This is a genomic window from Methylobacterium sp. E-012 (assembly GCF_057836545.1).
The window spans coordinates 4342404-4456432 of the sequence record NZ_JBYQEY010000001.1 but is presented as its reverse complement, the minus strand read 5'-3'; the positions used below and the strand labels follow the sequence as shown (position 1 = coordinate 4456432).

Below are 114029 nucleotides of genomic sequence, written 5' to 3'. Positions count from 1 at the left end.
ACCAACGGCCTCACCTGAGACCGCGCCATGATGCCGGCGGGCCGCGTTGCGTATCGGCCCGACCGCTGGCGAGCTCGGAGGGTGCCCCCCCGTGATCGGATCGGGGCGGGTCCGAGCGTCAGGCAAGCGCCTGCGGGTGCGGCGACGGCGTTCCGGTGTACGTCTCGGGCCTGAGCGGGCAGCCGGCATGCGCTCGGCGATGTTGCAGGTTCAGGCTGCCCTTGCCGATGTAGGTCCCGGCGATGACGACTTGGCCATGGCAGGCAGGGCAGCGCTTCTGCGCCATCGTGTAGAGACCGCGCGCTTGGGTGAGCGTGGTGGGATGCCACGCCCCATCCACCTTCACTTCGCATGTTCGCTGGCTGGCCGTCAGCATGTCCGTTCCGCGCGGCGTCGCGACATCGATGCGCGACCTGAGGATCAGGCTTGACCCGATAGGGTTAACAGCCCGTTGCCCTGGCCGCTCAGCCGATGTGGCGGCGGGACATCGTCAGCGCCGCTGCCGCGCGAGGAGATCCTTGAACGGGCCGTCGATCGTCACCGCCAGCGCGTGGTCCCAGCCGTCGCCGACGCTCCCGCGGATGGCTCGACGCCCGTCTCGGCCAGCCGGCCATCGAGACCACGACACGACCAACACCACTGACCTCGCGGCTTTCTGCCCGCGATGGCCTATGTTCCGCGACCGGCCGGAGCCTCAGAGCCGGCGTCGGCGCGCTGTTCCAGCGGACGGAATTCGGCGGCCTGTTCGGCGGGCCCTACGCCTGAGAGCGCAGCTCCGGAGCGGGCCCACTCGACCGTCAGCTCGCTTCACCGAGATCCAAGTCGCGGATCAGGTCGCCGATCGGATCACCGTCACCAGCCTTCTGAGCGACCGGCGGCACCAGCGCGCCCGACAGTCTCGGCAACGTCCGCGCCCCGGGTGGTGGCGCGACCGTTGGATGGCGCGCCAATAGCGCTTCGCTGTCGGCCATCAGCGCGGCGGGCTCGCTGCCGAGCAATCTCTGCGGCGCGTCGGTCCAGATGGTCGCTGTGGTTGGCGCCGCCATGGCCACAGTGACGGACCGCGCGCCGCGATCCGACCGTTCATAATTGCCCGGATGCAGGACGTGGGCGGCGACGAGCAACCCGAGTGCAGCAATCGCCGTGGTCGCGAGGGTGGATCGATAGTGTTCCATCTCGGCAGAACAAACGGTCAAGCCCCCCGTTCCGACCGATCCGCCGCGATAGCTAACCGTGACTTTACAGCCGCCGCCGCACCCAAGCGGCGGCGTCGACCGGATCGCCCCGAGGCCGCGGACGAGCCCAGGCCTGACGCGATCACGCAGCAACGGGTCTGGTGGCGGTTGGGGGCCGATGGCTCAGGCATGCCGGGTTCGGCTCCTACTCGATCACCTCCACGATCCGCCGGCTCACCGGCTCGACGAGAACCGGGTGGCCGTTGACGATCGTATAGCTGTACTCCGGAAGCGCAAACTCGCGTGGCACGTCGTAATAGACCACCCCGTCCTCCGGCAGCACCGCCCCGACCCGCACGGGGCCCGCGAGCGCGATGGACGGGCGGTTTTCGCCGAGCGCGTAGATGCGGAAGCGCTCCCGACGGTCGACGCCGAGGATGCCGTTGGCCGTACCCACGGCCGCCCCGATCGCACCACCGACGACGGCGCCAAGCGGACCAGCCATCTCTTCGCCGCGCTCGGCCCCGTCACGGGCGCCGCGCTGCAGCCCCTGCGCATGAACGGCCGGCGTGAAGCCGAGCACCGCCAAAATCGGTAGAATGAGTATGGACTTCATTGTTTATCCTCAAAACGTCGGCCTTCAGGCCGGGGAGAGCGCGCGTCCGCGCGCTTTGAACGGACGTACTCGGCCACCACGGAGAAGGGGCCACCACCGCACGAAGCGACGGAGTAGCTCGGCGTCCACAACACACCCTGCTGGTCGCGGCCTATCATCTCTGGCCACATATCCCGGAGTTTCCGGCTGGACACGCCTTTGGGGCTGTCGACGAGCTACGACAGGCTCACCGTCGGTGGATAGGCCACGAGCAGGTGAACGTGATCGTCTTCGCCGGCGCACTCGACAAGCTCGGCTTCAAAATCGCGGCACACCTTGGCGAAGATTGTGGAGAGGTCGCGGATCGCGAGCGCCGAGAGCACGTCGCGGCTAGAGTTTGTGACGAAGACCAAATGCGTGTGAAGGGCGTAGACCACGTGTTGCCCTCTACGGATTTCCATGTTGCGGCTCCTCAGGCCAACTTCTACGGTCAGAGGATGATCGCCCGCGGCTTCCGCTTCAAGCTGCAACCGCTGCCCGAGCAGGAGGCCCTGTTCCGGCAATTCGCGGGCGTGTGCCGCCTCGTCTACAATCTCGGCCTGGAGCAGAAGGCGACTTGGGGACGCAAGCACCGGCTCGGATACGTCGCGCAGGCCGCAGATCTGACCCGGCTACGCTTCGAGTTCGACTGGGTACGCGCCGTCTACGTCTCCTGCCAGCAGCAAGCCTTGCGCGATCTCGACCGGGCATTCCAGAACTTCTTCTCGGGCCGTGCGAGCTTCCCACGGCTCCGCCGCCGCGGCGTGAACGATAGCTTCCGCTTCCCCGGCCGCGAGGTCGCCGTGCGGCAGCTCAACGCGAACTGGTCCGCCGTGCGGCTGCCGAAGATCGGCTGGGTGAAGTTCCGCGACACGCGGCCGATGCGCGGCACCCTGAAGAACGTCACCGTCCGCAGCGACGCGCTCGGCTGGCACGTCGCGTTCGCCTGTGAGATCGCGCACGAGGCGCCCGCACCAAGCCCCGATGTCGTCGGCATTGACCGCGGCGTGGCCACGACGCTCGCCCCGTCCACGGGCGAGATGATGACGCTGCCAGCGAGCTTGGGGCGGATTGAGGTTCAGAAACGTCAGGCGCAGCGCGTCGTCGCTCGCCGCAAGCGCGGATCGAAGCGCAGGCGCAGGGCTCAGACGCGCGTCGCCCGTCTCCAAGCCCGGCAAGCCCGCATCCGCCGCGACTTCCACCATCGGGCTGCGCTCGACACCGCAAAGCGTTTCGGCGTGGCAGTTTTGGAGGACTTGAACACGCGCGGCATGACCGCGAGCGCGCGGGGCACCGTCGCGGACCCCGGCCGGAATACCCGCCAGAAGGCAGGGTTGAACAGGGCAATCCTGAACGCGGGCTGGCATCAATTCGCGACGATTCTGACGTACAAAATGGAGGAACGCGGCGGGCAGGTGGTCACCGTGCCCGCTCGGTATACGTCGCAGACCTGCGCGGCCTGCGGTGTGGTCGATGCGAGAAGCCGCGAGAGCCAAGCACGCTTCACCTGCATCAATTGCAGCTACACCGACCATGCCGATAGAAACGCCGCGATCAATATCAAACGGCGGTGGAACACACCGTTGCTGGACGTAGAGGGTTTGCAACAGCAGCCCTATGAAGCGTCAACTGGACGAGACCTCACGGTCTCCGAAAATCCCCGTCCTTCAGGGTGGGGAAGAAGTTAAGGTTTATCCTCTGCCCATGTGATGAGAGGCGCGAGCGCCGTGACGACCGAACCCGGACGCGAGATCCACGTCAGCCCCAATGGCGACCGCTGGCGCCTGCTGTGCGATCCAGCGACTGGGTACAGCTTCGTCCGGCACAGGGGCAACGCCGCCTCGGGCGGCCACGTCACCGAGATTGGCCTGTCCGCCTTCCTCGCCGCCGATCGGGGCGGTCCGGAGCACCGGGCGCTCTGGCTGCTGATCGCGTCCTTGGGCGATGACGGATCCGCACCCGTGACGCCAGCCGCGTAGACCGGACCGGCACGCCCTCGAGCAGCCTGGCCTGTTCTCCGAGCAACGCCTCCGCGATATCTGCGAGCGCGGCATGCGCGATCGCGGTGATGCCATCGTGGGCGGCCACATCCACGGCCACGGGGACCACGCCCTCACGCCGCCCCATAGCGGGGCGGGGGCGCGACGGCCGTCAGGCCGTCGGCGCGATCCAACCGAGAACCGTCGCGCAGCGCTCGGCCTGGTCGCGGGTCAGCCCCGACGCGACGGCGGTGCCGTTGCGGTAGACCACGAAGGTGCCGTCGTCGGTCACGCGGATCTTGATCGAGGCCATCACAAACCTCCGGCCGCGAGGGCCCGGAGCTGCTGCAACCCCGCTGGGGTGATCTGCCAGGTCGCGAACGTGCCGCCGAGATGAGGGGCGGCCTGCTCACCGAGCCAGACGAGATCGCCCCGGCTCTCAAGACCACGGAGCCGGCTGTGATCACCCGGCCAAGCGCGGTCCAGCTGACGTTTGACGGAGACGCATCCGTCCGCGGATTGCGCGGCTTTGTTGAGCAGGCGGCGCGCGTGATCGACCAGCATTGGCTCTCCGGGGTGGGGCTGCTCCGTCCCGCGTCACATCCGTCGATCGTGGCGCGTATGGCCAAGCTCGAGCAACAGTGCGGCAACAATGTGGGTTTCTGCGGAGGACCCCGAGAGCCATGACCTTCGGGAGCCCCGCCGAGCGGCGGGGCTCGCATCGGGGCAGCCATCCGTCGGTAGACGCAGCGCTGGTTGCAGACTAAACGTTAGGACGCTATCTATAAGTCCGCTATGATACGGATCGCCTTCGTTTCGCGCATGGCTGAGAGAGGCCCGACCGCATGCCCCAGAGCCTGGACCGGCTGCGCCAAGCCTATACGCACACCCTGCTGCTGGCCGGACGGCAGTGGCGGCGCGCGGCCAACGCCGTCGTCGAGGCGCACGGCGTCTCGGACGCGACCGCGCTCCCCCTGATCCTCATCGGCCGCCTCGACGGGGAGCCCCGCCAGACCGCGCTGGCGGAGGCGGTGGGGATCGAGGGCGCCTCGTTGGTGCGGCTGCTGGATCAGCTCTGCGCGGCCGGGCTCGTCGTGCGAAAGGAGGACCCGACCGACCGGCGCGCCAAGGTCCTCAGCCTCACGCCGACCGGGGAGCGGACCGTGATCCAGATGGAGGCCGAACTCACGCGGCTGCGGGAGCGGGTCTTCGCCGACGTCGACACCGCCGACCTGGAAGCCGGCCTCAGGGTCTTCCAGGCCTTTCAGAAGCACGTTCTCGCGTTTCCGGACGGCGGGGCACGGGAGGAGGCCGCGGAATGACGCTCCCCGGCTGGCGCGACTGGACCTTCTCGATCAAGGCCTGCGCGGCGGCGGTGCTGGCGCTGTACCTCGCCATGTGGATCGACCTGCCGCGGCCCTATTGGGCCCTGGGCACCGTCTACATCACCAGCCAGATGCTGGCGGGTGCGACCCGAGCCAAGGCGCTCTACCGGGTGCTCGGTACCCTGCTGGGCGCCGTCGTGAGCATCATCCTGGTGCCCAACCTCGTCGATGCGCCGGAACTCCTGACGCTCGCCATCGCGCTCTGGGTGTCTGTGTGCCTGTACGTCTCGCTGCTCGACCGCACCCCGCGCAGCTATCTGATGATGCTCGCCGGCTACACGGCAGCCCTGATCGGTTTCCCGACCGTGGGCGAGCCCGGGACGATGTTCGACACCGCGGTGGCACGCGCCGAGGAGATCACGCTCGGCATCCTCTGCGCCAGCCTCGTCAACACGATCGTGCTGCCCCAGTCCGTGGCGCCCCTGATCACCGCACGCCTGGAGTTCTGGCTGCGGGACGCGCGCGGCTGGGTCGCCGACGTGCTCGGCCAGGCACGCCCGACGACGGACACCCAGGCCAAGAGGCTGCAGCTGGCCTCCGACGCCATCGCGTTCGACGCCCTGGCGACGCCGCTGCGCTACGACATGACCGGCGCCGAGCGCTCGGTCGACGCCATGGCGACGCTGCGCCAGCACATGCTGATGTTTTTGCCGATCGTCTCCGCGGTCGCCGACCGAATCGAGACCCTTGAACGGGAGCGGGCGGTCCCGGCCCGCGTCCGGGCGCTGCTCGACGAGATGGCCGCATGGATCGCCTCCGGGACCACCGACCCCTCCGAGGCGGCGCGGCTGCGGATTGCGGCGGACGTGGTCGACCCGGCGTTGAACGGCCGGCTGTCCTGGACCGATCTTGTGCTCGCCAGCCTCGTGGCGCGCCTGCGCGACTTCATCGACCTGCGCCAGGACGCCCGGCTCCTGCAGCGGCACATCGTCGACGGCACGCCCGTCCGGGAGGCGCTCGCCTTCCGGTACACCGCCGCCGCGCGCACGATCCGCCACCGCGACCACGGCATGGCCATCCGATCCGCCGTCGGGGTGTTCGTGGTCGTCCTGCTCACCTCCGGCATCTGGATCGCGACCGGGTGGCCGGACGGGGCCGGCGCGCCGATGATGGCGGCGGTCGGCTGCTGCTTCTACGCGGCTCAGGACGATCCCGCCCCCTCCATCCTCGGCTTCGCCAACTCGGCCGTGCTCGGGGCCGTGGTCGCCGCCCTCTACCTGTTCGGGGTGCTGCCGCAGGCCACGAATTTCGAGATGGTGGCGCTGGCGCTGGCACCCGCCCTCATCCTGTGCGGGGTCTGCATGACCCAGCCGCGGACCGCGCCGATGGCGATGGGCGCGGCGGTCAACGGCTCGGCCGTGATCGCGCTCCAAAGCAGCTATACCGGCGACTTCGCCGCCTTCGCCAACGCCGCGGTGGCGATCATCGTCGGGATGTGGGTCGCGACGCTGGTCACGCGCCTCGTCCGCTCCGTCGGGGCCGGCTGGTCGGCGCGGCGCCTCCGGGCCGTCAATCGCCGCAGCCTCGCCCGGGCCGCCGAGCGCCACGGCGCGCAGAGCGGGCTCGAGCTCGCGGCGATCATGCTCGACCGGGTCGGGCTGCTCGCCCCCCGCCTCGCGGCGCTGCCGCCGGAGGACGCGGAGTGGACGGCCGATCTTCTCGCCGAGGTGCGGGTCGGCATCAACGTGGTCGAGTTGCGCCGCGACCGCCGGCAGCTCTCCACGGGGGCCAGGGCCGCGGTCGAGCGCCTCCTCGCCGCCCTGGCCCGCTACTACGACGGTCGCGCGGTCCGGCCACCGGCCGAACTCCTGGCGGTCATCGATGCGGCGCTCGACAGCGCCGCGACCGAGCCGCATCAGCCGGCCCATCGCGCCGCGCTCATGGCCCTCGTCGGCATCCGCCGCGGGCTGTTCCCGGACGCCCTCCCTTACCGATCGGGCCTCACGACCTCTCCCGAAACGGCACTGGCGGCATGACCGGCGAACTCGACATCTACGGCGTCTTCGTCCCGAGCCTCGCGGCCTGGATGCTGCTCGCCTTCGTCATCAGCCTGGCCGTCCGCCGGGCCCTCGCCTGGACCGGGTTCTACCGCCTGGTCTGGCACCGGCCGCTGTTCGACCTCGCCCTCTACGTCGTGCTGCTGGGCTGCGTCGTCGCGGTCGCGCAGCCCCTGATCTCGTGACTGCGTGAGATCCCACGCCCGTCACGCCATCACGCCCTCTCTCGCGCGCTCGGTTTTCCCCATGACACGGCTCCTCGCCCTCTCGCTCCGGCTCGCCGTCACCCTGGCGATGGTGGCCGCCGCCGCCGTCGTCGGCCTGGCCCTGTGGGACTACTACATGGAGGCGCCCTGGACTCGGGACGGCCGCGTGCGCGCGGACGTGGTCGAGGTCGCGCCCGACGTCTCCGGCCTCGTCACCCAGGTGCTGGTCGAGGACAACCAGGTGGTGAAGCGCGGCGACGTCCTGTTCAAGATCGACCCCGAGCGCTTCACCCTGGCCCTGCGGCAGGCCGACGCCATCGTCGAGGGGAAGAAGGCCACGGCCGAGCAGACCGCGGCGGACTATCAGCGCTACATCAAGCTGAGCGACGCCGCCGTCTCGCAACAGAAGGTCGAGCTGGCGCGGGCGACCGACCTCGCGGCGAAGGCCGCCTACGATCAGGCCGTGGCCGACCGCGACCTGGCCACGCTCAACCTCGAACGCTCGGCGGTGAAGGCCTCGGTGAACGGGCGCATCACCAACATGGAGCTGCGCCCGGGCAACTATGTGAACACCGGCAGGGGCGTGATGGCGCTGGTCGACAGCGACACGTTGCGGGTCGAGGGGTACTTCGAGGAGACGAAGCTGCCGCGCATCCACGTCGGGGACCGGGCGAGCATCCGCCTGATGGGCGAGGGCCGGCTGATCACCGGCCGCGTCGAGAGCGTCGCCGGGGGCATCGAGGACCGGGAACGGTCCGCCGGGGCCAACCTGCTCGCCAACGTCAACCCGACCTTCGCGTGGGTGCGGCTCGCGCAGCGCATCCCCGTGCGGATCAAGCTCGATGCGGAGGCCGACATGAACCGGCTGGTCTCGGGCCGGACCGCGACGGTCTCGGTCGACGCGCCGGGCGCGACCGGCACGCTCGACCTGCTCGGAGGGTGGCGCCAGGCGATGGCCCGAGTCGACCCGCGGCGGAAGCCGTGATGCGCCGCGCCCCTCGTCCCCGAGTAGACTCGCGCGTGGGTACCCTGCGTCGGATACCGGTTCGTCCGCACTCCGGGTACGGATGACTGCGGGGCGGATGTTTACCTGAAGGCTGCGGGTAACTGCGTCGAGGATCCGGCGGTCGTGCTCCTCCGCGCCGTTCAGCATGACTCGCGAGCGTGGAAGCACGTCCGCAGACGACGCGCGCGGTTCGGTCACCGCTACTGCGCGAGTCTGGCTTCGTTGCCAAAGCGGAACGCCTGATCCCGATCAGAGCAAAGCTCGGAGTGCTGGCTCGGTCTGGTTTCTGCCGGGGCCTGAGGCGGCGGCACCATCCTGTCCACGCCGGGGCCAAAAACTAGGGGGCGGCGAGGCCGGAGAGGCGGGCGCGACAGGCGCTGCAGGTCATCGGTGTGTCTGGTGCGACGCGGCTTGAGAGGGGCCCTCGACAAAACGAGGGCGGGATTTTTCCATGGGCTGCGTGCGCTTGTTCATCTCTTCAGCGATCGCGGTTTTCCCGAAGCCGCACTCCTGGTCCGCCGCCGTTTGCCGGGATGAACGCGACGCCGGCCGCTTCCAGCGCGGTGGTTACCGCTCGAACATTATTCGCCATACCGGCCGCTGGGCCGGCGCTCGCTTCCATGCGCTTGAGCGTCGGCACTGAAATCGAGGCTGATGCGGCGAGTTCAGCTTGACCCATGGCGAGCAGTGAGCGCGCGGCGGCGATTTGCCTGCCAGTCACCATGGTATGATCTTTTTGGATCATTTAGATCTAAAGGTATTGAAAAGGTGCGCCGTGTGATCTATAGGTATCAGACCAAACCGAACGGTTCAACGCCATGCCTCTTCAACGCCGTATCTCTTGGAACGCAGCCCTCCGCGATATCCGCAGCGACCGAAACCGCCTCGCCCCCGGCGTCGTCTCGGCTCGCTCCCTGATCCAGGGCCTCGCCCGTATCCGCCGCACGTGCCTTGTCTCCCTGACCGGCGCCTTCGACCGCGGGGCAATCATGGCGGTGGCCGTCGAGGCAGCGAAAGCCCATCAGCTCCGCACCGGGGCCGCTTGGTCCGTCAGCATGTCGGTCGGTCTCACGGCGGCGTGGCAGGCCGCCAAGGCTGCCAAGCTCTCAGCGGTGATAAGAGAGCATGCGCCTGCCGAGCGTGCCCGAGAAACTCCTCGCTACGTCAGCTCTCCGCTCCCGCAAAGGGAAGGCGAGGGGAGTGCCACAGATTATGGTGCGCCGTCGTCATCGCGCCCTCTGATGCGCTCCCCGCTCGGTCCTACAGCGCGAGGATTTCCAGGCGCGGCTGCCAGCCTGATGTCGGCGGCTCACTAAAACGGCGGCGCATTTCAGACAAGGCGTGCCGTCCCAAGCACGCCTCTCACCACTCAGGCTGAGCGAAGAGGCCTACGATGCCCCGGAAGAGCCCCCACAGGCGCGCGGCTGATTCCACACGCCCGACAGTGGCGTCGTTGAGTCTCCAGGTGAAGCTCGTCGCTCGCGAGGACGACGCCGAACTCCGCGCGCTGATAGAGCGCTATGAACAGCTTCTCTGTGATTGGGAGGATCTCTCTCACCGGGCGCTCAAGGCGCTTGCCGGACGGCCGTCTGGTGAAGGTGAGCGCCACGATGCCCTTCGTCGCTCTTGAGGATCTCGGCACGACGCGGCGCCGGCCCTTATCGGCCCGCCGGCGGCTCCAGGCCTGGGAGCGGACGAGCGGCACCTGTGTCGTCTGTGGCTGGCGAATCGACGGGGTGCGCGAGCGCTGGATCGTCGAGCACGTCCGGGCGCTCGAACTCGGCGGATCCGATGACATCGACAATATGGGACCAGCGCATGAAGCGTGTGGTCGGGCGAAGACGCGGGACGATCACGCTCGGACTGCGCGGGCGAAGCGGCAGAAGCTTCGGCATCTCGGGGCTGCAAAAAGTACTCGTCCGGTGCCTGGCTCGCGCGCCGATGCGCTCAAACGCAAGGTTGACGGCACAGTCGTCCCGCGCGGGGGCCCTGCTCGTCCCAGCGCTGATGCTGAGCTGATAATAACGCAGGCCGTGACCATACCGTCGAAACCTACAGCATCGTCCGTGGATGCCACCTTCACGCCAACGGTTCGGCATTGCCCTCAGCCCAAGAATCCCGCTAGTGTGAACGAAGCAGGAACGAAGGAGCCGACGGTGGACCGAGATGGGGTATCGCCTGAAAAAAATGACGGCACTAACGCGACCGTTGCCGCGAAAGCCGAGCTTCGGCCGGCAGTCCCTGCGCATCTTGATTTTCTGTTTGACAACCCTCTTCTTTTGCCAGGCGAGAGCGAAGAGCAGTACGATGCTCTCCTGCGCAGCATCGTTCAGCAAGTGAAACCCGTTGATGTTATCGAAGCTCTTTGGGTTAAGGACATCGTTGATTTTATTTGGGAAGCTAAACGGCTGCGCCTCTGGCGCAGACAAGTTCTGATTTATGCCCAGCTAAAAGCCGCCGAAGAATTGATTAAACCGGGGCTACGCAATGCGGAACCGTTGGGCATGCCAAGCTTTTTTGCACCCTCCGCCGATGCACTGGCAGCAGGCTGGATAACCGGAAGCACGATCGAGAAAGAAAAAGTCGATCAACTTTTGGAAGAGCGCGGTTTGACGGCGGCGGACGTTACAGCGCATGGTTTCCTGCTCAACCTACCGTCCATTGAGCGTATCGACCGAATGGCGGCATCGGCGGATCAGCGCAGGGATACGTTGCTCCGTGAGATCGAACGCAAGCGAGCGAGCTTTGCCCAACAGGTGCGCACCGCCACCGCAGATATCCTCGAAGTCGAGCATATCGAGACCCTGTGAACTGCGGCTCCTACGTGTGACGCCCCGATGACCTCTGAGCGCGCGACGCGCGCCAATCGCCGCAATGCTCAGGCGAGCACCGGCCCACGCACTTCCGCGGGCAAGGCCCGCTCGGGACAGAACGCCCGGAAGCACGGTCTGTCGGCGGTCGATCTCAATCCCGCAGCGGAGGCGGAAGTCGAGCGTCTCACTGTCCTCATCGCGGGCGAGCACGTCAGCGATGCCGTCATTCTGGATTCCGCTCGGTCGGTGGCGGAGGCGCAGGTTCAACTCCAGCGCGTTAGAGCATTCAAGATTTCGTTGTTGCGGAGCGGGGCGTCAGTCCGTGGGTGGGGCGCGGAGCCTAATAAACGGTCTCCCATCGAGATCCCTTTGGAACTGCTCCTGCAGCTCGAAGGTCTGGAGCGGTATGAACGTCGAGCCTTGTCACGTCGGAAATTCGCAGTCCGCCACTTCTATGAACTCGTAAAGAGGGCTTCCGGTCCTATGGCCGAACCCGGTGAAATATAAGCGGATCAGCACACCGTCACACAAGCGTTGACTAAGCTCGACGTTGGCCATTCATGCGGCGTGGCAGAGGGTATAGGCCCAAGGCGCGGGTAGGCGGAAGCGGGGTTTTGTTCGGGGGCGTCGGCTAACACTACTTTGGCAGACTGACGGAACGAGGTAGAATCCGCAAAGATTCGCGTGCCATGGCGATAGTCATGGGGGATCACGATATCCGGTGCTGGCGGATAGCATGAGGATCTGGATCGATTGCTGCAGCCGTTCCTGGCTGGCCTTTCGCACCCCGCCGCGCCGGGCGATGTGCCCGCTCTATGTGGCCGAATTGATTGGCCGGGGTGATCGCAAGAGCGTCCAGCCGATGGCGGCCCGGGCCGAAGGGGTCCCCTACGACCGGCTGCACCATTTCACCGCGGCCGGGATCTGGGATCAGGCGCCGCTGCAGCAGGCGTTGCTCGGTGAGGCCGATCGCCTGGTCTGTGGTGCGGATGCGATCCTGATCGTCGACGACACCGCGTTGCCGAAGAAGGGCAGCCGCTCGGTCGGGGTGGCGCCGCAATACGCCACAACACTGGGCAAGACCGCCAACTGCCAGACGCTGGTATCGCTTACGCTGGCACGTAGCGGTGTGCCCGAAGCGGTCGGCCCGGCCCTCTTCCTGCCCGAGACCTGGACGGGAGACACGGATCGGATGGTCTCGGCCGGCGTACCCGAGGGCCTAAGTGCGGCCCGCACCAAGGTGGAAATCGCGGTCGCGGAGATTGACCGGGTTCGGGCGGGCGGCGTGCGCTTCGGCCGCGTGCTGGCCGATGCGGGTTATGGGTCCGCCCCGTTCCGGCAGGCCCTGAGCGCGCGTGGCCTGACTGGGCTGTCGAGATCTCAGGACGCAGCAAGGTCTACCCGACCGACGTGACCATGATCTTCCCCGTCGCGGGACGTGGGCGACCGCGCAAGCGTCGTGTCCCGGATCGGGTCTCGGTCGCGGCCGAAACGATCCTCGCGGACATGACCGACCGATCGGTGACCGGCGGCGCGGCACCAAGGGCCGGCTGCGCGCTCGCTTCTGCGCGCTACGCGTTGGGACCGCCGATGGTCTGACCCAGTGGATCGGCGCGATGGGCAGCCAGCATCTGCCCGGTGACGAGGTCTGGCTGATGCGTGAGGAGAGGGATTCGAACGAGCGCAAGTTCTACCTCTCGAACCTGCCCGTCGACGCTCAATCAATTCGCCGCCATGATCACGGCACGCTGGATCTGCGAGCAGGCGCATCAGCATATGAAGGAGAGCTCGGCTTCGACCACTTCGAGGGCCGCTCCCGGACTGGGCTGCATCGACACGCGCTGATGCCGATGATGGCCTATGCCTTCCTTCAGTCCCGGCGCTTGGCAGCGGCGGGGCGGAAAAAAAGAATCGCCTGCCCACCACCCCAGCCCTCGATGCCGACGATCCGGCAGGCCATCCTCGACCATCTCAGTCGGCCACTACCACGGCAATGCCCGTACTGTGACGCTGCCCTCGACCCTTCTACCTCAACAGAAATCTGCCAAAGTAGTGCTAGTGCACTGACGCAGACAGATGGTTCAGGGGATCGGCTGACCGCGGCGAGGATGTCAGTGGCAGGGTTGGTCCAGACAAAGGGTTTGGCGCGTCGGTTGTGCTTGGCGATGTAGTGTTTGATGGCCGCATGCAGGTCGACGACACCCGTGAAGGAACCGCGTCGCAACCGACGACGAATCAGGGCTGAGAAGAAGCCCTCGACCGCGTTGTGCCATGAGGCCGAGGTCGGGGTGAAGTGGAACGTCCAGCGTGGATGCCGGGCGAGACAGGCGTGCACCTTCGGATGTTTGTGAGTAGCGACGTTGTCGAGGATCGCGTGGATCGACTTGCCGGACGGGACGGCAACCTCGAAGGCGCTGAGGAACCGGATGAACTCACTGTTCCGGTGGCACTGCATGCAACGGCTGGGCACGGCGCCGGCCAGTACGTCGAGGGCGGCAAACAGCGTCGTGGTGCCGTGACGGGTATAGTGGACGGTCTGGGCGGCGGGATGGCCGCGGGCGAGCGGCAGGTCGGGGCGGGTCCGCTCCAGGGCCTGGATTTGGCTCTTCTCGTCGATGGACAGCACTACCGCGTGGGCGGGTGGGGTCATGTAGAGGCCGACGACATCTTCGACCTTGGCGGCGAAGGTGGGGTCGCACGAGCGCTTGAACGTGCGCAGCCGATGCAGCTGGAGGCGGTGCGCGTCCCAGATCCGCTGCACGGCACGCAACGAGATCCCGACCGCGTGGGCCACGGCACGGCCGGTCCAGTGGGTGACCTCGCCCGGCGGCTCCGAGCAAGTCAGCGCCAGGACCTCGGCCACCGTCTTGGTTGAATGGGGCGGCGTGTTGGGTGGACGCGTCTTGTCGCGCAGCAGACCTTCGACGCCCGCCTCAGCGTAGCGCTGCTGCCAGCGCCACACAGCCGGGCGGCTAACGCCCGCCCGCCGGGCCACATCTTGAACGCTTAGACGCTCGGCTGAGAGCAGGACGATGCGGTCACGCTGGATGTGTTTGAGTGGGCGCGATTGATCCTACGCTATCGCAGCGAGCTGGGTCACGTCGGCTGCATCGGGAAACACGCAGACAGTCTGAACCATCACCTAGAATCGCACACCTCATACCGCCCGTGAATCCTTCGTCCGCGTCACTGTACTAATGGTTGTTATGGACCTGGGTGGGTCTGATGCTCAGATGGGCTGGGATGAGTCCTGCCCGCAAGCCGTGTCCGTCCGACGTTTCTGATGAGGAGTGGGCGCTGGTCGCGCCCTAACCTGACGCTGCTGCGCGAGGATGCCGGTCAGCGTGAGCACGCGTTGCGCGAGGTCTTCAACGGGCTGCGCTGCGTCGTCAGGAGCGGCTGTTCCTGGCGGCTGATGCCCCACGACCTGCCGCCTTGGTTTGTCGAGTATCAGCAGGCCCAGCGCTGTTTATTAGCTGGCTGCTTCGAGCAACTGGCCGAGGATCTGCGCGCGGTACTGCGCATGGCCTGCCCCCTGAAAAGTGGTCCTCCCTGAGGTATGGCTTCGCGCCATGTGGAGGATGTTATGATGCGTCGGAAGAAGCATACGGCTGAAGAGATCGTCGCGAAGCTGCGTCAGGTCGATGTTTTGGTCTCGCAGGGCCGCAAGGTCTCCGAAGCAATCCGATCCATCGAGGTGACGGAGGTCACGTACTATCGTTGGCGATCCGAGTACGGCGGCCTGAAGGGTGATCAGGTCAAGCGGCTGAAGTCCTTGGAGACGGAGAACCTGCGCCTGCGTCGGGCGATCTCGGACCTGACGCTGGAGAAGCTCATCCTGAAGGAGGCAGCTTCGGGAAACTTCTGAGCCCGGCTCGCCGCCGGGCTTGCGTCGACTACGTCGTGGCCGAGCATGGCGTGTCGGAACGGTTCGCTTGCCGCGTTCTTGGTCAGCACCGCTCGACACAGCGCAAGCGCGCCGTGGTGGTCGAGGACGAGGCGGCATTGACCGCCGCCATCGTCGCACTGGCTCTCCAGTACGGGCGCTACGGCTACCGTCGGATCACGGCGATGCTCCGCCGCGATGGCTGGACGGTGAACGTGAAGCGGGTCGAACGGATCTGGCGGCTGGAGGGGCTCAAGGTTCCAGCGCGACAGCCGAAGCGAGCCCGCCTCTGGCTCAACGATGGCTCCTGCCTCCGTTTGCGGCCGGAGCGGCCCGGCCACGTCTGGTCTTACGACTTCGTCGAGCACCGCACGCACAATGGGCGCAAGTATCGGATGCTGAACGTGGTCGATGAGTTCACCCGTGAGTGCCTGGCCATCCGTGTGTCCCGTAAGCTGAAGGCGTACGACGTGATCGATGTCCTCTCGGATCTGTTCAGCCTGCGCGGCGTGCCCGAGCATATCCGTTCGGACAATGGCCCGGAGTTCATCGCCAAAGCCGTCCAAGACTGGATCACAGCGGTCGGCTCGAAGACGGCTTACATCGAGCCGGGCAGTCCTTGGGAAAACGGGTACTGCGAGAGCTTCAACGCGAAGCTACGGGATGAACTCCTCAACGGCGAGGTGTTCTACACCCTCAAGGAAGCCAGCGTCGTGATCGAGCGATGGCGGAGGTACTACAACAGCATCCGACCCCACTCGTCACTCGGCTACTGCCCGCCTGCGCCGGAGGTCGTCATCCGGCCACCGGAACCGGGCGGCTCAGTACCGTCCGCTCGCCCCGCCATCGTCACGCGACCGACGATGCACTAACTTCAAACCTGGGCCACCGGATGGGGGCAGGCCAGTCCGATCGACCAGGCCGACCTCCAGGCCCTCGATCGGCGCCGGGCTCTCGGGCCCCGCGACCCAGCGCCCGTCGTTCACCCGGACATCGCCGCGGCGCGAGACATGCCCCATCACGTCGAGCCGCGGGGCCGGCGGCGCGACCGCGGGCTGCTGGACCGAAGGTTGCGCCGAAGCCTGGACGGAGGCGCCCGGCCGCGCCTCACCGGCGAGCGACTCCAGGCGCAGCTCGGCCTCGGCGCCCCCGGACGCGAGCGCGGACGAGATGGTGATGTGCAGGCTGCTCGCCCGCTCGGCGCGCACGACCACGCATCCGCCCGGGGCCGGGATCGATCCGGGGCGCTCGCCGGGCGGCGAGATTACTTCGACGACATCCTCGCTGCCCGGCGACGGCCGCACGAACACGTGCGGCGCACCATGGGCTGTCGGCGCCTGGACGTACCGCAGCACGTACAGCCCCGTCTCCAGCGGCACGGATGTGACGCGCTCAGCCATTGTCCCTTTCCGCATTCGATCCGAGCGCTCGGCGCGCATCTGGTCTTTGTTTACGAGACACTACTGAATTCGGTCAATGAAAACTTAAACCAGGATTCAATGGCAGTTCTACTTAGGGTTACCGCGTTGCAAAATCGCAACGAAAACACGGCGAGAATCAACCCAGAGCGTCGTCCGGGCAGCCCGAGAACATCGAGATTGAGACTGTTTTTATTGAACTTTATCAGCCCGTTACGCCCGTCTGCCGCTGGCGGCGCCGGATCTGTGGTTCAGCAGTTTTCCGACGCTCTCGATCGGAAAATGCCGTTTCTCAGCCCGGCCCGGAATCGTTAACGATCCAGCACGCGGCGGGCTGAGGCAGTTCAATACTTAATAAACCGTCAACAGGGCCTGTCATCATTCATTTGAGTGAGACCAGTATAGTTTCTCGCCCTGAAGCCCCAAGACTGTCTGCGCGCCGCAATCTGAGCGCTGCAGCACACCGTCGCGGTGGTTCGAACGACCGCGACGCGCGTTCAGGCCGGTGACGGTGATTCGGCCCCGTGTCGGTCGGGATGATCAGTGTATCGGAAGGCGGCAGAATTTTGATCCAGCGCGGGGGGCATCGGCCTTCAGATGCGGGCCGTCCGCCTTCGAACAAGCATCGCCGGCCGGCGATGTCCACCGGGAAACGGTCGCGCGGCAGTCTCGTCGTGGGCCTCTCGCATGTGCGAAGCCTGTGCCGGGCAAGGACGGCGGCCGCGCGGCGCCGGGCTTGCGGGCGTTCCCCTGCCAGCCGCATGCCCGGGATAGCGTTCGCGTGACTACCCCAGATGCGCGATGACACGGGGCCGCGCCGCGCCTACGGTGCCTCCCATCGGGACGCGTGTTTCACCCGGCGAGCGAGACGATGGCGATCTATCTTGCAAGCTTCGACATGAGGGCGGTCGGCCACGATTACAGCGTGCTCTATGGCCATCTCAGCGCCATCGATGCACATCAGGCGCAGTCTTGTGCGTGGTTGATCGAGAGCACGGAAACCTTGCGGGTCCTTAGCGAAAGCTTGCTCGGATATCTGCACACGGACGACAGCCTCCTCCTGATCGAAGTCGCCCCCTCGACCGCCTGGGCGGCCACGCATCTCTCCGAGCAGACCGGCGAGTGGTTGAAGCGCAAACGGCCGTGACCCCGCCGGGCCGCACCTAGGGCCGCCCCCGCGTCCCGGGTCTACCGGGCGTACGTTCGCGCGGTCCCGAAATTCCCGGCGCTGTGCGACGTCAGGGGAGGGCGTTTGACGGGGTGGGGGGCGGACCGACGTGATCCCGGGCGGTCACGCGCCGCTCGCGGCCAGCGATTCGAGCAGGAAGTCGGTGAGGACCTTGATCTCCTGCGCGGCGTTGCTCGCCGGCGCCGCGGCCGTCACCGAGACGCCCTGCGTGAACGCGCGTACGAAATAGACGTCGTGGCTCAAGGGGGGGCTGACATTCTCGCCGAGGGCGCTGAGTTCGTCAGTGATCTGCTGCCCCTCCGGGGTGCGCACGTCGACCCGCGTCGGGACGATGGCGATCTGCGTGCGCGATCGGGCGTCGCTGCGCAGCGCGGAGACCACGTTCAGCAGCGTTGTGCGCGCGGCGTTGATGTCGAGGCTCGACGGCCCGCACGGGATCAGCACCAGATCGGCGACGTCGACGGCGGCGCGAAACACGGGACTCAGACCGGCCGGCGTGTCGATCAGGATCACGTCGGCGCGCTGCTTGAGGATGTTGCGCAGCCAGATCGAGAGCGTGCCGTTGGCCAGGAGTTCGGCCTTCACCTCGAACCCCAGCTTGCGCGGGAAGGCCCAGGCGGTGGCAGACCCCTGCGGGTCGGCGTCGACCACCATCACGGACAGGCCGCGCTGCTTCAGGGCGCCGGCGACGTTGATGGCGAGCGTCGTTTTCCCCACGCCACCTTTTTGCTGAACGATCGAGATGACCTGCATGGGAGCCGTGCGAGAGAGGCCGCGGGCGCAGCGTTCGGGGGGAGGGCAGCGACGTCCCGCACCGGTGAAGCCGGGGCTGTCGAAGGCGGGGAAGACTGACGATCGCTGTGTCGCACGAGTGATCTGTTACCGGCAACAGAAGAACCGTGGGCGTGGAAAGCCTCTATCTCCGGCGCACGCCGCGATGGTCAATCGATCCGGCCGACGCCCCCGAACGCGGCCCATGCCTGTTGCCATCGGGCGACACGCTTCACCGGGCCCGGGGCAGGGTACAGGTACACCCGGACCAGATTGGCCCCCATCTGGTGGAAACCCCGACCCTCTCTCCCGGAGCCTGTTCGGGCCACGTCGAGGAGATAGTCGTCGAGCCCGACGGCGCCCCAGACGGCCCCGACAAGACCAGTCGCTCGCCTCCGACAGGGTCGAGGCCGTCTCCCATGCCACCACGGTCCGATCGAGACGGTTCGGTCGCGCCTCGTCGCTGCAGAGCCACTCGCGGCGGATCACGCTGCCGCCGGCGGGCGCCGGATCCTGCTGGTACTGTGCCTGGAACGTCAGCGAGCCTTGGGCGCGGCGCATCTGCGCCAACACCGCCATCGGCTCGCGCTCAGGGTGCAACAGTTCCCCGCCCTGGCGCTGGTAGACGTCTCTTCGGTGTGTCGCTCGGGCGATGACGGGTCTCATCCGCGGTGATCGCGGGCAGCGACACCACCTCCGACGCATCCCGCTCCACGACGTGTCCGACCAGATCGTCAGCGTGCAGCCGCTGCGGCACGATGACGATCGCACCGCTGATCGTCCAGGCGCGTGCGCAAGGTGTCGTCGAACGCCTCGTTGACCCGACACCGCTCGGCCCGCGAGGGCGCGTCCACCACCGTGATCGGATGGTCGCGCGATCAGCTCGCGTCATTCGGATCGGAACATCGTCAGAACACCGCGTGGTCGCCACGCTCGGCGACGGCCTGACCACCGATCACGCGCGCATAATAGTGAAACAGCGTCTCCGACCCCGTCGAAGGGGTGGCCTGCGCATCGTATCGCCCGGTCGCCGGGTCCCACACGAGCATGGACTCGGTCGCGTAATACCGGCCGATCCGAGCGAGTTCGGATTTGGCGGCCACGGTCGGCACCCATCGTCCGATCGTCGCCAGGACCGCGACGATCACATCCAAGAGCGCCACCGGAACGTGGGTGAAGCGCGGTTCGCGCCCGAGCAGGGCGAAGAGCCGCTCGCCCTGCGCCTTCGGGGTGATCGCTTCGCCCGGCCCACCGATCGGCAGCACGCGATTGCGCCGGTCCTCATCGTCGAGGCAGTCCGCGAGATAGCGCCCCAGGTCGTCGTCACTGATCGGCTTGCAGGCGGTCAGAGTCCCGTCACCGAAAACCAGGAACGGCTTGCCGCGTTTCAGGCGATCGATCTGCCCCGAGAGCGATTTGAAGAAGGCCGTCGGCCGAACGATCGTGTAGTCGAGCCCTGAACCGATCAGCTCCGCTTCGAAGGCAAGTTTGGCGTGCTGGAAAGCCAGGACCGGCTTCTGGACGCAGATCGCCGACAGGAGCACGACCTGCGTCACGCCGGCCGCCCGGCTCGCGTGCAGGGCCTTGACATGCGCGCCGTAATCGATCGCCCAGGCGTCGTCGGGCAATCCGGTGCGCGATGCGAGGCACGACACCAGGACGTCGAACGGTTCGCCGCGGACGCCCGCGCGCGCCAGCGATCCCGGATCGGTCAGATCCACGATCCGCTCGGTGGCGCCTGCGGGGATGGCGGTGGCGGCGGGGCGCCTGACGAGGCAGACGACCTCGTGACCGCGGGCCACCAGCGCCCGCACGGTCGCCCGGCCGATCGTGCCGGTCGCCCCCAGAAGGAGGACGCGGCGCGGCCTCACGCGCTCCGGTCGATCCGTAGTCATGATCGCTTCATCCTGCCCTTCCGCCGTCCTCGCGCGACGGCGACGCTTGCGCTGCTCAGCCGAGCGGCACAGGCGGTGTCACGGCGCGGTTCGCAGCGTGATCCGCGTCAACTCGGAGGGGCGGCCGAGCCGAAGCGCGAAGCCCGGCCACAGCCCGGTGCCGTTGCTGACATAGAGCAGCATGCCCCCGACCCGGTACGCCCCGGAGACGAAACCGGCGTTGCCCCGTGCCACAAGCCGGTCCAGCCCACGGATCATGCCGCCATGGGTGTGCCCCGACAATTGCAGCCGCACCCCGTGCGCGGCGGCCCGTGCCGCGTTCGCCGGCTGGTGATCCAGCAGCACGACCGCCGCCCCTGCGGGCGCGCCCGCCAGCGCAGCGGCGAGATCTGGCCCCCCATGACCGGTCGCGGGCGCCGAGCGGTCGGTCACGCCCGCCACCACGAGCGCACCGCCATCGCGCCTGAGGACCGTGTGGGCGTTGGCGAGAACGCGTATCCCCAACCCGGCGAGGTGGGCCATCCAGGCGTCGTAGTCGAAGAAGTACTCGTGGTTGCCGGGCACGGCCCAGACGCCGTCCCGCGCCATCAAGGCGCGCAGGGGCTCGACGTCGGTCCGTCGGGATGCGAGCGACCCGTCGATGAAGTCGCCCGTCACCACGATCAGGTCGCTCCGGAGGGCGTTGGCCCGTGCCACCACGGTCTCCGCCCACGCTTCAGGGAACAGACGGCTGATGTGCAGGTCGGAGAGATGCAGGAGCGTGTAGCCGTCGAAGCCGGGGGCCAGATCCGGGATCGCCACCGTGACGTCCTTCAGCGGCGGTACGCGCACGGCCTGAGACACGGCCACCACCGCCAGCACCACGGCCGCGAGGACCGCCACGTAGCGCCAGGCCATGGGGACCGCCCATCCGCCCCCGGACAGGACCCAGCCCACCAGCGACGCGGCATCGAGGGCAAGGAGCATCGGTGTCGCCAACGCGAGCGCGCCGAACGCCCCGTTGAACAGGATCACCACCGGGCGGGGGAACTCCGGCGCGAAGACCGATCCGGAGGAGAGGCGACACCAGAGATGGTATTGGGATGCGACGAGCAGGAGGACGGTGACGCTGAGCTTGAGCGCGAGCGGCCACGGGCTGGGCCACACCACGCGTACGATGACGTAGACGGCGGGCAGGCTGGGGATCAGTCGGATCATGGGCCGCTACATGGCGAGCGGGCTCCCCAAAGCAAAGCTTACGGCTTGGCCCCGGGGCGCGACGGCGTTTGTGGCCGCCGCGGTGATCGTCAGATGACGGTCTGCGCGGATATCGCCGGCGCGCCGACCGCCTCGATGCCGAGGTCGCGCACGGCTGCTCTTCAGCTGGGTATGGCCGGGCAGGGGCTGACGGGCGCGTCGGTCGCCCGCGAGCTGCCCGAGCGCAAATATCCGTCCGGTCACGTTGATGCGGCGACGGGCCTGACGACGACGTCCTCGGCGGAAACAAGGGTCGCCATGATCCCGGACTGGATCTGGACGAAGACCGCGTCGAGATCACCGATGCTCTGCATCAACACAGCGCACGACAGGGCGACAATCTGCGGCGTGCGATCGGTCCCTTCGGCGAGGAACGCGCGGATCGCATCGCCGAATGACACGCAGGCATCCGCCTCCACCGAGGCGCCGACGACCTGTGCGCAATCCTCCCGCAGCGAGGCGATCTCACCATCGACGACCGAGACCCATTGGCGCTTATCGTCATAGATCAGCCAGCGCACGGACCCCATAGCCACCGGGGCTAATCCCGCGAGATAGCGCTGAGCGGCTGCGTCATCGAACATGGCATGGGCTTTAACGCCCGCCCTTCGGCACGCCAATGCCCAGCGATCCGATGCTGTCGATCGCGCGGCATCGCGGTAACGCAACGCGACTGCGGAACAAATCAGTGGTCAAAATCTCACGTCCATAGACGGTCCGGAATTCGCCAGGCACCGGAAGCGGTGGTTGACGTATCGGGACGGGCCCGTCGGTGGAGCGCAGCATGGGACGGCGACGGGAACTGCTCCTCGGGATCATCACCCTCGCAGCGACCGGACCCGCGCGCGCTCAACGCTCTGAGCCAGAGCTGCGTCTGACGCTCGGGACGGCGACGCCCGGTGGCTCATTCCCCGCCTTCGGCCGGGCGCTGATCGCCGCCGTCCGTGAGGTCGACCGAGGTGTGGTGATCGAGCCGAGGATCACGAGGGGCTCAACGGAAAACCTGACCCTGCTCAGAACGGGCACGCTCGACCTGGCCCTCGTGCAGGGTGAGTATGCTTACGAGGCCTTGTCCGGTGGACCGGCCGACGGGAGCGGCTTGTCGGTCGTGGCACCCATCGATGCCTCGCCCGGCATGTTTGTGGTCCCCGCCTCCAGTCCGATTCAGAACGTGCAGGATCTGCGCGGCCGTGCCGTCGCGCTCGGCACGCGCGGCTCGGGCTTCACGATCATGGGGCGAACCGTGCTCCAAGGCTCCGGCATCGATCCGGACCGCGACATCACGCCGATCCTCCTCGACGACGCCGGCGACGGCGCAACGCAAGTTCTCGACGGCCGCGCGACGGCTCTGTGGGGCGCAAGCCTCGGCTGGCCAGGTTTCAAGACCCTCGCGGACGCGCCCGGCGGCGCCCGCTTCTTCGGCCCTGCGCCCGAGGCGATCCCAAAGATCCTGGCCCTGCGCGCCTCGATGCGCCGCCTGACCGTCCCGGCCGGCTCCTTCCGCGGACAGGATGCCCCCATCGCAACCGTCGGGTCTTGGAGCTTCATCCTGGCTCGACCCGGCCTCGACGCCGCCCGTGTCACCCGGCTCGTGCGGGCGATCGACCGAGGTCGGGAGGCCCTGGCCCGCGCCTATCCCCAGGGCCGCGAGAGCGACCCGCGCACCCTGGCCTCGACCGTACCGGCCGCTTGGCTGCACCCGGCGACGGCGTCGTATCTGCGCGAGATCGGAGTTCGTCCGGAGTGACCAGCGGCTGACGACGTCCGAAAAGTCGATCGTTCGACGGTCGATCCGTGCGGGCGCCGCAGCGTTCGGAACGTTGCGCAGGCGCTGTCTTCCGCAGCTACTCAGAACGAATCATCCGCCGCAGGTCCTCGGCGTCCCGCAGAGAGCCCGCCGCTCTCAGGCTGCGCCTTCGTCGGGCCTCCGGCTGTCCTCCAGGGCCGTCGGCTCGGTGAGCGTAGCCGTACGGGCCGCCGACGCCGCGCGCATCAGCCGGTCCGGCGGATCCCTCACGGGGCTCGCTGCCCCGACCTAGATGCTGGGCGCGGTCCAGCCGCCGAAGCGGGTTTCGAGGCGCCGGACGAGGGCGAGCGCGACATCCTCCCGCCACGGGCGAGCCGCCACCTGCACGCCGAGCGGCAGTCCCTCAGGCGATGTCCCAATGCGCACCGTCGCGGCCGGCCAGCCGGTCAGATTGTGCATCTGCGCGTAACCGATGCCCTTCTGCAGTTCCTCGTCGAAGCTCGTGCCATGTGGCGGCGCCACGTAGGGCAGGACCGGCGAGAGCAGGGCATCGTAATCCTGCATGAAGGCCAGCATCGCGTTGCGGTAGGCATCCCAGCGATTGAATGCGGCGAGCGCCTCCGTGATGCTTCCCATCGCGGGCGAGGAGCGCGACTGCAGCGACCGCTCGAACAGCGGCGAGATCTGCTCGGTGCCCACCGATTTCAGGAAGGCCCGGACACCGGCTGCGCCGTCGCCGCGTGTCATATCGTAGTAGATGGTCCCTGCCTTGGCCGCGTCCGGGGGCCGGCGCTCCGTCACGGCCACGCCCGCCTGTGCCAGGGCCTCGACCGCCTGGTGTACGGCCGCGGCGATCTCGGCGGTGGGCGATGCGAGGCCATCGTCATCGAAATACGCCAGCCTCAACGTCGCGATATCGACGCTATGGCTGTCGAGCAGCGGCATATCGACGACGGTGTAATCCTGAACATCGGGCCCGGCGATGATCGGCAGAGCCAGCGCCAGATCATCCACGCTCCGGGCGATCAGGCTGACGTGGAAGACCGCGTTGCGCGCGCCCATCGGCCGGGGGAACTGGCCGGTCCGCGGGACGCGCCCCGCGGTCGGCTTGAGCGCGGCGAGGCCGCAGTAATGCGCCGGGACACGGATGCTGCCGCCCGCATCGGTCCCGAGGCCGAGCGGCGAGCCGGCCGCCGCGACGATCGCGGCTTCGCCGCCGCTGCTTCCACCCGGGGTGCGGGCGAGATCGTAGGGATTGTTGGTTCGCCCGTAGACGAGGTTGTCGGTCTCCAGGGCTCCGGCCAACTCCGGCACGTTGGTCTTCCCGAGCACGATCGCTCCGGCCGCCCGCAGTCGCGCGACGGCGGTGGCGTCGGTCCTCGGCACGGAGTACGCCCGCCCGAGGGTACCGCCCGTGCAGATCGTGCCGGCCGTCTCGAGCGTGTCCTTGATCGTGACCGGAACACCGTGGAGCGGGCCCTTGACCTGACCACGCGCCAACATCGCATCGGCCTCGTCCGCCTCCCGGCGCGCCGCATCGGCGGTCAGCTGGACCACGGCATTCAAGCGCGGGTTCACCGCGGCGATGCGTTCGAGGTGCAGATCGACGATCTCGCGCGCCGAGCGGCGGCCGCCCCGGATCGCGGCAGCCAGTTCGCCCGCGGAGGCGGTCGTGCTCGAACCCGTCGCACCTGTGGCCGGTCCGGGCCCGACCGCCGACAGGGCACCGGTGGCAGCCATGCCGACGAGCGCGCTCCGGCGGTTGATCTGGTCAGCCATCGTGTCCCTTATCTTCCCCGCCGGATGTCCGGATCGCCATCGCGAAACTCGTGCCCGCATCCAAATCCTGGCCCCATCGCCGTGGAGGTCGTCCCGCGGAACTCGAGCACGCGGCAGAACGGCTTCACCGGTCCGGCGGGCGCAGGCGTAACGGGACCGCGCGAAGTGCTCTTGCGGCGATCGCAGGACGGACATCGCTCGGCCATGCCGATCCCGCGATGCGGCAGCCCGCGCGTCCGGCCGCGGCGCCGAGAGGCGGAGATTGGCGCGATCGGCGCGCCATGATCGCCGGCCGGATGCGATCGCGTGGCCCGGTATCGTGCCGCTGAAGCGCGACGATCCAGCCGGGAGCGCTGCGGTCGCCGTGGGGTTGGCCGCGCAGCCTGGACGATGCGGGCCGGGCGTCAGACGCTCAGGACGATCTTCCCGAAATGCGCGTTCGCCTTCATGCGCGCGAGCGCGGCCGGCGCCTCGGCCAGCGCATACCGGCTGTCGATCGGCAGGCTGAAGCCCCCGGTCGCGATAGCCTGCCCCAGGTCGGACCGGACGCGCGCGGTGATCGCGCGTTGCTCCTCGATCGTCCGGGTCCGGTTGGTCACGCCGATGTAGCTGATGCGCTTCGTGGCGTGCAGGTCGAAGTCGAACTCGCCCCGGCTGCCGCCGAGCCGGCCGACGTTGACGATGCGTCCGAGCACGGCTGCGGCCTGCAGGTTGCCGTTGGCCACCGGCGCGGAGACCTGATCGATGATCACGTCGACGCCCCGACCGCCGGTCGCCGCCTGCACCTGCTCGGGCCAGGTCGGATCCTTGGTGTCGATAGCCAGCGTGGCGCCGAACTCGGACAGGCGCGCGCGGTGCTCGGGGCTTCGCGACGTACCGATCACGACCGAAGCCTCGCGCCACCGGGCGATCTGAAGCCCCATCAGCCCGACGCCGGAACTCGCCCCCTGGATCAGCACGGTCTCGCCCGGCTGCAGGTGCGCCTGCGTGATCAGGGCGTCGTGCATCGTCTGCAGGGCGACCGGTAGGGTCGCGGCGACCTCGAACGACAGGCCCGCGGGGAGCGGAAGGGTCCGCCCGTGATCCGCCACGGCATACTCGGCGTAGCCCCCGGCGCCGGAACACATGACGCGGTCACCGGGATGGATATCACTCACGGCCGCGCCGACCGCCACGACCTCTCCGGCCCATTCCAGGCCCGGCACCGCGCCGGAACCACCGGCCGGGCCGTGCGGCTGCCCGGCGGCGACGGAGAGATCGGCGCGGTTGAGGCCGGCCGCCCGAACCCTGACGAGCACCTCCGTCGGCTTCGGGGAGGGAATGTCGATCTCGGTGAGGCTCGCCCCCTCCGGTCCGGCGACGATTGCCTTCATCCGGCCGCTGACCGGGGGGATGGGGCGATCCTCGGCCGAGGCGGTGCGGATGGGCAGGAACTGGGCGGCCGCGCCGGCCAGGAGGACGCGTCGGTCGATGTCCATGGGTCTCTCCTGACCTTTACCCCGCCCGCTGTCGTACGCCGTCCAGCGGTGATGACGGGCGCGCGGGAGATCCCGCTCGCATGCGTGGGACGTCGCGGCGCACTGCAGCCGGATCGCGGCAGACATCGTAAAACCATCCCGCGCGAACGGCTATCGTGCCTGGCGGGCGCGGCTCGGATCATCGCGGCCCAACATCGGCGGTTCGCCGACGCCTCCCAGTTCGACGCCGGTCGTCTCGGGTAGCGCCAGGGTCGCGGCGAAAGCTATGGCGTAGGCGCCCAACGCGCACACGCCCATCGCGGTGCCGAGCGGAGCGGTCGCCGCGATGAGCCCGACCAGGGCCGGCATCACCGAGCCGAACCCCCGGCCGCCACCGAGGCAGAAGCCCTGGGCGTTGCCCCGCAGGCTCGTCTCGAACAACTCGGCGAAGGTCGGCGTCATGCCCGACGCCAGGGCGTTCTGACAGGCGCCGAGGGCAAAGCTCAACCCGATCAGGGGGCCGAGGCTCGGCGCCGCGAACACGTACAGGCTGACATTGAGCGCTTGTAGGAGCAGGAACACGCCGAAGGCCGGCCGGCGGCCGACCCGATCGGCCAACTGGCCGTAGAGGAGGGGGCCGACCAGCGAGCCGGCGATGTTGGCGGCGAGGTACCCCGCACTGGTCGCGACCGTGAAGCCGAGCGCGGTCCGCAGATACGTGGGCAACCAGATGATCATCACGTAATTGCCGCCGAAGATACCCGTCGACAGGGTCGCGGCCACGAGCGTCGTCCGCCGATGCGCACGCGTGAAGATCCGCAAGACATCGAGTCCGCCGGTACGGCGCGATGCGGCGGCGCTCTCGGCGTACACGCCGGATTCCGGCACGAACCGGCGGATGAGGAATACCGCCGCGGCCGGGATGAGCCCGATCGCGAAGAACACGCGCCAACCGAGGTCCTGCGGGAACAGGCTGGCTATGATCGGAAACAGCGCCACGGCACCCGCGTAGCCGACGGCGTAGCCGCTGCTGACCGCGGAGGCGACGCGCCCGCGCAGGGCGGGCCGCACCACCTCGCTGATCAGGGTAGCCCCGACCGCTGCCTCGCCGCCGTAGCCCATGCCCTGGCCGAAGCGCAGCAGGGCCAGCGGCGCGAATCCGGTCGCGAATGCGGCGCCGAAGGTGCACAGCGCGACCCATAGGATGGTCCCTTGCAGCACGCGGATCCGGCCGATCCGGTCCGCCGCCACGCCGGCGCCCCAGCCCCCCACCGCCGCGCCCAACAGCGCCGCGGTCGCGAGGTAACCCGCCTCGGGCCGCGTGATTCCGAGCGTGGCGATCAGGGCCGGGATCACCAGCGCGTAGATGCTGTTGTCCATGGAATCGAGGCCAAAGCCGGCAAAGCAAGCCCAGAACGTCCGGCGCTCGGTCGCATCCAGTTGGCCGTACCAGCCGATCGCTTCCGCTCGTGTCCGCAAGGGGTCCTCCCGGCCGTCTTATTCGGGGTGCCTTCGCGGCGCTGAGCCTCGTACCGCCGCGGGGGGCGCCTCAGCGACCCTCAGACCGGCCATCGGCTCCCGCCAAAAGGGCGCCGTACCCCGGAACGGCCTCGCGCAGGCCCGCGGCGCGAAGCGCGTTCCACATCATACCCGAGGCTGCCGAGATCACCGGCTTGCCGAGGTCGCGCTCCAGCGTGGCCATCGTCGCAAGGGTGGGCATCCCGACGCCGCTCAGCACCAGGGCCTCGGCGTCGGGATGATCCACGAGGCGACCGAGGCCGTAGGCCCGCTCCGCCGTCTCGTCGTAGATGTTGCGCACGCCCGGCAAGTTGCCGTGATTGACGACGGCGAAGCCGTGCGCCTCGAGCAGCGCCTTGCCCTGCAGGGTCGCCTCCAGCGCGTAAGGCGTGCCGAAGGCGATCGTGCGGACACCGAGGTGCCGGAGCCCGGCCACGACGCTCCCGAACGCGGTGATGAAGCGCGTGGCGTAGCGCTCCTCCATCCGCGCGACGAGGGCGGCCTCCTCGGCCTGCCCGAGCGTGTAGCTGGTCGCGGTGTGCGCCAGCACGACGACCTTCGGCTTGACCAGACAGAGCAGGGCCATGTTCGCGTCGAGGCCGGCGATCTGCTCGCGGTTGCGCGCATCCTGTCCCGCGAGACTGCCGGTCTCGCCGGTCGCGTTCATCCGGGTGTAGTGGACCGAGACGCCGGGCACGGCGGCCAGAGCGCCCATCTCGACCTCGACCGTCGGATTACCCGGAGGAACCAGGAAGCCGAGGCGCGCCCGCCATCCTATCATGCCCGCTCTCCCTTCGGCTCTATGTCGGTTTGGATCGCGCCCGGTCGGACCGTCATCCCGCTGCGCGAACTCATACTGGCCTGGGCGTCGGCAGCGAGTGGCTCCGCCCCCGCCGAGCAAGGCGACCGGCTCGCCAGCCGGCGACGACCTTATGAACTTACGGCCAGACGCAGGAAACTCACCGCGCTTGCAAATCCGGCAAAGGCACACCCAAGGCCCATGGCGAGCGCCGATCCGTGCACGCCCGCGACCGCGAAGCACGCAGCGACGAGGGCAGCGCCCAGGGTCTGGCCGAGAAGCCGCGCCGTCGCCACGATGCCGCTCGCCCCGCCCGAGCGGGCCGGCGGCGCGCTCGTCATGATGGCGCGTAGATTCGGGGCCTGGAAGAAGCCGAATCCAGCCCCGCAGATCGCCATTCGCCAGATGATATCCGGGACGCTCGGATTCGCGGGCAGCACCGCGAGCAGACCCATTCCGACCGCGAGGCCGGCGAGCCCGACCCCGCCGAGCAGACCCGGGGCATACCGATCCGAGAGGCGCCCGGCCACCGGCGCCAGAAGCGCGACCACCACGGGCCAGGGCGTCATCAGGAAGCCGGTCTCGACCTGCGAGCGGCCGAGCGTGTGCTGGAACAGGAAAGGCAGCGAGACGAAGGCGAGGCCCTGCGCCGCGAAGGCGCACACCGCGGTCAACGCCGACAGGGCGAACAGGGGGCGCTTCAGGAGATCGGCAGCCAACATCGGCGCCGGGTGGTTCCTTTGGCGACGGAGAAGGAGGGCGCCGCAGACGAGCGCGCCGCCGATCTCCGCCATGACGCGCCAGAGCGGTTCCTCGTGTGCCGCCTCGCCCAATCCGAGCACGAGCAGCGCGAACGCGGCCGCGTTCAGGAGCGCGCCAGGGGCGTCGAAGCTGTGCCCGGACCGTCCTGTGTCGGGCAGGGCGATCCAGGCCAGTGCGAGAGCACCGAGGCCGATCGGCACGTTGACGGCGAACAGCCAGGGCCAGGGTGCGGCTAGCAGGATCAGCGATGCCACGGTCGGACCGACCGCGAAGCCGACGCCGACGACGAAGGCATTGAGCCCGACGCCGCGGCCGAGTTGATGCGCGGGGTAGATGAAGCGGATCAGCGCGATGTTGACCGCCATCAGGGCGCTCGCCCCGATCCCCTGGAGCACGCGCGCGGCGACGAGGGTCGGCAGGGACCAGGCCAGGGCACAGACCAGCGAGGCGCCGATGAACAGGATGAGCCCGGCGACGTAGATCCGGTGCTGCCCGACGATCTCGCCGAGTGCCGCGATCGGCAGCAGCGTCGCCACGACCGCGAGCTGGTAGGCGTTCACGATCCAGACCGAGGCGCCGGGATCGACCCCGAGATCAGCGGCGATGGTGGGCAACGCCGTGTTGGCGATCGCGGTGTCGAGTGTGGCGAGCGCCACTCCGGTGAGCACCGCGGCCATGGCCCGGCCGCGCTGGCCCGGCGGCAGCCCGTCGCGCAGTTTCGCAGTCGGTTTCAGCGTTGTGACAGACATTCGGACGGAAGGTCCCGCGTTTCGAGCCGATCTCGGCCTGCGCCCCCTGCCGCAGCTTGGCAATCAGGCCCCGGCATCACCTCTGCGCGAGACGGCGCCCGTGGTCCTGCCGGGGAGACGGTGTCGACCCAATGGGGCCCCAGCGGCGATCCTGGCTCCGGCCCGGCTCATCGACAACCCGGGCCCACGCGCGCGTGCAAGCCTGCGCCGGCGGATCGGCGGGATCGACCGCCCTCACCACCGAACTGGCTACCGAGCGCCCTGAGAAGCCCACGGCCGGCGACGATCGCCGAGGGCGAGGTGGACGGCTGGTATGGGGCCGTCGTCGTGTCTCAAAGCCGGGCAGCGAGGTCACACGGCGATGGCGTGACGGGCCGGATCTGCCGATGCGGACGCGCCGGCGGGATGAGATCGCCTTGCTACGCCCGAGTGCTGCGGCGGCGGCTGAAGACACAGTCGGCCGGCGGCGCGATGTGCGTTGCCGGCTGGTGGGCCACTGGGGACTCGGCATGTCATGTCTGAAATGCGTCCATCCTGGTCATGCAAGAAACCGCCGAAGCCGCGCCAGAGCGGACCCAGCGTATAGCTGCTGCGTGGCTGAATTCATCACATCAGGGCGCTGTCTCAGCTCAAAGCCGCGTGCGGAGCGTCGATTTTCTTCTGCGATCCGATAGCGAATGCTTGAAGGCAACGCCCCGCGATTGGGTGACGGATGATCGCGAAGGGCCAAACGCGATCCACGGACTTACCGTCACGAAAATTTTCGCGATCTGGACATCTAATCCGAGCAATTTTTAATATTATATCAGCACAAACATCCTTGTTGTCTAAAATCCAGACATTGTCTCTCGATGTTTCTGATCGTCACGCGCGATCGACATCATCAAATTGCCGCACTGGCCCTATGAATGCATAATACGGTATGCGGATGAACGCGGTCGGCGGCTTTCGTCGACCGAACTGATTGAGGCGGATCCAAAGCATGGCGGCGATCGTCCGACTGGCTCTGCTGCGGCCTTACACCTTCGTCGTGATGTCGATCCTGATCCTCATCTTCGGGGTCATGTCGATCGTCCGGACGCCGACCGATATCTTCCCGCGCATCGGCATCCCGGTGATCAGTGTCGTCTGGCAGTATACCGGTCTGCAGGCCGATGACATGTCGGGTCGGATCGTCTCCGTATTCGAGCGCTCTCTGACCACCACGGTCAACGACATCGAGCACATCGAATCCCAGTCGGTCCCGGGCTATGGGATCGTGAAGATCTACTTCCAGCCCGGCGTCGACATCACCGCCGCCCAAGCGCAGGTCACCTCGATCTCGCAGACGCAGCTCAAGCAGCTGCCGCCGGGCATCACGCCGCCGCTGATGCTCGCCTACAACGCGTCGAGCGTGCCGATTATTCAGCTCGCCCTGTCGAGCGACAGCCTCTCGCAGACGGCCCTCAACGACCTCGCCCAGAATTTCATCCGGCCGCAGCTCACCACGATCCCCGGGGCCCAGCTGCCCTACGCCTACGGCGGCGCGGCGCGGCAGGTGCAGATCGACCTCGACCAGTCGGCGCTCCACGCGCACGGCCTGTCGGCGGCCGACGTCGGCGCGGCACTGGCCCGGCAGAACCTGATCAACCCGGTCGGCACGCAGAAGATCGGGACCTTCGAGTGGATCGTCGATCTCAACGACTCCCCGAAGACGATCGAGGCGTTCAACGACCTGCCGGTCAGGGTCGTCGACGGCGCCGTGGTGTTCATGCGCGACGTCGCCCATGTGCGCAACGGCTCGCCGCCCCAGACCAACGTCGTCCAACTCGACGGCAAGAAGGGCGTGCTGATGTCGATCCTGAAGATCGGCAACGCCTCGACGCTGGACATCATCGCCGAGGTCAAGGCGCGCCTTCCGGCCATCCAGGCGACCCTGCCGGCCGGGGTCGACCTCAAGTACGTCGCCGATCAATCCGGCTTCGTGCGGGAATCCGTGGTGGCGGTGGTGCGCGAGGGCGTGATCGCCGCCGCCCTCACCGGCCTGATGATCCTGGTGTTCCTGGGCAGCTGGCGCTCCACCCTGATCATCACCGTCTCGATCCCGCTCGCCGTGCTGTGCTCGCTGATCGCGCTGTCGGCGCTCGGGCAGACCATCAACGTGATGACGCTGGGCGGGCTCGCGCTGGCGGTGGGCATCCTCGTCGACGACGCCACCGTGACCATCGAGAACATCAACCGGCACATGGAGGAATTCGGCGAGGATATCGTCACGGCGATCACCCGCGGCGCCCAGGAGATCATGCCGCCGGCCACCATCGCCCTGTTTTGCATCTGCATCGCCTTCGTGCCGCTCCTGGCGCTCGGCGGCGTGGCGGGCTTCCTGTTTCGACCCCTGGCGATGGCGGTGGTGTTCGCGATGATCGCGTCCTACGCGCTCACCTATACCCTGGTGCCGACGCTGGCGCGCTACCTGCTGACCGAGCACACCCACGGACAGGACCCGGCCGCCAAGCCGGGCCCGTTCGCCCGGTTTCAGGGGGGCTTCGAGCGCCGCTTCGAGGCGCTGCGACAGGCCTATCTCGGGCTGCTCGCCCTGGCGCTGGCACATCGGAAGACGTTCGCGGCCGGCTTCCTCGGGGTCGTCGCCCTGTCGTTCGGCCTCGTTCCCTACCTCGGGCGCGACTTCTTCCCCGATGTGGACGCGGGCGCGTTGCGCATTCACCTGCGGGCGCCGACAGGCACGCGCATCGAGGAGATGACGGCGCTGACCGGGCGGGTCGAGGGGCGCGTGCGCGCCCTGATCCCCGCGCGGCGCGTGGCCAGCGTCGTCAACAACATCGGGCTTCCGATCAGCGGCATCAATATTTCCTATGGCAACAGCGGCACCATCGGCACCTTCGACGCCGACATGCTGGTGACCCTCGACGAGGCCGGCGGCCAGGGGGAGGCGGCGGGCGGCCCGTCGACGGCCGCGTTGACCCGCGCCCTCCGCGAGCGGCTGCCGCAGGACTTTCCGGGTGTTACCTTCGCGTTCCTGCCCGCTGACATCGTCAGCCAGATCCTGAACTTCGGCTCCCCCGCCGCGCTCGATGTGCAGGTTGCGGGTCGCGACGTCGTTGGGGGGCGCGCCTACGCCAACAAGCTGCTGGCCCGGGTCCGACGCGTGGCGGGGGTCGCCGATGCGCGCATCCAAGAGCAGGCGCGCAACCCAGCCCTCCGGGTCGACTTCAACCGCGCGCTCGCGGGTGTCGTCGGCCTCACCGAGGGAGACGCCGCCACAAGTATCCAAGCGACGCTGTCCGGCAGCACGCAGACGGCCCCGACCTACTGGCTCGACCCGCGCAACGGCGTGTCCTACCCGGTCTCGGTCCAGACGCCACAATACGCGATCGATACGCTGGGCGACCTCAACAACCTGCCGATTACCGCCGCCCGCTCGGAACAGCTCCTGGGTGGACTGGCGTCGATCGCGCCTGAACCGCTCAGCGCCGTGGCGACGGACTACAACATCGCGCCCACCGTCAACATTCTGGCCACGACGCAGGACCGCGACCTCGGCGGTGTTACGGCGGACATCGAACGGGCGATCGACGCGACGAAATCCGACCTGCCGAAGGGGTCGACCGTCACCGTGCGCGGGCAGGCGGTGACCATGGCGCAGGCCTACCAGCAGCTGCTCGTCGGTCTCGCCTTCTCGATCGTGCTGATCTACCTGCTGATCGTCATCAACTTCCAGTCCTGGATCGATCCGTTCGTCATCGTGACGGCGCTGCCCGCGGCGTTGGCCGGGATCGTCTGGATGCTGTTTGCGACGCACACGCACGTCTCGGTACCGGCGCTGACCGGGGCGATCATGTGCATGGGCGTGGCCACCGCCAACTCGATCTTGGTCATCAGCTTCGCCCGCGAGCAGCTCCGCGCCGGGCGCAGCGCGCTCGAGGCCGCGCTGGCAGCCGGAGCGACGCGGCTGCGGCCGGTGATGATGACCGCGCTGGCCATGATCATCGGCATGGCGCCGATGGCGATCGAGCCAGGCCAGAACGCGCCGCTCGGCCGCGCCGTCATCGGCGGCCTGCTGTTTGCAACGCTGGCGACGCTGTTCTTCGTGCCCGTGGTCTTCGGCATCGTGCACGGGCGGCCGCGTCGAGCGGGAAGCCGGCGCATGACGCCGCTCGACGCCGCTGCCCATGCCGTCCCGTCCTCGTCCGCCTGATCCGGATCCCGCATGCATCCCCGAGACGACATCGATCGCGATCGCGTCGAACCTCCCCTCGCGCCGCCCCGCACGCCGTCGGCGCGCAGGGTCAGCCTGCTCCTGGCCGGCGTGGCAGTCGGCGCGGCGGCGCTGGCCTGGCTCGGCATCGGCGACCGGGCGAGAGGGATGCAGGACGTCGAGGCTTGGACCGAACGCCAAGCGGTACCCACCGTCCGGGTCGTGCAGGCGCGGCGCGGCCCTATGGACGAGGACCTGACTCTGCCCGGGTCGCTCAACGCCTTCTACACGGGCTCGCTCTACGCGCGCGCCAGCGGCTACGTCACGGCCTGGCATCGGGATATCGGCGCCCGGGTGCGCAAGGATGAGATCCTGGCCGAGATCTCGGCGCCCGACCTCGACCAGCAGTTGGCGGAGGCGCGCGCCACCCTCGTCCAGTTGCAGGCCGCGGTCGATCAGGCCCAGGCGAACGCCGACCTCAGCGCGGCCACCAACAAGCGCACCGCCCGCCTCGTGACACAGGGTTGGTCGAGCGAGGAGCGCGGCGACACAGACCGCTTCACCGCGGCCTCCCGGGCCGCGGCCCTGTCGGTGGCCAAGGCAAACATCGTCGCCCAGCAGGCCAACGTCGGGCGCCTGGAGGAGCTGACGCGGTTCAAGGAGATCAAGGCGCCGTTCGACGGCGTCGTGACCGCGCGCAATGTCGACATCGGCGACCTGCTCACGGCGGGGGGGACGGCGGGGCGGCCGCTCTATCGGGTGTCTGACATCCATCGCGTGCGCGTCTACGTGAACGTGCCGCAGGCCTTTCTGGCCGTGATGAAGCCGGGGCTTCAGGCGGCCCTGAGGGTGCCTGGGCAGGAGTCGCCGTTCACCGCGGAGGTCACGTCCATGTCCAACGCGATCGCGGAGGATTCCCGGAAGGGCTTGGTCGAGCTTCAGGCGGACAACCCCGAGGGCAAGCTCTGGCCGGGCGCGTTTGTCGAGGTTCGGTTCCACGTGCCCTCCGACCCCGGCATTCTGCGCGTGCCCGCCACCGCGCTGATCTTTGACCGCAACGGCACGCAGGTGGCGGAAGTGGCGGACGACGACAGGGTCGTCTTGAAGCCCGTGACGCTGGGCCGGAACCTCGGCAACGAGGTCGAGGTGCGCTTGGGCATAACGACCGCCGAAAAACTCATCGACAACCCGCAGGAGTTCCTGGCCAGCGGCGATGTCGTGCACATCGCCGGAGGGGAGGTGGCCCCGCGCACGGCGGCGGCCGACTGATGCGCATCTCCCGCGGCTGGCGTTCCACACCCCTCGGAGGCCGGCAGGACCGACCGTCGCAGGGGGGACGGAAGCGTCGTGCGTTCCGATCGCGCGACGCTTCCGTGCGCCGCGGACGATCAAACCCTGCGGATCGGAAGCAGACGCCTGCGGGACCCGTCCTGACCGCTTCCGGCACGGGTCCCTGTATGGCCGCATCGACCTCACCGCTGCGGCCTGACCGCGCTCGGCCGGTTCCGACCGGCCGCTCGGCACCCGACCCGGTCATTCCGGGCCATTCGGACCCGGAGCCGGAGGAGACATTCAGCGCGACACCCGCGAGGCCGGGCCGTTCGCAGAAGTCCGGCTCCATGACACCCGCCCCGACCCCACGGCTTCGGATCGGCGAAGGCGCCGCTATCGATCGCTCAGCGAGGCCGGGATGATCCGGATCAACGCCGCGCCCACCAGCATGCAGGCGGCCACCGCGTAGAGGCCGATCGCCGGATTGCCGGTGAGGACGTTCAGTCCCCCGACCATGTAGGGCGAGACGAACCCGGCGAGGTTGCCGATGCAGTTGATCGTCGCGATCCCGGCGGCCGCCGAGGTGCCGGCCAGGAACGCGCAGGGCACACCCCAGAACAGCGACAGCGCCGAGAGCATGCCGGCGGTGCCGACGCACAGGCAGGCCACCGCGGCGGCGGGGCTCTGGCCGACATAGCCGGCGAGCGCCAGGCCGACCGCGCCGGTCGCCAGGGCCACGGCGAAATGCGCCCGGCGCCGGCGGGTGCGATCGGCACTGATCCCGGTGAGGATGATGGACGGAATCGCGACGAGGTAGGGGATCGCCGAGAGCCAGCCGATCGTCGCGACGTTCGTGATGCCGGATTCCTTCACGATGGACGGCAGCCAGAAGCTGATCCCGTAGAGACCGATAATGGTCATGAAGTAGACGCCGCTGAGCTTCCAGATCCGCGCATCCCGCAGAAAGGCCGCCGAGGAGGCGTGCGTCACCTTCTCGCCGTCCTCCCGGCGCAGCTCGGCACTCACCTCCGCCTTCTCGGCCTCGGTCAGCCAGGAGGCCTGCTCGGGCCTGTCGACCATCAGGAAGAGCACGGCGATGCCGGCCAGCAGGGAGGGCGCCGCCTCCAGCAGGAACAGCCACTGCCAGGCCTTCATCACGGTGGAGCCGCTGAAATGCTCCAGGATCAGCCCCGAGACCGGACCACCGACGACGCCCGCGAGGGGGATCGCGATGTAGTAGAAGCCGAGGGCGAAGCCGCGCTTCTTCGCCGGGAACCAGTAGGTCAGGTAGAGCATGATCCCGGGCGAGAACCCGGCCTCGGCCAGCCCCAGGAAGAACCGCGCCACGTAGAACTGGAGCGGGGTCGCCACGAACAGCGTCAGGGCCGAGATGATCGCCCAGCTGATCATGATCCGGGCGATCCAGACCCGGGCGCCGAGCCTGTGTAGGGCGAGGTTGCTCGGGACCTCGAACAGGAAGTAGCCGATGAAGAAGACCCCGGCCCCGAAGCCGTAGACGGCATCGCTGAAGCCGAGATCCGAGATCATCTGCAGCTTGGCGAAGCCGACATTCACCCGGTCGAGATATGCGCACAGGTAGCAGACGACGATGAACGGCATGATCCGCCACGTGATCTTGCGATAGACGTTCGTCTCCGCCACCCGCGCGTTCAGGCCGAGGCTGGTTGCATGGTCCATGGTTTCCTCCGATCGGCCCGTTGGGTGGGCTCTGTCGCGGTCGTGCTGGACTGTGGCCCGCTCCGCCGCACGGGCGGGGCGGGCTCCCGATCAGGGGGGCGGGGCGGACGCGCGGCTCAGGCGACCTTCCGGGCGGCCGCGCCGAGGCCCAGTTCCTGCCGGAACAGGCCCTCCATCTCGCGCCGGACGCGGATCGCCTCCTGGCCGGCGTCGAACGCGACGTCGCTCCAGCGCACGGCCTGGCCGGCGGGCACGTCGTTCCTGAGCACCATGTTGTGGGCGAGCCCGATCGGCAGGGCATCCTGCGCCAGGGAATCGCGGGTCGGCATCAGCTTGCCGTAGACGGTGAAGCCACCCTCGCCGTCGAGCTTCTCCCCCGCCCGCAGGGCCCGCTTGGCCGTGGCCGCCACGTCGCCGCGCCAGTCCCCCGTGGCGCCCGTGGCCTCGCCGCGGACCGCGATGGAGGCCACCGAGATCCCGAGTTCCAGGCCGATCAGGTGATAGGGCTTGTAGGTGGCGGCGAAGCGGCCGCTGTCGTCGGTCTTGAGGCCGTACTGGGCGAAGCAGTCGCGCACGTAGGGGCTCGGCGCCTCGAACACCGCGTAGACGCCCCAGCGCAGGTCCCGGAACACCGGCCGCCCGTCCCGCTCCAGCGACGAGACCACCTCGACGGTGCCGCGCTCGGTGAGGCAGCCGCCGTCGGCCACGGGCCGCAGGACGCTCGGCAGGTCGTCGACGCCGCAGGGCGGGAAGGCAAGCCCGTCGCGCGGGGGTGTCAGGCAGCAGGCATTGGCCACCGCGGCCATCTCCAGCGCCGACTTGGTGCCGTCCAGGAAGGAGTTGAACATCTGCGGGTTGAAGTCGCCCCCCGCCACCTGCTCAGCGCTGAAGCCGTAATGGCCCCAGACCGTGTCGGGCGTGGAGGCGTGGTAGGCCGGCAGGTACTTCGTACCCTTGCCGGCGCAGATCACCTCAAGCCCGATGGTGCGGGCCCAGTCGACGAGTTCGGCGATCAGCGCCGGCTGGTCGCCCGAGGCCATCGAGTAGATCACCCCGGCCTCCGCGGCCCGGCGGGCCAGCAGCGGGCCGGCGAGCACGTCGGCCTCGACGTTGACCATCACGACGTGCTTGCCGTGCGCGAAGGCCGTCAGGGCGTGGTGGATGCCGGCGGCCGGGCTGCCGGTGGCGTCGATGACGATGTCCACGAAGGGGCTCGCGATCATCGCGTCCGTATCCTCGGTGACGAAGGTCGTGCCGGCCTGCGCCGCCGCCTCCATCCCGCGCGCCGCGAAGCCGGCCTCGTCCCAGCCCACCCGCCGCAGCGCCTGGCGCGCCCGGTCCGGCGACAGATCGGCCACGGCGATCAGGTGGATCCCGGGCGTGCGCGGCGCCTGCGACAGGTACATGGAGCCGAACTTGCCGGCGCCGATCAGGCCGACCCGCACGGGCCGCCCCTCCTGCGCCCGCCGCTGAAGCTTGGAAAACAAGGCCATGTGGCACTCTCCCTGGACGATCCGCGATCGGTCCGGCTTCGGCCCGGTCCCCGCCGCGTTTGCACTTTGTCGCAAGATCGGAATTATCATTCGATCTGGCGCACGCCCATGCGAAGGATTGCAAAGGCGCCGTGCGCGAATTCCCATGCCTGGCACCGGCGGGGCGCGATGTCCGACTTCGACTGGAACGACCTGCGCGCCTTCCTGGCCGTCGCCCGGCTCGGGCGGCTGACGATCGCCGCCCAGCGCATGGGCATCGACCATTCGACCCTGAGCCGCCGCCTGTCCGCCCTGGAGGGCGCCCTCGGCACGCGCTTGTTCGACCGGCGCCCGTCCGGCTTCGCCCTCACGGCTGACGGCGAGCGGTTGCTGGCGGACGCGGAGCGGATGGAGAGTGTGGCGATCGGCCTGCGCGGGCGTCTGGACGTGGATGCGCATCAGGTCGGCGGCACCGTCCGGCTCGGCACCCCCGAGGCCTTCGGGACCTATTTCCTGGCCCCGCGCCTCGCCGAATTCTGCGCCGCCCAGCCGGCCCTGGAGATCGAGCTGGTGGCCAACCCGCGCAGCTTCAGCCTGTCGAAGCGGGAGGCCGACCTCGCCATCGGCATGACCCGGCCCGAGACGGGCCGGCTCTACGCCCGCAAGCTCGTGGACTACGCGCTCGGCGTCTACGCGGCGCGGGCCTACGCGGATTCGGCGGGCGCGATCCGGTCCGCGGACGACCTCCCGCACCACCGCTGGATCGGCTACGTCGACGATCTGCTCTGGACGAGCGAGCTCAACTACCTGCCGCAGGTCTCGGCGGCGATCCATCCGCAGGCGCGGATCTCGAACGTGATCACGCAGCTGGAAGCGGTGCGGGGCGGGGCCGGCCTCGCCGTCCTGCCGCATTTCCTGGCCCGCACCTGCCCGGACCTCGTGGCGGTCCTGCCGGGGGCGGTGCGCATCGTCCGCGCCTACTGGCTGATCGCCCACGCGGACACCCGCGACCTGCCGCGGGTCCGATTGGTCTCGGACTTCCTGACCCGGCAGGTCGAGGCGGCCGGCGACGCCTTCTGGCTGGGATCACCGTGACCCGGCCCCGTCGCGTGCGGGCGGATGCGGTCGGGCCCGGCTCGCCTCCTCCACCGCCAGGAGCCAGTGGCGAAAGGCCTGGATCTTCTGCAGCGCCCCGTCCCGCTCGCGGTAGCAGATGAAGTGAAGGTCCCGGTACAGGCTCTCGACCTGGCCGCCGCCCAGGCGCACGAGCTGGCCCGCGCCGATCTCGCCTTCTGCGAACCGCAGGGTCTCCAGCGCGACCCCGAGTCCCTGAACCGCGGCCGAGATCACCAGGGAGCCCCGATCGAAGGCCGCACCGGCCGCCGCCGCCGGGACCGGCAGGCCGTTGCGGGCGAACCAGTCCGGCCACCGCACCGGGCTGAAGGACGAGTCCAGCCGCGTGAAGCGCCCGGCCACCCCGGGCCCGACCGCCCCGATCGTCCGGGCGAGCTCCGGCGTACACAGGGCGGCGATCTCCTCCGGTCCGAGGGATTCGACGGCCAGGTCCGGCCCGCGCGGCGGCCGGCCATAGGCGATCAGGATATCGATCTCCCCGTGCCGGCCGAGATCCACCGGATCGGCGCTGGTGGAGAGGTGGATCGCGATGCCGGGATGCGTCTCCACGAAGGCGGGAAGCCGGGGCCCGAGCCACTTGGCCGCGAAGCTCGGCGTGCAGTGCACGGCGAGCGACGAGGGCGGCGGCGGGCTCAGGTCGGCGCAGATCGTCTCGATCGCGTCGAAGGCACCGGTCAGCCCCGCGAGCAGCCGCTGGCCGTCGGCGGTGAGCGTCGCCTGGCGGTTCGCCCGCCGGAACAGGGCGCGCCCGAACCAGCGCTCCAGGGCCCGGATCTGGTGGCTCACCGCAGACGGCGTGAGGTGCAGCTCCCCGCTCGCCCGGGCGAAGCTGCCGAGGCGCGCAGCGGACTCGAAGGCCCGCAGGGCGGGGAAGCTCGGGATCCGGCGCATGGGCAATCCATGAATTGAATTCATGAAACGCGTGAAAAATCGTCGTTTGTCAACGCCCCGACCGCGCAGGATAGTGCCGCTCGCACCGCAGAGACGGTCGCGGAACGATAAAGTCTAGGGAGACGACGCGATGGCACAGGGGGTCATGACCCTCGTCGAGCCCAGTCTCGACGAAACGACGCGGGTCTACCGCAAGGTCACGTGGCGCCTCGTGCCGTTCCTGTTCGCCTGCTACGTCGCGGCCTATCTGGACCGCGTCAATGTCGGCTTCGCCAAGCTGCAGATGCTGAGCGACCTCCAGTTCAGCGAGACGATCTACGGCCTCGGCGCCGGCATCTTCTTCCTCGGCTACTTCCTGTTCGAGGTGCCGAGCAACATGATCCTGCACAAGGTCGGCGCCCGGATCTGGATCGCCCGGGTCATGCTCAGCTGGGCCTTGATCTCGGCCGCCATGATGTTCGTGACGTCGCCGACCTGGTTCTACGTGCTGCGCTTCCTCCTCGGCCTCGCGGAAGCCGGACTGTTTCCGGGGGTGATCCTCTACCTGACCTACTGGTACCCGTCCGAGCGGCGCGGGGGCATCATCGCGCTGTTCATGACCGGCATCCCGATCGCCGGCCTCGTGGGCGGCCCACTGTCCGGGTGGATCATGAATGCGTTCGCCGGCACGGGCGGCCTCGCGGGCTGGCAGTGGCTGTTTCTGATCGAGGCGCTGCCCTCCTTGGTGCTGGGTTTCTGCGTCCTCGCCTATCTCGACGACGGCATCGACAAGGCGAAGTGGCTCAAGCCCGACGAGAAGGCGCTGCTCGCCCGCACCATCGCGGCCGACGGCGCCGCCGTGACCGCCCACCGCTTCCGCGACGGCTTCACCAGCGGCTGGGTCTGGCTGCTCTGCGGGATCTATTTCTTCTTCATCATGGGGCTGTACGGCGTCGGCTTCTGGCTGCCGACCCTGATCAAGGGCGCGGGCGTCTCCGATCCGCTGCGGATCGGCCTCCTGACCATGCTGCCCTACGGCGCCGCCGCGGTGGCGATGATCACGGTCGGGCGCCTGTCCGACGCGGCCCGGGAGCGGCGCTGGCACATCACGGTGCCGGGCCTCGTCGGGGTGGCGGGCTGGCTGGTCAGCATCCGGTTCAGCACCGACCTGATCGTCGCCGAGGCGGCGCTCACCGTGGCGACCATCGGCGTGCTGGTGACCCTGGCCCAGTTCTGGTGCCTGCCCACCGCCATCCTGGCGGGGGCGGCGGCCGCCACCGGCATTGCGGTGATCAACTCGGTCGGCAACCTCGCGGGGTTCGTGAGCCCCTACCTGATCGGCTGGATCGTCGACACCACCAAGTCCACGAGCCTCGGCGTCTACACCCTCGCCGCCTGCCTCGCCCTGGGCAGCCTCCTGGCGCTGACGGTGCCCAAGCGCCTCGTCAACCGCTGATACCCCGCACCCCACTGCGACCGAAAGGATATGCCATGCTCGACGATCATTCCCACGACGCGGCGACCACCCTCGACCTGCCCGACGACGATGCCGGCCGCAAGCGGACCTCGATCTACCAGCCCGAGCAGGCCGGCCTGATCTTTCCGGAGATGCCGGACTTCGCCAGCCATGCCGAGGCGCGCGACTACCGCAAGAAGCACCTCGTGGCCGCCTGCCGGGCCTTCGCGATGCACGGCTTCGACTACGGCTTCGCCGGACACCTCACGATCCGCGATCCCGAGCGTCCGGAGCTGTACTGGACCAACCCGATGTGCGTGCACTTCTCGCAGGTGCGGATGTCGAACCTGATCCTGGCCGACCACAGGGGCCGGGTCGTCGAGGGACGCCACGCGATCAACCGGGCGGGCTTCGTCCTGCACGCCGCCGTGCATGACGAGCACCCCGAGGTGATGGCGATGTGCCACGCGCACACCACCTACGGAACCGCGTGGTGCGCCACCGGCCGACCCCTCGACATGATCAGCCAGGACGCGGCGGCCTTCTACAACAGCCACGCCGTGATCGGCGCCTCGGCCGGTGCCGTGGCCGTGGAGAAGGAGAGCGGCCTCTCGGTCGCCCAGCAGATCGGCCGCAACCGCGGCGTGCTGCACCAGAACCACGGCCTGCTGACCTGCAGCCACCACAGCATCGACGATGCGGCCTTCTGGTTCATCGCCCTGGAGCGCGTCTGCCAGCAGCAACTCCTGGTCGAGGCCAGCGGGATCAAGCCGCAGCTCCTCTCGGAGAAGACGGCCCGCTACAGCCGCGAGCACGTCGGCAGCGACTATATCGGCTGGCTGCACTTCCAGACGTTGTACAACCACATCGCCGAGACCCAGCCCGACATGTTCGCATGAGGTCGGCGGGGCCGGCTGCGAGGCCGGTCCCCTGCCGCCTGTTCGGCCTGGGGGCTTCTGCGCGACGGGCGGCCACCGAGCGCCGGCTGGACCCGTACACTCCCGGTCGTGAAAGCCGGCCTGCTGTACCGGAGGCCCTGTAAAGGCGCGAGAACAGGGCGCCGCGTATCCAGGCCCGTCATTTGACCGCGCACGCGGCACGGCCCCCCCCGCCTCCGCTGCATCGCGCGCGGTCCGAGCGGTCAGACAGGCTCAGTGCAGGAACGGGCTGCCGGCCGTCTTGCCAGGGGTGCCGCGCGGAAGGGCGGGGGTGCAGGTGGATTGGGCCTGCCGGCGGATCCGCTCGAGGGCCTGTTCGACCTGGGCGGATGCGAGGGCGAGGCCGGCCCGCACGGTCTCCGTCGGGCAATCGGCGATCTCGACCGCGCCGACCTTGGCACGCACGGCCCGCTCGAACACGGCGATGTCGTCGCGATGGCGTCCGGCCACCAGTTCGGCCCCCATGAGCCGGATCAGGTTGGTGAGGGCGGCGAGCGCCACGTCCTTCGGGTCGCAGGATGCCTCAGCCACGTCGAAACCTCCGTCCATGCAGCGGAGAACGCCGCACGAATCAAAAGGTTACGCGGCGCCTGTTGCTGGTGCGTTAGCCGCTACGGCGTTCCGCCGCCCCGGCCGCGGCGGGTTTTCGCGCGACGCCCTCCGGTGCGGCTGGCGGGTCGGGTCAGCGCAGCGCCGACTGGAGGAGGGCCAGTTGCCCGGCGGCGGCGCGGCGGCGTTCGAAGCCGGCGGTCGCCGTCTCCCGCGCGCGCTGCCTGAGCCCGGCGAAGCGTCGGGGGTCGCCGAGCGCCGCGATGGCGGCGGCGGCGAGGCTGCGCGCGTCGAAGAACGGCACGAGCAGCCCGTTCTGGCCGTGGGTGATCACCTCCCGCACCGGGGCCGTGTCCGAGCCAACGATGAGGCACCCGGCGCTCAACGCCTCGATCAGCGACCAGGACAACACGAACGGGTAGGTGAGATAGACGTGGGCGCGCGAGACCTGGAGGAGTTGCAGGTAGTGCCCGTAGGCGAGGGCGCCGACGAAGTGCACCCGGCGCGGGTCGAGCCGGGGCGCGACCTCGCCCCAGAACACGTCCTTCCAGGTCCGGCCGTCCGGCGAGGACGGGCCGTACGAGACCCCGTCGCCGCCCACGATGACGACCTGCGCCTGCGGGCGGGCGTGCAGGATCTCCGGGAGGGCGCGCATGAACACGTGGTAGCCGCGCAGCGGTTCGAGGTTGCGCGCCACAAAGGTCAGGACCTCGGTCTGCGCCGTGAGCGCGAACCCCGAGGGCAGATGGAACACGGCGCGGTCGTCGGGGCGGACGGCCTCGGTGTCGACGCCCTCGTGCGCCACCGCGATCTTGCCCTGGAACGCGTCCGGATAGGTCGAGCGCTGCCACAGGGTCGGCGACAATCCCAGATCGCATTCGGCGAGGGCCAGCAGCTGGCTGGCGTTCTTGGCGCGCAGGTAGGTCATCCCGTCGACCCCGAATTGCGGGAATTCCGGGTCGAAATGCACGTCCTGGCCGTGCTCGCGATAGAAGTACTCGCAGTACACGATGAGGCGCGCGCGCGGGAACTTGGCGCGCAACGGCAGCGTCTCGCCCCAGCCGCTATGGGCCACGATCACGTCGGGGACGAACCCAGAATTCTCGAGCGCGATGAGCGTGTACAGCACCTGCTCGGCCCGGCGCGCCTCGGAATCGAACCGGCGCGCGAAGGAATGCACGGCCGCGTGCCCGACGTCGTGGAAGTGGTACCGTTCCAGCCTGACCCCGCGCAGCTGGCCGGCGGTCTGGGATCCGATCGCGGCGACCCGGTGTGCGGGGTCGGCCGCCAGGACCTCGGCGAGGTAGCGGAATTGCGCCGGGAAGTTCGTGTGAACGAACAGGATGTTCATGAGGTCCGGTGCTACCCAGGTTCGAGGCCCGAACGCGGTGCGACGCGCCCCGCGCTGACGGCGGTCACTGGGTCAGGGCGCGCTGTTCCGTCCCGGCGAAGATCGCCTCCAGCCGCTCGCTGCGCGCCTCCGGCATCAGGGCGAGCGCCCAGAGATCGAAGAACCCGCCCTTGGTCGTGCGCACCTCCGCGAAGCCGGCGTCGAGGCAGACGCGCGCCATCCGGTCCGCGGTGAAGCCCGTGTTGTGCGCCATGTAGACCCCGCCGGACGCGATCGACTGGGAATGTCCGTAGAGCATGTCGAGCGTGGAGATGGGCCCCGCCGGCGCCGTGTAGATCGTGGCCTCCGCCTTGCCCTCGAGGACGAGCGAGGCGATCGCTTGCAGGTCGGGACAGGTGATCAGCGCGAACCCGTCCGGTTTCAGGACGCGGCGGAGTTCGCGAAACGCCGGCAGCACTTCGTGCGTGTGCAGGTGCTCGACGTTGTGGGACGACCAGATCGCGTCGAACGACGCGTCGGGCACCAGGGCGCGCATGTCGAAGACCGAGCCGACCAGATCGGGGTTGAGGCGCGCGTCGATGTCGAGGCGCACCTCGTGCCAGCCGCCGGTGCGAAAGGCGGGATGCAGCTTCAACGGATTGAAGGGACCACTGCCCGTGTTCAGGACGCGCTTCAGGTGCGCGGATTGAGCTTCGCCGAACAACAGCTATTCCCCCCGACAAGAGTGACATCAGGTTGTTTTTTGATCGCCGACTACGCTTACCATCGCACGCGGCGGCGAGCCAATTCTCACAGTCCCGAGGGCATTGCGGCCGGCGCCCCGAGGCTGCGCCGGCGCGGATCCTGGGCCCGCGGCGGGCAGGCCAGCGCCGTGTAGGGCGGCTCGGACAGCGCCAGGAGCGGATTGTAGGCCGGATCGGCGAGCAACGTCGCGCCCCAGCGCGCGCGCAGGGCGGTCAGTTCACGCGCGCGGCGGGCGCGCGCGCCGGCCGACAGGCCCCGATCGTCATCGCAGACCCCGTGATGCACCAGGTCGAGATGCGGTGTGAGGACCACGCGGCCGCCCTGCGCGCCGAGCCTGAGACAGAGGTCGACGGCGCCGAAGTGAGTCGGGAAATGGCGCTCGTCGAGGCCGCAGGCGGCTCGGTAGGCCGCCCGGCGCACGAGCAGGCAGGCCGCCGTGACGGCGCTGGGTTCGGATGCGACCCGGAGCAGATCGGCGTGGCCCGCGTCGTCGGCCATCCGATCGGTCATGGCGGGGCTCGCCGCGACTTGCGGCCCCAGGACGATGCCGCCGCTCCGGACGAGGCCGCTCGGCCGGCGCAGCACCGCTCCGGCGGCCACGGTCGTGGGCTCGCCGAGGCGGCTCAGGAGCTCCGGGAGCCACCCGTCGCCGCGCGCCTCGACGTCATCGTCGAGCAGACACACGAGGGCGCCGCGGGCGGATTCCACGGCCCGATTGATCAGGCGCGCCTGCGTGAACGGTCCCGGCTCGGCCAGGACGCGACCGCCCGCCGCCCGGACCCCGTCGAGCAGCGCCGCCATGGCCGGATCCGAGGAGCCCGTGCCCACGACGACGAGCTCGGCCCGCGCCCGATCGAGGGCCGGCCGGATCGACGCGAGGCAGCGCGCCAGGCACGCGGCGCGATCGCGCGTCGGGATGATGACGCTGACCTCCGCCTCGGCCGGCCGGCGCGTGACCCGCACGGCGGGCAGGATCGCGCCGCGGCCCGGCTGCACCTCCCCCGGCATCGCCCGCGCCTCGAGATGACGGAGCGTGGCGGCGGCCAGCGCCCGCGTCGCCGCCGGCAGGTCGAGGTCCGGCAGGATCCCGGCGACCCCCGGCAGATGCACGACCGCCGCGCGGGCCCGGGGGAGATCGTCGAACTGGGCGTTGGCGAGGCGGTAGAGGCTGTTGGCTCCGGCCCGCGCCGCCTCCGCGGCAGAATGCGGGCGCAGGGCGAAGACGAGCGCGCCGTAGCCCTGTTCGAGCCAGCGCTCGTAATCGAAGCTCGGGAAGGCCAGGACGGTCGACCGGTCGGGCGGACCGACGGCGAGATCCCCGTACACGAGACGCGCGTCCGGATCCGCCTCCAGGATCCCGGCGAGGCGTCCGGGGGCGCCCGGCTCCAGGATGATGCCCGCCGGGACGATCAGCAGGCTGTCGGAGCCGGCGGCTGCGCCGTCGAGGAAGGCGAGGAGATCGGCCGGGTCGAAGCCGATGCGATCCGGGGAGGGCAGGACCGCCACGGGCCAGGACGGGTCGGGCCTGTCGCCGAGGCTGTCGCGCGTGCGAGCAACGTCGGCCGGCCCATCCCCCACGATCGCGACGGCCGATCGGCCCGCGCGCAGGGCGGGCGCGGCCGGCGGATATCGCCGCAGCCAGGGTCTCAGCTGGTCGAACGGGAGCGTACGGGGCAGCAGCGTGTCGAACAGACGGGCGCGGGCCGCTGTCGTCCCGGCGTCCGGCCCGTAGGCCCGGGCGGCCAGCACCTCCAGCGGGTCGGGAAAGGCCACCAGGGTCAGGGGGCTGCCGCTCAGGGGCGTGCCGGACCCGTCGGTCACGATCACCTGCTGGGTCAGGCCGGTCGCGAACCGGTCGGGCAGGTGCAGCGCGAAGGCGGGGGCCGGCGGCTCGCCGCCGCGGCCGCGCGGATGCCAGCGGTCGGGCCGTGCCTCCACGATCAGCTCGCCGTCGATCCAGACCCGGGCGCGCAGGCGCGCCGGATCGCGGCCCGGGGCGAGCCAGCCGCTCACGTGGAGACCGCCGCGCCATTCGACCGATCCCGCTTCGCCGCCGGGGGAACCGCGGGTGACGGCCGGGCGATCCAGGGGGATCGGCGGGGCGAGCGCGATGGCGAGATTGGCCAGCCCGACCTGGACCAGGCCGCCCCCCGAAACGGCCTCCGGGGCGAGGACGAAGCTGAAGCCGTAGCGGCCGTCGCCGATGCCGGCCCGCTCCAGGTCCGGCCGATAGATCTCCGCCCGCGCGAGCGCGACGGGCAGGCCGTCGATCGTCAGCTCGACGACGGGGTGGGCCGAGGGGTCCGCCGGATCGTAGACGAACCCGGTGATCGCGGCCGGCCCGCTCCGTTCGACCTGCGCGACGTAAGGGTGCGCCGCATGCGCGATGGCCGGAGGAGCGCTCGGAGCGGTCAAGACGGTGGATTCGACGGGGCTGCGAGCCAGCGCACGATCTGCGCGGCCGCGCCAGTGTCGCAAATCGCCGGATCGAGGACAAGGTCGCCGGGTTCCCGCCCGTAGGCGCCGTCCGACCAGTCGAAATAGGCGCGGCGCCCGCGGCCAGCCTGCTCCAGGCACGCGAACAGCGCGTCCCGATAGGGCAGCAGCAGCGCCGCGCACCGGAATCGCGTTGCGCTTTCGGCGATCTCGTCGGCGGCGATGGGCCCGGTGACGAAGGTCGCGCTCCCCGCCATCAGGCCGAGATCGTGCAACGTCCCGCCGATGACCAAGAGTTGCACCGCGGCGCCGACCTGACGGGAGCGGGCCTCGATCGCCAGCGTGAGACGGCTCACCGCCGCGCTCGGCAGGGGGCTCAGGATCCCGAGGCGCAGGCGACGGGACGCGGGCCGATCCGGGCTCGCCGCGACGGTCCGGCCGACCCCGGCATCCGGGCGCGCTCCCGCCGCGGCGGCCGGCGGCACGAGCTTCCGGCGCATCGGCGCCGGCAGCGCCGCCCGCGCGCGCGCCAGGGTCATGCCGTCGCCGCACAGGAGGCGGTCGGCGCGCCTCCAGAGCCGCGCGAGGTCGCGGGGGCCGTTCAGTTCGGCCTCCGGCGGTGCCGATTCCGCCGGAGCCTGCGCCGGCGGGACCGGGGCGGGGGGCAGGAGATCCCGCGCCCCGGCGACGAGGAGGTCTACGGGCACGCCGAGCCTGTCGCATAGGGCGCTCAGGACCCGGGGGCAGCGTTCCGGCGCGACCACGACGACGCGGTCGAGATGCACGGCCTTGAGGTAGGCGACCAGGGCGCGCCGCTCCCGCGCCACCCCGAGGGCGAAGCCCAAGGATTGCGGTAGGCTGCCGGCGCTGCCGCGGAGCCGGACCCGGAGATCGCAGGCCTGCCCATCCAGCTCCACCCAGAGGCAGCGCAGGCCGGCCGCACGCCAATGCGCGAGCCAGGACGCCAGCGCCGGACCGACCGTCGGCAGGGGATTGACGATCACGACGTCGTAGGGGGGAGGGGCGATCCGACGCTCGACCGCCGCGTAGGCGACGCGGAGGGGATCCGCCAAGCGGAACGCCTCGATCTCGGCGCGATAGTCCGGGTAGCGCAGGTCGAGGCTTGCGGCGTTGCGGACCACGAGCCTGCGTTTCCCGGCGCCGAACGACAGGGATCCGGCATGCCCCACGACCAGGTTCGTCGCGCAGAGATTCTGGAACCCGAGCTGGCGCGCCTTCAGGCAGAGATCGACGTCCTCGTAGTAGCCCCGTCCGTAGGAGAGCGGCATCCCGCCGACCGCGGTCCAACACGCCCGCGTGACGAGCAGGCAGAACCCGATCCCGTTCGGAAGCGCGACCGGTTCCGGGGCGGCCAGTCGCGCGGCCCGGTCCCAATCCGCCAGTTCCTGGACCGAGGGAAGGTCGTTGGCCGCGTGTCGATTGGGGAAGCTCGTGATCACGCCGTTGTTCGAGATCGGCGTGATCGTCCCGAGGTTCGGCGTCGCGGCCGCGAGCGCGAGGAGGCGTTGGAGCGCTTCGTCGGGCAGGATCGTGTCGGCGTTCAGGAGCAGGAGATCGCCGGCCCGGGTCTGGCTCGCGGCAAGGTTCACCGAAGCGGCAAACCCCCGGTTGGAACCGTTGCTGATCAGGGTCAGCCGTCCCTCAGCCGCGCGCCGCGCCACATCCGCGACCAGCGCGGCATTCGGACTCGCGTCGTTGATGACGATGATCCGCCAGCGCCGCCCCGGCAGAATCTGAGCTTCCAGGCTGTCCAGGCAGATCCGTGTCGCCTCGGCATCCTCGAACACCGGCACGATCACCGTCAGCGCGCAGGCGTCGTCCGCTTGGGGTGATCGCGGCTGCGGCGGATCGGCTCCGGGGGGACATCGCGGCGGGAACGTCTGCCGGCGGGTGGCCGGTGACGCGCCATCGCAGGACAACCGGATCTCGACCGCGCCGAGGCCGGGCCGGGGACACGCGAAGGCCGCGGCGTGGTATCGCTCCCCGGCGAGTGGATGCCCGGGCTCGGCCGCGACGACGCGGTGCTCCGGCGATCCCGTGCCGAGGATCGTGCCCTCCAGGCGCTGTCCGGCCGGCCAGGTGACCCAGCCCCGCAAGCCTAAGTCGTCCGCCTCGATCCGCCCGACGATGCCGGCCTGCTGATCCTGGAGGACCGCGACGGCGATCCGCAGGGCATCGACGGGCGTTCTCGGATCTTCGACCAGGGCCTGCGCCGCGTCGAGGCGAGCTTCCCCCTCCGCGAACCGGAGCGCGTGGAGATTGACAAGCGTGTCGGTCGGGTCGAGTTCCAGCGCCTTCTCGATGTCCGCACGGGCGTGCGCGGCGTCGCCGAGCCGCCGTGCGGCTTCGGCCCGGAAGAGGAAGCCGCGCGCCCGAGCCCGCACGGACAATCGGCAAAGCCGATCCGCGGCGACGTAAGCGGTCTCCCACGCGCCCGCCAGCAGGGCTTCGGCGGCGATGCGCGACAGGGCCTGGAGGTGTCGGTCCGGATCGAGGAGCTGGGCGCGCTGGTCGGCGGTGAGATCCCACGCGTTCACCGCCTCCGCCCCGTCGCCACGGCCACCGGCGCGCGAACCGGACGACGCGGACCATGCACGCGGGGAGGGCAGCTCACCACGCGCTGTATCGCCCGTTGCCGCTCGTCGCCGTGTAATGCGCGATGCTCGCGTTGACGATCGGGCCGAACGTGATCAGCAGGCCGAGGAGGAGGAGCGCCACACTCATCCGGCCGGGCCGCTCGTCGAGCCGCATGAACCCGAACAGGGCGATCGGGAGACCGATCATCACACCGCAGGCTGCGAGCACCAAGTCCATGGCCATGTTCGATGGTCCCGCATCCAGTCTAGAGCGCCGTACGAACTGTCCGGTCGCCGGCCGTCCTCGCCCCGCACACCGCGGAACTGTCTTGAGGGGCTTTCAAGCGTCCCGGTGGAGGTGTTGATCTGGTACAATGTGGGCTGAGCGGGGGTCAACGTGACGCTCATCCGCTCGCCGGGGCGAAGCTCCGAGGCCGGCGGATCGCTGTGTCCCGGAGCGGTGACGCCGGGCCTTGGCCCCTGCGCGTAGCCCTTCCGAGGTTTTCACGTTATCGATATCAATAGAGATCTGGGTCTTAATGCCTGCCGCACCTGCCAGGCAGGCGTGGGCCGGGCGAACGGTCAAGATGTCTGCCCGGCTCCACAGTCGTGTCCGGCCCGGATGAGCGCGCCCCCGACTTGATGAACGACCCCATGGACGACCTTTCAGACGCGAGCGCCCGACGCAGAGTCTTCCGCGGCGTTCACCGTGCGTCGAACCCGTTGGAGGACCAGTCCGATCCGTTGCGGCCGGAACACGACGCCCATCCGACGCCGGTCACGGACGACGACGACCCGCACGCAGGCTTCCTCCAGGCGGGCAGGACCGAGTTCTTCGGCGAGGACGACGCCCAACCCGGAGCGTATCCCGGCGCGGGCTGGGATCCCGATCGCGACGCGCCGCCGCTTCCGTACGCCTCGCACGGGCATGCCCATGGGCAGGACGATCCCACCCCGGATCTGTTCGCGCAGGACGACGGACGCATCGCCGTCGCGGACGGGCTGAGCGCGGCGCCCGTCACGTTCCTCCATCAGCGCGTCAGCCACACCGGGCGTCCGACCCATGTGGCAGCCCCCGGTGCCCGGTCCGTCCCCTTGGATCCGCCCCCCGGTACGCGGGATGATCTCAGCGAACCCGCGCTGATCTTCAGCACGTTCGAGCCCGCTCCGGACCTCACCGACACGTTGCGGGGCGATGCCCCCCCCGACGGTGCGGCGCGGGCGCCGGCTTACCTGGGACGACCTGTTCCGCCGGTCGCCGAGATACGCCATTTCGATCCGTCAGCGGAGGACGGGCGCGGTTCCGCTGCACGCCCGATCCCGGACATTCACCCCGCGTCGGATACGCCGACGGCGTACGGACCTTTCGAAACATCTCCCCCGCTGTCCTACGCGCATCACCGCAACGATCGAGGACCGGACGATCTTCGGTGCGACAGCGATGTCCCGCTGGGCGACGGCAGCCCCGGGGGACAGGGTCGGGACCTTCCGAACCTGCAGAGTGCCGGCGCAGAAGGACCTGCGGCGGCGCTCCGCGACGCAGTGGAGGGGGCCCGAGGAAGTGGTGTCGACGGGGAGATCGGCCGGCCGAAGCCGCGGGAGACGGCTTCGGCGAACGAAGCAGGGCAGATCTCAGAAACGTCCGTCCGCGAGGATGCGGCGCAATTTCGCGCCTCGGACGAGGAATCGCTCCCTCAAAATGATGGGCGGCCCTCAGCCAAACACAGGGGAATAAATTACAAAGTCATAGCCGCGCTTACTGTCGTCATTCCGGCCGCAGCTGCCGTTTATATTCTATACGCGCAATACAACACCCTGAAATGGCCAGATGACATCGTCAACGCTTTCAAATCCACGATCAGTGACCGGATCCGGGGCTCGTCGGCCACCGCAATCGATCCCCCGGACGCGGCACCCCCGGCGTCTCAGCCCGGCGTGCCTCCAGAGGGCCAGGCACAATCGCCCTCGACCCCGCGACCGCCAGAGACCGGGCCGCTGTTGAAGAGCGGGTCGCTTGGCATACCGACGCTGACGAACGACCCGCTCCCGATCCTGACGGGGATGCCTCCATCGACGGCCACGGCAGACGCCGAGGATCGCCAGGCCGCCACATCCGAGGGCGCGCCGATACCGGAGGCGCGCGGCGCCGAGGCGCAGCCCGCGCAGGGGCCGGATAGCGCGTCGCTCGCACCGCCGGGCAATTCCGAGGCGTTGGGCGGCCCACAGGCGGATCAGGCCAGCCCAGGTGTCCGTTCCGGCAGCAGACCGACGTCGGTGGAGAATACGCGCGCCGTCACGGCTCGCCCCCCGACCCCCGCGCTTCTCCCTGACAGCCGCCCTGACGCCGAGGGCCAGGCTGCCAGAGCGCAGAGATCGACGGCGCGTCACCGGAGATCCCGGTCCGGCTCCGCGGTCGACGAGGCCCTCAACGTCAAGGCGGAGCGGCTCCTGGCCGCCGGAGAGGTTCTGGCAGCGCGCACCCTGTTCCAGAGCCTGGTCACCGCGGGGGATCCGCGCGGCGCGCGCGGCGTCGCACAAACCTTCGACCCGCGTACGCTCGACAAATTCCCGGCCTCCGGCGTCAGGCCGGACCAGGACGAGTCGGCGCGCTGGCAGGCGATCGCCGCGCGCCTCGAGAGCAGGCAGCGGAGGACCCAGGGCGAGCCGCAGCAATAGGCCCTGCCGTGCCGCACCGGTCGATCGCCGAGCCGTGAGGATCCCGCGCTCGCCCCGTTTGCCACGCGTCGATCGGAGATGCGCCGTCCGGCGTCGCCAGGACCGGTCCGCGCATTCCGGATATCGCTGCGGGCGAACGGGACTGCGCGCTGGGTTCAGCGGCGGCCTCAATCCTGTGAGCCTTGGGTTGACGCACGTCCACGCGCGGAGGGAGGGGCAGGCCCGCACCGGCATTCATCCGCCTGCACCCTCCCTCCGCCCGGATCTGGCGATCAGGCCTCGGTCCGGCCCGGGGCAGCATTCCGATCGGGGTCGGGGGCCTTCGGCAGGACGAACCCGTTTCGTCACGCACCCGTCCGGGCATGGCGCGGAACCGGCGGAAAGTTGACGGCGGCCCGGCGGGCTGCCATCCGCGCGTCCGACATGTCCGCCCGATGCCCCCCGCGGCGCCGTTGAGTCCGAAAAGCCCATGACCGACCTGATCGAGACGATCCGCCGGACGCTCGTGCCGATTCACAAGGAGGGCTATCCCTTCATCCTGATCGGCATCGTGCTGACCGTGCTGGCCGGCTATTTCTCCCAGTTTTTCGGGTGGATCTTCCTGATCCTCACCCTCTGGGTCTGCTACTTCTTCCGCGATCCCGAGCGGGTCACCCCGGTGGTGGACGGGCTCGTGGTCTCGCCCGCGGACGGGCGCGTGAACCTGATCGCCACGGTGCTGCCGCCCCCGGAACTCGACCTGCCGCAGGTGCCCACCTTGCGGGTGTCGGTCTTCATGAACGTGTTCGACTGCCACGTGAACCGGGTGCCGGTCGCAGGGCGGATCGGCCAGATCCACTACACGCCCGGCCTGTTCCTCAACGCCGAACTCGACAAGGCCAGCGACGACAACGAGCGGAACGGGATGGTGATCGAGACCCACCATGCCGGGCAGGCGAAGCGCGTCGGCGTGGTGCAGATCGCCGGCCTCGTCGCCCGGCGCATCGTCGGGTTCGTCTCGGCGGGCGACGTGCTCGGCGTGGGCGAGCGGTTCGGGCTGATCCGGTTCGGCTCGCGGGTCGACGTCTACCTGCCGGCGGGGTCCAGCGTGCTGGTCGGGCTCGGCCAGAAGGCGGTGGCCGGCGAGACGGTGCTGGCCGATCTCGGCGGCAGCCCGGAACGGCTGTTCAAGCGGATCTAGACGGCCATGGACGATCTCTTCCCACCCTTCGCGCCCGATCCGAACGAGCCGCGCCCACGCCGGTTCAAGCCGGTGCCGTTCCGGATGATCGCGCCCAACATGATCACCCTGATGGCCCTCTGCCTCGGGCTGACGGCGATCCGGCTCGCCTTCGAGGGCAAGTTCGAGCCCGCCGTCATCGCCGTGGTGGTGGCCGGCGTCCTCGACGGCATCGACGGACGGGTGGCGCGGCTGCTCAAGGGCACCTCGCGCTTCGGGGCCGAACTCGATTCGCTCGCCGACTTCGTCAATTTCGGCTGCGCCCCGGCCCTGATCCTCTACGGCTTCGTGCTGTTCCACCTGAAGTCGGCCGGCTGGATCGTGGCGCTGATCTTCGCCATCGCCATGGCGCTGCGGCTCGCCCGCTTCAACGCCATGCTGGACGATCCGGGCCGGCCGGACTGGAAGAAGGATTTCTTCGTGGGCATGCCGGCGCCCGCGGGGGCGCTCACCGCGATGCTGCCGCTCTACCTGCACTTCCTCGGCTTCGGCCTGGAGCGCTGGGCCGCGCCGGCGATCCTGATCTACGTGCTGGGCATCGCCCTGCTGGTGGTGTCCACGGTGCCGACCTACTCGGGCAAGACCATGGGCAAGCGGGTGCCGCGCAGCCTCGTCCTGCCGATCTTCCTGTTCGGCGTCGCGGCCTTCGGCATCCTGATCAGCTACCCGTTCGAAGCCCTGGTGGCGGTGAGCGCCGGCTATCTCGCCACCATCCCGGTGGTCGCCGCACAGTACCGCCGCCGGCTCAAGGCGGAGCTCGCCGCCGGCGCCGAGGACAGGACGGCCCTCCTGCGGGATGAGCTTACCGGGCTGGATTGACCCTGGCCCGCGCGGAACCGACCCCTATCTTGGCAGCATTCGGCGGGGAGTCGGTTCATGCTCGAAGAGTTCAAGAAGTTTGCGCTGCGCGGGAACGTGGTTGATCTCGCCGTCGGCGTGATCATCGGCGCCGCGTTCGGGGCCATCGTCAATTCGGCGGTCCAGGACCTGTTCATGCCGGCGATCGGCGCGGTCACAGGCGGGCTCGATTTCTCGAACTACTATATCCCGCTCTCGTCCAAGGTGCAGGCCGGCCTGCCCTACGCGGACGCCAAGAAGCAAGGCGCGGTCTTGGGTTATGGCCAGTTCCTGACCCTGACGCTCAACTTCCTGATCGTCGCCTTCGTGCTGTTCCTGGTGATCCGGGCGATGAACAAGCTCCAGCGGGCCGAGGACAAGAAGCCCGACGCGGTCGCCGAGGTGCCGGCCGACGTGAAGCTCCTGTCGGAGATCCGCGACCTCCTCGCCGCGAAGCCGCGGGTCTGAGCCTCAACCCTCGCGTCCGTCCGTCTCCCCGGGCTTGACCCCGAAAGCGTCGAGGATCTGGTCCAGGACCTGGCCGACCGCGCCGGTGCCCTCCTCGTGGGTCTTCAGCCGGGTCTCGAGCCGGCGGATCTGCGGCTCGAACAGGTCGGGCACGGAATCGTCGCCGAGGAAGCGCGGCTTGTCGGTCTCGACCGGCAGGACTCCGCGCAGTTGCTGGCCGAGATGATCGCGCACCGGTTCGGGCAGCACGGCACCGGGCTCACTGGTATGGTCGCTCATGGTCGCCTCACGGGTCGAACCGTATACCAACGGCCGGTCGCAGGAAGCGTTGCGCCGACGGCCGCGGCCAACGGAAAGACCCCGGAGCGGGGGCTCCGGGGTCCAGGGGGCCGGCGCGTGACCGGCCCGCAGGATCAGTCGATGACCTCGACGATGCGGTGGCCGCGGTCGACCAGCACCGGGCGATCGTTCACCACGGTGTAGCGGTAGCCCGGCTGCACGCGGTACTCGCTCGGCACGTCGTAGTAGGTCACGCCCGAAGCCGGCAGGGTGGAGCCGACGGCGACGCGGCCGTCATAGTCGTAGGAGCGGACGTTGCGCTCGCGGACGTAGCTGCGGAAGCGCGGGGCCATGTCGACGCCGAGAATGCCGCCCACCGTGCCGGTGGCCGCGCCGACGGCGCCGCCGACGATCCCGCCGATCGGGCCGGCCGCATCGGCACCGGCGGCGGCGCCGCGCTCGGCGCCCGGGATGGTACCCTGGGCCTGGGCGGCCAGCGGCAGGGACAGGACGAGGGCCGAGGCGGCGATGAGGGTCTTGAGGGTCATGCGGGACTTCTCCGTTCCGTGGCGTTCCGCCGCGGACACGCGGCGAAGCTCGGCCCGGTAACGCCCGATCCCCGGAATCGGATGCATCTTTTTCGCGGCGTGCCGAATATGGCTAACGCCGGATCGCGCGTCCCGACCCTAGGCGTCCTTGGGCATCGCCGACTGGATGAACCGGTCGGAGCCGAGATCCTCCTCGTCGTAGCCCAGCAGCTCCGCGAGGCGGCTGCGGGCACGGCTGACCCGGCTCTTCACCGTGCCGACCTTGCAGCCCATGATCGCGGCGGCCTCCTCGTAGGACACGCCCTCGGCCCCGACCAGCACCAGCGCCTCGCGCTGATCCGGCGGCAGCTTGGCGAGCGCCGATTGCAGATCCTCGACGTCGAGCCGGTCGCCCTGGTGCGGGGCGGTGGCGAGCCGGGCGGCGTAGGACCCGTCCTGGTCCTCGACCTCGCGCACGCGCTTGCGGTGATCTGAGTAGAAGATGTTGCGCAGGATCGTGAACAGCCACGCGTTCAGGTTGGTCCCCGGCTGGAACCGCGCGCGGTGCTGCCAGCCCTTGAGCAGGGTGTCCTGGACGAGGTCGTCGGACCGGGCGGGGTTCGAGGTCAGCGACAGCGCGAAGGCGCGCAGGGACGGCACCGCGGCGAGCAGGCCGTTGCGGAATTCCGGCTCGATCGCCTCGCCCCGGGCGCGGAGCGCCGCCTCCAGCTTCTCGATCAGCTCGGCGAACCGGGAGGGCAGCGATTCCTCGCCGATCCGCTCGTAGACGGTGCGCAGGTGTTCCCCGAGATGCGTGCGGATGCCGGGAGCCAGGTTCGGGCGGCCATCCCGATTCCCGTCCTCCGCGGACAGGACGGTGTCGGTGTCGTCGCGGGTCATGCGTGTCGCACTCGTCAGCTCTTCGTGGCTCGACCCTTGGTCCCGAGGGGGTCGAGGCGGATCGCTTGCCGGCCAGAACCCATGGAAATCCGGCCGCTGCTTTCCTGTTACGGGCGTTCTAGCGCATCGGGCGCAGCCATGCACCCTCGGCCGACCTACCCGTGAGATGCGTTCGCCGGTCTCAACAGGCGGATCGCCCCGTCCCGCAGGGTGAGGACATCGCCGCGGGCGAGATCGGTCCAGCGCTCGTCGCGGGTCAGCGCCTTCGTGGCGATGACGGTGACGATGTCGTGCTCGGTGGTCTCCCGGGCGAAATCGACCTGCCAGTCCTCGTCGATCAGGGTGGCCTTGCCGAAGGGGGCCCGCCGGGTGAGATAGCAGAGGCGCTTGCCGCAATGGGCGTAGAGGGTGCGGCTGTCGGTGAGCAGCATGTTGAACACGCCGAGCCCGTGCAGCTCGCCCGCGAGGTCGGCCACGGCCCGATCCAGGGTCTCGGGCCGGGGGAGGGCCTTGTACCTTTCCTGCAGGCGGCCCAGCATCCAGCAGAAGGCGTGCTCGCTGTCGGTGCTGCCGATCGGCATGAAGCCGCCGAGCGGCAGGCGCTTCACGCCCTTGAGCTGGCCGTTATGCGCGAAGGTCCAGCGGCGGCCCCACAATTCCCGCGCGAACGGGTGGGTGTTCTCCAGGCTGACCCGGCCGCGATTGGCCTTGCGCACGTGGGCCACGACGATCCGGCTCTTGATCGGCATGTCGCGCAGGAGCCGGGCGAGCTGCGAGCGGGCGCTCGGCTCGGGCTCGTGGAAACTGCGGCAGGTCCGCCCGTCGTAGAAGCTGATGCCCCAGCCGTCGGCGTGGGGCCCGGTCTCGCCGCCGCGCCGGGCCAGCCCGGCGAAGGAGAAGCGGATGTCGGTCGGCACGTTGGCGCTCATGCCGAGCAATTCGCACATGATAAATCAGTCCAGGAGGGTCGCGCGGGATCGTCGGTCTGACGCCATCCAAGGTGGCCCGCGGCGGGCGTTCAGTCGCCCGACACGCGTCCGGCCGTCCGACGCTGCGCACGTTCATGGAGGAACACCGCCGTCCAGCCAAGAGCGAGAACCAGTGCGGGCGTCACGACGAAGGCGACGACAAAACTCGCGTTCATCCGGCTAATCCCCTGAGCACGCGCCTTGCCCCTAGATGTAGGCTGACCGCGATCGAAAGCCAAACGGTCGTTCCGATAAGCAGAACCCAGGGCTCGACCAGCGTACGGAAGTTGCTGACATTGTAGATATAACCGGCCAGCGGCGTCGCGATCCCCACCGTGACGCAGGACGTCGCGACCGTGTTGAGGGCCGATGCGAGCAGCTTCGTCTGCTCGACGCGTACGGGATCGGTCACGCGCGTGTCCTGGCTCCTACCGCGCCAGATAATCCGTCAGCGTCATTCCGACCATGATGGCGACCCAGAAGAAGCCGAGCCCCGAGAACAGCCGGATCAGGGGCGGCTCGTGGATCACCTCCATGGAAACGAGGAGGATCAGCATCACCATCACGGCGACCACCAGCAGTTCGACGATCCAGACCTCCGCGAACGGCAGGGTGGCGCCCAGCGTGACGTTGACGGCGAGCAGCGCCAGCAGCGCCAGGAAGGTCAGAACCGGCGTGCGCAGGCGCTTCCGGAGGAGGGCGCGGTCGTCGGCGCTCAGGGCGGCGAGGGGGCTGCGCATCCTACCGGTTCACCACGTAGAGGATCGGGAAGGCCAGGATCCAGACCAGATCGATGAAGTGCCAGTACAGGCCGTAGACCTCGATCCAGTTCTGGTGGCGGGACAGGAAGCCGGCCTTGGCGGCCATCCAGGTCATGCCGAGCAGGAGTCCGATGCCGGTGAACAGGTGGAGCGCGTGGAGGATCGTGGCGACGTAGTAGAGGTTCACGAACAGCCGTGCCGCCGGCGTCTCGGCGAGCGCGAAGGGACGCTGGCTGAGGAACGGCATCATGTGCTCGGCCCAGTCGGCGTAGTACTCGTAGCCCTTGAGCACCAGGAACAGGCCGCCGAGCGCCGCCGTCGCCAGCATCGCCCGGACCATGGCGCGCTGCCAGCCCATCCGCGAGAATTCGATCGCCATCGACATGGTGAGCGACGAGCAGATCAGCACCACCGTGTTGGTGGCGCCGATCCAGAACTTGAGGTGCCGGGCCGCCGCCACCGTGGCCTCGGGGTGCTGGATCCGGGTGATCAGCGCCACCAGGAACAGGGCCGAGAACAGCAGCAGCTCGGTGATCAGCCACGCCCAGATCCCGAGCGTCGCCGCCGCGCGCTGCTGGGCCACGGTCTCGAAATGTCCGGCGCGGGCGACCCCGACGCCGTCCGCCAGGGACTCGCTCATCCGTGCTGATCCTGGGATTCCTGCGACTGGATCGGGTAGTCGTAGGGGACGCGCGGCACCTCGGGGGGCGTGAGGAAATTGTGCGTCGGCGGCGGGGAGGCGGTCTCCCATTCGAGCCCCTTGGCGTTCCACGGGTTGGCGGGGGCCTTGCGCCCGGACCACAGGGAATAGACGAGGTAGACCATCGGGAAGATGTAGCCCGCCGCCAGGATCGTGGCGCCCGCCGAGGACAGCACGTTGAGGAGCTGGAACTCCGGCGGGTAGGTCGCGTAGCGCCGCGGCATCCCGAGATAGCCGAGGATGAATTGCGGGAAGAACGTCACGTTGAAGCCGAGGAAGATCAGCAGCGCCGAGACCCGGCCCCAGGGCTCGCTGTACATCCGGCCGGTGAATTTCGGCCACCAGAAGTGCAGGCCGCCGAGGAACGCCAGCACCGTGCCGCCGACCATGATGTAGTGGAAGTGGGCGACCACGAAATAGGTCGCGTGGATGTGCTGGTTGATCGCCAGCGTCGCGAGGTAGAGGCCGGTGAGCCCGCCGAGCACGAACAGGCCGATATAGCCCATCGCGTAGAGCATCGGCGTGTCGAGCCGTAGACTCCCCTTATGGATCGTGGCGGTCCAGTTGTAGACCTTGACGGCCGAGGGCACCGCCACCGCGAAGGACAGGGCCGAGAACACCAGCGAGGCCAGGTCGCTCTGGCCGTTGATGAACATGTGGTGGCCCCAGACGAAGAAGGTCACCGAGGCGAGCCCGATCGACGCGTAGGCGACGAAGCGGTAGCCGAACAGCTTCTTCTGCGCGAAGGCGGGGACGATCTCGGAGATCACCCCCATGCCGGGCAGGACCATGATGTACACGGCCGGGTGCGAGTAGAACCAGAACAGGTGCTGGAACAGCACCGGGTCGCCGCCATAGGCCGGGTCGAACACGCCGATATGGAAGCCGCGCTCCGCGATCAGCAGGATCAGCGCCGTGGTGATGACCGGCGTCGCCAGCAGGAAGATCAGGCTGGTGGCGTAATGCGTCCAGACGAAGATCGGCAGCTTGAACCACGTCATGCCGGGCGCCCGCATGGTGTGGATTGTCACGACGAAGTTGAGGCCCGTCAGGATCGACGAGAAGCCCACGATGGTGACGCCGATCAGCGCCGGCAGCACCCAGGTGTTCGAGAAGGCGGTGGAGAGCGGGGCGTAGAAGGTCCAGCCGGTATCGACCCCGCCGAGCACCACCGAGACCAGGGTGAACAGGGCGCCGGTCATGAACACGTACCAGCTCGTCAGGTTGAGTTTTGGGAAGGCGAGGTCCTTGGCCCCGATCATGAGGGGGATCAGGAAATTGCCGAAGGTCGCGGGGATCGACGGGATCAGGAAGAACCAGACCATCACCACCCCGTGGATGGTGAAGGCCTTGTTGTAGGTGTCGTTGGCCATGATCGCGCCGTTCGGCACGATCAGCGCGAGGCGCACGATCCCGGCCGCCAGGGCGCCGATCACGAAGAATCCGGTGATCGAGGTCAGGTACAGGATCGCGATGCGCTTGTGGTCGGTGGTGAGGAACCACGAGCGCAGGGTCGATTCCGCGTGCAGGTAGTCGGCCTTGCGCCCGATCGTCGCTTCCGCGGCGTGGGGTTCCCGGCGGGCGGTGCCGCCGATGCTGCCCGATGCGCTCATCGTGTCGCCCGCAATAGAAGGGGATGAAGGCCAAGCGTTGGGACGATCGCGCGGGTTGCCCTCCCCCCTCTGCGGGGGAGGGTGGCCCCTGCGTTAGCAGGGGTCGGGAGAGGGGAGCGACGGTGCAGAACAGGGCGCCGGCCTTCATGAAGGCCGCGCCCCTGCCGGAAGCTGGGTTCCCCTCTCCCGACCCCCTTCGGGGGCCACCCTCCCCCGCAGAGGGGGGAGGGGGAGCGGCCCGCCCGGTGATCGGACGGCAGGATGTCCAGGGTGACGCCGTTCATCATCGTGTCGCGTCCGCTGCCTTTGAAGTCGGATACGCTTTCAAAAAATCGATCAGCGTCCCGAGTTCGTCCGCCGGGATCCGGCCGGCGAAGCTCGGCATGACCTGCTTGCCGCCCCCGGCGAGACGGTCGCCGTTCGGGTTCAGGATTTTTTCGCGCAACCACGTCGCGTCGGCCGTGACGGTGCGGCCGTCCGCGAGCTTGACCTCGGATCCGTAGAGACCGGCGAGGCTCGGGGCCTTCACGGGGGAGCCGGGCTCGTGGCAGCCGGCGCAGCCATAGGCCTCGTAGAGGGCGCGCCCCGCCGCGACCTTGCCCTGCTGGGCGCCGGCATGGGTCAGCCAGTCCTGGTAGTCGCCGGGGTTCATGAAGGTGACCTCGCCGCCCATCACGGAATGGTCGGTGCCGCAATATTCCGAGCAGTAGAGGTGGAACGTGCCGGTCTTGTCGGCCTTGAACCACAGGTCGGTGTAGCGGTCGGGCAGGGCGGCGACCTGCAGCCGCACGGCCGGCAGGTAGAGGGCGTGGATCACGTCCTGGCTGATGATGTGCAGGCGGATCGGCTGGCCGATCGGCAGGTGCAGGTCGTTGATCTCGGACTGGCCGGTGGGGTGCTGGAACTTCCACATCCATTGCCGGCCGACCGCCTCGACCACCAGGGCGTCGGGGGGTGGGTTGCGCGACTGGACGAACAGCTTCGCACCCCAGACGAAGAAGATCAGCGTCAGCAGGAACGGGATCAGCATCCAGCTAATCTCGATGAGGTTGGAGCGGATGCCCGAGGGGCTCCGGTCCGCCGCGGAGCCCTCCCGGTAGCGCACGGCGAAATAGGTGATCGCCACGAAGACCGGCACGGTCAGCAGCAGCGTCAGCACCGTGAAGGCCAGGATGAGCAGGTCGGTCTCGCTCGCGACGGCCGAGACCGCGGCGGGCCAGAGCTGGAGGGAATCGTGGCTCGGCGTCATCGCGCGACGGGCTCCGCCGGGTCGAGGGGGCGGCCGACGATCAGATCCATGGCGCGCCCGATCGGGATCCGGGCCCGGGTGCGGGCCGCGTCGCGGTAGCCGTAGCCCGCCAGATGTGCCTCGGTCGCCGCCCGCTGGCGATCGATATCGGCATAGGGGTTCGCCTGGAGGTTCGGGGGCGGCGGCGCGAGGCGGGCGGTCTGCTGGGGCGTCAGCGTCGGCAGCGCCCGGCGCTGGCCCGCCGCGAAGGTGCTCATCAGCCAGATCATCGTGCCGATGACCGTCAGGGCCGCGAGCGCGAGGCCGGCCATGACCAGGGCGGTGTTGCGGACATTGACGTCGCGGACCTCGTGCCCCGGGTCGTCGGGGTCCCGCTGGCTGTTGGCGGGCGGGCGCGACGGGCGCCCGTTCAGGACAGAGCTGCCCCGCAGGGTCAGACCCGCCAGGATGGCGGGGATCAGGCCGGAGGGGCCGCCCGCGCTCATGCCGGCCTCCCGGCGCGGCGGGGGGACGCGGCCGCGCCGAGGCGCAGCGCGGGGCGGAGCGCGGCGGCGAGGCAGGCCACGGCACCGGCCGCCAGCCCGTCGCTCGGGCGCAGCACGAACCGGTCGCGGATCGCGGGAGTGACGAGCCAGAACATCTCGAGGGCGTGCACCGCCAGCGCCGCCCCGGCCAGGATCCGCGTGGTCGGCCGACCGGGCCGGAGGGTCGCGAGCCCGGCAAGCACCGCCACGGCGCCGGCCGCGATCGACAGGGCCCGCCCGAGCCAACCGCCGCGGGCGAAGTACCACGCCACCTCGGGGGGCAGGTTTGCCGACCAGACGATCAGGAACTGCACGAAGTGCAGGTAGGCCCAGAGCCCGAGCAGGACGACGAGGGGCACCAGCCGGCCGCGCCCCGGGGCCGTCCGACCGCGGCCCACCGGTTCCGGCTCCTCCCAGGCCAGCAGGATCGCCGCCGCGAAGGCGAGGCCGCTCCAGGCTGTCATGACCAGGAGGCCGAGCAGGGTCGAATCGAGCCGCGGGTCCAGGGAGGCGATCACGTCGGTGACGAAGAGCGTGCCGATCACCGCATGGAGGCCCACCGCCGGGACGGTCCGGCCCTCGCCGGGGGCGTCGAAGGGCCGGGCGAAGCGCAGCGCCAGCCAGGTCCAGGCGGCGAGATAGGCGATCACCCGCGCGGCGAAGAACGGCACCGTGAACCAGAGGGCGGCGAGCGGTGTGCGCGCCGGGGCGCCGGCCCACGGATAGAGCAGGGGCGCGGCCGCGAGCAGCGGCAGCGCCAGCACGGCCGCCACCGGCATCAAAGTCGTCAGGCGGCGCAGGCCGGCCAGCATCTCGACGCCGCCGCGCGCACGCACGCGCTGGCCGAAGCGCTCGGCCACGATGACCACCGGCAGGGCGCCGACCGGCAGGGCGAGGAGCACCAGCCAGGCGGCGAGGTACGAGGCCGCCGCCCCGCGCCAGCCGCCCGCGAGCCCGCAGCAGGCCAGGAGCGCGAGGCCGGCCAGGCCGAGGAGGGCGGGGCGCCTCACCGGGTCGCCTCCAGCCGGGCCCGATCCGGCTCCGGCAGGCTCGTGACCGGGGCGTCCTGGCTGAGCTGGAGCGCGCGGACATAGGCGACGATCGCCCAGCGGTCGGCGGAGGGGATCATCTGCGCCATGCCGAACATGGCCCTCCGGCCGTTGGAGATCGCGTCGTAGAGCTCGGCCGCGGAGGCCCGGGTGACCGGCTCGGCGGCGAGATTGCCGGCCTGCGGGAAGCCGCGGGCCACGATCATGCCCTGGCCGCGGCCGTCCTGGCCGTGACAGGGGGTGCAGAACACCGCGTAGCGCTGCCGCCCCCGGTCGAGCAGGTCGCGGCTGACGGTCTCCGGCTGCGGCGCCGGCCGGGCGGGGTCGTTCCGCGGCACGGTGCCGGCCACCGGCTGGCGCATGGTGATCGCGCGGGGGAAGAACGGGTTCCGGTCCCAGGTCTTGGCCCGGGCCTGATCGGCCATGTCGGCATCGCCGCAGGCCGAGAGCGGCGCCAGGGCGAGGAAGGCGAGGGGGAGGGCGCGCCTCATCGCGGGATCCGCCGGATCTCGAGGGGGCGCCCGGCCTCGGCCGGCAGGCCGGTGAGCCGCCGCTCGATCCGGCCCGCGTCGAACCGGTCGCTCCGGGCCTCCGCGGTGAGGAAGAAGCGGTCGTCCGAGGCGCGCAGGAAGCCCGGGATGTTGAAGGCCGGGTGGTTCAGCCGCGGCAGGCGGTTGAGCACCAGGAGCGCGCCGTGGATCGCCACGCAGCCCGCCATCGTGGCGAACGACAGGCTCGGCACCACGAAGGACGGCCAGGACAGGCGCGGCCGCCCGCCGATCAGGAACACGTAATCGTAGGCCGTGGCGTAGACGCACATCGCGAAGAAGCCCGCGCCGCCGAGCAGGGCCCCGGCCAGGGCATAGGGCAGGATCGAGCGGCCCTCCAGGCCGAGCGGCCGGAGGGTCCGGGGCATCGGCACCGGGCCGTGCCCGTCGAGGCGGACGTGGTCGGGGCCGAGGCCGGAGACCGCCTGCAGGGCGGCGGCGAGGTCGCCCTGGCTCGCGAAGGTGGCCGACACGCCCCACAGGGGGGCCGCCACCGGATCCTCCTCCGGCCGGGCGGCGGTCCGGGACGTGGCCGCGCGCGTGGCCTCCTGCGCGGCCGGGACCTCCGCCAGGGCGAGGCGCCGGCTCTCGACGATCGAGACCGCCGGCAGGTAGCGCAGGAACAGGAGCAGCAGGGTCAGGAACAGGCCGATCGAGCCCGCGAAGGTGGCGATGCCCCAGGGATCGACCCCGTAGGGAAGCCGCGAGGAGGGCAGGAAATCCTGCGTCAGGGTCACGACCAGGACCATGACGTGGTCGGCATAGGCGCCGATCGCCACCAGCAGGCCGACCGCCGCGAGGATGAGGGGCGCCGTCCGGGCCCGGGCCGACCACAGGACCTGGGCCGGCAGGACGAGGCCGAGGATCGCCGTCCAGGAGACCAGGGCGTGGTCGCCGGTCAGGCGCCGCACCAGCACGGCGCGGCCCTGCGCGTCGCCGTTGAGAAACGTGTCGAACGCTTCGGCGGCATAGCAATAGGCGCTGGCGCAGCCGAGGCAGAGCAGCAGGCGCCCGAGCACGTCGAGGTGGCGCGGGGTCACCAGGGTATCGAGGCCGTAGACCAGGCGGATCAGCATCACGATCATCGCCGTGACGCCGACGCCGGAATAGACGGCGTTGATCAGGAAGCTCACCGGCAGCAGCGTGCTGTGCCAGCCCGGCATCAGCGAGCCCGCCAGCATCACCGAGGCGCCGGTCTGGACCGAGACCACCAGCAGCACGCCGAGCAGCGCCACCGTCCGGTAGGCCTGGACCCAGATCTGCCAATGGGCCGCCGAGCCGCGCCAGCCGGAGGCGACGATGCCGTAGACCTGCGCGCGCAGCAGCGCGAGCCCGCGGGTCGGCGCCTTGGCGTCGGCCTGGCGCATCGCCTCGGCGAAGGCGCGGTCGCGCAGGGTCGCGAGATCCGGCAGCAGGCCGATGAACCACAGGCTCACGCAGATCACCAGGAAGGACACGATGTCGATCGCGTCCCAGAGCAGCGGCGAGCGGAACTGCGGCCAGAGATCGTAGGTGTTGGGGTAGGGCAGGTTCCAGAAGAAGAACCACGGGCGACCCAGATGGATGATCGGGTAGAGCCCGGCAGCCGCAGTGGCGAGCAGCGCCAGGGTTTCGGCGACCCGGTTCACCGCCCCGCGCCATTCCGCCCCGAGCAGGAGCAGGATCGCCGAGACCAGGAGGCTCCCCGAGGCCACGCCGATCCACCAATCGTAGCTGGCGATGTCCAGCGCCCAGACGACGGCGTTGTTGTTCCCCCAGATCCCCGGGCCGGCATAGAGCAGGTAGGCGAGGGTGACGGCGAAGATGCCCAGCAGCGCCCCCGCCCCCGCGAAAGCGATCCACCACCGCCGGTTGCCCGGATGCGTCAGCGGGATCGCCGTCACGGCGCCGCCGATGCCCTGGAGGGTTTCCTCCGGCGGGATCAGGGAACCGTCCACGAGGGCGCCGGCCATGCTCAGCCCTCCCGACCGCTGCGATCCGCGGCGGGCGCGAGCCCGGCGAGGTAGGTGGTGCGCGGCCGCGTGTTCAGGTGGCCGAGCAGCGCGTATTCCCGGGGATCCCTGCGGGCGGCCGAGACTTGGCTCCCCGGATCGGCGACGTTGCCGAAGGTGATCGCCCGGGTCGGGCAGGCGCCCTGGCAGGCGGTCTCGACGGCGCCGTCGGGGATCGGGGCGTGGGCGTCCTTGGCGGAGGTGATCCGCGCCGCGGTGATCCGCTGGATGCAGTAGGTGCACTTCTCCATCACGCCGCGGGCGCGGACCGTGACCTCGGGGTTGCGCTGCTGCTGCTCCACCGGGGTCATGCCGCCGGTATAGTCGAGGTAGTTGAACCGGCGGACCTTGTAGGGGCAGTAGCTCTGGCAGGTCCGGGTGCCGACGCAGCGGTTGTAGACCTGCAGGTTCAGGCCCTCGCTGTCGTGCAGGGTCGCCTCCACGGGGCAGCCGAGTTCGCAGGGCGCCTGCTCGCAATGCATGCACGGCACCGGCTGGAAATGCGTGGTCGGCGCGTCGAGGTCGCCCGCGTAGTAGCGGTCGACCCGCAGCCAGCCCATCCAGCGCCCCTTCTCGACCTCCGCGCGGCCGACCACCGGGATGTTGTTCTCCGCCTGGCAGGCGGTGACGCAGGCGTTGCAGCCAGTGCAGGCGTCGAGGTCGATGGCCATGCCCCATTGCGCGGCGACCCAGCGGTCCTGGCTCTCCGGGGGCGGGTAGAACGAGGCGGGGCTCGGCGCGCCCCTCGGGTCGCCCACCGGCGCGGCGCCGAGCGCCTGCACCCGGACGATGTCCTCCCCCTCCATCGTGCCGAGGTGCTGGGTGGTCGCCGGCATGCTGCGCCGGCCAGTCTTCGTCAGCCGCGCGCCGGCGAGCTGCCAGGCCGAATCCGCCGGTCGCAGGGGTGACGCGTCGTAGCCGAGGCCGCGGGACAGGTGATCCGGCACGTCCCGGCCGTAGCCGAGGGTCAGGGTCAGCGTGTCGTCGGCCTGTCCCGGCAGGATCCAGGCCGGCCCCTCGACGGCGCGGCCGTCCGCCTCCAGCCGCACGATGTCGCCGGTGGCGATCCCCTCACGCTCGGCCAGCCGCGGCCCGAGGGCGATCACGTTCTCCCAGACCACCTTGGTGAGCGGCTTCGGCAATTCCTGAAGCCAGGCGAGGTCGGCCGGGGTGCCGTCCCAGACGGTGGGGTCGGGGCGGAACAGGACCTCCAGGGCGCCGGTCGATGGCGCCTCCGGATTCACGTGTCTCCCTCCCCCCTCTGCGGGGGAGGGTGGCCCCCGAAGGGGGTCGGGAGAGGGGAACCCGGTTTCCGGAAGGGGCTCAGCCTTCATGGAGGCCGCAGCCTTACTCTGCACCGTCGCTCCCCTCTCCCGACCCTCGCTCACGCGAGGGCCACCCTCCCCCGCAGAGGGGGGAGGGAGGGCGCGTGCTAGATCTGGCGTATCCGTTCCGTCGAAGGGTTCAGGCGGAGAGGTCGCCTCGGCCGGGGGGGTGTGAACATCGTAGGGGGAAATCGCAGCCCCCTGCGTCAGCGCCACGGTCTCGGCCGGCCGCGCGCTGTCGGCCCAGAAACCTTGGCGCAGGGCCTCCGAGAAGCCGGCCTCGAACGCCGCCTCGTCCGTGCCCTGCTCCCGCCAGCGCGCCTTGAGGAGGCCGAGGGCGTCCCCGGCGCCGTCCCCGCCCGTGCCGTCCGCCAGGAAGGCCAGCATCTGCGGCAGGGTGCGGCCGTTGTAGAATGGGGCGATGGTCGGCTGGATCAGCCCCACGGTCCCGTCGAGGGACCGGACGTCGCCCCAGGATTCGAGGGGATGGGCCACGGGCAGGTGCCAGTCGGCATGGGCGGCGGTCTCGTCAGCGTAGAGCCCGGCATGGATCTTGAGCGGCACGCGCCCCATCCCGGCGGCGAAATCGAGGGCTCCGGGCGCCTCGTAGACCGGGTTGGCGCCGAGCACGATCAGCGCCGTGACGGCACCGCGCGCCATCGCGTCGGCGAGGTCCGCCAGCGTGCCGGCCCCCTGCGCCTCGGCGGGCTCGGTGTGCCGCAGGGTCGTGCCGGTGTTGCCGAGCGCACCGTTGAGGCGGTGGACCAGATCGTGCAGCGCCGGACTCGCCGTGAGCCCGGCCGTGACCAGGCCGGCGCCCCGGGCCTCGGTCAGGGCCTTGCCGGCGCCCCGCGTCCAGCGGGCCACCGGATCGTCGCCGGACGGTGCCGCGTCGCCCTCGGCAAGCCCCAGGAGCGCCCGGGCGAGGGCTTCGAGCCGGGCAGCCTGGACGGGAACGGAGACATCCGCCTTGGCGCTGGTCAGCGTCGGCGTCGGCGCCGCCGCGTGCAGGGTCAGCAGCCGGCCCTCGGCGTAGGCCGCGCGCCGGGCCGCGCTCCAGCGCCGGGACAGCCCGACCTGGCCCGGGCCGAGGTCGAGGAAGTCGCCGTCGAGCGCCACGATCGTGCGCGCCCGGTCGAAATCGGGGATCGTCTCCAGCGGCCGGCCATAGGCAAGGCGGGCACCCTCGTAGAGCCCCGCGCGCCCGGCACCCGCGCCGACATGCCAGCGCAGGGCCGGGTAGACGGCCCGCAGCCGGGCGATCTGCGCCGCCACCGTGGGCGAGGTCACCGGGCCGGTGAGCAGGGCGAGGCCCGCGCCGCCGGTCCCGCGCCAGGCCGGCATCTGCGCCTGCAGGTCCGCACGGAACGCCGCCCAGGAACTCGGCCGGCCGAGATGCTGAACCGCCTGGGAGCGGAACGGGTCGTAGAGGCCGAGCACGGAGGCCTGGGCCAGGACGTCGGTGCCGCCGCGGCTCCAGGGATGGTCGGGATTGCCCTCGATCTTCAGGGGCCGGCCGTTGCGGGTGGTGACCAGGATGCCGTTGCCGAACCCGTCGAACAGCGCCGAGGAGGCGTAAGCCAGGTCGGTGCCCGGCACGATCCGCTCGGGCTGGTTGACGTAGGGCACCTCGTGGTCGCGGCCGCCGGCCCCGCCGCAGGCGGTGAGCCCGCCGAGCGCGAAGGAGGCCGCCATCAGCTTCAGGAAGCCGCGCCGCTCCGGAGCGGCGGCGAGCCGGGAGGCCGAGGGGAACTCGGCGGCGAGGTAATCGCGGAATTCCGGGCTGTCGGCCACGGCGTCGAGGCTGCGCCAGAAGCGCGGGCCGTCGCCGCTCGCGAGTTTCGCACGCAGGGCCGGGAAATCGGGAGGGCCGGTCATCGGTGGCAGATCCCGCACTCGGTGAGCCGCGCGCCGCCGCGGATGTGGTACTCGGCCGCGAGCTTCGGCCCGAGGGCCGCCTGGTCGGCCGGCGGCGTCCAGGTCATGTTCCAGACCTGATCGGGCGGGCGGACATACTTCTCCGGCGCCCGGTGACAGTCGAGGCAGAAGCGCATCTCGAAGGCGTTGGCCCGGTAGGTCATCTGCATCGCCGTCACGTCGCCGTGGCAGGTGGAGCAGCCGATCCCCTTCGTCACGTGGACGGAGTGGTTGTAGTAGACGTATTGCGGCAGCTTGTTCAGCCGCTTCCATTCCAGCGGGATGTCCTGCGCGTAGCTGTCGCGCACGGGCTTGAGCATGTCGGAGCCGGTCCAGATCTGCGAGTGGCAGGTCATGCAGGTCTGGGTCGGCGGGATGCCGGCGGTGGCCTCCTTGTCGACGGTGGTGTGGCAGTAGCGGCAATCGATGCCGAGCTCGCCCGAATGGTGCTTGTGGCTGAAGGGCAACGGCTGGGCCGGCGCCACGCCGACGCTGGTCACATAGTTCGAGCGCACGATTCCGGCCGCCAGCACAGGCAGCCCGACCAGGCAGGCGACGCCGGTCATCAGGGCGAGGCGGTAGAGCGCATCCGCGCCGGGCGTGAACAGCTGCGCCATCAGCCGCGCCCGCGGGACGACGGAATGATCGGGAGATCGCGTTCGATCGGCTCAGCTCCTGGCCACACGCGTCGCCCCACGTTCCGATCCCAGCCAGACCCATGCCGCAGTCCGGTCCGCGCGCGGACCGGGCGACCGAAGCGGCCGCGTTGCGCCGCGGCGGCGCCCCTATCGGGAGCCGTGCGCTGCGGTCCATAACCTAGAGCGCTTCCAGACCGGAACCAGAACTTGGATCAGGCTGGCGGACATGTCGCAGTGCGGCAGCGACAGGTCCCGCGCCCTGCGCCGAGCCCTGGGGCATCGTCGCGAGAGGGGCCCGCCGGTTTTCAGAAAAAGGCGATGCCGATCAAAAAGCTAGCGGATCGCACCGGTTCCGGTCTCCGGCGCGATGCGCTATGCCCCTGGCCGCGGAAGGCCCCCCGATCCCGCCCGGAGACGCATGGAATCCGATCCCCTCGTCCTGACCTGGCGTGCCGCGCGGCGTCTGCATGCCGCGGCGGCGGCCCTCGCGGTCGGGATCGGCGTGCCGCTCTGCGCGCTGGCCCTCCTCTGCCTGCGCGACCTCGTGGCACTGCTGCCCCGCGACGGGGCGGCGGCGCTGCCCTTCCTGCGCCTCGCCGTGCCGCTCCAGGGCGGCGAACTCGTCCTGGCACCCGGCCTGCCGCTGCGTCCCGCCGGGCTCGAATTCGCGGCGTTCCTGTGCATCGCCGCCTGCGCGCTGATCCTGGCGGCCCTCGGCTGGTGGGTGGCGCGCCTGTGCTTCAAGGCCCAGAACCGGGCCGCCGACGCGGTCCGGGACAGCGTCCTGCGGGCGATCCTCGACGCCCCGGCCGGGGCGCGGGACGAGGCGCGCAGCCTCGCCCGCCTCGTCGGCGACATGCTGGCGCGGGCCGACCGACTGCTCGCCGCCGGGATCGTCCTGCCGGCGATGACGCTCGCCGCCCTGATCCTCGCCCTCGGCTTCGCCGCGCTGGCGGCGCCCCGGCTGGTCCCGGCGGCAATGGCCGGCCTCGCGGCGGTCGGCCTCGCCTACGGGCTGGTGCTGGAACGGGCGCGGGATCGGCAGGAGTTACGCCTGCGCACCGGCGCGCGGGCGGAGGAGAACCTGAACGACCTCGTCCGGCGCCTGCCGGCCGTGCGCAACCACGGAGCCGCCGCCCTGGAACGGACGCGCATCGCGGCCCGCGTGAGCGCGATGCGCGGCACCGTGGCCCGCGCCGAGGCGCGGCTGGCCTATGCCCGGGCGCCGGCCCTCGCCCTGGCGGTGATCCTGCCGGCGATCGCGGTCGGCACCGCCCTGTGGCGCAGCACGGCGCCGGGGGTGCCGCCGGCGCCGCCGGTGGATCCGGCCGCACTCCTGGCGGCGGCGGGCGCCTTCGGCCTCGCGGGCTGGCTCGCGGCGATCTGCGCGCGCCTCTGGACGGTGCGCCGGGCCGTGCGCCCGCGCTTCCGCGACCTCGCCCGCATCATCGCGGCCCTCGAAGGCCGGCGGGCACGGACCGGCGCCCCCGTGCCGCTGCCCCGGTCGGGGCTCCTGGCGACCCAGGGCGTCGGCGCCTTCGATCCGGTCACGGGCGAGCGGCTGACCGGCGTCGACGTCGCCGTCACCATGCCGGGCCATGTGGCGATCACCGGCAGCCGCGGCAGCGGCGCCCGGGCGCTGGCGGCGGTGCTGGCGGGGCAGGTCGAGCCGACGGCCGGCGCCGTCACCTATGCGGGCACGGACCTGCGCGGCTTCGACGCCGCCGAGCGCGCCCGGCGCATCGCCTTCGCGGCCGGCGAGGCGATCCTCATGGCGGGCTCGCTCCGGCAGAATCTGCTCTACGGCACCGACCCGGCCCGCGCCCCCGACGACATCGCGCTCATCGGGCTCAGCCGGCTGACCGGGCTCGACGGCTTCGTCTACGCCCGCGGCCTGACCGGGCGGCTCGACCCCGCGGCCCAGCCGCGGCTCGCGGCCGCGGTCGTCGCCGCCCGCCGGACCATGCGGGTGGCCCTGGCCGCCAAGGGGGCCGAGCGCCTGGTCGAGCCGTTCGACCCCGACCGCTACAACCATCAGGCGAATATCGGCGAGAACATCCTGTTCGGCGAGCCGGTGGGCGGCGCCTTCTCGCCCCTGCGCTTCGCCCGCCATCCCTACCTGCGGGCGGTGCTGGAGGCCGAGGGGCTGGTCCGGCCGCTGACGGAGATCGGCCTGTCGGTGGCCCGCAGCACCGTGGAGATCTTCGCCGACCTGCCCAACGACCATCCGCTGTTCGACGCCTACTCGCTGTTCCAGGCCTCGGAGCGGGGCTATTTCGAGGATCTCGTCGTGCGCCTGGCCGACGCCGCCAGCCTGCGCCGGGGGCCGGCGGGCCAGCGCGACCGCACGCGCCTGATCGGACTGGCCCTGCGCTACAGCGAGTCGCGCCACCGCTTCGGCCTGATCGACGCCGCGTTCGAGGCGCGGCTGGTCCAGGCGCGGCGCTCCTTCGCGCGGATGCTGCCGGCCCATCTCGCCGGCGCGGTGGAGTTCCACGATCCCGGCCGGGTCAACCCGGCCGCCAGCCTGGAGGAGAACTTGCTGTTCGGCCGGATCAGCCTCGGCGAGGCCAATGCCGAGCCGCGGGTGCGGGCGCTGGTCCGGCGCGTGCTCGCCGAGGAGGGGCTCGAAGCCGCCGTCTACGGGCTCGGGCTGGACAGCAAGGTCGAGATCCAGCCGAGCACCGGCGCGCTGGCGGACGGGGCGATCAACGCCCGCGAGCGGATGGCGATCGAGCTGGTCCGCTGCCTCGCCCGCGAGCCCGACATCCTAGTCGTCGCCCTCGCTCCCGACGAGCGGAGGGAGGACCTGCACGACCGCCTCCTCGGGCTGCGCCGGGCGCGGGCCGGGCGCGGCCTGATCGTCTGCCTGCCCGGGACCGCCGTGTCGGAGGGTCTCGCGCCGTTCGACGCGGTGATCGCGGTGGAGAACAGCGCGGTGGTGGGACCGGTGACGGTGCCCGCGGAGGCCGAACTCGCCCCGGCGGGTTGAGGCGGCCCCGGTCGGGAGATTTCGGGGCGCAGCCGTCCTTCGACGGGGGCGCGCTAACGCGGTCGCGCCGCGATCAGGACCTCGCGCTTTCGGAGGCGAGACACGGTCGCCCGCGTCCGGATCGAGCGGGGTGCCGATGATACATTGTCCTGGACTTGAATAGCCGTCCCCTTGCAGAGACAAGCTCGGCAGTTCATTGATACGGCGCCTTGAGCGAGCGTCATGCCCCGAGATAACAAGATCAAGGCGGGTATCGCCGCAAGACTATCGCTCCGAAGAAGATGACGGCTCTTGCGCAGCCCAGCCTTCCTAGCCCTCTGCGCATGCGCCTATCTCGGCACCGATCACGCCGCCGCGCAGACCGGCCGACCCCGCGACCTTGAGGAGTTGTCCGTCGTCCTCGACCGCGCCCCCACGCCTGCCGACGCCGAACCGTGGGCCGCGCGCGGCGATGCGGGGCCAACCCCGCCGGGCGGCACAGCGCCCGGCGTCGGGATCACGTTCGGGGGGGGCCGCGACGACGATCACCCGGCGGGACGCGATCGCCGATCGGCCGGCCGCCGACATAGGCTCGATCCTGCTCGACAGCCCCGGTGTCACCGTGCGCCAGGGGACGGGCGGCCGCGACGTCATCGTCTCGATCCGGGGCGCCAACGCCCGTTCCACCGGCGTGAACCGCTCCATCGCCGTGGTCGAGGACGGCTTCCCGCTGACTCAGCCCGACGGTGGCTCGCGCTTCGACCTCACCGACCCGCACGCCTACGCCGACGTCACCGTCCTGCGCGGGCCGCAATCGGCGCTGTTTGGCAACTACGCCACCGGCGGCGCCATCGCGTTCCGGACCCGCACCGGCGCCGAGATCGACGGCTACGAGGTCGGTGCCGACGCCGGTTCGTTCGGGTATCTCAACACCTACGCCGCCGCGGGGCGGGCGAGCGGCCCGTTCGATCTCGCCCTGTTCCTCAGCGACGCACGGGCGAACGGCTACCAGGATCATGCGAGCTACGACACGCAGACGGTCAACCTGATCGCGCGCTACGCGCCGACCCCGGACGACCGATTCACCATCAAGGCCATCGACAACCAGCTGCACGCCGATGTCCCGGCGCGCGCGTCGCTGGCGCAGTACAGGATCAACCCCTACCAGCGCGGCTGCGCGGCGGCGGCCACGGCAGCGCCGGGCTGCACGACCTACGCCTACTTCGCCAACGGCGCCTACGGCGCGACGGTGGCCGTGACGGCGAGCGAGGCGGCGCTGCTGCGCGACGACAGGCGCACCGTCCTCGGCCTCCGCTACGAGCACGAACTCGATGCATTCACCACCTGGAGCGCGCAGGCGGTGCTCGATGAGCGCAACTTCTTCCAGCCGTTCTACACCGCCTCACCCCAGGGTTCGTACCCGTCCCAGAACCTCCTCACCGACGTGACCCGGCGCGCCGACCTGTTCGGTCTGCCGGCGACCGGCTACGCGGCGCTGTCCTACGACCGGATCGAGACCCACGCCGCGATCTACACCCGCGCCCCTTACGGCGGACCGCGCCTGGGCGCGCTGACCAGCGACCAACGGGCGGTCCAGGACAACCTCGGCGCCCGGGCTCGGGTGGAGCTACAGCTGTCCGAACGGTGGTCGGTGGCGGCCGGGCTCGGCGCGCAGGCGACCGGCGTCGCGGGCGCAACATCTTCTACACGACGACCCCGGGCGGCACGGCTGGAGCTGGGGTCGGCGTGGACCGCACCTTCCTCAACGCCGCGCAGGACCTGTCGCTGACCTACCGGCCCAGCGCGGACTGGCGGTTCCTCGCCCGCGCGGCGACCGCCTACGCGACTCCGGCGGCCACCAGCCTGTTCATCACGCCCGCCGGAATACCGGGCAACAACACGCTGCTGAGGCCGCAGCGCAACCTCGGACTCGACCTCGGCGCGACCTGGATGCCGCTGCCAGGACTGCAACTGTCGGTCACCGGCTTCTACGAGTTCCTGCGCGACGAACTCGTCTCGCAATCGCCCGGCGGCGGCCTCCTGCCGTTCATCGTCAACGCGCCGGCCTCGGAGCACCGCGGCGTCGAGGTCGGCGCGACCTGGGCGTCTCCGGACGAGTGGCGGGCGACGCTGGCCTATACCCACGACGACCAAGTCTACACGCGGTACACCGAGCAACTCAGCGCGGGGGCGAGGACCGCCACGTTCGATCGGGCGGGCCGGCACATCCCGGGTGTGCCCGTCGATGCGGGGCTGGTACGGCTCGGCCACGAATGGACGACCGGCCTGCTGCACGGCCTCGGGGCGTTCGTCGAGGTGGTCTCCCAGAGCGGTTTCCCGCTCGACAACGCCAACGTGCTGAAAGCCCCGGGCTTCGGGATCGTCAACCTCAACGTCCACTACGACCGAGCGCTCTCGGGTCGGGCGGATGCCGGCTTCGCCAAACGCGTGAGCGTCTATGTCGAGGCGCGCAACGTGCTGGGCCAGGTCTATACGAACGCCGCCCAGAACGTCGCCGACACGATCAGCGCGGTGAACGGACAGCCGAACGGAGCGCGCGTCCTGGCCCAGGCGACCGGCTCCGTATTCGCGGGTGCGCCGCGCAATTTCGTCGGCGGTGTACGCGTGGCGTTCTGACGATGAGGGCCGCGCGTCATACATCGGGCGATGGCCGGTTTCTGGAGCCGTGCCGGCCGCCATCGGCTTCGACCGCGCAGCGCACGTCGCCAAGCCCCGGACGACGGCCCGAAACGGATCAGCCGCGCCCGTCCGTCGGTGCGGTCCGAGCCACAGCCTCACCGCCGCCGCAATGGCCCGGCAAGCCGATGGCCCGCGTCCGTCCGGCGCCATTCCGGCCGATCCAGTGCGGACGGTTCATGCCTCGAACGCTCCCGATAACGCTCGCCGCCGGTCTGGCGCTCCTGGTGGCCCATGGCGGCCCGGCCGCCGCGCAGGCCGGGAAGGCCGAGGCGCCGATCCCGGCCGCCACCCTGGCGCTGATGGCCCACAAGGGTGTCACGGCCGCGTCCCCGGTCCTGTTCCGGGCGTACAAGAAGGAATCCGAGATCGAGGTCTGGAAGAAGGGCCCGTCGGGCTACGTCTTCATCAAGACCTTCCCGATCTGCCGCTGGTCCGGGCAGCTCGGGCCCAAGCGCCGGAGCGGCGACCGGCAGACCCCGGAGGGGTTCTACACGGTGCCCCGGGGCCAGATGAACCCGAACTCGCACTACTACCTGTCCTTCGACGTCGGCTACCCCAACGCCTACGACCGGGCCCACGGGTCCACCGGCTCGGCCGTGATGGTCCACGGCATCTGCTCGTCGATGGGCTGCTTCGCCATGACCGACGGCACGGTCGGCGAGATCTACGCCATCGCCCGCGACGCCCTAAAGGGCGGGCAAGCGGCGTTCCAGTTCCAGTCCTACCCGTTCCGGATGACCGCCGAGGCCATGGCCCGGCACCGGCTGGACCCGAACATCGCGTTCTGGCGCGAGCTCAAGGCCGGGTCCGACCGGTTCGAGGCGAGCCGCGAGGAGCTCCAGGTCTCGGTGGTCGCCGGCCGCTACGCCTTCGCCCCGTCCCGGAATCCCGCCGTGGAGGCGGCCGTGGCGACCCGGCGGGCCGTGGAGGACGCGCGGATCGCCGCCCTGGCCGAGACCGGGGAGCCCGCCGTGCGCATCACCTATTCCGACGGGGGGCAGAACGCCTTCTGGGCGGCCTACACGGCCCGGGGCGGCACGGTCGGCGACATCAGCCGCCCGGAGGCCCTGGCCTTCGCCGGACAGGAGGTGGTGGTCGTGCCGGCGCACCGCGCCCCGCGCCCGGTGCCCGAATCCGTCTGGGCCGCCTGGGCCGCGGCGGATTCCGTGCTGTCCCCCCGGCGGATGGTCGGCTTCGTCCCGGTCTACGAGCGCGCCGCCGACCCGTTCGGGGCGCTGGCCGCCCCCCTGCCGACGCGCTACGGCGACAGTCTGCCCTCCTGGCTCGCCGCCGGCCTCGGCGGCCGGGTTCCCGGCTCCCCGAATCTGCCCGGCGCGACGCCCGGTCTCCTGGCCTCGGCCGAAGGCCCTTGAGGCATGCAAGCGCCCGGCCCGGCGACCCATCCGTGTGCGAAGACGCACATCACGGGGGCTCTCGGCACACCAATTCATGGTACGGCAGGGGACGAACGGTACTCTCGTTCCGTCGGCCTGCCGTAATCAGAGCACTCTTCCCGGAACGGCGACGGGGTTTCGATCGTAACGGATCGGGATTGACGTCCGCAGATTCGTGATCGCCATGTCCAATCGTTTTGAGCCGGCCCTCCCGGCGGCCGACCAAGACCTCGTCCTCCGGTTCTGGGGCGTGCGCGGCTCGACCCCGGTCAGCGGCCCGCAATACGCGGAGTTCGGCGGCAACACGCCGTGCCTGGAGGTGCGCTGCGGGCAGCGCCTCTTCATCGTGGACGCGGGCTCGGGCCTCTACAATCTCGGGCAGGGCCACCGCACCGACCTGCCCCGGGAAGTCGACCTGCTGTTCAGCCACCTGCATCTCGACCACACGGCGGGTCTGCCGTTCTTCAAGCCCGCGGTCCTCGACTGCGACCGCGTGATCAACACCTATTGCGGCAATCTCGGCGGCGAATCGGCCGGGCCGACCCTCGACCGCCTGTTCGCGCCGCCGCTCTTCCCGGTTACCCTCGACAAGCTGTGCTGCACCTTCCACCACCACGGGTTCGAGGCGGGGCAGACCCTAACCTTCCCGGACGGGGTGCGGGTCGACACGATCCCGCTGAACCATCCGCAGGGCTCGGTGGGCTACCGGTTCGAGCATGGCGGCCGGCGCCTGTGCCTGATCAGCGACATCGAGCACAGCGATCCCTGGCCGGACCCGGAGCTCGCCCGGTTCGTCGCCGGCGCCGACCTGATGGTCTATGACGGCATGTTCACCGACGGCGAGTACCCGACCTGCCGGGGCTGGGGCCATTCCACGTGGCAGAAGGGCGTCGAGCTGGCGCGGGTCGCGGGCGTGAAGGCGCTGGCCATCATCCACCTGCATCCGGCCCATTCCGATACGGCGCTCCGCGACATGGAGGCCGATCTCCAGGCCGAGATGCCCACCGCCTTCATCGCCCGCGAATCGCAGAGCATCACCGTGGGCACCCCCCGGACCGTGACCCGCCGTCCCGCCGTGGCGCGCGAGGTGCGCCGCCGGATCAAGGTCGCCTGAACCGCCTCAGGCGGAGCGACCCGCCGCCCGGGCCCTGCGCGCCCGGTCGAACCGCCGGAATCCGAACAGCACGAACAGGGCGACGCCGATCGTCAGGATGCTCCAGCCATAATTGCTGACGAGCTGGGCGTCGATCGGATGGCCGATCCAGCCGAGGGCGACAAGCAGCCCGAAGGCGGCGATCGCCGCTGAAACGAGCATCCCGACAATCATCGAATTCTCCGGCGAACCGCGCCCGCACCGTCCGACGCGGCGCGCGAGACCGGAAGAATGCGCGGGACCGGCAGCCGTTCCGTGCCTCCGCCGGGCATGTCCCCGGCACTGCGGGACCCCGTAGCGGGGGCCATACGGCGTCAGGAAGCGGCGCAAACCGCGATCTTCGCACCGCACCTGATTGCAACGCCCTCGGGCCCCGCTCTAAGTAGGCGCCCTGACGGCGCCCCGGGGCGCGCGCGGAACCCGAGACCACGGCGATGACCGGCCACCAGAACACGACCGCGGGCCCGACCGCGGATACGGCGGCGAACACGCCCCAGGACAGCGGCCCCGCCACCATGGCCGGCCCCAATCTGCTGCGCCCGCAATCCCAGCTCGTGACGATCTACGGCGGCTCCGGCTTCCTCGGTCGGCACGTGGTGCGGGCGCTGGCCAAGCGCGGCTACCGGATCCGCGTGGCGGTGCGGCGGCCGGACCTGGCGCTGTTCCTGCAGCCCCTGGGACAGGTCAACCAGATCGTGGCCGTCCAGGCCAACCTGCGCTACCCCGAGTCCGTGGCCCGCGCCGCCGAGCGCGCGGACGTGCTGATCAACCTCGTCGGCATCCTGCAGGAGACCGGATCCCAGAGCTTCGCGCGGCTGCAGGTCGAGGGCGCCGAGACGATCGCCCGGGCGGCAGCCCGGCAGGGGGCCCGGATGATCCAGGTCTCGGCGATCGGGGCGGACCCGGCCTCGCCGTCGCTCTACGCCCGCACCAAGGCCGAGGGCGAGGCCAAGGTCTTCGCCGCCTGCCCGGACGCGGTGGTGTTCCGGCCGTCGCTGATCTTCGGCCCCGGCGACGGCTTCTTCAACCGGTTCGCCGGTCTCGCCCGGGCCCTCCCGGTCCTGCCGCTGGCCGGCGGGCAGTCGCGCTTCCAGCCGGCCTTCGTGGGCGATGTCGCCGAGGCGATCGCCCGGGCGGTCGACGGCACGGTCGCGGGGGGCCGGGTCTACGAACTCGGCGGCCCGGAGGTGGGCACGCTGGAACACTTCGTGCGCTACATGCTCAAGACGATCCAGCGCAAGCGCGTCGTGGTCGATCTGCCCCTGCCGGTCGCCAAGCTTCAGGCCCGCATGCTGGAGGTCGCCGACACCCTGACCTTCGGCCTGCTGCCGGACTCGCTCAAGCTCACCCGCGATCAGGTGATCCTGCTCCAGAACGACAACGTCGTCTCCGAAGCGGCGAAGGCCGAGGGCCGGACCTTCGAGGGCCTCGGCATCCTCCCGACCGCCGCCGAGGCGGTGGTGCCGGGCTACCTCTGGACCTACCGCAAGGCGGGTCAGTTCGCCACCGATCGGGACGAGGAGCTGCTGTCCGAAGTGCCTGACACGCTGGCATCGAAGCCCATGGCGGCCGGCTCGCAGCACAGGCCCCAGACCGCCTCCGGCCCGGCGATCGGCGCCGATGCCGGCAGCTCGCCGGGGCGGGGCGGCGGAAGCGTGCGCTGGGGCACCCGGAAGCCGGGCTAGATGGCGCATCCCAGCCCGAGCCGCGCGCAAGCGGCGCCCGCGCACCGCGAACCGGCGGTCCGGGCGTGAGGCGCATCCTCGTCACCGGCGCCGCCGGCTTCGTCGGCGGCCACGTCCTGCCGCTCCTGGCGGCGGCGGGGGATCGCGTCGCGGGGATCGGCCGGGGGCCGTCCCCCCGCCTGCCGGAGGGCGTGACCTACGAGACCGTCGACCTCCTCGACGACGCCGCCCTCGGCGGCTTCGTGGACCGGTTCCGGCCGACCGCGATCCTCCACCTGGCCGGCCTCGCCTCGGTGGCGGATTCCGCCAGCGGGCCCGGGCAGACCTGGCGGGTGAACGTCAACGGCCTGATGAACCTCGTCGCCGCCGTGGAAGCCGTGCCGGACTGCACGTTCTTCTTCGTCAGCTCCGGCGAAGTCTACGGCAGCGCCTTCCTGGCCGGCCACGCCCTCACCGAGGCGGCCGAGCCGCTGCCGCGCAACACCTATGCCCGGTCAAAATGGGTCGGCGAGCAGCTCCTGCACGACCTGCTGCCCCGGATCGGCGTGAAGCTCGTGGTGCTGCGGCCGTTCAACCATATCGGACCCGGCCAGGACGAGCGCTTCGTGGTGGCCTCCTTCGCGGGCCAGATCGCCCGGATCGAGGCCGGGCTGGTGCCGCCCCGCCTCGAAGTCGGCAACCTCTCCTCGCACCGCGACTTCCTGGACGTGGCCGACGTGGCGCAGGCCTATGCCGATCTCATCGGCCGGGCGGAATCCCTGGCGGATGGCAGCGTGTTCAACATCAGTTCCGGCGCACCGCGGACGATCGCGAGCGTGCTCGAGGACTTGCGCACCCGGGCCCGCGTGCCCTTCGAGATCCGGATCGCCCCCGAGCGGGTGCGCCCGGCCGAGATCCCGATGGCGGCGGGCGATGCCGGCCGGTTGCGCGCCACCACCGGCTGGCAGCCGCGGGTCGCGTGGGACGCCGCCCTGAACCGGGTGCTGGACGATGCCCGGGCCCGGCTGGCGGCCGCGCACGGCGCCGGGTGAGGGCGCGCGTCGCCGCTACCGCACCACGCCCTTCGCGGTGAGCGCCGCCCACGCCCCCGCCGGGTCGTCCAGGCACTCCGCCAGGATCTCCGCACTCGAATCCCCCAGGCTCGGCGGCATCCGGCGGACCGGCAGCCGCCGCCCATCGAGGCGGTAGGGCGGGGCGATCACGTGCGCGTTCCCGGAGCCCTCGACCACGAGCCCGGCCTCCCGGGCCCGGTCGCAGGTCAGCGCCTCGCGCAGGCCCATCACCTCGCCGCAGGGGATGCCCGCCGCCCGCAGCCGGGCGATCAGCGGCGCGCGTTCCCACGTGGCGAGTTCGGCCTCCAGGATCGGGATGAAGGCGGCGCGGTTCTTCGAGCGGTCGAGATTGGTGGCGAAGCGCGGATCGGCGACGAGGTCCGGCCGCGCCAGGACCTGCTCGCAGAAGCGGCGGTACTGGGCGTTGTTGCCCACCGTGATCACCACCGGCCCGTCCCCGGCCTCGAACACCCCGTAGGGCACGATCGACGGATGGGCGTTGCCGTAGCGGGGCGGGTCAATGCCCCGGGCGAGCGCCTCCAGGCCGTAATAGGAGGTCAGGGCCACGCCGCAATCGAACAGAGCGAGGTCGATGGTCCGGCCGCGCCCGGTCCGCTCCCGCTGGAACAGGGCCGCGAGCACGGCCTGGGCGGCGTATTGCCCGGTGAACAGGTCGACCGCCGCGACCCCGAACTTCAGCGGCGGCCCCCCGGCCTCGCCGTTGAGTGCCATCACGCCCGATTCGCCCTGCACCACGAGGTCGTAGCCGGGCCGGCCCGCCTCGGAGCCGGCCGGGCTGTAGCCGGCGATCGAGCAGTAGATCAGGCCGGGATTCTCGGACGCGAGCGCCGCGTAGCCGAGGCCGAGCTTCTCGGCCCCGCCGGTCTTGAAGTTCTGGACAAGCACGTCGCTGTCGCGGGCCAGCGCCCTGACGATCGCCAGTCCCTCCGGCGTGGCGAGGTCGACGCCGATCGAGCGCTTGTTGCGGTTCACGCTGTCGAAATACGAGGTGTTGCCGGGGGTCGTGGTCACCCCCCAGTCGCGGGTGTCGTCGCCGCGCTCCGGATGCTCGACCTTGATCACGTCGGCCCCGAGATCGCCGAGCACCTGCGCGCACCACGGCCCCGCCAGGACCCGGGACAGGTCGAGGACCCGGATCCCGGCGAGCGGGAGGTCGTGAGCCGGATCAGCATCCATCGGAGGGCTCCTCGGTGCGGGGGTCGCGCATCATGAATGTCCCGGAGTCAAAAGGTTTTCGACCCTTTGGGAACCTGCTCGTCATCAGCTAGGCGCCCATCACGCCGTCGAGGCTGCGCACGGCGGCGATCAGTTTCGGACGCGCCACCTCCATGAGGAAGCGCGGATCGGTGATGACCGTCGGGGCGCCGCAATTGACCGACATCGGCGGCAGGCCGCCGCCGGGATGGAACCCCACCGCGATGGCGCAGACCGTCTCCTGCCATTCGCCGAACGAGGTGCAGCAGCCGATCTCCCGGTGCTCGGCCACCGCCCGGTCGAGGCCGGCGCGGAGGGCGGGCCACGCCACCGGGTCGAGGGCCTTCAAGTCCTCGTAGATGCCCACGCGCTCGCGGTCCGGGCAGATCGCCACGTAGGCCCGGCCCATGGCGCTGCGGGCGAGCGAGATGCGCGAGCCGGTATCGAGGTTGAGGGAGATCGCCGCCGGGCCGCGCTGGCAGTCGACGTAGCGCATGCTCAGCCGGTCGCGGACCCCGAGCCCCACCGAGGCGTTGGCCGCCTCCGCCACCGCCCGCAGGACCGGCCGGGCGATGCCGCGCACGTCGAGCCCACCCAGCGCCGCCGAACTGAGGGCGATGGTCGCGGTGCCGAGCCGGTAGCGGCCGAGCTCGGGCATGTGCTGGAGATAGCCGAGTCTGGTCAGGGTGTAGGTGAGCCGCGACACGGTGGAGCGGGGCAGCCCGCAGGCCTCGGCGATGTCGTGGTTGGCGAGACTCGTCCGCCCCGGGCCGAAGCAGGCCAGCACCGCCAGCCCCCGGGCCAGCGCCGTGACGAAGTGGCGGTCCTCCTTCGCCCCCTCGGCACCCGGCCCGGCCGGATCGGGCAGCACCGCCCCCTCCGCACTCATCGGCGCAGGAACGCCGCGAAGGCCGCCTGCGCCTCCGGGCTCCGGCGGAGCGCGTGGAACACCTGCGCCTCCTCGGCCAGCGCGCGGGCGACGCTGTCGTCGTGGCCCCGGCGCAGGGCCCGCTTGGTCGCGGTGATCGAGGCCGGGGGCAGGGCGGCGAGCGACCGGGCTCTCGCCATCGCGGTGTCGAGCGCTGCCTCCTCGGGCACCGCGGCGTTGATGAGACCGGCCGACACCGCGTCCTGCGCCGTGAAGGGCTCGCCGAGCAGGAGCAGTTCGGCCGCGCGCTTCGTGCCCGCCGCGAGGGGAAGCAGGTAGCTCGACCCGCCCTCCGGGCTGAGGCCCAGAGCCGTGAACGGCAGGCGGAACCGGGCGCCGGCCCCGGCATAGGCGAGGTCGCAATGCAGCAGCAGGGTCGTGCCGATGCCGACCGCGTGCCCCTCGACGGCCGCGAGCACCGGCTTCGGGCAGGCGCGCAGGGCCTTGAGGAAGGTCAGGCCGGGGCTGTCGCCGGCGGTCTCGACGTCCTGGAAATCCCTCAGGTCGTTGCCGGCGGTGAAGCAGCCGCCCGCGCCGGTGAGCACCACGGCGCGCACGCCCTCGTCGCGTCCCGCCGCGTCGAGGGCGGCGGTCAGGCCGGCATAGGACGCCCGGTCGAGGGCGTTGCGCCGTTCCGGGCGGTCGAGGGTGACCAGCCGGATCCCGGGCTCCGGATCGGCGACGCGGAGGCTCACGGGACGGCCGCGCCGGCATAGTCCCCGGAGAGGCCCGCGAGGCCGGCCCGGGCCGCCGCGTAGTCCCGGGCGAGCCGGGCCACGAGGTCGGCGGTGGCCGGCGCATCCGCGATGGTGCCGACCCCCTGGCCGGCGCCCCAGACGTCCCGCCACGCCTTCACGCTGGCGCTGCCGAAATCCATCGCGGTCTTGTCGCGCACCGGCAGCGCCTCGGGATCGAGCCCGGCGGCGCGGATGCTCGGCGTCAGGTAGTTGCCCGCCACGCCGGTGAAGTACGGGGTGTAGACGATGTCGGCGGCCGCGCTGCCGGCGATCATGTCCTTGTAGGCGGGAACCGCGTTCGCCTCCCGGGTGGCGATGAAGCGGGTGCCCATATAGGCGAGGTCGGCGCCCATGGCCTGGGCGGCCAGGATCGCCGCGCCCGAGGTGATCGCCCCCGACAGGATCAGCGGCCCGTCGTAGAAGCGCCGGATCTCGCCCACAAGGGCGAAGGGGCTGAGCGTGCCGGCGTGTCCCCCGGCGCCGGCGCAGACCAGGATCAGCCCGTCGACTCCGGCCTCCAGGGCCTTCTCGGCGTGCCGGACGGTGGTGACGTCGTGGAACACGACGCCGCCATAGGCATGGACCGGGCGGATCACCGCGTCCGGCGCCCGCAGGGAGGTGATGATGATCGGCACCCGGTGCCGGACGCAGGCCTCGACGTCCTGCGCGAGGCGGTCGTTCGAGGCGTGGACGATCTGGTTCACCGCGAAGGGCGCGATCCTTTTCGCGGGGTCCGCCGCCCGGGCTTCGGCGAGGGTGCGGGTGATCCGCGTCAGCCATTCGTCCAGCAGGTCGGCGGGCCGGGCGTTCAGAGCCGGAAACGACCCGACCACGCCGGACAGGCACTGGGCGATGACCAGATCCGGCCCGGAGACGATGAACATCGGCGCGCAGATCACCGGCAGGGCGAGCCGGCCGCGCAGCACCTCCGGCAGGCGGGCCCCGGAGACCCGTTCGGGACCGTCGCTCACCGCCCGCACTCCGCCGCCCCACAGGCGCTTCCGGGCCGCTCGCCCCGCTCGATGCCGCGCACCGCGATCCTCCCCGTGATTCCGGCGCTCCGCCCGCGACCCCAGCAGCGGTCGTAGCCGGGTCCCAGCCCGCCCAGGGCCGTTTTGATGGCATGGTCCCCCGGCGGTGGTCAAACGGCACCCCCGAGCGCGCTTCTGCAATGCGGAACAGGGGCGGTCGCAGTGTCGGCAGCCGGGATCCATCCTTGACGCAGACCCTCGCTCGGACCAACATTCCGCGAAATTGCAGACGATCATTCTGCATCGCAGAACGACAAGGAGGCTCGGGTTGGTTCGTCAGGAGGTCGATGGCGGCGTGGCCGTGCTCACGCTTGCCAATCCGCCGGTCAACGCGCTCGGCGCCGCGTTGCGGGCGGCTCTGGACGCGGCCTTGGGCCAGGCCATCGCGGACGATTCGGTCCGGGCGATCGTGCTGGCGGCCGCGGGCAAGGTCTTCGTGGGCGGCGCCGACATCACCGAGTTCGGCAAGCCGCCGCAAGCGCCGAGCCTGCCCGACATCCTGGACCGGCTCGATGCCAGCCCGAAGCCCGTGGTGGCGGCGATCGGCGGCGCGGCGCTGGGCGGCGGCCTGGAGCTGGCGATGGCCTGCCACGGCCGCCTCGCGGCGCCCACCGCCACGCTCGGCCTGCCGGAGATCAAGCTCGGGATCATCCCGGGGGCCGGGGGCACGCAGCGCCTGCCCCGCCTGATCGGGCCCGACGCCGCCTTCCCGATGATGCTCACCGGCGCGCCGGTCTCGGCCGAGAAAGCGGCCGCGCTCGGCATCGTCGATGCCGTGGTGCTCGGCGACCTCGTGGCGGCGGCCCGGACCCGTGCCCTGGAGATCGCGGATTCGGGCCGGCTTCCGCGGGTGCGCGACCGGTCGGACAAGCTCACGCCGGAGGCGCGCGAAAAATTCGACGCCCAGGCCGCCGAGGCGGTCAAGCGTGACCCCGACGCCACCAACGTCCACGCCCTGGCCCGGGCCGTGCGCGCCGGCCTGGAGCAGGGTTTCGACGCCGCCGTGGCGGCCGAGCGGGCCGAGTTCCGGGCCCTGGTGGAGGATCCGCGCTCCAAGGCCCTGCGCTATGCCTTCTTCGCCGAGCGCGAGGCGGCCCGGGTTCCGGGACTGGCGAAGGACACGCCCCGCCGTCCGATCCACACGGCCGCTGTGATCGGCGCGGGCACGATGGGCGGCGGCATCGCCATGTGCTGCGCCAATGCCGGCATCCCCGTCACCGTGATCGAGACCGAGGCCGGCGCCCTGGAGCGCGGCCTCGACCGGGTGAAGGACCTCTATGCCGGCTCGGCCAAGCGCGGCTCGATCACCGAGGCCCAGCGGGAGGAGCGGGTCGGCCGGATCACCGGCGCGGTCGGCCTGGAACACGCGGGCGAGGCCGACATCGTCATCGAGGCGGCCTTCGAGGATATGGGCGTCAAGCGCGCGATCTTTTCGAAGCTCGACGGCATCGCCAAGCCTGGGGCGATCCTGGCGACCAACACCTCCTACCTCGACGTGAACGCCATCGCGGCGATGACCGGCCGGCCGCAGGACGTGCTCGGCCTGCACTTCTTCAGCCCGGCCAACGTGATGCGCCTCGTGGAGGTGGTCCGCGCCGAGAGGACCGCCCCGGAGGTGCTCGCCACCGCCCTCGACCTGGGCAAGCGCCTCAACAAGCTGCCGGTGACGGTGGGCGTCTGCTTCGGCTTCGTTGGCAACCGCATGCTGGAGCGCCGCAGCCGCGCGGGCGAACGCCTGCTGCTGGAGGGCGCGCTGCCCCACGCGGTCGACGCGGCGGTCACCGGTTTCGGCTTCCGGATGGGCCCCTTCGCCATGGGCGACCTCGCCGGCCTCGATATCGGCTGGCGCTCGCGCAAGGATTTCGGCGGCCGGGCGCCGATCGCCGACTCCCTCGCCGAGCAGGGGCGCTACGGCCAGAAGACCGGCCGCGGCTTCTACCTCTACCCGGACGGCGCCCGCACCGGCACCCGCGATCCCGAGGTGGACGCGCTCATCGAGAAGACCGCCGCCGAGCACGGCATCGCGCGCCGCAGCTTTGATTCGGAAGAAATCGTGGCGCGGCTGATGTACCCGATGGTCAACGAGGGCGCGCGGATCCTGGAGGAGGGCATCGCGGCCCGGCCCGGCGACATCGATACGATCTGGATCAACGGCTACAACTGGCCGGCCTGGCGCGGCGGCCCGATGCACTGGGCCGACACGGTCGGGCTCAAGACCGTCGCCGGGGCGCTGTCCCGATTCGCGGCCGAGACCGGTGACGACAGCCAGGAGCCGGCCCCGCTGCTGCGGAGGCTGGCGGACGCTGGCGGCCGCTTCGCCGACTGGAAGGCGACGGCCTGATGGCCTGTCGGGCCGCGTCCCGGTTTCGAAAGGTCCGGGACCTTTCGCGGGTGCAGGGCAGCGCCCTGCTGGCGGCCGAGGCCGCATCCGACGGGGCGTCGCCCCGACACCCCACCAAAGGGCGTGACGCCCTTTGGAAACCCCGGAGGACCCCGGCATGACCGACGCGGTGATCGTCGCGACCGCCCGCACGCCGATCGGCAAAGCGCATCGCGGCGCGCTGAACCTCACCCGCGGCGCCGACCTCGCCGCCCACGCCATCCGCGGCGCCCTGGACCGGGCGCGGCTGGAGCCGGAGGTGGTCGAGGAGGTGGTGCTGGGCTGCGGCTATCCGGAGAACGCCACCGGCGGCAACGTCGCCCGGCACGCCGCCCTGGTGGCGGAAATTCCGGTGGACTCGGCCGGTGTCACGGTCTCGCGCTTCTGCGCCTCGGGGCTGGAGGCGATCGCCAGCGCCGCCCGCCGGATCATCCTCGACGGCGTGCCGGTGGCGGTGGCCGGCGGCGTCGAGTCGATCAGCCTCGTCCAGCCGAAGGTCCAGCGGGACTTGACCCGCAATGCCTGGCTGGAGGCGCACCTGCCGGCGATCTACATGCCGATGATCGAGACCGCCGACATCGTGGCGCAGCGCTATGGGATATCCCGGGAGGCGCAGGATGCCTTCGCGCTTGAGAGCCAGCGCCGCACCGCGGACGCCCAGGCACGCGGGCTGTTCGACGACGAGATCGTGCCGATGTCCGCCGTGATGGCGGTGACCGACAAGGCCACCGGCGAGACCCGGGAGATCGAGACCCGGCTCGCCAAGGACGAGGGCAACCGGCCGGATACGACGCTCGAGGGCTTGGCCAAGCTCAAGCCTGTGCGCGGGGAGGGCGCCTTCGTCACGGCGGGCAATGCCAGCCAGCTCTCGGACGGCGCCTCGGCCAGCGTGCTGATGTCGGCCGCGGAGGCCGCACGGCGGGGACTGACCCCGCTCGGCACCTTCCGGGGCTTCGCGTCGGCGGGCTGCGGGCCGGACGAGATGGGCATCGGCCCGGTCTTCGCGGTGCCGCGGCTCCTGGAGCGGCAGGGCCTCAGCGTCGATGACATCGACCTGTGGGAGCTGAACGAGGCCTTCGCGTCGCAGTCAGTCTATTGCCGCGACCGGCTCGGCATCGACCCGGACAAGGTCAACGTCAACGGCGGGGCCATCGCGGTCGGCCACCCGTTCGGCATGTCGGGGGCGCGGCTCGTGGGCCACGCCCTGCTGGAGGGTCGCCGCCGCGGGGCGCGCTACGCCGTGGTCACCATGTGCGTCGCCGGCGGCCAGGGCTGCGCCGGCCTGTTCGAGATCGGAGGCTGACCATGGATCTCCGCTTCACGCCGGACGAACTCGCGTTCCGCGACGAGGTCCGGACCTTCTGCCGCGAAGAAATCCCGGCGGACATTCGAAAAAAGGTCTCGGAGGGCCGCAGCCTCACCAAGGACGATTACGTCACGAGCCAGCGGATCCTCAACGCCAAGGGCTGGGCGGTGCCGCATTGGCCGCAGGAATGGGGCGGCCGGGATTGGACCTCGATCCAGCGCTACATTTATACGGAAGAACTGTTCCAGGCGGCGGTGCCGCTGCCGCAGCAGTTCAACTGCTACATGTTCGGGCCCGTGCTGGCGACCTTCGGTCAGGACGACCAGAAGGCGCGCTTCCTCCCCCGGGCGGCCAACCTCGACGATTGGTGGTGCCAGGGTTTCTCCGAGCCCGGCGCCGGCTCGGATCTGGCCTCGCTGAAGACCAAGGCCGTGCGCGACGGCGACCACTACGTCGTCGACGGCCAGAAGACCTGGACCACGCTGGGCCAGCACGCCGACTGGATTTTCTGTCTGGTCCGCACCGATTTCGAGGCCAAGAAGCAGCGCGGCATCTCTTTTCTTCTGATCGACATGACGACCCCCGGCATCACCGTGCGCCCGATCCTGACCCTGGAGGGCCGGCACGAGGTCAACGAGGTTTTCTTCGACGCCGTCCGGGTGCCCGTGGAGAACCTCGTGGGCGAGGAGAACCGGGGCTGGGATTACGCGAAATTCCTGCTCGCCAACGAGCGCACCGGCATCGCCCGGATCGGGCTCACCAAGGAGCGGATCGCCCGGATCAAGCGGCTCGCCCGGGAGATGCCGGCCGGGCCCGGCACGATGTGGGACGATCCCGCCTTCCGCGCCCGGGTCGCCGAGGTCGAGGTCGAGCTGAAGGCGCTCGAGATCACCCAGATGCGGGTGGCGGCCAAGCAGGGCCGGGCGGATTCGGTGGAGCCCGATCCGGCCTCCTCGCTCCTCAAGATCCGCGGCTCGCAGCTCCAGCAGGCGGCGACCGAATTGCTGGTCGAACTCGCCGGGCCGTTCGCGCTCGCAGCCCCGGCGCGGGGGGCGGGGGCCAACAACCTGCCCGGCGGCTTCGACTGGGTCGATGCCGCGGCGCCGAGCTACTTCAACAACCGCAAGGTCTCGATCTACGGCGGCTCGAACGAGATCCAGCACAACGTCATCGCCAAGGGCATTCTAGGGTTGTGAGGGGGTCCCGGGACTGACGCGCGTATGAAAATCCCGGCTGCGTCTTCCCTCCCCCCTCTGCGGGGGAGGGTGGCCCCCGAAGGGGGTCGGGAGAGGGGAGCGACGGTGCAGACCAACGCGCCGCGCCGCGTGAAGGCGGCACCCTCTCCTGAAGCCGGGTTCCCCTCTCCCGACCCCTGCTGACGCAGGGGCCACCCTCCCCCGCAGAGGGGGGAGGGAAAGAACGAGGACACCATGGATTTCGACCTGAACGAGGACCAGTCGCTCCTGCGCGACAGCGTCGAGCGGCTCTGTGCCGACCTCTACCCGTCGCTGGAGAGCCGGCAGGCGCGGCTGAAGGCGGCGCTGGGATTCCCCGCGGAGGGCTGGGCGGCCTTCGCCGAGCTCGGCGTCGCCGGCCTGCCCTTCGCCGAGGAGGAGGGCGGGCTCGGCGGTGGGCCGGTGGAGACCATGCTGGTGATGGAGGCGGTGGGTCGAAACCTGGTGGTCGAGCCGCTGCTGGCGAGCCTCGTCCTTGGCTCGACGGCCCTGCGGCTCGGCGGCAGCCCGGCGCAGAAAGAGCGCCTCGTCCCGGGCCTCGTCGCCGGCGACCTGCGCCTCACCCTGGCCCATACCGAGCGCCAGTCCCGCTACGACCTCTCCGACGTGGCGACGACGGCCCGGCGCTCCGGGGACGGTTTCGTCCTGAGCGGCGCCAAGAGCGTCGTGCCCAATGCCGACGCGGCGGGCCTGATGGTCGTGTCGGCACGGGTCTCCGGGGAGCGGCGCGACCCGCACGGGATCGGCCTGTTCCTCGTGCCGGCCGATGCAGCGGGGGTGGCGATCGAAGCCTATCCGACCCAGGACGGCGGCCGAGCCGCCGAGGTGTCCTTCTCGGACGTGGCGCTCCCAGGCGACGCGGCGCTCGGCGACCCCGAGGGCGGCCTGCCGCTCCTGGAGCGGGTGGTGGAGCACGGCATCGCGGCGCTGGCCGCCGAGGCGGTCGGCTCCATGGACGCGCTCCACAGGCTGACCGTGGACTACCTCAAGACCCGCAAGCAGTTCGGCGTCAGCGTCGGCTCGTTCCAGGCCCTGCAGCACCGGGCCGTGGACATGCTGATCCAGCTGGAACAGGCCCGCTCGATGGCGCTCTACGCCGCCATGATGGTCGACACGCCTGACGCCGCGCCGCGGGCCGCGGCCCTCTCCGCCGTGAAGGTCCAGATCAACAAGGCCTGCCGCTATGTCGGCCAGGAGGCGGTGCAGCTCCACGGCGGCATCGGCATGACCCTGGAATATATCGGCGCCCACCACTTCAAGCGGCTCGCCATGATCGAGTACCAGCTCGGCGACACCGCCCACCACCTTCGGCAGATCACGCAGGGTGAGAACGGACTGCTGGCGGCGTGATCCAAGCGAATAAGGGTTTCCAAAGGGCGAGCCCTTTGGTGGGGCGTCGGGGTGAAACCCCGATGAACAGGTCTCCGACCCCCGGAAGGGGGCCGGAGACCTGTTTTGCAAGGCTCTGCCCTGCACCCGCCAAAGGACTCGTCCTTTGGGATTCCGTTTTCGGATCGTCGCGCGATCAGTTGAACAGCGAGCCGACCCCGCCCTGCACCCGGCCGAGGCCGGCGCGCGCCACGGCGTTGTTCGGGTCGATCGCCGAAGCGCGCTGGTAGTTCTCCATCGCCTCCTTGCGCTGGCCCGACTTCTCGTAGGCCAGGCCCCGATAGGCCCAGGACGTGGCGTCCTTGTTGTTGACGTTGAGCGCCGCGTTGTAGTCCTCGATCGCCTTCGGATACTGGTTGGTGGCGATCAGGCTCTGGCCGCGGGCCGCGTAGGGGGCGGACTTGAACGGGTCGCGGTCGATGGCGGCGTCGAAATCGGCGATCGCCTGGGTCTCCTGACCCTGCTTCTGCCGCACGAGGCCGCGGGCGTGGTACGCCTCGGCCGATTCGGGCATCAGCCGGATCGCGACGTTGAGGTCGGACAGCGCGGCGTCGAGATTGCCCTGGGCGCGCTCGACATTGGCGCGGCCGATATAGGCCGGGCCGTAATTCGGATCGATGCCGATCGCCTTGCTGAAATCCTGCAGCGCGGGTCCATCGCGGCCGATCTGGCGGCTGGCGAGCGCCCGGTTGTTGTAGGCGGAGGCCGAGTTCGGGTCGATCTGGATCGCCTTGGTGAAGTCGGCGATGGCGTCGTTGAACTGGCCGGCCCGGGCATAGGCGGCGCCGCGGGTGTTGTAGGCGGCGGCGTCGTTCGGGTTGCGCTGCACGACCTCGGTCAGCGACGCGATGTTCACGGTGGTGGCGCCCGTGGTGTCCGTCTCCAGCACCGCGTATTGGCGCGGGCCGGCGGCGCTGCCGACGGTCTCGCAGCCGGCCAGAGCCGCGGCCGAAACCAGGACCGCACCGATCAGTACCGTCTTCCGTGCCCGCCCGTTGCGTACGATCATCGCCCCACTCTCCCCGAGGCGCGGCGCGCATCCCGCGCGCCCGCCCCGCCCCTCGCCGTTCAAGTGCCCGCGCCGCGCGCCGGGCCCACCCCATCCGGGGCACCGTCGCGCATCACGGTGAAGGCCGGCTTAAGAAGCGCCGCGGGCTGACACGACCCGTCGCCCGTCCCGGGAGGACACGGGCGGCGCAGGTGAATCGCACGACGGCATCGGGCACCGGCCACGGCATCGTGGAAGCGGCGGGATGTGGCGAAGGTATGACCCGGCGGCGTCCCGGCGGGGCCTCGGGGTCGTTGCCCGTCACGCGGCGGCGCGGGTGTGCCCTCGAAGCCTCAGGAACCGGCCGGATCGGACCCCAGCCGGGTGACGTGCCCCATCTTGCGTCCGGGCCGGGCCTCGCCCTTGCCGTAGAGGTGCAGGTGGGCGCCGGGCTCGGCGAGCAGCGCGGCCCAGTCGTCGGCCTGGTCGCCGATCAGGTTGCGCATCTCCACCGGCAGCCCGCCGACCCGGGCCGGGTCGCCGAGCGGCCAGCCGCAGACCGCCCGGACGTGCTGGGCGAATTGCGAGGTCCGCGCCCCCTCGATGGTCCAGTGCCCGGAATTGTGGACCCGGGGGGCGATCTCGTTGACCACGAGGCGCTCCGCCCCGTCCTCCCGGACGAGGAACATCTCCACGGCGAGCACGCCGACATAGTCGAGCGCGTCCGCGATGCGCTTCGCGATGTCGAGGGCGGCGCGGCCGGTCTCGGCCGTCAGGCCGGGGGCGGGCACCCGGGTCAGCGCCAGGATGTGGTCGCGGTGCTCGTTCTCGCACAGGTCGAAGGCCGCGAAGCTGCCGTCGCGCGCGCGGGCACCGACCACCGAGACCTCGCGCTCGAACGCGACGAAGCCCTCCAGGATCAGCGGCGCGCCGCCGAACTCGGCGAACAGCGCGTTGCGGTCGCCCTCGGAGCGCGCGCGCAGGATGCGCTGGCCCTTGCCGTCGTAGCCGAAGCGGCGGGTCTTGAGCACCGCCGGCAGGCCGATGGCCTCGATCGCCCGGTCGAGGTCGTCGGGCGCGTCCACCGCCCGGAACGGGGCCGTCGGGATGCCGAGGCCGTTGATGAAGTCCTTCTCGGACAGGCGGTCCTGCGTGGTGGCGAGCGCCCTTGCGTTCGGGTGCAGGGCAGCGTGCCGGGCCAGGATGTCGGCGGTGGCGTGGGGGATGTTCTCGAACTCGTAGGTGACGACGTCGACGCTCGCCGCGAAGGCCGCCAGCGCCTGCGGATCGTCGTAAGCTGCACAGGTGGTGAAGGCGGCGACGTCGAAGGCGGGGCTGTCCTGGTCGGGGGCGTAGACGTGCACCTTGAGCCCGTAATTGGCCGCCGCGAGCGCGATCATGCGCCCGAGCTGCCCGCCGCCGACGATGCCGAGGGTGGAGCCGGGGCCGAGGGTCTTGTCCGTCACGATTGCGCTTCCGTCTCCGGCCGCTCGGCCACCGATGCGGTCTGGGCCGCACGCCATGCCTCGAGGCGCTCCGCCAGATCGGGGTCGGCGAGCGCCAGAACCGATACGGCCAGCAGGGCCGCGTTGACCGACCCGGCCCGGCCGATCGCCAGGGTCCCCACCGGGATGCCGGCCGGCATCTGGACGATGGAGAGCAGGCTGTCCTGCCCGGACAGCGCCTTCGACTCCACCGGCACGCCGAAGACCGGCAGGCGGGTCATGGAAGCCGCCATGCCGGGCAGGTGCGCGGCGCCGCCCGCGCCCGCGATCACGACCTTGAACCCCTCTGCCACGGCGCCCTTGGCGAAGGCCACGAGGCGGTCGGGGGTGCGGTGGGCCGACACGATCCGCGCGTCGTAGGGCACGCCCAGCGCGTCGAGCGTCTCGGCGGCGTGCCGCATGGTCGCCCAGTCGGACTGGCTGCCCATGATGATCGCGACCGGAGGCGACGCCATCGTTGATCCCGGCAAAAGAGGGCGCTTACAGGCGGCGCGGGCCCGCGGCAAGGCGCGGCCCGGCGGCGTCCACCGGCATCAGGCGATGATGTCCGGGGTGATCATGTCCTCGATGTGGAAGATCCGGTCGCGCAGGGTGAGCTTGCGCTTCTTCAGGCGCTGGATCTGGAGCTGGTCCCCGGCGACGCTGTGCTCCAGCGCCTCGATGGCGCTGTCGAGATCCCGGTGCTCCTCGCGCAACCGGGCCAGCTCGACCTCGAGGTCCGGCTGCGCGCTCTCACCCGACTCTGCCGCCATCGTCACCCGCGGACCCGTAAACCGTTCATCGCCCCAGAGCATGCGTCACGCCCTTCCGCGGGACAAGCCGGACCGGCAAGCATTCACCAAGCTTGACCAGAGAAAACGCTTCAACAGGTGCGGCATCCTGTGTCAGTCTCGGCATGTCAAAACGATGACAGGAGATTCGACTCATGTCGCTGCAGACGCATCTGAGCCAACTCGCCCGGAAGCACGAAGCCCTCGAGCGCGAGATTCAGGAAGCGATCCACAGGCCTTCGGCAAACGACCTCCGCATTGCCGAGCTCAAGCGACGGAAACTCCTCCTCAAGGACGAGATCAACAGGCTGCAATCGGGCAGCGGCACGCTGCACTGAGGCGCTGATCCGTCCACCCGGACTGTAAACTCAAACACCACGGACGCCGCCGCATCGGGAGCCCCGGTGCGGCGGTTTTCCTGTGACGCGCGCTGAGCCGCTGCAGCCCGTCTCGACGGAGAGCCGGGGCCCACCGCGCGATCGTCAGGGTTGGGACCGAACCGGCCTCGCGCCTGCGCAGGAATGATCTACTCTGCGCCGACCGCCGGAGAGCGGCGGTGGGGGAACGCCGAGACGATGACGACCGCCAGCCTGCCGGGCCGCTATCCCGGGATCTACGAATCGGCCAGCCGCGATCCGGAGGCGTTCTGGCTCGACGCGGCCCGGGCGCTCGCCTGGTCACGGGCGCCGAGCCGAGCCTTCGCGGCGGAGTCCGGCCCCTACGGCCGCTGGTTCCCGGACGGGATGCTCAACGCCTGCCACAACGCGGTGGACCGCCACGTCGAGGGCGGCCGGGCGGACCAGGTGGCGATCCGCTACGATTCCCCCGTCACCGGCACCAAGCGGAGCATCACCTACCGGGCGTTGCGCGACGCCGTGGCGGCGCTGGCCGCCGTGCTGGCCGGGCTCGGCGTCGGCAAGGGCGACCGGGTCATCCTCTACATGCCGATGGTGCCCGAGGCGCTGTTCGGCATGCTGGCCTGCGCCCGGCTCGGCGCGGTCCACTCGGTGGTATTCGGCGGCTTCGCGGCGAACGAACTGGCGGTGCGGATCGAGGACGCGGCGCCCAAGGTCGTCCTGGCCGCCTCCTGCGGGATCGAGCCGAACCGGGTGGTCGCCTACAAGCCGCTCCTCGACGCGGCCATCGCCGCCTCCAGCCACAAGCCGGATGCCTGCCTGATCCTGCAGCGCCCGCAGAGCCCCGCGACGCTGGTGCCGGGGCGGGACCGCGACTGGGCCGAGGCGGTGGCGGCCGCCCAGGCGGCGGGGGAGCGGGCGGATTGCGTGCCGGTCGCCGCCACCGACCCGCTCTACATCCTCTACACCTCGGGCACGACGGGGAAGCCTAAGGGCGTGGTCCGCGACACCGGCGGTTACCTCGTTGCGCTCGCGTGGTCGATGCCGAACCTCTACGGCGTCGCCCCCGGCGAGACCTATTTCTGCGCCTCCGACATCGGCTGGGTCGTCGGCCATTCCTACATCGTCTACGCGCCGCTGCTCCACGGCTGCACGACGGTGCTCTACGAGGGCAAGCCCGTGGGCACCCCCGATGCCGGGGCGTTCTGGCGGGTCGTCGCCGAGTACGGGGTCGTCTGCCTGTTCACCGCGCCGACGGCGCTGCGGGCGATCAAGAAGGAGGACTCTTCGGGCGCCCGGATCGCCGACCATGACCTCTCGGCCTTCCGCAGCCTGTTCCTGGCCGGCGAGCGGGCCGACCCGGATTCCGTCGCCTGGGCCGAGCGGGTTCTGAACCGGCCGGTCATCGACCATTGGTGGCAGACCGAGACCGGCTGGCCCATCGCCGGCAACCCGCTGGGGCTCGGCCTGCTGCCGGTGAAGCACGGCAGCACCTGCGTGCCGATGCCCGGCTACACGGTCGCGGTGCTCGACGAGGGCGCCAAGCCGGTCCCGGCCGGCACGATGGGCACGATCGCGCTCCGCCTGCCCCTGCCCCCCGGCTGCCTGCCGACCCTCTGGGGTTCGGATGCGCGGATGCGGTCGAGCTACCTCGCCACCTTCCCGGGCTACTACGACACCTCGGATGCCGGGGTGATCGACGCGGACGGCTACATCACGGTGCTGGGACGGACCGACGACATCATCAACGTCGCGGGCCACCGCCTGTCCACCGGCGGCATGGAGGCGGTGCTGGCCGGCCATCGGGACGTGGCGGAATGCGCGGTCATCGGCATCCGCGACGCCCTGAAGGGCGAGGTGCCCTGCGGCTTCGTGGTGCTCAAGGCCGGCGTCGACCGGCCGACCGAGGCGATCGAGCGGGAACTCGTCGCCAAGGTGCGCGACGAGATCGGCCCGGTGGCGGCGTTCAAGCTGGCGCTGACCGTGCCGCGGCTGCCAAAAACCCGCTCGGGCAAGATCCTGCGCGCCACCATGAAACGCATCGCCGATCACGAGCCCTGGACCATGCCGGCGACGATCGACGATTCCGCGGCCCTCGACGAGATCGGCGAGAGCCTGAAGGCGCGCGGGATCGGCGCCGACTGACCGCCGACGGACGCCGTCGCTCCGCCAGCCCTTGTAAGTACCGCGCCCATAGCCATCTCTAGACCATCCAACCGGATGGCCTGGAGACTCCAAACCGATGAGCGAGCCGGTAAACGCGCCGCGCCCGAAGGTCCCGGACAGCGAGAAGATCACCGTCAATCTCGGCTTCGTCGATCTCGGGCGCGTCGACCTGATGGTCCGCGACGGGTTCTACGCCAACCGCGCCGACTTCATCCGCACCGCGGTGCGCAACCAGCTCGACCGCCAGAACGAGGCGGTCCGCCAATCCGTGGCCCGTCGCCAGCTCCGCCTGGGGGTGGCGCACTACACCCGGGCCGATCTGGAGGCGGCCCGGGATGCCGGGACGCCGCTGCACATCCAGGTCCTGGGCCTCGCCACCGTCGCGGGCGACGTCACCCCCGAACTGGCCCGCGCCGCCATCGCCGCCGTGGAGGTGCTCGGCGCCTTCCAGGCCAGCCCCGCCGTGAAGGCCGCCCTGGCCGACCGGATCACCTGACGCCCCCCGATGCACCGGTCCCAGAGACGGATGAACCGTCCGGCCGCGTCCGAACCGCTTCCCGAAGGATCGGCCCCATGTTCCGTTTTCCCAAACTCGACTTCTCCAAACTCGATCCGTCGAAGCTCGAAGGGCTGGATCCCGGCCGCTTCGGCTCCGGTGCCGACCCGACCGGCCGGTTCACCGACGCGATGGCCAAGCTCCGGCGCGAGCAGGCCGCGGCCTTCGCCCGGTGGAAACAGAGCTACGGGCAACCGGGCGATCCCCCCGCTCCGGCGGGCGGCGACAGCGCGATCATCGACATGGAGGCGCCCGCCGCCCCCGGCGGCGCCTGGACGGCGCCCCGGCCGGACCGGACCGGCACGGCGGAGCCCGAAGCGGGTTCTAAAGCGCGCCCCAAGGCGGGGCTCGACCTGTCGGCGATGATGCGCGGCCTGCGCGAGGGCCACCCGGCGGGAAGCGGGGGATCGCCGGCCCCGGTCCCGCCCGGCGCCCGGTTCGAGGAGCGGGTCTTCACGGGGGCCGCCGGCAGCCGGCGTTACAAGGTCTACGTCCCGAGCGGCCATGCCGGGCAAGCGCTACCCCTGGTGGTGATGCTGCACGGCTGCACCCAGAATCCGGACGATTTCGCCGCGGGCACGCAGATGAACGCCCTGGCCGAGGCGCAGGGGTTCCTGGTGGCGTATCCGGAGCAGTCGCAGGCCGCCAACATGCAGCGGTGCTGGAACTGGTACGCGGCCGGCGATCAGGCCCGCGCGGGCGGCGAGCCGGAACTCATCGCCGGCATCGCCCGGGCGGTGCTGGCGGAGTTCTCGGGCGATCCCACCAAGGTCTACGCGGCGGGACTCTCGGCCGGCGGCGCCGCGGCGGCGATCCTGGCGGCGACCTACCCGGACCTGTTCGCCGCCGTCGGCGTCCATTCCGGGCTGGCCTGCGGCGCCGCCCGGGACATGCCGACGGCCTTCGCGGCGATGAAGGGCAAGGCGGGGGTCACCGGGCGCAACAGTCAGGCGGTGCCGACCATCGTGTTCCACGGCGACGGCGACCGCACGGTGCACCCGGCCAACGGCGATCAGGTGATCGCCCAGGCCGGCGCGGCCCCGGGCCTCGCCGAGACGGTCAGCCGGGGCACGAGCCCGGGGGGCATCGCCTATACCTGCACGACCCGCAGCGATGCGGATGGACGGCCGGTCCAGGAATACTGGGTCCTGCACGGGGTCGGGCATGCCTGGTCGGGGGGCAGCCCGGCCGGCTCCTACACGGAGCCGCGGGGCCCGGATGCGAGCGGCGCGATGGTGCGCTTCTTCCTGTCCCACACACTCCAGCCGCGCCCCCGGACCTGAGGCCGGGCGACGCGGCCGGGACGCCGACGCCCCTCAATCGGCGTCGGCATCGTCGTCCGGCGCGAGGCCGGGCTCGGCCTCCGGCATGCCCCGGGACAGGACCGGCGCGTCGGCGCCGGGCCGCATCGTGGCGGCGAGGGCGGTCGGCGCGCGTTGCGGGCCGGGCTCGGACGGGATCAGGGTCGCGGTGGCCGCCACGAAGCCGGCCATCGCGCGCAGATCGTCGGTCTGGCGCGGATCGCGGGCGATCAGCGCGGCCTCGCGCTTGAGGCGGAGGTTGCAGGCCTGCGAGGGCATCCCACCCTCCGGCGTGCAGGCGTCATGGCGGGCGCAGGCGGCGTCGAGGGCGTCGATCGGCGGCATCGGGGCGTTGTTGCCCGGACCGCAGTAATTGCCGTGGATCAGGATCTTGGGTCCGCCGAAGGCAGCGGGCTGGGCCTGGGACGGCGCCGCCAGGACGGCGCAGCCGGCGGAAAGAAGAAACGGGGCGGCGTGTTTTGCGAGCATCATCGGAACCTCGGGCGATCTCACCCCCTCAGGCGGTTCGCGTCGTGGTGACAACGTCAAAAACCGGTGGCCGCGCCGGCAGGTTCCCGGCACGCCGTCCCGATGACAGGCTCTTGAACGCCCCACGGCTGCGCGACGGCGCCGTCATGGCTGCCCTGCCGGAGCGCACTGGCCGGCGGGTCCGTCCTGCGCCAGATTGACACCACGCTTCCGGAGCCGACCATGACCGCCGCGACGACCGCCCGCCTGTTCGAGCCGCTGACGCTCGATGCGCTCACGCTCGAGAACCGCATCCTGATCGCGCCGATGTGCCAGTATTCGGCCCGGGACGGTGAGGCCACCGACTGGCACATGATGCATCTCGGCCATCTCGCCGCCTCGGGGGCGGGCCTGCTGACGCTGGAGGCCACCGCGATCTCCCCCGAGGCGCGGATCACCGCCTGGGATCTCGGCCTGTACTCGGACGGATGCGAGCGGGCGCTCGCCCGGGTGCTCGACGCCGTGCGCGAATACGCCCCGATCCCGATCTGCATCCAAATCGCCCATGCCGGCCGCAAGGCGTCGAGCGACGCGCCCTGGGCCGGCGGGCAGCAGATCCCGCCGGAGCACCCCTACGGCTGGCGCACCGAGGCGCCCTCGCCGGTGGCGCACGGGGAGGGCGAGGTCCCGCCCCACGCCCTCGACGGCGCCGATCTCAAGCGTATCCGCGACCAGTTCGCGGCCACGGCCAAGCGCGCCGTGCGCCTCGGAATCGAAGCGGTGGAGCTGCACGGGGCCCACGGCTACCTGCTGCACCAATTCCTGTCGCCGCTCGCCAACAAGCGCACCGACCAGTACGGCGGCAGCCTCGAGAACCGCATGCGTTTCCCCCTGGAGGTCTACGCCGCCGTGCGCGACGTCGTCCCGGCGGGCAGCCCCGTGTGGCTGCGCGTCTCGGCCACGGACTGGGTGGAGGACGGCTGGAACCTCGACGAGACCGTGGCGCTGGCCCAGGCCCTGAAGCGGGCCGGCTCGCCCGCGATCCACGTCTCCACCGGCGGCGTCTCGCCCAAGCAGGCGATCACCCTCGGGCCGGGCTACCAGGTGCCCTATGCCGAGCGGATCAAGGCCGAGACCGGTCTCATCACCATCGCGGTGGGGCTCATCACCGAGGCCCAGCAGGCGGAGGCGATCCTGCAGGAGGGCCGGGCGGACGCGATCTCGCTGGCCCGCGCCATGCTCTACGACCCGCGCTGGCCCTGGCACGCCGCCGCCGAACTCGGCGCCCGGGTGCGGGCGCCGAAGCAGTACTGGCGCTCGCAGCCGCGGGAGTACAAGGACCTGTTCACGGATACGGCCTTCGGGCAACGCTGAGCGTTCGTCTCAGCGGGCCACCGCCCCCACCAGTGGCCCCAGCGGCCGGCTGATGTCGGTGCGGCCGAGATTGGGCGCGTAGAGGCTCGACACCGAGCCGTCCAGGAACAGGGCGTTGCGGCAGCCGAGATCGTCCCGGAACAGCCGCGCGAAGGCCCCGAAGGTCACCGGCCGCTCGGAGATGGCGAAGATCGCCACGTGCCCGTCCTCAGCCATGCCGACGCCGTTGCGGATCTTCTGGCTCGGCCCGTCGGCGGAGATCTTCGGGTGGATCTGGCCGTCGATCACCAGCATCGGGCCGGATTGCGTGGCGTAGTCCGGCCGGATCTTCGCCCGGAGATAATGGGCGGTGTCGAGCACCCCGGCCCGCTCACCCTTCACCCAGAAAACGCCGTTGGGCTTGAGGTGGAAGTTGCCCGGACCATCGGCGGTCGAGACGTGCTTCATCTCGTGCCCGCCCTCGACGTAGAGGCCCACCGGCGCCTGGTCCTTGTCGTACATGCCGGCATTCATCGCGAAGCTGAGGAGCTTGCCCTGCGCCGCGGCCAGCGTCCCGAGGGCCCCGTAGGGCCGCCCGTCCGCCTGCAGCCAGAACAGCTGCAGGCGCTGCCGCCGCAGATCGATCGTGCAGACCGTGAAGCTCTCGCCCTGGGCCTCCATCGCCCGGCAGGGCTCCGGGGCCGCCACGGCCCGGCCGGGTACGGCCAGGGCGAGGAGCATGATCAACAGGGCGTGAGCGGGGCGCATCGTCATCACTCGGTCCGTGCCGGCTTTTCAGGGGCTTGAGGGCGCTGGGGGCGCCTGTCACCCCGGAAAGCGGCGATTTTCGAGTCCCGAGCCGTGCCGGGGCTTGCCGGCCAGCGTCGGCAGGTCGCGGGCGCCACCTGAACTGTTTCACGCCTTCCACGTTTCTTGCCCCAGAGGGCGGTTTTCGACGGAGATGACGTGATGAAGGGTGCAGTGCTCGGCTCGGCCCTGCTGGCAGCGGGTGCCTTGGCTCTCGCGCCGGCCAGCGCGGATGCCCGCGGCTTCGGCGGCGGCGGCTTCCATGGCGGCGGTTTCGGCGGCGGGTTCCACGGCGGCGGCTTCGGCGGCTTCCGGGGCGGCGGCTTCGGTGGCGGCTTCCGCGGTGCCGGCTTCCGCGGCGGATACGGCCGCGGCTACGGCTATCGCGGCGGCTATGGCTACGGCCTCGGCGGCCTGGGTCTCGGCGTCGGGCTCGGACTGGCGGCCGGCGGCCTCTACGGCGGCTACGGCTACCCGGGCTACGGCTACGGCGGCTATGGCGGCTACGGTTACGGCGGCGGCTACGCCCCGGTGGGCTACGGCTACGGCGGCGATTACGGCTACGGCGGCGGCGGCGGCTGCTACACGGTCCCGCGGGTGCGCTGGACCCCCTACGGCTACCGCCGGGTCCTGGTCGAGCGCTGCTACTGAGCCGCGTTTCGACAGCGAAAAGACTGGAGAGGCCGCCTTCGGGCGGCCTTTTCTTTGCTTGATCCCCCCGCGGCGTTGGACAGCTCCGTCCCGGACGCCGATACACGTATCGGGCGGCGGGAGAGGGCGGATGAGCATGGCAACCGGGCAGGGGCATTCGGGCGTGGACGCGGTCGAGATCCGCGACGCCAGCCTCATGGCCTTCTACCGCTCCATGACGCCGCCGGAGCGGCACACCTTCTGGGCGTGCGCCGCCGGGTGGTGCCTCGACGGCATGGACTTCATGATCTACCCGCTGGTGATCGGGACGATCATGGCCCTGTGGCACGTCGATTCCGGTACGGCCGGGCTCGCCGCCACGGTGACGCTGCTGGCATCGGCGCTGGGGGGCTGGCTCGCGGGCTTCGTGGCCGACCGGATCGGCCGGGTGCTGACCCTGCAGATCACGATCCTGTGGTTCTCGGTCTTCTCCCTGCTCTGCGCCTTCGTGCAGAATTTCGACCAGTTGCTCATCGCCCGGGCGATCCTGGGGCTGGGCTTCGGCGGCGAGTGGGCGGCCGGGGCCGTCCTGATCGGTGAGACGATCCGGGCCGAGTATCGCGGCCGCGCCGTCGGCTCCGTCCAGTCCGGCTGGGCGATCGGCTGGGGCCTCGCGGTCCTGTCGCAGGCTGTGCTGTTCTCGCTGCTGCCGCCCGAGACCGCGTGGCGCTGGATGTTCGGGGTCGGCGCGCTGCCGGCGCTTCTGGTGTTCTACCTGCGCCGCTACGTCGAGGAGCCGCAGGTCGCCGCCGAGACCCGCGCCCGGGCGGCCGCCTCCGGCGACCGACCGCAGATCTGGGAGATTTTTTCGGGGCCGATCCTCAAGACCACCCTGCTCGCCTCGCTCGCGGCGGCGGGCTGCCAGGGCGGCTACTACGCGATCACCACCTGGGTGCCGCGCTTCCTCACCACCGAGCGCCACCTCTCGATCGTCTCCTCCACCGGCTACCTCTCGGCGCTGATCGTCGGCTCGTTCACCGGCTACCTCGTCGGCGCGTGGCTCGCCGACCGCCTGGGGCGACGGCCGCTGTTCCTGATCTTCTCCGTCGGCGCCATCGCGGTGGTCGTCGCCTATACGCAGATCCCGCTCTCCAACGGCATGCTCTGGGTGCTGGGCTTCCCGCTGGGGTTCTTCGCCTCGGGCTATTTCTCCGGGATGGGCGCTTTCCTGACCGAACTCTACCCGACCCGCCTGCGCGGCTCGGGGCAGGGGTTCTGCTACAATTTCGGCCGGGGCGTCGGCGCCCTGTTCCCGGCGCTAGTCGGCTACCTGTCGGAGCGCGCCGGCCTCGCCTCGGCCATCGCGATCTTCGCGGCCATCGCCTACGGGGTGTTCTTCCTGGCGGCCTTCGCCCTGCCCGAGACCCGCGGCAAGGTCCTGCACGCGGATTCCTGACCATGCCCGAGATCCGAGACTGCCCCGCCCCGGACCCGCATCCCCGCGGCCCGACCCGCTACGCCGTGCCACCCGGCGCGGTCGACACCCACGCCCACGTGATCGGCCTGCCGCCGGCCTACCCGCTGGCGCCGGACCGCAGCTACACGCCCCCGGCGGCCCCCGCGGACCGGTATCTCGCGATGCTCGACGGGACCGGCATGGAAAACGGCGTGCTCGTCCAGGTCAGCGTCCACGGCACCGACAACCGGCTGATGGTCGAGACCCTGCGCGCCAATCGGGCGCGCCTGCGCGGCATCGCGGTGATCCCGCTCGGCCTGCCCGATACGGAACTCGCCGCCCTGAAGGAGGCCGGGGTGGTCGGCCTGCGCCTCAACGTGCTGTTCGGCGGCGGGGTCGGGCTCGACGCGGTGGACGCCTACGGGGCGCTGGCCCGGGAGATGGGCTGGCACCTCCAGTTCCTGCTCGACGCACGGCACCTGCCGCCGATCGCCGGCCGCCTGTCGCGCTTGGCCGTGCCGCTGGTCTTCGACCATATGGGCCACATGCCGGCCTCGGCCGGATTGGACCATCCGGGCTTCCAGGCGCTGCTCGGTCTCGTCGCCGACGGCCAGTGGGTGAAGCTGTCGGGCGCCTTCCGGGATTCCGTGACCGGGCCGCCCTACGCCGACACGATCCCCTTCGCCCGCGCCCTCAACGAAGCGGCCCCCGAGCGCTGCCTCTGGGGCTCGGATTGGCCGCACGTGGCCGCCTGGGACGGGCCGCCCCGGACCGCGGCGCTCCTCGACCTGATGGCCGATTGGGTGCCGGACGACGAGCGCCGCCGGATGGTCTTCGTTGACAATCCGCGGCGGCTCTACGGCTTCGGGTAGGGCGCGCTCAGACCCGCAGGTCGACGCTCTGGCCCTGTCCGGCGGGCGCCGGCGGGCCGGCGCTGTCCGCGCCCTGGGCGCTGTCCGCCACGAGCCCCGCGACCGCCTTGTCCGATGCTACCTGCTGCCGGGCGACGGCGATGCCGATCTGCTGGTTCTGGGACGACGCCAGCATCTGGACGGCGGCGGTGGCGGAAACGGGATCCATGACGCCGATCCTACATCGCGGAGCTGAATCCGGCGTTAGCCGGATCCGGGGCCTTTGAGCGATCGGCGCTCATCCGTCGAGGAAGCCCCGCTGCCGGGCCCGGTAGCCGCCGATCAGCGTCACGCAGACGAAGGACACGCCGGCCAGCACCGTGCCGAACGCCGCGATCGGCCACCAATGGCCCTGGAAGCGCTCGGCCAGGACGGTGCCGACGATCGGCGTCAGGCCGCCGGCCAGCGCCCCGCAGAACTGGTAGGCGATGGAGATCGCCGTGTAGCGGATCCGGGTCGGGAAGGCCCCCGCGAGGTAGCCGGCGATCACCGCGTAGAAGGTCGCGCTGCCGATCACGTTGAGGGCGAGGCCGAGGACGATCAGCGGCACCGACTTGGTCTCGACCAGCCAGAACAGGGGATAGGGCGCCAGCATCGCCCAGATCAGTGTCCCCTGCAGGAACAGGCGCTCGTTGCGGATCGCCTCCGCGATCCGGGCGCCGACCGGGGTCATGATCAGTTGCACGACGGCGGCGATCAGCAGGGCGTCGAGGATCGTCCCCCGGGCGATGCCGAGATACTGCGTGGTGAAGGCGATCATGAAGGTGTTGAACAGGTAGACGGAGGCGATCGCGAAGGTGTTGGCGCCCGCCGCGAGCAGCACCGGCTTGAGGCAGGTGGTCAGCACCTCGCGCACGGGGGCCGGCGGCGGGCCGCCCGCGGCCCGGGCCTTCTCGAAGGCCGGCGATTCCGCGACGCCGAGGCGGATCGCGAGCCCCACCGCGAGCAGGAGGATGCTGATGAGGAACGGCACCCGCCAGCCCCACGCCAGAAAGCTCTCCTTGTCGAGGAGGCCGGCGAGGCGGAAGGCCAGGAGCGACAGGATCTGCCCGGCGGGGCTGCCGAGCTGCGCGAAGGAGGCATAGAAGGTGTTGCGCCCGGCCGGCGCGTGCTCGGCGGCCATCAGCACCGCCCCGCCCCACTCGCCGCCGACCGCCAGCCCCTGGATCAGCCGCAGGACGACCAGCAGCACCGGTGCCCACAGGCCGACGGCGGCGTAGGTCGGCAGCAGCCCGATCCCCGAGGTGGCGATCCCCATCATCACCAGGGTCGCCACGAGGGCGCGCTTGCGCCCGAACCGATCGCCGAGCGTGCCGAAGATCAGGCCGCCGAGCGGCCGGGCCAGGAAGCCCACCGCGAAGGTGCCGAAGGCCGAGAGCGTCGCGATGTAGGGCGATTCCGCCGTGAAGAAGAGCGGCCCGAACACCAGGGCCGCCGCGGTGCCGTAGATGAAGAAGTCGTACCACTCGATCGTGGTGCCCACGAAGGCCGCGAGCGCCGCCCGGGCGGATTGGTTCGTCCCGGGTTCCGCGACCGGTGCTGCGGTGGTGACGGCCATCGATCCTCGCGTGGCATTCTGAATTCAAGCGTAAGTCCTCATGCCCAGCCGGGCAGCCCACCGCAACGCCTGCACGCGAAAGGGCGCGTGTTTCAACCGGACGTGGAGTCGCCTGTCGCGGTCTTCCAAGGTTGCATCTCCACGACGAGCCGGCACCTCCATCCAATCCCCTCATCCTGAGGTGCCCGCGTCAGCGGGCCTCGAAGGAGGGCTCCAGGGATCGCGCGGCTGGCTGGAGGGCTCCTTCGAGGCCTCCGCTGCGCGCCGGCACCTCAGGATGAGGGGATTGGATGGGAGTCCTGGCGCCCGCCATTTTTCAAAAACTCGGTGGCGTGCAGGCGCTCACCACCTCGCAGGGGTTGGGCCCGACGCAGCGGAAGCGGTGCGGGCGGCGGCTGTCGAAGCTGTAGGCGTCGCCGGGGCCGAGGATCCGGCGCTCCGCGTCCACCGTCACCTCCAGGCGGCCGGAGAGGACGATGCCGCCCTCCTCGCCCTCGTGGGACAGGGGCACCCGGCCGGTATCGGCGCCGGGCTCGTAGCGCTCCTTCAGGATCTGGAGCTTGCGCCCGAACAGGCTGTCGCCGACCTGGGCGTACGAGATCGCCCCCTTGGCGGCGCGCCGGCCGATCTCGGTGAGTTCCTCGGCCGCGAAGAACACCTTGCGCTCGGGCTCCGGCTCCAGGGCGAAGAACGCGGCCATGCCGATCGGCACCCCGTCGAGGATCCGCTTCAGGGCGCCCACCGAGGGGTTCACCCGGTTGGCCTCGATCAGCGAGATCGCGGAATTCGTCACCCCGGCCCGCTTGGCGAGCGTCCGCTGCGACAGGCCGTGGCGGGCGCGCACGAAGCGCAGCCGGGCGCCGACATCGATGCTCATCCGGCGTGGCCCCGTTTCAGGTGTTGCAAATCCCGCAACAGTGCCGTCCTCGGCCCCGTTCCTGCAAGGGGTTGCCGGCGGCCAGAAAAGGACTTGTTGCCGGATCGGCGAAGGTGTCCCCTGGCCCGGTCGCCCGATCCGCGCCGTTCGCCCCGGAGAGCCGCCCCATGACCGATCATCCGCTCCGCAACACGCCCGCGATGGACGCCTTCTGGATGCCGTTCACCGCCAACCGCCAGTTCAAGGCGGCGCCGCGCCTGCTCGTCTCCGCCGAAGGCATGCACTACACCGCCGACGACGGCCGCACGATCCTGGACGGAACCGCGGGCCTCTGGTGCGTGAATGCCGGCCACGGGCGCCGGGGGATCGCGGCGGCCGTGGAGCATCAGCTCTCCACCCTCGACTTCGCCCCGACCTTCCAGATGGGCCACCCCATCGCCTTCGAATTCGCCGAGCGGCTGGCCGAGATCGCCCCCGGCGGCCCCGACAAGCGCCTCGACCGGGTGTTCTTCACCAATTCCGGCTCGGAATCGGTCGACACGGCCCTCAAGATCGCGCTGGCCTACCAGCGGGCGATCGGGCAGGGGACCCGCACCCGGCTGATCGGCCGCGAGCGCGGCTATCACGGCGTCGGCTTCGGCGGGCTGTCGGTCGGCGGCATCGTGTCGAACCGGCGGGTCTTCCCGCAGCTCAACGGCACCGACCACCTGCGCCACACCCACGACCCGGCCCGCAACGCCTTCGTGAAGGGCCAGCCCGAGCACGGGGCGGAACTCGCCGAGGATCTGGAGCGGCTGGTGGCGCTCCACGGGGCGGAGACCATCGCGGCCTGCATCGTCGAGCCGGTGGCCGGCTCCACGGGCGTGCTGGTCCCGCCGAAGGGCTATCTGGAACGCCTGCGCGCGCTCTGCACCCAGCACGGCATCCTCCTGATCTTCGACGAGGTGATCTCCGGCTTCGGCCGCCTCGGCGCGCCCTTCGCCACGGATTACTTCGGGGTCGTCCCGGACCTCGTGACCAGCGCCAAGGGCCTGACCAACGGCACGGTGCCGATGGGCGCGGTCTTCGCGAGCCGGGCGGTGCACGACGGGCTGATGAACGGCCCGGACGGGATCGAGCTGTTCCACGGCTACACCTATTCCGGCCACCCGATCGCCTGCGCGGCCGGCATCGCGACCCTCGACATCTACCGGGACGAGGGGCTGCTGACCCGCGTCGCCGACATCGCCGACGACTGGGCCTCGGCGATGCACGACCTGCGCGGACGCAAGGGGGTGATCGACATCCGCACCATCGGGCTGATCGCCGGCATCGAGCTGGCGCCGCGCCCCGACGCACCGGGCAAGCGCGCCTACGACGTGTTCGTGGACTGCTTCGAGCGCGGCCTGCTCACCCGGGTCACCGGCGACATCGTCGCGCTGTCGCCGCCGCTGATCATCGAGAGGGACCAGATCGGCGAGATCGTGGACGTGCTGGGCGCGGCGATCGACCGGGCCGCCTGAGCGGTCTCCGTCCGGGTTTCCAAAGGGCGTGCCCTTTGGTGGGTTGTGAGGGCAAAGCCCTGACCGTCTCGGGCGCAGCCCGACACCAGGGCTCTGCCCTGGACCCGCGAAAGGTCTCGACCTTTCGAGACCAGGACGCGATCCCACCGCATGGGTGTCCGCCCTGCACGGCGGGGTTGTCGCGACACCGCCCGTGCCCATCTGCCCCGGACCCGGATTTGGACCGGGCACGAGGCTTTGCATGTCGAACACCGCCCTGATCGTCGGCGCCAGCGGAATCGTCGGCAGCGCCACCGCAGCGCTGCTCACCGAGGAGGGCTGGCGGGTGGCCGGCCTTGCCCGTCATCCGGTGGACCAGGCGGGCGTCGAGCCGGTGGCGGGCGACCTGCAGGATCCGGCCTCCCTGGAGCGGGCGCTCGCCGAAGTCGCACCGACCCACGTGTTCCTCGCCACCTGGCAGCGGCGCCCCACCGAGGCGGAGATGATCCGCGTCAACCGCGCCATGGTCGAGAACCTGCTCGACGCGCTCCGCCCGAAGAAGAGCGTCCGCCACGTGGCCCTGGTGACCGGGCTCAAGCATTATCTCGGGCCGTTCGAGGCCTACGGCAAAGGCAGCCTGCCGCAGACGCCGTTCCGCGAGGACCAGGGCCGGCTCGACATCGAGAATTTCTACTACGCTCAAGAAGATGCGGTGTTTGCCGCCGCCGCGCGCGACGGCTTCACCTGGAGCGTGCACCGCCCGCACACGATCATCGGCAAGGCGGTGGGCAACGCCATGAACATGGGCACGACGCTCGCCTGCTACGCCACCCTGTGCCGGGAGCTGGGGCGACCCTTCGTCTTCCCGGGCTCGGCCGCGCAGTGGAACGGGCTGACCGACATGACCGACGCGCGGCAGCTCGCCCGCCACCTGCTCTGGGCCTCCACCGAACCGCGGGCCGCCAACGAGGCCTTCAACGTGGTCGACGGCGATGTCTTCCGGTGGAGCTGGATGTGGGGCCGGATCGCCGCGTGGTTCGGGATCGAGGCGGTGCCGTTCGACGGCACGCACCGCCCCCTCGAACCCCGGATGGCGCAGGACGGGCCGGCCTGGGCCGAGATCGCCCAGCACCACGGCCTCGCCGAGCCGAACCTCGAAAAACTCGCCTCCCCCTGGCACACGGATGCCGATCTCGGCCGGCCGATCGAGGTCGTCACCGACATGAGCAAGAGCCGCCGCCTCGGCTTCACGGCGTATCAGCCGACCGACGACGCGTTCTACGATCTGTTCGGGCAGCTTCGGGCGGACAAGCTGATTCCGTAAGCCTCATCCAACCCGGCGGCCGCGGGGGAAGTTTCCGCGCCTATGCCGCCGGGGGCCTCGCCGTCGTCCTTTGAGGCATACGCCGCCGTCACGATGGCGGCCGCGCGGAACCGCTCGCCCGGTCCCGCGCGCCTCCTGTTCGCGGCGGTGTCGGTGCTTCCGATCGTATTCGGTCTCAGAGCGACCTGGCGCGAAGCCCGGTCGACTGAAACGCTGGCGGTCTACGGCTCCGGCGTCAGCGCGTCCTTCCTCCCCCAAGGGCCCGGCATCGCCCAGAGGGCTTTTCCGTCAGAGCACGTTCGGATCCGAAACGTCCCCCTCCGGCGACGGCTCCAGAAGGTCGATGAGCTGCGCCAGGGCCCGCGGCGCATCGTGACGCCACATGGCGTAGGCCACCCCGAGGTGGTCGCCGTGATGCTCGAGGCCGAGGGCGCACCAGGACGCGTCTGCGGCCACCTGCAGTTCCATGATGCGCAGCCCGTCCCCGGCCGGCCAGACCTGTTCCAGACGGTCGCGCAGGGGCTGCCCGTCCGCCGCCCCGGCGCCGGCCGGCGCCTCCGGCCCGCAGGCTCGCCCCGCCTCCGGGCGCCAGAGGACCACGATGCCCCCCCGGGCCTGGGCGAGGGCCCGGCGAGCCGCGCGCAGCGGGGGCAGGGGTGCCACGTGCGTCAGGATGGTCGCGCCCGCGAGCCGCCCGAGGACGTGATGCGTGTCGTCGATCGCGGCATTGTCGACGATCACGACCTCGCCCGGCGCGCGGCGGCGTTCCGAGAGGACGCGGATCAGGTGCAGGAACCGCGCCGGGCGGCCGTCGAGGACGGCGAGAACCGAGACGAGCGGGGCCGCGCCCAGCGTCAGGTCGATCGTCGCCCCAGCCGCCAGGAATGCGTGCATCTCGGCGCGGATGCGGCGCTCCGCGTCGTCCCCGGCCCCCGCCCGGGCGAGTTGCGCCAGCGTCGCGTCCGCCGGGGTTGTGTCGTAGCCGCGCCCGGCCATCTCGGCGCGCCAATCCGTGGTCTCGACGTCCGGGACGAGGGCCCGCGCCGTCCCGACCTTGAGATAGGGGAAACCGGCCCGCAGGAGCCTGCGCCAGTTGTGCAGCGTCGCGTCGAGCCAGTCGGGCGTCGGGAACAGGACCTCCGCGCGAAACCCGCGCGCCGTCGCATGGCGTGCCAATTGGGTTTCGTACTCGTTCACGACGTCGTTCTTGTGGGTGTACGCCACCACGCCGTCGAAGAACGCCCGCCCCGCCGCGGATCCGAGGAAGCGCTGTTTCAGGGCGAGGAAGTAGCTCTGGACGTGCCAGCCGCGGTCGGCGTTGTCGGTCAGGCCGACGAGGTCGGCCGCGCTCGTCCGGATCCGGGCGACCACCCGCTCCAGCGCCTCCGGGCTCGTGGGGCCGAAGACGCTGTCGTTGATGAGGTACAGGATCTCCGCGCCGAAGAGTTCGGGATGCCGGCGCAGCACGTGGGCCCAGGCGGCGAAATCGAAACCTGCATTCGCCCGCCGGAAGACGTGGTCGGCCCGGTCGAGGGCCGGGCCCGTGACCGGCGCGTCACCGTCATCGCAGACCACGATCAGGGCACAGGCGATCCCGCATCGCTGCAGACCCGTGACATGGTGGACGACATGCGGCTTGATCGCGCCGTCGCTCGTGTGCGTCACGAACAGGGCGACCTCGGCGGCGAATGCGCCGCCCCTCAGACGATCGAGCCGCGCCGCCGTGACCGGCTCCGACTCGAGGACCGCGTGCGGGTTGGGGCGGCGGCGGTCGACAAGGCCTTCCGTGAGGAAGTGCTCCAGGGGGTCGAGCCCGCGCCGGGCGACATCGGGATTGCGGGCGCGGTACCAGTCCGGATCGAAGATGCCGTGCCATACCGCCCGATCCTCTTCGGCCGCATTGGCCGCCCGGCCCTCCAGGAGGCCGATCCGTCGGAAATGCTCCAGGGGGTCGTCCCGGTAGGGACCGAGATCCGCGTTCCGCGCCCGGTACCAGCTCGGATCGAAGCGGGTGTTCCAAACCTCCCGCGGCTCGCGATCGGCGTTGGGAAAGCGGCCCTCGGCCCGACCGTAGAGGAGGTAGTGCCGGACCGGATCGGCGCCCGTGGCGGCCACGTCCGGATAGCGGGCGCGGTACCAGGCGCGGTCGACGCTCTCTCCGAGAGCCCTCATCTCAGCCTCGGGATTGGGATACCGCCCCTCCGCCTGTCCGTGGGTGGCGTAGTGCGCGCCGGGATCGACCTGCGCCGACGCGACGTCCGGGTAACGCAGGGTGTACCAGTCCCGATCGAACGCACCGTGCAGATCCGCGGCGGGACCTGAGCGTGAGTCAGCGGCGCGGGCATCCTCGGTCAACGATCTGGTTCCTGTGCCTGGCTACGGATCGGTGTCCGGCCGGGCCGGATCGTCTCGCTCCAGCCCCGCGCCGGCATGGGTCGGCGCCGGTATGGCGGAGGAGACGGGGCGCGGCGCGGGCTCGGCCGCAGACCGGTTCCTTAGCCATGACCCTACGCCGGGTAGCCATGACCCTACGCCGGGTTCGTCGGTAAATCGACACCGCCGCACCGTCGAGACACGGTCGGCCATTCCGGCTCGGATCAATCCCCCGCGTTGATCCTCCGGGATGCGGACAGCCACACCATCCCGGCAGCGCCGTGGCTCGCGGTGTCCTTTCAGCGCGAGAGCCGCAACCAAACGCGGGCTCATCGGGCCCTACGGGCGACTCACGGCATAGCAAAGAATGATTTCGCGTCAGCTCTGCTTCGCCACGACGTGTTTGAGCAGCAGTAATCCCACCGTCATGCATGTGAGCGAGAACATATACACGTAGAGATAATCGACCTGCAGATTAAACGCGGGATAGTAAGCCGATCTGACCCATTCCACGACCTGAACGGCGGGATTGAATTTCATCCAATAGTAGACCCGATCCGGCATGAAACAGGCCATGAACATCACGCCGCTGGACACGTACATGATGATGCTGAACAACGCGTAGCCGATGATCCATCCGGGGAAGAAGCCGACAATCGCGACGTTGATCG

General features: G+C 70.5%; 98 protein-coding genes and 4 pseudogenes (1 of these 102 only partly in view). 43 read left to right on the top strand and 59 right to left on the bottom strand.

Annotation, left to right across the window (positions count from 1 at the left end; translation table 11 throughout):
* Positions 1-118: 118 nt before the first annotated feature.
* The 4 genes and pseudogenes from AC3IF1_RS21360 to tnpA all read right to left on the bottom strand — a co-directional run bounded on the left by AC3IF1_RS21360 (position 119) and on the right by tnpA (position 2231).
* A complete protein-coding gene (locus tag AC3IF1_RS21360) occupies positions 119-376 on the bottom strand; it encodes a hypothetical protein (RefSeq protein ID WP_489219229.1) in 258 nt (85 codons plus the stop codon).
* Positions 377-797: 421 nt separating this feature from the next.
* Positions 798-1196 carry a hypothetical protein gene (locus tag AC3IF1_RS21355; RefSeq protein ID WP_489219228.1) on the bottom strand — a complete coding sequence of 133 codons (399 nt, stop codon included), beginning with the start codon at positions 1194-1196 and terminating at the stop codon, positions 798-800.
* A gap of 184 nt (positions 1197-1380) precedes the next feature.
* Positions 1381-1791, bottom strand: coding sequence for a DUF1236 domain-containing protein (locus AC3IF1_RS21350; RefSeq protein WP_489219227.1), 411 nt, complete (start codon positions 1789-1791; stop codon positions 1381-1383).
* Positions 1788-2231, bottom strand: a pseudogene (gene tnpA, locus AC3IF1_RS21345) (IS200/IS605 family transposase). The gene AC3IF1_RS21350 and the pseudogene tnpA overlap by 4 nt, the downstream one beginning before the upstream one ends.
* Between tnpA and AC3IF1_RS21340 the strand changes: the two are divergent.
* Together AC3IF1_RS21340 and AC3IF1_RS21335 are read left to right on the top strand one after the other, a co-directional pair.
* Complete coding sequence (locus AC3IF1_RS21340) at positions 2184-3497, top strand: RNA-guided endonuclease InsQ/TnpB family protein (protein ID WP_489219225.1); 1314 nt, start codon at positions 2184-2186, stop codon at positions 3495-3497. The pseudogene tnpA and the gene AC3IF1_RS21340 sit on opposite strands and share 48 nt — an antisense overlap.
* A gap of 39 nt (positions 3498-3536) precedes the next feature.
* Positions 3537-3788: a hypothetical protein gene (locus tag AC3IF1_RS21335; RefSeq protein WP_489219224.1), complete on the top strand. Its 252-nt coding sequence runs from the start codon at positions 3537-3539 to the stop codon at positions 3786-3788.
* Positions 3789-3960: 172 nt separating this feature from the next.
* Here the strand turns inward: AC3IF1_RS21335 and AC3IF1_RS21330 are convergent, their stop codons facing one another.
* Both AC3IF1_RS21330 and AC3IF1_RS21325 read right to left on the bottom strand, forming a co-directional pair.
* Positions 3961-4101, bottom strand: coding sequence for a hypothetical protein (locus AC3IF1_RS21330; RefSeq protein WP_243971311.1), 141 nt, complete (start codon positions 4099-4101; stop codon positions 3961-3963).
* A complete protein-coding gene (locus AC3IF1_RS21325) occupies positions 4101-4352 on the bottom strand; it encodes a hypothetical protein (protein WP_489219223.1) in 252 nt (83 codons plus the stop codon). The genes AC3IF1_RS21330 and AC3IF1_RS21325 overlap by 1 nt, the downstream gene beginning before the upstream one ends.
* Before the next feature lie 281 nt (positions 4353-4633).
* Here AC3IF1_RS21325 and AC3IF1_RS21320 point away from each other — a divergent pair, with 281 nt between their 5' ends.
* From AC3IF1_RS21320 to AC3IF1_RS21305, 4 genes are all read left to right on the top strand, one after another.
* Positions 4634-5110, top strand: coding sequence for a MarR family winged helix-turn-helix transcriptional regulator (locus AC3IF1_RS21320; RefSeq protein WP_489219221.1), 477 nt, complete (start codon positions 4634-4636; stop codon positions 5108-5110).
* Positions 5107-7149, top strand: coding sequence for an FUSC family protein (locus AC3IF1_RS21315; RefSeq protein WP_489219219.1), 2043 nt, complete (start codon positions 5107-5109; stop codon positions 7147-7149). The genes AC3IF1_RS21320 and AC3IF1_RS21315 overlap by 4 nt, the downstream gene beginning before the upstream one ends.
* Entirely contained in the window at positions 7146-7355 is a 210-nt protein-coding gene (locus AC3IF1_RS21310) for a DUF1656 domain-containing protein (RefSeq protein ID WP_489219218.1), read from the top strand. The genes AC3IF1_RS21315 and AC3IF1_RS21310 overlap by 4 nt, the downstream gene beginning before the upstream one ends.
* Positions 7356-7416: 61 nt before the next feature.
* Entirely contained in the window at positions 7417-8361 is a 945-nt protein-coding gene (locus AC3IF1_RS21305; protein WP_489219217.1) for an efflux RND transporter periplasmic adaptor subunit, read from the top strand.
* A 499-nt stretch (positions 8362-8860) separates the two neighbouring features.
* Here AC3IF1_RS21305 and AC3IF1_RS21300 read toward each other — a convergent pair whose 3' ends face one another.
* The gene (locus tag AC3IF1_RS21300; RefSeq protein WP_489219215.1) at positions 8861-9127 is read right to left on the bottom strand and encodes a transcriptional regulator; all 267 of its coding nucleotides are present in this window, start codon (positions 9125-9127) and stop codon (positions 8861-8863) included.
* 775 nt (positions 9128-9902) lie between these two features.
* On the opposite strand from AC3IF1_RS21300, the gene AC3IF1_RS21295 reads away from it, so the two are divergent.
* The 3 genes and pseudogenes from AC3IF1_RS21295 to AC3IF1_RS21285 all read left to right on the top strand — a co-directional run bounded on the left by AC3IF1_RS21295 (position 9903) and on the right by AC3IF1_RS21285 (position 13203).
* Positions 9903-11192, top strand: coding sequence for an HNH endonuclease (locus AC3IF1_RS21295; protein WP_489219214.1), 1290 nt, complete (start codon positions 9903-9905; stop codon positions 11190-11192).
* Positions 11193-11219: 27 nt separating this feature from the next.
* Positions 11220-11702, top strand: a complete 483-nt coding sequence (locus AC3IF1_RS21290; RefSeq protein ID WP_489219212.1) for a hypothetical protein — start codon at positions 11220-11222, stop codon at positions 11700-11702.
* A gap of 237 nt (positions 11703-11939) precedes the next feature.
* A pseudogene (locus AC3IF1_RS21285) lies at positions 11940-13203 on the top strand (IS701 family transposase).
* A 66-nt stretch (positions 13204-13269) separates the two neighbouring features.
* Here AC3IF1_RS21285 and AC3IF1_RS21280 read toward each other — a convergent pair.
* Positions 13270-14334, bottom strand: a pseudogene (locus AC3IF1_RS21280) (IS630 family transposase); the annotation flags it as partial.
* Between the two features lie 104 nt (positions 14335-14438).
* Between AC3IF1_RS21280 and AC3IF1_RS21275 the strand changes: the two are divergent.
* Both AC3IF1_RS21275 and AC3IF1_RS21270 read left to right on the top strand, forming a co-directional pair.
* A pseudogene (locus AC3IF1_RS21275) lies at positions 14439-14745 on the top strand (transposase); the annotation flags it as partial.
* Between the two features lie 39 nt (positions 14746-14784).
* Positions 14785-15953, top strand: a protein-coding gene (locus tag AC3IF1_RS21270; protein ID WP_489220288.1) for an IS3 family transposase whose coding sequence is annotated in 2 segments (ribosomal slippage) — positions 14785-15049 and positions 15049-15953 — 1170 coding nt in all. Because the reading frame shifts where the segments join, the coding sequence is not laid out codon by codon here.
* Here AC3IF1_RS21270 and AC3IF1_RS21265 read toward each other — a convergent pair.
* Positions 15903-16481 carry a hypothetical protein gene (locus AC3IF1_RS21265; RefSeq protein WP_489219211.1) on the bottom strand — a complete coding sequence of 193 codons (579 nt, stop codon included), beginning with the start codon at positions 16479-16481 and terminating at the stop codon, positions 15903-15905. The two genes, AC3IF1_RS21270 and AC3IF1_RS21265, sit on opposite strands and share 51 nt — an antisense overlap.
* Before the next feature lie 889 nt (positions 16482-17370).
* Between AC3IF1_RS21265 and AC3IF1_RS21260 the strand changes: the two genes are divergently transcribed.
* The gene (locus AC3IF1_RS21260) at positions 17371-17646 is read left to right on the top strand and encodes a hypothetical protein (protein WP_489219210.1); all 276 of its coding nucleotides are present in this window, start codon (positions 17371-17373) and stop codon (positions 17644-17646) included.
* A gap of 144 nt (positions 17647-17790) precedes the next feature.
* Here AC3IF1_RS21260 and AC3IF1_RS21255 read toward each other — a convergent pair whose 3' ends face one another.
* The 4 genes from AC3IF1_RS21255 to AC3IF1_RS21240 form a co-directional block, all read right to left on the bottom strand.
* Positions 17791-18441 carry an AAA family ATPase gene (locus AC3IF1_RS21255; RefSeq protein ID WP_489219209.1) on the bottom strand — a complete coding sequence of 217 codons (651 nt, stop codon included), beginning with the start codon at positions 18439-18441 and terminating at the stop codon, positions 17791-17793.
* 926 nt (positions 18442-19367) lie between these two features.
* The gene (locus tag AC3IF1_RS21250; RefSeq protein ID WP_489219208.1) at positions 19368-20354 is read right to left on the bottom strand and encodes an NAD(P)H-binding protein; all 987 of its coding nucleotides are present in this window, start codon (positions 20352-20354) and stop codon (positions 19368-19370) included.
* 78 nt (positions 20355-20432) lie between these two features.
* Complete coding sequence (locus AC3IF1_RS21245) at positions 20433-21551, bottom strand: metallophosphoesterase (protein ID WP_489219207.1); 1119 nt, start codon at positions 21549-21551, stop codon at positions 20433-20435.
* Between the two features lie 239 nt (positions 21552-21790).
* On the bottom strand, positions 21791-22174 hold the full coding sequence (locus AC3IF1_RS21240) for a hypothetical protein (RefSeq protein ID WP_489219206.1): 384 nt from the start codon (positions 22172-22174) through the stop codon (positions 21791-21793).
* Positions 22175-22374: 200 nt separating this feature from the next.
* On the opposite strand from AC3IF1_RS21240, the gene AC3IF1_RS21235 reads away from it, so the two are divergent.
* Complete coding sequence (locus AC3IF1_RS21235; RefSeq protein ID WP_489219204.1) at positions 22375-23337, top strand: TAXI family TRAP transporter solute-binding subunit; 963 nt, start codon at positions 22375-22377, stop codon at positions 23335-23337.
* A gap of 288 nt (positions 23338-23625) precedes the next feature.
* Here the strand turns inward: AC3IF1_RS21235 and AC3IF1_RS21230 are convergent, their stop codons facing one another.
* The 5 genes from AC3IF1_RS21230 to AC3IF1_RS21210 form a co-directional block, all read right to left on the bottom strand.
* Positions 23626-25116, bottom strand: a complete 1491-nt coding sequence (locus AC3IF1_RS21230; protein ID WP_489219203.1) for an amidase — start codon at positions 25114-25116, stop codon at positions 23626-23628.
* Positions 25117-25520: 404 nt separating this feature from the next.
* Entirely contained in the window at positions 25521-26489 is a 969-nt protein-coding gene (locus AC3IF1_RS21225) for a zinc-binding dehydrogenase (protein ID WP_489220434.1), read from the bottom strand.
* A gap of 255 nt (positions 26490-26744) precedes the next feature.
* Positions 26745-28052, bottom strand: coding sequence for an MFS transporter (locus AC3IF1_RS21220; protein WP_489219202.1), 1308 nt, complete (start codon positions 28050-28052; stop codon positions 26745-26747).
* Positions 28053-28122: 70 nt separating this feature from the next.
* Positions 28123-28872 (bottom strand): maleate cis-trans isomerase family protein, encoded by a 750-nt coding sequence (locus AC3IF1_RS21215; RefSeq protein ID WP_489219201.1) that lies wholly within the window; start codon positions 28870-28872, stop codon positions 28123-28125.
* Between the two features lie 149 nt (positions 28873-29021).
* Positions 29022-30401 (bottom strand): MFS transporter, encoded by a 1380-nt coding sequence (locus tag AC3IF1_RS21210; protein ID WP_489219200.1) that lies wholly within the window; start codon positions 30399-30401, stop codon positions 29022-29024.
* A 982-nt stretch (positions 30402-31383) separates the two neighbouring features.
* On the opposite strand from AC3IF1_RS21210, the gene AC3IF1_RS21205 reads away from it, so the two are divergent.
* Positions 31384-34596, top strand: a complete 3213-nt coding sequence (locus AC3IF1_RS21205; protein ID WP_489219199.1) for an efflux RND transporter permease subunit — start codon at positions 31384-31386, stop codon at positions 34594-34596.
* Positions 34597-34608: 12 nt separating this feature from the next.
* Positions 34609-35865 (top strand): efflux RND transporter periplasmic adaptor subunit, encoded by a 1257-nt coding sequence (locus AC3IF1_RS21200; protein WP_489219198.1) that lies wholly within the window; start codon positions 34609-34611, stop codon positions 35863-35865.
* A gap of 396 nt (positions 35866-36261) precedes the next feature.
* Here AC3IF1_RS21200 and AC3IF1_RS21195 read toward each other — a convergent pair whose 3' ends face one another.
* A complete protein-coding gene (locus AC3IF1_RS21195; RefSeq protein WP_243967245.1) occupies positions 36262-37566 on the bottom strand; it encodes an MFS transporter in 1305 nt (434 codons plus the stop codon).
* Between the two features lie 116 nt (positions 37567-37682).
* Positions 37683-39059: an NAD(P)H-dependent oxidoreductase gene (locus AC3IF1_RS21190; RefSeq protein ID WP_489219196.1), complete on the bottom strand. Its 1377-nt coding sequence runs from the start codon at positions 39057-39059 to the stop codon at positions 37683-37685.
* Between the two features lie 168 nt (positions 39060-39227).
* Here AC3IF1_RS21190 and AC3IF1_RS21185 point away from each other — a divergent pair, with 168 nt between their 5' ends.
* Positions 39228-40133 carry a LysR family transcriptional regulator gene (locus AC3IF1_RS21185; RefSeq protein WP_489219195.1) on the top strand — a complete coding sequence of 302 codons (906 nt, stop codon included), beginning with the start codon at positions 39228-39230 and terminating at the stop codon, positions 40131-40133.
* Here AC3IF1_RS21185 and AC3IF1_RS21180 read toward each other — a convergent pair.
* Positions 40125-41063, bottom strand: a complete 939-nt coding sequence (locus AC3IF1_RS21180; protein ID WP_489219194.1) for a LysR substrate-binding domain-containing protein — start codon at positions 41061-41063, stop codon at positions 40125-40127. The genes AC3IF1_RS21185 and AC3IF1_RS21180 overlap by 9 nt on opposite strands.
* A gap of 130 nt (positions 41064-41193) precedes the next feature.
* On the opposite strand from AC3IF1_RS21180, the gene AC3IF1_RS21175 reads away from it, so the two are divergent.
* Together AC3IF1_RS21175 and AC3IF1_RS21170 are read left to right on the top strand one after the other, a co-directional pair.
* Positions 41194-42498 carry an MFS transporter gene (locus tag AC3IF1_RS21175; protein WP_489219193.1) on the top strand — a complete coding sequence of 435 codons (1305 nt, stop codon included), beginning with the start codon at positions 41194-41196 and terminating at the stop codon, positions 42496-42498.
* 35 nt (positions 42499-42533) lie between these two features.
* Positions 42534-43397 carry a class II aldolase/adducin family protein gene (locus AC3IF1_RS21170; RefSeq protein WP_243967250.1) on the top strand — a complete coding sequence of 288 codons (864 nt, stop codon included), beginning with the start codon at positions 42534-42536 and terminating at the stop codon, positions 43395-43397.
* A 252-nt stretch (positions 43398-43649) separates the two neighbouring features.
* Here AC3IF1_RS21170 and AC3IF1_RS21165 read toward each other — a convergent pair whose 3' ends face one another.
* The 6 genes from AC3IF1_RS21165 to AC3IF1_RS21140 all read right to left on the bottom strand — a co-directional run bounded on the left by AC3IF1_RS21165 (position 43650) and on the right by AC3IF1_RS21140 (position 51357).
* Entirely contained in the window at positions 43650-43967 is a 318-nt protein-coding gene (locus AC3IF1_RS21165) for a hypothetical protein (protein ID WP_243967251.1), read from the bottom strand.
* Between the two features lie 151 nt (positions 43968-44118).
* The gene (locus AC3IF1_RS21160; protein WP_489219192.1) at positions 44119-45336 is read right to left on the bottom strand and encodes a glycosyltransferase; all 1218 of its coding nucleotides are present in this window, start codon (positions 45334-45336) and stop codon (positions 44119-44121) included.
* Between the two features lie 64 nt (positions 45337-45400).
* Positions 45401-46039: a class I SAM-dependent methyltransferase gene (locus AC3IF1_RS21155; protein ID WP_243967254.1), complete on the bottom strand. Its 639-nt coding sequence runs from the start codon at positions 46037-46039 to the stop codon at positions 45401-45403.
* An 86-nt stretch (positions 46040-46125) separates the two neighbouring features.
* On the bottom strand, positions 46126-48495 hold the full coding sequence (locus AC3IF1_RS21150; protein ID WP_489219190.1) for a glycosyltransferase: 2370 nt from the start codon (positions 48493-48495) through the stop codon (positions 46126-46128).
* Positions 48492-51074, bottom strand: a complete 2583-nt coding sequence (locus tag AC3IF1_RS21145) for a glycosyltransferase family 2 protein (protein ID WP_489219189.1) — start codon at positions 51072-51074, stop codon at positions 48492-48494. Before AC3IF1_RS21145 ends, AC3IF1_RS21150 begins: the two co-directional genes overlap by 4 nt.
* A gap of 73 nt (positions 51075-51147) precedes the next feature.
* On the bottom strand, positions 51148-51357 hold the full coding sequence (locus AC3IF1_RS21140; protein WP_243967257.1) for a hypothetical protein: 210 nt from the start codon (positions 51355-51357) through the stop codon (positions 51148-51150).
* A gap of 410 nt (positions 51358-51767) precedes the next feature.
* On the opposite strand from AC3IF1_RS21140, the gene AC3IF1_RS21135 reads away from it, so the two are divergent.
* The 4 genes from AC3IF1_RS21135 to mscL all read left to right on the top strand — a co-directional run bounded on the left by AC3IF1_RS21135 (position 51768) and on the right by mscL (position 56313).
* A complete protein-coding gene (locus tag AC3IF1_RS21135) occupies positions 51768-53789 on the top strand; it encodes a hypothetical protein (RefSeq protein ID WP_489219187.1) in 2022 nt (673 codons plus the stop codon).
* Between the two features lie 469 nt (positions 53790-54258).
* Complete coding sequence (locus tag AC3IF1_RS21130; RefSeq protein WP_243967259.1) at positions 54259-54969, top strand: phosphatidylserine decarboxylase; 711 nt, start codon at positions 54259-54261, stop codon at positions 54967-54969.
* A 6-nt stretch (positions 54970-54975) separates the two neighbouring features.
* Complete coding sequence (locus tag AC3IF1_RS21125) at positions 54976-55827, top strand: CDP-alcohol phosphatidyltransferase family protein (protein ID WP_489219186.1); 852 nt, start codon at positions 54976-54978, stop codon at positions 55825-55827.
* Positions 55828-55884: 57 nt separating this feature from the next.
* Positions 55885-56313: a large conductance mechanosensitive channel protein MscL gene (gene mscL, locus AC3IF1_RS21120; RefSeq protein ID WP_489219185.1), complete on the top strand. Its 429-nt coding sequence runs from the start codon at positions 55885-55887 to the stop codon at positions 56311-56313.
* A gap of 3 nt (positions 56314-56316) precedes the next feature.
* On the opposite strand, the gene AC3IF1_RS21115 is transcribed toward mscL, so the two are convergent.
* The 16 genes from AC3IF1_RS21115 to AC3IF1_RS21040 all read right to left on the bottom strand — a co-directional run bounded on the left by AC3IF1_RS21115 (position 56317) and on the right by AC3IF1_RS21040 (position 71281).
* Positions 56317-56592 carry a hypothetical protein gene (locus AC3IF1_RS21115; RefSeq protein WP_243967262.1) on the bottom strand — a complete coding sequence of 92 codons (276 nt, stop codon included), beginning with the start codon at positions 56590-56592 and terminating at the stop codon, positions 56317-56319.
* Between the two features lie 134 nt (positions 56593-56726).
* Positions 56727-57140 carry a DUF1236 domain-containing protein gene (locus tag AC3IF1_RS21110; RefSeq protein WP_243967263.1) on the bottom strand — a complete coding sequence of 138 codons (414 nt, stop codon included), beginning with the start codon at positions 57138-57140 and terminating at the stop codon, positions 56727-56729.
* A gap of 138 nt (positions 57141-57278) precedes the next feature.
* Positions 57279-58019 carry a NepR family anti-sigma factor gene (locus AC3IF1_RS21105; protein WP_489219183.1) on the bottom strand — a complete coding sequence of 247 codons (741 nt, stop codon included), beginning with the start codon at positions 58017-58019 and terminating at the stop codon, positions 57279-57281.
* Positions 58020-58174: 155 nt separating this feature from the next.
* The gene (locus AC3IF1_RS21100) at positions 58175-58966 is read right to left on the bottom strand and encodes a class II glutamine amidotransferase (protein WP_243967266.1); all 792 of its coding nucleotides are present in this window, start codon (positions 58964-58966) and stop codon (positions 58175-58177) included.
* Between the two features lie 71 nt (positions 58967-59037).
* Positions 59038-59163 (bottom strand): hypothetical protein, encoded by a 126-nt coding sequence (locus AC3IF1_RS21095; RefSeq protein WP_279594729.1) that lies wholly within the window; start codon positions 59161-59163, stop codon positions 59038-59040.
* On the bottom strand, positions 59160-59399 hold the full coding sequence (locus AC3IF1_RS21090) for a hypothetical protein (RefSeq protein ID WP_243967267.1): 240 nt from the start codon (positions 59397-59399) through the stop codon (positions 59160-59162). Before AC3IF1_RS21090 ends, AC3IF1_RS21095 begins: the two co-directional genes overlap by 4 nt.
* 16 nt (positions 59400-59415) lie before the next feature.
* On the bottom strand, positions 59416-59727 hold the full coding sequence (locus AC3IF1_RS21085; protein ID WP_243967268.1) for an oxidase: 312 nt from the start codon (positions 59725-59727) through the stop codon (positions 59416-59418).
* A gap of 1 nt (position 59728) precedes the next feature.
* A complete protein-coding gene (locus tag AC3IF1_RS21080; protein ID WP_489219181.1) occupies positions 59729-60388 on the bottom strand; it encodes a cytochrome c oxidase subunit 3 in 660 nt (219 codons plus the stop codon).
* Entirely contained in the window at positions 60385-62061 is a 1677-nt protein-coding gene (locus AC3IF1_RS21075) for a cytochrome c oxidase subunit I (protein ID WP_489219180.1), read from the bottom strand. Before AC3IF1_RS21075 ends, AC3IF1_RS21080 begins: the two co-directional genes overlap by 4 nt.
* A gap of 283 nt (positions 62062-62344) precedes the next feature.
* A complete protein-coding gene (coxB, locus tag AC3IF1_RS21070) occupies positions 62345-63310 on the bottom strand; it encodes a cytochrome c oxidase subunit II (protein WP_243970702.1) in 966 nt (321 codons plus the stop codon).
* Positions 63307-63795 (bottom strand): hypothetical protein, encoded by a 489-nt coding sequence (locus tag AC3IF1_RS21065; RefSeq protein ID WP_243970704.1) that lies wholly within the window; start codon positions 63793-63795, stop codon positions 63307-63309. Before AC3IF1_RS21065 ends, coxB begins: the two co-directional genes overlap by 4 nt.
* The gene (locus AC3IF1_RS21060) at positions 63792-64844 is read right to left on the bottom strand and encodes a hypothetical protein (RefSeq protein ID WP_489219179.1); all 1053 of its coding nucleotides are present in this window, start codon (positions 64842-64844) and stop codon (positions 63792-63794) included. Before AC3IF1_RS21060 ends, AC3IF1_RS21065 begins: the two co-directional genes overlap by 4 nt.
* Positions 64841-65374, bottom strand: coding sequence for a c-type cytochrome (locus tag AC3IF1_RS21055; protein ID WP_243970707.1), 534 nt, complete (start codon positions 65372-65374; stop codon positions 64841-64843). The genes AC3IF1_RS21060 and AC3IF1_RS21055 overlap by 4 nt, the downstream gene beginning before the upstream one ends.
* Positions 65371-67383: a quinol:electron acceptor oxidoreductase subunit ActD gene (locus AC3IF1_RS21050; protein ID WP_489219178.1), complete on the bottom strand. Its 2013-nt coding sequence runs from the start codon at positions 67381-67383 to the stop codon at positions 65371-65373. The genes AC3IF1_RS21055 and AC3IF1_RS21050 overlap by 4 nt, the downstream gene beginning before the upstream one ends.
* Positions 67384-67385: 2 nt before the next feature.
* Positions 67386-70625: a TAT-variant-translocated molybdopterin oxidoreductase gene (locus AC3IF1_RS21045; protein ID WP_489219177.1), complete on the bottom strand. Its 3240-nt coding sequence runs from the start codon at positions 70623-70625 to the stop codon at positions 67386-67388.
* Complete coding sequence (locus AC3IF1_RS21040; RefSeq protein WP_489219176.1) at positions 70622-71281, bottom strand: cytochrome c3 family protein; 660 nt, start codon at positions 71279-71281, stop codon at positions 70622-70624. The genes AC3IF1_RS21045 and AC3IF1_RS21040 overlap by 4 nt, the downstream gene beginning before the upstream one ends.
* Positions 71282-71720: 439 nt before the next feature.
* Between AC3IF1_RS21040 and AC3IF1_RS21035 the strand changes: the two genes are divergently transcribed.
* From AC3IF1_RS21035 to AC3IF1_RS21015, 5 genes are all read left to right on the top strand, one after another.
* Entirely contained in the window at positions 71721-74294 is a 2574-nt protein-coding gene (locus AC3IF1_RS21035) for an ABC transporter ATP-binding protein (protein WP_489219175.1), read from the top strand.
* Positions 74295-74745: 451 nt separating this feature from the next.
* Positions 74746-76062: a TonB-dependent receptor plug domain-containing protein gene (locus AC3IF1_RS21030; protein WP_489219174.1), complete on the top strand. Its 1317-nt coding sequence runs from the start codon at positions 74746-74748 to the stop codon at positions 76060-76062.
* Positions 76020-76910, top strand: a complete 891-nt coding sequence (locus AC3IF1_RS21025) for a TonB-dependent receptor domain-containing protein (RefSeq protein ID WP_489219173.1) — start codon at positions 76020-76022, stop codon at positions 76908-76910. Before AC3IF1_RS21030 ends, AC3IF1_RS21025 begins: the two co-directional genes overlap by 43 nt.
* 239 nt (positions 76911-77149) lie before the next feature.
* The gene (locus AC3IF1_RS21020; protein WP_489219172.1) at positions 77150-78346 is read left to right on the top strand and encodes a L,D-transpeptidase family protein; all 1197 of its coding nucleotides are present in this window, start codon (positions 77150-77152) and stop codon (positions 78344-78346) included.
* Positions 78347-78551: 205 nt separating this feature from the next.
* A complete protein-coding gene (locus tag AC3IF1_RS21015; protein WP_243970722.1) occupies positions 78552-79481 on the top strand; it encodes an MBL fold metallo-hydrolase in 930 nt (309 codons plus the stop codon).
* Between the two features lie 6 nt (positions 79482-79487).
* On the opposite strand, the gene AC3IF1_RS21010 is transcribed toward AC3IF1_RS21015, so the two are convergent.
* Complete coding sequence (locus AC3IF1_RS21010; RefSeq protein WP_489219171.1) at positions 79488-79694, bottom strand: hypothetical protein; 207 nt, start codon at positions 79692-79694, stop codon at positions 79488-79490.
* Between the two features lie 341 nt (positions 79695-80035).
* On the opposite strand from AC3IF1_RS21010, the gene AC3IF1_RS21005 reads away from it, so the two are divergent.
* Complete coding sequence (locus AC3IF1_RS21005; protein WP_489220433.1) at positions 80036-81205, top strand: complex I NDUFA9 subunit family protein; 1170 nt, start codon at positions 80036-80038, stop codon at positions 81203-81205.
* A 65-nt stretch (positions 81206-81270) separates the two neighbouring features.
* A complete protein-coding gene (locus AC3IF1_RS21000) occupies positions 81271-82236 on the top strand; it encodes an NAD-dependent epimerase/dehydratase family protein (RefSeq protein ID WP_243970726.1) in 966 nt (321 codons plus the stop codon).
* Positions 82237-82251: 15 nt separating this feature from the next.
* Here AC3IF1_RS21000 and AC3IF1_RS20995 read toward each other — a convergent pair whose 3' ends face one another.
* The 4 genes from AC3IF1_RS20995 to AC3IF1_RS20980 form a co-directional block, all read right to left on the bottom strand.
* Positions 82252-83454 (bottom strand): CaiB/BaiF CoA transferase family protein, encoded by a 1203-nt coding sequence (locus AC3IF1_RS20995; protein WP_489219170.1) that lies wholly within the window; start codon positions 83452-83454, stop codon positions 82252-82254.
* A gap of 88 nt (positions 83455-83542) precedes the next feature.
* Positions 83543-84343, bottom strand: coding sequence for an IclR family transcriptional regulator (locus tag AC3IF1_RS20990; RefSeq protein ID WP_243970730.1), 801 nt, complete (start codon positions 84341-84343; stop codon positions 83543-83545).
* A gap of 14 nt (positions 84344-84357) precedes the next feature.
* Positions 84358-85095 carry an enoyl-CoA hydratase/isomerase family protein gene (locus AC3IF1_RS20985; protein ID WP_489219169.1) on the bottom strand — a complete coding sequence of 246 codons (738 nt, stop codon included), beginning with the start codon at positions 85093-85095 and terminating at the stop codon, positions 84358-84360.
* Positions 85092-86108, bottom strand: a complete 1017-nt coding sequence (locus AC3IF1_RS20980; protein ID WP_489219167.1) for an NAD(P)H-dependent flavin oxidoreductase — start codon at positions 86106-86108, stop codon at positions 85092-85094. The genes AC3IF1_RS20985 and AC3IF1_RS20980 overlap by 4 nt, the downstream gene beginning before the upstream one ends.
* A gap of 328 nt (positions 86109-86436) precedes the next feature.
* On the opposite strand from AC3IF1_RS20980, the gene AC3IF1_RS20975 reads away from it, so the two are divergent.
* The 4 genes from AC3IF1_RS20975 to AC3IF1_RS20960 all read left to right on the top strand — a co-directional run bounded on the left by AC3IF1_RS20975 (position 86437) and on the right by AC3IF1_RS20960 (position 92439).
* Positions 86437-88509, top strand: coding sequence for a 3-hydroxyacyl-CoA dehydrogenase NAD-binding domain-containing protein (locus AC3IF1_RS20975; RefSeq protein WP_489219166.1), 2073 nt, complete (start codon positions 86437-86439; stop codon positions 88507-88509).
* Positions 88510-88666: 157 nt separating this feature from the next.
* The gene (locus AC3IF1_RS20970; protein ID WP_489219165.1) at positions 88667-89851 is read left to right on the top strand and encodes an acetyl-CoA C-acyltransferase; all 1185 of its coding nucleotides are present in this window, start codon (positions 88667-88669) and stop codon (positions 89849-89851) included.
* Between the two features lie 2 nt (positions 89852-89853).
* Positions 89854-91050 carry an acyl-CoA dehydrogenase family protein gene (locus AC3IF1_RS20965; protein ID WP_243970740.1) on the top strand — a complete coding sequence of 399 codons (1197 nt, stop codon included), beginning with the start codon at positions 89854-89856 and terminating at the stop codon, positions 91048-91050.
* A 234-nt stretch (positions 91051-91284) separates the two neighbouring features.
* Positions 91285-92439, top strand: coding sequence for an acyl-CoA dehydrogenase family protein (locus tag AC3IF1_RS20960; protein WP_243970742.1), 1155 nt, complete (start codon positions 91285-91287; stop codon positions 92437-92439).
* A gap of 175 nt (positions 92440-92614) precedes the next feature.
* Here AC3IF1_RS20960 and AC3IF1_RS20955 read toward each other — a convergent pair whose 3' ends face one another.
* The 4 genes from AC3IF1_RS20955 to AC3IF1_RS20940 form a co-directional block, all read right to left on the bottom strand.
* A complete protein-coding gene (locus AC3IF1_RS20955; protein WP_243970745.1) occupies positions 92615-93487 on the bottom strand; it encodes a tetratricopeptide repeat protein in 873 nt (290 codons plus the stop codon).
* 332 nt (positions 93488-93819) lie between these two features.
* The gene (locus tag AC3IF1_RS20950) at positions 93820-94932 is read right to left on the bottom strand and encodes a 5-(carboxyamino)imidazole ribonucleotide synthase (protein WP_489219164.1); all 1113 of its coding nucleotides are present in this window, start codon (positions 94930-94932) and stop codon (positions 93820-93822) included.
* Positions 94929-95426, bottom strand: a complete 498-nt coding sequence (gene purE, locus AC3IF1_RS20945; protein WP_243970749.1) for a 5-(carboxyamino)imidazole ribonucleotide mutase — start codon at positions 95424-95426, stop codon at positions 94929-94931. The genes AC3IF1_RS20950 and purE overlap by 4 nt, the downstream gene beginning before the upstream one ends.
* Before the next feature lie 78 nt (positions 95427-95504).
* Positions 95505-95723 (bottom strand): YdcH family protein, encoded by a 219-nt coding sequence (locus AC3IF1_RS20940; protein ID WP_243970751.1) that lies wholly within the window; start codon positions 95721-95723, stop codon positions 95505-95507.
* 173 nt (positions 95724-95896) lie between these two features.
* Between AC3IF1_RS20940 and AC3IF1_RS20935 the strand changes: the two genes are divergently transcribed.
* From AC3IF1_RS20935 to AC3IF1_RS20920, 4 genes are all read left to right on the top strand, one after another.
* Positions 95897-96079 carry a YdcH family protein gene (locus AC3IF1_RS20935; protein WP_243970753.1) on the top strand — a complete coding sequence of 61 codons (183 nt, stop codon included), beginning with the start codon at positions 95897-95899 and terminating at the stop codon, positions 96077-96079.
* A 237-nt stretch (positions 96080-96316) separates the two neighbouring features.
* The gene (locus tag AC3IF1_RS20930) at positions 96317-98242 is read left to right on the top strand and encodes an AMP-binding protein (RefSeq protein ID WP_489219163.1); all 1926 of its coding nucleotides are present in this window, start codon (positions 96317-96319) and stop codon (positions 98240-98242) included.
* A gap of 97 nt (positions 98243-98339) precedes the next feature.
* On the top strand, positions 98340-98759 hold the full coding sequence (locus tag AC3IF1_RS20925; protein WP_243970757.1) for a CopG family transcriptional regulator: 420 nt from the start codon (positions 98340-98342) through the stop codon (positions 98757-98759).
* Positions 98760-98836: 77 nt separating this feature from the next.
* Positions 98837-100102: an extracellular catalytic domain type 1 short-chain-length polyhydroxyalkanoate depolymerase gene (locus AC3IF1_RS20920; RefSeq protein ID WP_243970758.1), complete on the top strand. Its 1266-nt coding sequence runs from the start codon at positions 98837-98839 to the stop codon at positions 100100-100102.
* Between the two features lie 33 nt (positions 100103-100135).
* Here the strand turns inward: AC3IF1_RS20920 and AC3IF1_RS20915 are convergent, their stop codons facing one another.
* Positions 100136-100612 (bottom strand): phospholipase A2 family protein, encoded by a 477-nt coding sequence (locus AC3IF1_RS20915; protein WP_489219162.1) that lies wholly within the window; start codon positions 100610-100612, stop codon positions 100136-100138.
* A 219-nt stretch (positions 100613-100831) separates the two neighbouring features.
* On the opposite strand from AC3IF1_RS20915, the gene AC3IF1_RS20910 reads away from it, so the two are divergent.
* The gene (locus AC3IF1_RS20910) at positions 100832-101962 is read left to right on the top strand and encodes an NADH:flavin oxidoreductase/NADH oxidase (RefSeq protein WP_489219161.1); all 1131 of its coding nucleotides are present in this window, start codon (positions 100832-100834) and stop codon (positions 101960-101962) included.
* 9 nt (positions 101963-101971) lie between these two features.
* Here AC3IF1_RS20910 and AC3IF1_RS20905 read toward each other — a convergent pair whose 3' ends face one another.
* Positions 101972-102709 (bottom strand): phosphodiester glycosidase family protein, encoded by a 738-nt coding sequence (locus AC3IF1_RS20905; RefSeq protein ID WP_489220432.1) that lies wholly within the window; start codon positions 102707-102709, stop codon positions 101972-101974.
* Positions 102710-102910: 201 nt separating this feature from the next.
* Between AC3IF1_RS20905 and AC3IF1_RS20900 the strand changes: the two genes are divergently transcribed.
* The 3 genes from AC3IF1_RS20900 to AC3IF1_RS20890 all read left to right on the top strand — a co-directional run bounded on the left by AC3IF1_RS20900 (position 102911) and on the right by AC3IF1_RS20890 (position 105706).
* Positions 102911-103399, top strand: a complete 489-nt coding sequence (locus AC3IF1_RS20900; RefSeq protein ID WP_489220431.1) for a hypothetical protein — start codon at positions 102911-102913, stop codon at positions 103397-103399.
* A 130-nt stretch (positions 103400-103529) separates the two neighbouring features.
* Positions 103530-104834 carry an MFS transporter gene (locus tag AC3IF1_RS20895; RefSeq protein ID WP_409564848.1) on the top strand — a complete coding sequence of 435 codons (1305 nt, stop codon included), beginning with the start codon at positions 103530-103532 and terminating at the stop codon, positions 104832-104834.
* Between the two features lie 2 nt (positions 104835-104836).
* On the top strand, positions 104837-105706 hold the full coding sequence (locus AC3IF1_RS20890) for an amidohydrolase family protein (protein WP_489219159.1): 870 nt from the start codon (positions 104837-104839) through the stop codon (positions 105704-105706).
* Positions 105707-105713: 7 nt separating this feature from the next.
* Here the strand turns inward: AC3IF1_RS20890 and AC3IF1_RS20885 are convergent, their stop codons facing one another.
* The 3 genes from AC3IF1_RS20885 to AC3IF1_RS20875 form a co-directional block, all read right to left on the bottom strand.
* Positions 105714-105914 carry a hypothetical protein gene (locus AC3IF1_RS20885; protein WP_489219158.1) on the bottom strand — a complete coding sequence of 67 codons (201 nt, stop codon included), beginning with the start codon at positions 105912-105914 and terminating at the stop codon, positions 105714-105716.
* A gap of 69 nt (positions 105915-105983) precedes the next feature.
* Positions 105984-107303 (bottom strand): MFS transporter, encoded by a 1320-nt coding sequence (locus tag AC3IF1_RS20880; RefSeq protein WP_489219157.1) that lies wholly within the window; start codon positions 107301-107303, stop codon positions 105984-105986.
* A gap of 316 nt (positions 107304-107619) precedes the next feature.
* Entirely contained in the window at positions 107620-108180 is a 561-nt protein-coding gene (locus tag AC3IF1_RS20875; RefSeq protein ID WP_243970771.1) for a cupin domain-containing protein, read from the bottom strand.
* A 167-nt stretch (positions 108181-108347) separates the two neighbouring features.
* On the opposite strand from AC3IF1_RS20875, the gene aptA reads away from it, so the two are divergent.
* Together aptA and AC3IF1_RS20865 are read left to right on the top strand one after the other, a co-directional pair.
* A complete protein-coding gene (aptA, locus tag AC3IF1_RS20870; RefSeq protein ID WP_489219155.1) occupies positions 108348-109682 on the top strand; it encodes an omega-aminotransferase AptA in 1335 nt (444 codons plus the stop codon).
* A 241-nt stretch (positions 109683-109923) separates the two neighbouring features.
* On the top strand, positions 109924-110985 hold the full coding sequence (locus AC3IF1_RS20865) for an SDR family oxidoreductase (protein WP_489219154.1): 1062 nt from the start codon (positions 109924-109926) through the stop codon (positions 110983-110985).
* 288 nt (positions 110986-111273) lie between these two features.
* Here AC3IF1_RS20865 and AC3IF1_RS20860 read toward each other — a convergent pair whose 3' ends face one another.
* Positions 111274-113340 carry a rhamnan synthesis F family protein gene (locus tag AC3IF1_RS20860; RefSeq protein WP_489219152.1) on the bottom strand — a complete coding sequence of 689 codons (2067 nt, stop codon included), beginning with the start codon at positions 113338-113340 and terminating at the stop codon, positions 111274-111276.
* Positions 113341-113736: 396 nt separating this feature from the next.
* A protein-coding gene (locus AC3IF1_RS20855; protein WP_243970779.1) for an ABC transporter permease crosses the window boundary here: on the bottom strand, positions 113737-114029 show its final stretch. 493 nt of this gene lie beyond the right edge of the window; the window shows 293 of its 786 coding nt (coding positions 494-786); its start codon lies off the right edge, out of view — the gene reads right to left on this strand; it ends in the stop codon at positions 113737-113739.

Bases quoted from the DNA above. Each gene is read 5' to 3' on its own strand.
- AC3IF1_RS21245 (WP_489219207.1), bottom strand. From the start codon at position 21,551: ATGATCCGACTGATCCCCAGCCTGCCCGCCGTCTACGTCATCGTACGC.
- AC3IF1_RS20935 (WP_243970753.1), top strand. From the start codon at position 95,897: ATGTCGCTGCAGACGCATCTGAGCCAACTCGCCCGGAAGCACGAAGCC.
- AC3IF1_RS21080 (WP_489219181.1), bottom strand. From the start codon at position 60,388: ATGAGCGAGTCCCTGGCGGACGGCGTCGGGGTCGCCCGCGCCGGACAT.
- AC3IF1_RS21185 (WP_489219195.1), top strand. From the start codon at position 39,228: ATGTCCGACTTCGACTGGAACGACCTGCGCGCCTTCCTGGCCGTCGCC.
- AC3IF1_RS21205 (WP_489219199.1), top strand. From the start codon at position 31,384: ATGGCGGCGATCGTCCGACTGGCTCTGCTGCGGCCTTACACCTTCGTC.
- AC3IF1_RS21140 (WP_243967257.1), bottom strand. From the start codon at position 51,357: ATGGCCATGGACTTGGTGCTCGCAGCCTGCGGTGTGATGATCGGTCTC.
- AC3IF1_RS20885 (WP_489219158.1), bottom strand. From the start codon at position 105,914: ATGGATCCCGTTTCCGCCACCGCCGCCGTCCAGATGCTGGCGTCGTCC.
- AC3IF1_RS21085 (WP_243967268.1), bottom strand. From the start codon at position 59,727: ATGCGCAGCCCCCTCGCCGCCCTGAGCGCCGACGACCGCGCCCTCCTC.
- AC3IF1_RS21115 (WP_243967262.1), bottom strand. From the start codon at position 56,592: ATGAGCGACCATACCAGTGAGCCCGGTGCCGTGCTGCCCGAACCGGTG.
- AC3IF1_RS21195 (WP_243967245.1), bottom strand. From the start codon at position 37,566: ATGGACCATGCAACCAGCCTCGGCCTGAACGCGCGGGTGGCGGAGACG.
- AC3IF1_RS20940 (WP_243970751.1), bottom strand. From the start codon at position 95,723: ATGGCGGCAGAGTCGGGTGAGAGCGCGCAGCCGGACCTCGAGGTCGAG.
- AC3IF1_RS21105 (WP_489219183.1), bottom strand. From the start codon at position 58,019: ATGACCCGCGACGACACCGACACCGTCCTGTCCGCGGAGGACGGGAAT.
- AC3IF1_RS20920 (WP_243970758.1), top strand. From the start codon at position 98,837: ATGTTCCGTTTTCCCAAACTCGACTTCTCCAAACTCGATCCGTCGAAG.
- AC3IF1_RS20995 (WP_489219170.1), bottom strand. From the start codon at position 83,454: ATGGATGCTGATCCGGCTCACGACCTCCCGCTCGCCGGGATCCGGGTC.
- AC3IF1_RS21350 (WP_489219227.1), bottom strand. From the start codon at position 1,791: ATGAAGTCCATACTCATTCTACCGATTTTGGCGGTGCTCGGCTTCACG.
- AC3IF1_RS21290 (WP_489219212.1), top strand. From the start codon at position 11,220: ATGACCTCTGAGCGCGCGACGCGCGCCAATCGCCGCAATGCTCAGGCG.
- AC3IF1_RS21135 (WP_489219187.1), top strand. From the start codon at position 51,768: ATGGACGACCTTTCAGACGCGAGCGCCCGACGCAGAGTCTTCCGCGGC.
- AC3IF1_RS21075 (WP_489219180.1), bottom strand. From the start codon at position 62,061: ATGAGCGCATCGGGCAGCATCGGCGGCACCGCCCGCCGGGAACCCCAC.
- AC3IF1_RS21035 (WP_489219175.1), top strand. From the start codon at position 71,721: ATGGAATCCGATCCCCTCGTCCTGACCTGGCGTGCCGCGCGGCGTCTG.
- AC3IF1_RS21260 (WP_489219210.1), top strand. From the start codon at position 17,371: ATGGCGATCTATCTTGCAAGCTTCGACATGAGGGCGGTCGGCCACGAT.
- AC3IF1_RS20930 (WP_489219163.1), top strand. From the start codon at position 96,317: ATGACGACCGCCAGCCTGCCGGGCCGCTATCCCGGGATCTACGAATCG.
- AC3IF1_RS21045 (WP_489219177.1), bottom strand. From the start codon at position 70,625: ATGACCGGCCCTCCCGATTTCCCGGCCCTGCGTGCGAAACTCGCGAGC.
- AC3IF1_RS21225 (WP_489220434.1), bottom strand. From the start codon at position 26,489: ATGAAGGCAATCGTCGCCGGACCGGAGGGGGCGAGCCTCACCGAGATC.
- AC3IF1_RS21160 (WP_489219192.1), bottom strand. From the start codon at position 45,336: ATGAACATCCTGTTCGTTCACACGAACTTCCCGGCGCAATTCCGCTAC.
- AC3IF1_RS21255 (WP_489219209.1), bottom strand. From the start codon at position 18,441: ATGCAGGTCATCTCGATCGTTCAGCAAAAAGGTGGCGTGGGGAAAACG.
- AC3IF1_RS21030 (WP_489219174.1), top strand. From the start codon at position 74,746: ATGCGGGGCCAACCCCGCCGGGCGGCACAGCGCCCGGCGTCGGGATCA.
- AC3IF1_RS21325 (WP_489219223.1), bottom strand. From the start codon at position 4,352: ATGCTGGTCGATCACGCGCGCCGCCTGCTCAACAAAGCCGCGCAATCC.
- AC3IF1_RS20970 (WP_489219165.1), top strand. From the start codon at position 88,667: ATGACCGACGCGGTGATCGTCGCGACCGCCCGCACGCCGATCGGCAAA.
- AC3IF1_RS21065 (WP_243970704.1), bottom strand. From the start codon at position 63,795: ATGAGCGCGGGCGGCCCCTCCGGCCTGATCCCCGCCATCCTGGCGGGT.
- AC3IF1_RS20865 (WP_489219154.1), top strand. From the start codon at position 109,924: ATGTCGAACACCGCCCTGATCGTCGGCGCCAGCGGAATCGTCGGCAGC.
- purE (WP_243970749.1), bottom strand. From the start codon at position 95,426: ATGGCGTCGCCTCCGGTCGCGATCATCATGGGCAGCCAGTCCGACTGG.
- AC3IF1_RS21320 (WP_489219221.1), top strand. From the start codon at position 4,634: ATGCCCCAGAGCCTGGACCGGCTGCGCCAAGCCTATACGCACACCCTG.
- AC3IF1_RS21250 (WP_489219208.1), bottom strand. From the start codon at position 20,354: ATGACTACGGATCGACCGGAGCGCGTGAGGCCGCGCCGCGTCCTCCTT.
- AC3IF1_RS21315 (WP_489219219.1), top strand. From the start codon at position 5,107: ATGACGCTCCCCGGCTGGCGCGACTGGACCTTCTCGATCAAGGCCTGC.
- AC3IF1_RS21360 (WP_489219229.1), bottom strand. From the start codon at position 376: ATGCTGACGGCCAGCCAGCGAACATGCGAAGTGAAGGTGGATGGGGCG.
- AC3IF1_RS21170 (WP_243967250.1), top strand. From the start codon at position 42,534: ATGCTCGACGATCATTCCCACGACGCGGCGACCACCCTCGACCTGCCC.
- AC3IF1_RS20875 (WP_243970771.1), bottom strand. From the start codon at position 108,180: ATGAGCATCGATGTCGGCGCCCGGCTGCGCTTCGTGCGCGCCCGCCAC.
- AC3IF1_RS21235 (WP_489219204.1), top strand. From the start codon at position 22,375: ATGGGACGGCGACGGGAACTGCTCCTCGGGATCATCACCCTCGCAGCG.
- AC3IF1_RS21330 (WP_243971311.1), bottom strand. From the start codon at position 4,101: ATGGCCTCGATCAAGATCCGCGTGACCGACGACGGCACCTTCGTGGTC.
- AC3IF1_RS21005 (WP_489220433.1), top strand. From the start codon at position 80,036: ATGGCCGGCCCCAATCTGCTGCGCCCGCAATCCCAGCTCGTGACGATC.
- AC3IF1_RS21340 (WP_489219225.1), top strand. From the start codon at position 2,184: ATGCGTGTGAAGGGCGTAGACCACGTGTTGCCCTCTACGGATTTCCAT.
- AC3IF1_RS20905 (WP_489220432.1), bottom strand. From the start codon at position 102,709: ATGCGCCCCGCTCACGCCCTGTTGATCATGCTCCTCGCCCTGGCCGTA.
- AC3IF1_RS21310 (WP_489219218.1), top strand. From the start codon at position 7,146: ATGACCGGCGAACTCGACATCTACGGCGTCTTCGTCCCGAGCCTCGCG.
- AC3IF1_RS21110 (WP_243967263.1), bottom strand. From the start codon at position 57,140: ATGACCCTCAAGACCCTCATCGCCGCCTCGGCCCTCGTCCTGTCCCTG.
- AC3IF1_RS20900 (WP_489220431.1), top strand. From the start codon at position 102,911: ATGAAGGGTGCAGTGCTCGGCTCGGCCCTGCTGGCAGCGGGTGCCTTG.
- AC3IF1_RS21010 (WP_489219171.1), bottom strand. From the start codon at position 79,694: ATGATTGTCGGGATGCTCGTTTCAGCGGCGATCGCCGCCTTCGGGCTG.
- AC3IF1_RS21040 (WP_489219176.1), bottom strand. From the start codon at position 71,281: ATGGCGCAGCTGTTCACGCCCGGCGCGGATGCGCTCTACCGCCTCGCC.
- AC3IF1_RS21055 (WP_243970707.1), bottom strand. From the start codon at position 65,374: ATGAGGCGCGCCCTCCCCCTCGCCTTCCTCGCCCTGGCGCCGCTCTCG.
- AC3IF1_RS21130 (WP_243967259.1), top strand. From the start codon at position 54,259: ATGACCGACCTGATCGAGACGATCCGCCGGACGCTCGTGCCGATTCAC.
- AC3IF1_RS21095 (WP_279594729.1), bottom strand. From the start codon at position 59,163: ATGAACGCGAGTTTTGTCGTCGCCTTCGTCGTGACGCCCGCACTGGTT.
- mscL (WP_489219185.1), top strand. From the start codon at position 55,885: ATGCTCGAAGAGTTCAAGAAGTTTGCGCTGCGCGGGAACGTGGTTGAT.
- AC3IF1_RS21230 (WP_489219203.1), bottom strand. From the start codon at position 25,116: ATGGCTGACCAGATCAACCGCCGGAGCGCGCTCGTCGGCATGGCTGCC.
- aptA (WP_489219155.1), top strand. From the start codon at position 108,348: ATGACCGATCATCCGCTCCGCAACACGCCCGCGATGGACGCCTTCTGG.
- AC3IF1_RS20890 (WP_489219159.1), top strand. From the start codon at position 104,837: ATGCCCGAGATCCGAGACTGCCCCGCCCCGGACCCGCATCCCCGCGGC.
- AC3IF1_RS21125 (WP_489219186.1), top strand. From the start codon at position 54,976: ATGGACGATCTCTTCCCACCCTTCGCGCCCGATCCGAACGAGCCGCGC.
- AC3IF1_RS21265 (WP_489219211.1), bottom strand. From the start codon at position 16,481: ATGGCTGAGCGCGTCACATCCGTGCCGCTGGAGACGGGGCTGTACGTG.
- AC3IF1_RS20925 (WP_243970757.1), top strand. From the start codon at position 98,340: ATGAGCGAGCCGGTAAACGCGCCGCGCCCGAAGGTCCCGGACAGCGAG.
- AC3IF1_RS21175 (WP_489219193.1), top strand. From the start codon at position 41,194: ATGGCACAGGGGGTCATGACCCTCGTCGAGCCCAGTCTCGACGAAACG.
- AC3IF1_RS20955 (WP_243970745.1), bottom strand. From the start codon at position 93,487: ATGATCGTACGCAACGGGCGGGCACGGAAGACGGTACTGATCGGTGCG.
- AC3IF1_RS20915 (WP_489219162.1), bottom strand. From the start codon at position 100,612: ATGATGCTCGCAAAACACGCCGCCCCGTTTCTTCTTTCCGCCGGCTGC.
- AC3IF1_RS20960 (WP_243970742.1), top strand. From the start codon at position 91,285: ATGGATTTCGACCTGAACGAGGACCAGTCGCTCCTGCGCGACAGCGTC.
- AC3IF1_RS20880 (WP_489219157.1), bottom strand. From the start codon at position 107,303: ATGGCCGTCACCACCGCAGCACCGGTCGCGGAACCCGGGACGAACCAA.
- AC3IF1_RS21015 (WP_243970722.1), top strand. From the start codon at position 78,552: ATGTCCAATCGTTTTGAGCCGGCCCTCCCGGCGGCCGACCAAGACCTC.
- AC3IF1_RS21215 (WP_489219201.1), bottom strand. From the start codon at position 28,872: ATGATAGGATGGCGGGCGCGCCTCGGCTTCCTGGTTCCTCCGGGTAAT.
- AC3IF1_RS20910 (WP_489219161.1), top strand. From the start codon at position 100,832: ATGACCGCCGCGACGACCGCCCGCCTGTTCGAGCCGCTGACGCTCGAT.
- coxB (WP_243970702.1), bottom strand. From the start codon at position 63,310: ATGACGCCGAGCCACGATTCCCTCCAGCTCTGGCCCGCCGCGGTCTCG.
- AC3IF1_RS21190 (WP_489219196.1), bottom strand. From the start codon at position 39,059: ATGGCCTTGTTTTCCAAGCTTCAGCGGCGGGCGCAGGAGGGGCGGCCC.
- AC3IF1_RS21295 (WP_489219214.1), top strand. From the start codon at position 9,903: ATGAACAGCTTCTCTGTGATTGGGAGGATCTCTCTCACCGGGCGCTCA.
- AC3IF1_RS21210 (WP_489219200.1), bottom strand. From the start codon at position 30,401: ATGTCTGTCACAACGCTGAAACCGACTGCGAAACTGCGCGACGGGCTG.
- AC3IF1_RS21305 (WP_489219217.1), top strand. From the start codon at position 7,417: ATGACACGGCTCCTCGCCCTCTCGCTCCGGCTCGCCGTCACCCTGGCG.
- AC3IF1_RS21100 (WP_243967266.1), bottom strand. From the start codon at position 58,966: ATGTGCGAATTGCTCGGCATGAGCGCCAACGTGCCGACCGACATCCGC.
- AC3IF1_RS21240 (WP_489219206.1), bottom strand. From the start codon at position 22,174: ATGTTCGATGACGCAGCCGCTCAGCGCTATCTCGCGGGATTAGCCCCG.
- AC3IF1_RS20895 (WP_409564848.1), top strand. From the start codon at position 103,530: ATGAGCATGGCAACCGGGCAGGGGCATTCGGGCGTGGACGCGGTCGAG.
- AC3IF1_RS21200 (WP_489219198.1), top strand. From the start codon at position 34,609: ATGCATCCCCGAGACGACATCGATCGCGATCGCGTCGAACCTCCCCTC.
- AC3IF1_RS21020 (WP_489219172.1), top strand. From the start codon at position 77,150: ATGCCTCGAACGCTCCCGATAACGCTCGCCGCCGGTCTGGCGCTCCTG.
- AC3IF1_RS21180 (WP_489219194.1), bottom strand. From the start codon at position 41,063: ATGCGCCGGATCCCGAGCTTCCCCGCCCTGCGGGCCTTCGAGTCCGCT.
- AC3IF1_RS21300 (WP_489219215.1), bottom strand. From the start codon at position 9,127: ATGATCCAAAAAGATCATACCATGGTGACTGGCAGGCAAATCGCCGCC.
- AC3IF1_RS21050 (WP_489219178.1), bottom strand. From the start codon at position 67,383: ATGGCCGGCGCCCTCGTGGACGGTTCCCTGATCCCGCCGGAGGAAACC.
- AC3IF1_RS20965 (WP_243970740.1), top strand. From the start codon at position 89,854: ATGGATCTCCGCTTCACGCCGGACGAACTCGCGTTCCGCGACGAGGTC.